Consider the following 111372-nt stretch of genomic DNA (forward strand, 5'->3'; position numbering starts at 1 on the left):
CTAGAGCATAATCTGATCAGTCTGGTTCATATCCAGCGGCGGTGAAGTAGCTGGCACATTCCTGTGGTGAGAACTGCGGAAGCGCATCGCGGATTGCGTTCCAGAGTGCGTCAATGGTGCGGCTGGCGGCCTTCCGCAGGAGCGCCTTGAGCTTGGAGAAGGCGTTCTCGATCGGGTTGAAGTCTGGCGAGTAGGGCGGCAGGAACCGCAGTGTCGCGCCTTTGGCTTGGATGGCTTCCCGGACGGCAGCGCCCTTGTGGGCGGGCAGGTTGTCGAGGATGACGATGTCACCCGGGCGTAGGGTGGGTGCCAGAACCTGCTGTGCATAGGCGGTGAACCACTTGCCCGTCATCGCGCCGTCCAGCACCATCGGCGCGGTCAGGCCAGACAAGCGCAGCGCACCGGCGAAGGTGGTTGTCTTCCAATGCCCGTGCGGCACTGGCGCCCGGCAGCGGGTTCCGCGTTTCGAGCGCCCATAGAGCCGTGCCATCTTGGTGGAGGCGCTGGTCTCATCGATGAAGACCAGCCGCTCCGGATCCAGATCAGGCTGTGCCTCGAACCAGACCTCGCGCTTGGCGGCCACATCTGGCCTCAGTTGCTCGGCAGCGTGGGCGGTCTTTTTTTGACCGTCATGTCGTGGCGGTCGAGCAAGCGCCAGACGGTGCTTGGAGCCACCGCCAAACCGTGATCCCGCCGGAGCATCTCGGCCAACTCGACCAGTGTGATGTCGACCTTGGCGTCTACCGCGGCGAGGACGATGTCCTTGTAGGCTTCGGCCCGTTGCGACCGCCGGTCGCCACCCTGACGTTGCGCCTTATCCCGGCCGCTCTCCCGCCAATCCTGCACCCAGCGGATCGCGCTGGACACTGAGACACCGAACCGGGCTGCTGCGGCGCGGCGGGACGACCCTGCCTCCACGGCGGCAATGACGCGCGACCTGAGGTCGGAAGACAGCGCTCTGCTCATCCCCACCGGCCTCCTCCCGGCTAACAGGGTGAATCAGATTTTGAGCTGTCCGGGAATCCCTCCCCGACTCAATCAGGTCAGATCATGCTCTAGCGTGGCGGTAGGCAGGCGCCGCTGCGGAACAAGGACCATTCCTCGCAGAGCCGGCCATCCGGGAAATGGCAGAGGCCAATCACGCTGCCATCCGTCTGCTTCCGGAGCTGCGTCGTGCCGCCCTGGTCGCGGCAGAAGACGGAGGCAGGGTTCGGCATCCCGACCGCCGCTCCCGCCGCCGTGCCCGCCACAGGCCGGGGCGCGCTCCGGCCATTCGCCTCCCTGGCCGCGCCGCCACCATCCTGCGCAGCTCCGCAGCCGGCGAGAAGGGCGAATGCCAGCCCGGCAAGGGGAAGCCCTGTCCGACACTTCATGACGTTCGTCTCCGCTTCATGCCGGTGCAACGTCGGCCCGGCCACGTGGCTGTGGCCGGGGCTCAGAGCCCGGCCTTCTCCAGCCCCAGAATCGCCCGCGCCAGGGCCTGGGCGCGCGGGACCATGCTGCCGATCTCCAGATACTCCTCCGGGCTATGCGCCAGCCCGCCGACCGGCCCCACGGAGCACAGCGTCGGCGCGCCCACGCCGGCGGTGAAGCCGCTATCGGCGCAGCCGCCGGCGAATTCGCCCTCCACCTGGAAGCCGGTTTCCGCTGCCGCGCCACGATAGGCGTCGAAGAGCCGCTTCGCCGCCGCGTCCTGCACCAGGGGCAGGAACTCGCCCTTGATGGTCAGGGTGGCCTTCGTGCCAGGCACGTAGGAGGTCGCGATGATCTCGTGGAGCTTGCCCATGATCTCCTCGCGGTCCGCCGGATCGACATAGCGCAGGTCGATCTGCCCCTGCGCATGCGGCGCCACGGTGTTCACGCTCTGGCCGCCGCTCACCAGCCCGACATTCAGCGTGATGCCGCGCTCCAGGTCGGTCAACGCATGGATCGCCACGATCTTCCGCGCCAGCTCGCCGATGGCGCTGATGCCGAGCTCGAAGTTGCCGCCGGAATGCGCGGCGCGGCCCTCGATGTCCATCACCATGAAGACGCCGCCCTTGCGCCCCGTGACCACGTTGCCGGTGGGCCGCCCCGGCTCGCTGTTGAAGACGACGCGGGCGTTGCGCGCCTCCGCCTCGATCACCGGCCGCCCTTCCGGCGAGCCGATCTCCTCGTCGCCCGTGAACAGGCCGACCAGCGGACCCGGCGCGCCGCCCACCGCCTTGAAGGCCGCCAGCACGAACATGTTCATCACCAGCCCGGCCTTCATGTCGGCCACGCCCGGCCCATAGGCGCGGCCGCCCTCGATGCGGAAGGGCCGGCGTTGCGGCTCGCCCTTCGGGAAGACCGTGTCGCGGTGCCCCATCAGCAGGATGTTGCGCTGCCGGTTGCCGCTCGCCGCGACGGCGCCCTCGCCAGCCTCGACCATGGCACGCAGGCAGTCGCCGAAGCGCTCGCCCGGCACCGTTTCCACGGGGATGCCGTGTTCCGCCAGGAAGCGGCGGACGATGGCGCCCACCGCGTCCACGCCCGGCTTGTCGTAGGAGCCGCCATCCGTGTTCACCATGGCCTCCAGCAGCGCGGCCATCGCGGCCTCATGCTGCTGCAGCCAATCCAGGACCCGGGCCTCGGTGCCATCGGCGGACATGCTCGCTCTCCTCGACTGCGCGGCCTGCGGTCCTAGCAGAAGGACGGCCCGGCAGCGAGGCGCCGCGCCATCGCCGGCCCCGGGGACAGGCAGTTTCCCCGGGGCCCGCGATTCACGCTTCCGGCGCGCGCGGGCTAGCCTTCCCGCCGTCGGCGGACCGAATCCGCCCGCCCGTTCGGGGAGGAAGCAAGAGCATGACGCAACGCAGGACCGGGCTCCGCCTGGCCATCGCCGCATCGCTGCTGGGTGGCGCGCCGCTGGCCGCCCAGCCGGCGCCGCAGCAGCCATCGGACGCGGCGCGCGGCATCTCGGAAAGCGCGGGCACCGGCACCTTCTCCCGCGCCGCGCAGTCCGGCGTGCCCTATACGCTGGCGCTGCAACAGCCGCAGCAGGGCTGCGACAGCTTGCGCGCCGGACTTTCCGGCGGCGAGGTCACCATCACCTCGGCCACCAGCCTCCCGGCCTCGAGCGACATTCCCGCCTATTGCCGCCTGCGCGGCGTCATCGCGCCCGAGATCCAGTTCGAGGTGAACCTGCCGGAACACTGGAACCGCCGCTTCTACATGTTCGGCAATGGCGGCTATGCTGGCGAGGACCTCGACGCCCCCGCGCGGCGCGAGACGCGCGAGGCCGCGCTGCGCCGGGGCTTCGTGGTCGCCAGCAACAACACCGGCCATGACGCGGAGCGCGAGCCGCTGGGCAGCTTCGCCGGCAGTACCGCGAAGATGGTGGACTATGCCTTCCGCGCCGTGCACCGCACCGTCGAGGAGGCCAGGCGCGCCACCGCCGCCTATTACGGCCGCCCGCCCGCCTATTCCTACTGGGATGCCTGCTCCACCGGCGGGCGCCAGGGGCTGATCTCGGCGCAGCGCTTCCCGGACGACTTCGACGGCATCCTGGCCGGCGCGCCGGTCTCGAACTTCGTCGATACCATGGTGAACTACGTCTGGAACGACCGCGCCCTGCGCGGCAGCGGCCTGACCCCCGCCAAGATGGGCACCGTGTCCCAGGCGGTGATGGCGCGCTGCGACGCCGCCGACGGGCTGAAGGACGGGCTCCTCGCCGATCCGCGCCGCTGCGACTTCGACCCGGCGCGCGACGTGAAGCAGTGCGCGGCGGGCCAGGATGGCGACGACTGCCTGACCGCGCCGCAGGCCCGCGCCATCTCCGCCATCAACACCGGCATCCGCCTGCCCGATGGCACGCCCTATTTCCACGGCTTCCCCGTGGGTTCCGAGGCCAGCGGCCCCAGCCTGCCCGGCGGCACCGATTCCGCGGGCGGCTGGACGCGCTGGATCATCCCCCTACCCGGCCAGCCCTCGCGGCAGTTCGAATATGCCATGACCTTCATGCAGAACATGGCCTTCGGGAAGCCGCGCCCGGATTTCGAGCCTGCGAGCTTCGACTTCGCCCGCGACCCGGCGCGCATGTCGGCCGTGCGCGGCCTGGTCAACGCCACCGATCCGGATCTCTCCGGCTTCCGCCGGCGCGGCGGCAAGCTGATCATGTACCATGGCTGGGCCGACACGGCGCTGACGCCGCTGATGAGCGTGGAGTACTACGAGAAGGCCATGGCGAGGAACGGCGCCTCCACGCCGGATTTCTTCCGCCTCTTCATGGTGCCCGGCATGTTCCATTGCCGCGGCGGCTTCGGCACGGACAGTTTCGACGCCATGACCTCGCTGGTCGAATGGGTCGAGGCCGGCAAGGCGCCGGACAGCATCCCCGCCGCCCAGCGTGCCGGCGACCGCATCGCGCGCGCACGGCCGCTCTGCCCTTATCCGCAGGTGGCCACCTATGACGGCAAGGGCAATCCCGACGAGGCGGCGAGCTTCGCCTGCGGGATGCCGAAATGAGGTGTGGCCGGGGGGGGGCACCCCCGGCCTGTCCTCAGACGCGCGGTGCCTTCGCCGCCAGGTCGGGATCGGCCAGCGGGAAGCCCGCCGCCCGTTCGATCGCCCGCGCCGCGCGGAAGCACAGATCGTCCCGCCCCTGGGCTGCCGCCACCTGCACGGCGCGCGGCATGCCCTCGGCATCCAGACCCACCGGCACGCTGATCGCGGGCTGCCGCGTCAGGTTGAACACGGCAGTCCAGGGTGCCCAGTCGCGCCACAGCGCCTGGGTGGGGTGCAGCGTCGGCTGATCCGCCGCGAAGGCCGCGGTCGGCGTGCAGGGCGCCAGGATCAGGTCGTAGCGCAGGTGGAACTGCCCCGCCGCATGCGCCGCCTGGGTGCGTGCAACCTCGGCCCCGAGGAAATCGATGGCGCTCGTCCCGCCCTCGCGGCGCGCCACCTCCTCCAGCCCGGAATCCAGCATCCCGCGCTTGGCCTCGGGCGTCAGCGACACCATCCGCGCCAACGCCACGCCCCAGACGCGGCCGAAGCCCTCACGCGTGTCGGGGAAGTCCGGATCGGCCTCCTCCACCAGCGCGCCTTCCTGCCGCAGCCAGTCGGCGGCCTGCTGCAGCATGGCCTCGCCATCCGCATCCAGCGGCGCGTCGAAGCCCGGGCGGCGCATCACCGCCACCCGCATCCCGCGCACGCCGCCCTCGATGCCCTGGCGCCAGTCACGCGGCTCGTCGGGCAGGCAGAAGGGGTCGCGCACATCGGCCCGCGCCATGGCGCTCAGCATCAGCGCCGCGTCGCGCACGCTGCGCGTCATCGGCCCGGCGCAGGAGACGCTGCCGAAGGCGCTGTGCGGCCATTGCGGCACCCGGCCATGGCTCGGCTTCACCCCCACCAGCCCGCAATAGGCCGCCGGGATGCGGATCGAGCCGCCGGCATCCGTGCCGACATGCAGCGGCCCGAAGCAGGCCGCCCCGGCCGCCCCGGCGCCGGAGGAGGAGCCGCCCGGCGTCCGCCGCGGGTCCCAGGGATTGCGCGTGATGCCGTGCAGCGGGCAGTCGCCCGGCGTCTTCCAGCCGAATTCCGTGGTGGTGGTCTTGCCCAGGATGACGGCCCCCGCCGCCTTCAGCCCCATCACGGCGGGCGCGTCCTCCGGCGCCGGGGTGGCGTCAGTGATCTTGCTGCCGCGCCGGGTCGGGAAGCCCGCCACGTTCAGCAGGTCCTTCACCGTCACCGGCACGCCGTCCAGCGGCCCCAGCGGCCGCCCGGCGGCCCAGCGCGCCTCGCTTTCCCCCGCCTGCATCAGGGCGCGCGGGTTCAGCGCTGCGAAGGCGTTCACCCAGGGATTGTACCGCGCCACCCGTTCGGTCACCGCCTTCAGGGTCTCGACGGGGCTGAGCGCCCGGCGCGCATAGAGCGCGAGAAGCTCCTCGGCGCTCAGCAGCGCGGGATCGGTCTTGGTCGTCATCGCTGTCACCATCGCGGCCGCATCCTGCTCCCACGCCCGCCGCAGGGATAGGCCACGTCCGGTATGGCAGTGGCGCGTATGCCAGTGGCCGCCTGGATGCCGTGCCGGGGAAGGCTGCGGCGGCCCGGCCCGCCTGCTAGGCTGCCCGCATGTCCTTTCGCCCGCCCCCCGTGGTTCCCGAACTCGATGTCGCCGATCTCGGCCGCTCCCTGGCCGCCTATTGCGACATCCTCGGCTTCCGCTGCCATGTGGCCCGGCCCGAGGAACGCTTCGCCTATCTCATCCGTGGCCCGGTGCACCTGATGCTGGAGGAAGCCGCCGGTCCCGGCCGCCGCTTCCGCACCGCGCCGCTGGAGCATCCCTATGGCCGCGGCATGAACCTGCAGATCGAGATCCCCGACGTGGACACGCTGCATGCCCGCGTCCTGGCCTCGGATCTCGGCATCGTCATCCCGCTGGAGGAGCGCTGGTACCGCCAGGACGACACCGAGGCCGGCAACCGGCAATTCGTCCTGGCCGATCCGGACGGCTACCTGCTGCGTTTCTTCACCGGCCTGGGAAGGCGGCCCTGGCGGGCGGAACGGGCCGGGCCCTGACCGCCACCGGCGGGCCCCGGGGCCGGACAGGCCGGCCCCCGGGGGAGCGTGCCTCAGACGCTTTCCAGCACCTTCGCCCGGCTCCGCATCAGCGGCTGGATCTTCTGGCCGAACTTGTCCATACCCTCGATGAAGTCGTCGAAGGTGAGCATCAGCCCCTTCACCCCCGGCATCCCCGCCGCATCGTCGAGCATCCTCGCCACCTGTTCATGGCTGCCCACCAGCGTGCCCATGTTCCAGTTGACGCCACTGGCCGAGCGCAGCACCGAGGCGGCCATGGAGGTCCCGGAAGCATCCTTGTCGTCCGCCGCGCGGCCGAACATGTAGGCCAGCGCCTCCTTGTCGGCGCCCTTGAGGTACAGCTCCCACTTCGCCCAGGCCTCCTCCTCGGTCTCCTCGGCGATCAGCATGTAGAGGACGTAGGAGCCCACGTCGCGCCCGGCCTTCTCGCCCACCGCCTGCATCCGCGCGGGCAGCGGCGCGCATTTGCGCGGCTCGTTCACGCCCTCGCCCAGGATGAAGTTATAGTCGCAGTACTGCGCCGCGAACTCCATGCCGCGGTCGCTCTGCCCGGCCGAGACCAGCCTGATCGGCACCTGCGGCGAGGGCTTGAGCATGCAGTGGTCCATCTGGAAGAACTGGCCCTTGAAGTCGGACTCCCCGGTCTCCCACAGCTCCTTCATGATCGTCACATATTCGGTGCTGTAGTCGTAGCGGCGGCCGAAATGCACGTCGCCCGGCCAGAGGCCCATCTGGCTGTACTCGGTCTTGTGCCAGCCGGAGACGATGTTCACGCCGAAGCGGCCGCCCGAGATGCTGTCGATCGTCACCGCCATGCGCGCCACCATGGCCGGTGGCAGGGTCAGCACCGCGGTCGAGGCGAAGAGGCGGATCCTGCTCGTCACCGAGGCCAGGCCTGCCATCAGCGTGAAGCTTTCCAGCCCGTAGTCCCAGTACTCCGTCTTGCCGCCGAAGCCGTGCAGCTTGATCATCGAGAGCGCGAAATCCAGGCCATAGCCCTCGGCCTTCTGCACCACGCGCCTGTTGAGATCGAAGCTCGGCATGTATTGCGGCGAGGTCTCCGAGATGATCCAGCCATTGTTGTTAATCGGGATGAAGACACCGATATCCATGGGACGGCTCCCTCGACGGCGCTGCGCGCGGTTGCAATGCCGTACCCCTTGAGCAATCGGCGTGCCAGCCGCGCCTTCGCCGCGCGGCGGGGTGTTGACGCGGGCGCCCGCCGGTTCTCTCGTGCCGGCCTGCCCCCGAGCCAAGAGGTGACACGATGAGCGACCAGCCCCTGAAGCCCTGGGAATGGCCCGAGCCGACCTGGCGCAGGATGGTGGACCGCGCCCGCGCCGGCCGCTCCCTGGCGCCCGCCTCCTGGCCCGGCGGGGCCCGTTGCTGCGTCGCCCTCTCCTTCGACGCGGACCACGACACCACGCCGCTGCGCGACTCCGACGAGAGCCCGATGCGCATCAGCCAGGGGCAGTACGGAAGCCGCCGGGGCATTCCCCGCATCCGCGCCCTGCTGGAACGCTATGAGGTGAAGGCGTCCTTCTTCTACCCGGCGGTCTCGGCGCTGATCTATCCGGAGGAGGTGCGCGCGCTGGCCGGGGAAGGCCACGAGATCGGCATCCATTCCTGGATCCACGAGGCGAACACCACCCTGCCCCCCGGCGTGGAGCGCGACCTGACCATGCGCGCGGCGGATGTGCTGGAGAAGACCGCCGGCCGCCGCCCGGTCGGCATCCGCACCGCCTCCTGGGACTTCTCGGTCGATACGATGGGCATCATCCGGGAGATGGGCCTGCTCTACGACAGCAGCCTGATGGCCGATGACGACCCCTACGAGATCGTCGCCGACGGCATCCCCACCGGCATCGTCGAGCTGCCGCCGGAATGGATCAAGGACGACGCGCCCTACCTGAACTTCCAGCGCTTCAGCGGCCTGCGCCCCTATACCCCGCCTTCCGCCGTGGAGGAGATCTTCAAGGCGGAGTTCGACGGCGCCTATGCCGAGGGCGGGCTGTTCCTGCTCACCATGCACCCGCACATCATCGGCCACCGCTCGCGCATCGCGCTGCTCGACCGGCTGGTGGAATACATCAAGGGCTTCGAGGGTGTCTGCTTCCTGACGCATGAGCAGGTGGCGCGCCACTGCCTGGAGAACGCCGCCACCCCGGCCTGACGCAAGGAGCCTCTCCGGGGGAGGCCACCCCTCCCCCGGACGCCGCTCAGCCCGCCGCCACGGCGCCGGAGCTCGGCGACATTACGTCGCTCACCCCCACCGCCTCGCCATCCTCCCAGCGGATGATGTTCGGGCAGGCATAGTTCACCGGCAGGGTGGCGTGCTCCACCAGCTCCAGCCCGCCCTGGGCCGCCAGCGCCTCCAGCACGGCGGCAGGCAGGCGCGGATCGGCGTTGGTGGCGTCGGGGCTGGAGACGTCGATGCGCGGCATCGCCGCCGCCTCTTCCGGGCCCATGCCGAAATCCAGCGAACAGGCCAGCATCTGGTACACGCTGGCCAGGATGCGCCGCCCGCCCGAGGCCCCGACGGCGATCACCGGCCCGGCCTTGCCTGCCTCGGACACCGTCAGCGGCAGCATGTTGCACAACGGCCGCGCCCCGGGGCGGATCGCATTGGCCGAGCCCGGCGTCGGGTCGAACCACATCATGCCGTTGTTCATCAGCACGCCGGTCTTCGGCAGCACCATGCGGCTGCCCATCGAGGAGAGCAGCGTCGTGGTCAGCGACACCATGTTCCCCTCCGCATCCGTCGCGGTCAGGTGCGTGGTGCAGGTCTCCGCCGGCTCCGGCGGCGGGTTCGCGGCGCCCAGGCTGGTCAGCCGCTCCGCATAGGCATCGCGCATCGCCTGCGACAGGGCGGCGTACCAGGCCGCGTCCGGCGCGCTGCCTGGCCGGACCTCGGCCATCTGCCGCATCACCGCCGCCAGGGTCGGCGCCGCGGTCAGCCCGCCCGCCGACTGCACGCGGAAGCGCCCGCGCCAGTCCAGCACCGAAGCGGGCCGCAGCGTGGCGCGGCATTCCGCCAGGTCGGCGGCGGACACGAAGCTGCCGGCCTCCCGCAGGTCCGCCGCCAGGTCAGCCGCCACGCCGCCCTCGTAGAAGTCGCGCAGCCCGTGCCGCCGCAGCCGTTCCAGCGTTTCGGCGAGATTGCCCTGGCGGAAGAAGCCCGGATTGCCCTGGTAGGGCGGCGTCGGCGGCAGCCCGTCCGGCAGGTAGATCCGTGCGCTTTCCGGATAGAGCCGGATGATCCTCGCCGAGGCCGCCACCTTGATCAGCGTGAACCAGTCCTGCGGCAACCCGCGCCGGGCCAGCGCCACCGCCGGGCCGAGCAGCTCCGGCAGCGGCATCCCCGTGCCGAAGCGTTCGCGCAGCAGGTCGTACCCCGCCACCGAGGAGGGGATCAGCGCCGAGAGCGGCCCATGGATGTTGTGGTCGCCCTCCACCTCCGGCCAGGTGAAGAAGTCCTTCTTCAGCCGGCCGGTGAGCCTGTAGGCGGCGGGGTCCACCCCCTTCGGCGCCACCGGGCCGAAATCCACCACCTCGGCATTCTCCGCCCCGGCGCGGTGCACGAGGCCGAAGCCGATGCCGCCCAGGCCGCTGTTCCAGGGCTCCACCACGGCCAGGGCAAAGGCCGCCGCCACCGCCGCATCGGCCGCGTTGCCGCCGGCCTCCAGCACCGCCACGCCCGCCTCGGCCGCCGCCTTGCTCTGCGACACCACCATGCCGCGCTTGCCGCGCGCGGAGGGCTTGGTCACCTCCCAGTTCTGGGTGCGGTGCGGCCTGGGCTGGTAGTCGGCAAGGCCCGGGGAGGGGTTCTGGGACATCGGCATGGCGCTCCTTCGGCGCGGCAGCCTCCGCCCGCCCGCAGGGTGCCGCAACCCCTCCCGGCCCGCGAAATGTCGCAGATTTGGCCCGCCCCGGGCGGCGCGCCGCCCGGCAAGGCATCCCTGCCCCTTTGCCCGCCATCCCGAAGGCGGCTATCTCCGAAGCCAGGATCACATATCTCCGGAGGAACAGGTCATGGCGGCGAGCAGCGCCCTGCGGGTGGCCCCCGAACTGGAAGCCTTCCTGGTCAAGGAAGCCCTGCCTGGCACCGGCGTCGCGCCGGATGCCTTCTTTGCCGGGATGGAATCCCTGCTGCGCGACCTCGCCCCCCGCAACGCCGCGCTGCTGGCGAAGCGCGACGAGATCCAGGCCAAGGTCGATGCCTGGCACCGCGCGCATCCGGCGAAGCCGATCGACGCGGCGGCCTATGAGGGTTTCCTGCGCGGGATCGGCTACCTCCTCGACCCGCCGGGCGAGGTACAGGTCTCCACGGCGAATGTGGACCCGGAGATCGCCACCATCGCCGGGCCGCAGCTCGTGGTGCCGGTGAACAACGCCCGCTACGCGCTCAACGCCGCCAATGCGCGCTGGGGCAGCCTCTACGATGCGCTCTACGGCACCGATGCCATTCCGCAGGAAGGGCCGAAGCAGAAGGGCTACGACCCCGCCCGCGGCGCCCAGGTGATCGCCCGCGCCCGCGCCGCGCTGGACGAGGCCGCGCCGCTGGCCCAGGGCAGCCATGCCGAGGCCAGGGGTTATGCGGTGAAGGATGGCGGGCTGGCCGTCACGCTGAAGGACGGCACGGCCACGGCACTGCGCGATCCCGCGCAGTTCGTGGGCTATTCCGGCGATGCCGCCTCGCCCGGCGCCGTGCTGCTGCGCCGGAACGGGCTGCATCTGGAGATCGTCTTCGACCGCACCAGCCCGATCGGCAGGGACGATGCCGCCGGCATCTCCGACCTGATCCTGGAATCCGCGGTCAGCACCATCCAGGACTGCGAGGATTCCGTGGCCGCCGTCGATGCCGCCGACAAGGTGGTGGTGTACCGGAACTGGCTCGGCCTGATGAAGGGCGACCTCGCCGAGAGCTTCGAGAAGGGCGGCAAGACCGTCACCCGCAGGCTGAACCCGGACCGGAGCTGGACCGCGCCGGATGGCGGCACGCTGACCCTGCCGGGGCGCTCGCTGATGCTGGTGCGCAATGTCGGCCATCACATGCTGACGGACGCCGTGACGCTGGACGGCCAGCCGGTGCCCGAGACCATGCTCGATGCGTTGATCACCGGTGCCATCGCCCTGCATGACATCGGCCCGGACGGGCGCCGCATGAACAGCCGCGCCGGCTCGGTCTATATCGTGAAGCCCAAGCTGCACGGGCCGGAGGAGGTCGCCTTCGCCGTCGAGATGTTCGGCCGGGTCGAGGACATCCTCGGCATGGCGCGCAACACCCTCAAGATCGGGATCATGGACGAGGAGCGGCGAACCACCGCCAACCTGAAGGCCTGCATCGCCGCGGCGAAGGAGCGGGTGGTCTTCATCAACACCGGCTTCCTCGACCGTACGGGCGACGAGATCCACACCTCCATGGAGGCCGGCGCCGTCGTCCGCAAGGCGGATATGAAGGCCCAGCCCTGGATCAAGGCCTATGAGGACTGGAACGTGGACACCGGCCTCGCCTGCGGCCTCGCGGGCCGGGCGCAGATCGGCAAGGGCATGTGGGCCGCACCCGATGCCATGGCGGAGATGCTGACGCAGAAGATCGGCCACCCGAAGGCCGGCGCCAACACCGCCTGGGTACCCTCCCCCACCGCCGCCACGCTGCATGCCCTGCACTACCATCAGGTGAACGTGATGGAGCGGCAGAAGGAGATCGCCGCCGGCGGGCCGCGCGCGAAGCTGTCGGACATCCTGACCGTGCCGCTGGCCAGGGACACCAACTGGGCGCCCGCCGACGTGCAGGCGGAGCTGGACAACAACGCCCAGGGCATCCTCGGCTATGTCGTGCGCTGGGTGGACCAGGGCGTCGGCTGCTCCAAGGTGCCGGACATCCACGATGTCGCGCTGATGGAGGACCGCGCCACGCTGCGCATCTCCGCCCAGCACATCGCCAACTGGCTGCGTCACGGCGTCACCACGAAGGAACAGGTGACGGAGACGCTGCGCCGCATGGCGGGCGTGGTGGACCAGCAGAATGCCGGCGACGCGGCCTATACGCCGATGGCCCCCGGCTTCGACGGTCCCGCCTTCAAGGCCGCGTGCGACCTCGTCTTCGAGGGCACGACCCAGCCCAACGGCTATACGGAGTTCATCCTGACCCGCCGCCGCCGCGAGGCGAAGGCGGGCTGATGTCCGCGCCGCGCACCGCCGGGCCCCGCCGCCTGGCGGCGCCGGAATCCGGCCGGCGCCCACCCCCCCGGGTTGGCGTGGACCGGACCGGCTTCCAGCGAAGGGAACGCCGCGCCATGGGCCTGATCGTCCGGCTGATCCTCTATCTCGGCGGCAGCCTGGCCTCCGTCTTCGTGGCGGCCGGGGCGGAGAACTATTCCGTCGTGCAGGCGATGTTCGGCATCCTGGCCTTCGCCTGCATCGTCCTGGCGATCGCCCTGTTCGTCCGGCGCTGATCCGTCGGCGCCGGCGCCTCAGCCCTGTTGCAGCAGCCGGGTCACGTCCGCGCCCGCGCCGGTCCTGATCCGCTGCTCGATGCGCTTCGCCTCCAGGTCCACCGTCACCACCTCGTCCGAGGCGAGGGAGACGAAGGCCACCGCCTTGCCTGGATGCAGCGAGGCCGCGCTCGGCTTCGCGCCCAGCGGCAGGCGCCAGATCTCGCGCAGGTCGGGCCGCAGCAGGCTGATGCTCTCACGCTCCAGATCCGCGAGCAGCAGCCGTCCGTCCGGCAGCGCATAGAGGCGCAGCGGATCGCCGCCGACATCCCGCTGGTCCCTGAGCTTCATGCTCTCGGCATCCAGCACGCTCACCGTCCCGCTCCGCCGGTTGCCGACATAGAAGGCCTTGCCGTCCGGGCTCAGGCAGTTGCCTTCCGGCATCCGGCCCGTCTTCACGACCACCGGCTTCGCGACCCGGTCATAGGGCCGCACCAGGCTGGCCGTGCCGGATTCCAGGCCTGTGACATAGGCGCGTTCGCCATTCCGGCTGAAGGCGAAGAGATGCGTCTTCCGCCCGCCCGTGGCGGCCTGCCGGTCGGGCCGCACCGCCCTGGCGGGGTCCTCCAGGATCAGCAGCGTGTCACGCCCCTCGCTGAGCACGCCGAGCCGCCCCTGCCCGTCCATTCCAATGCCGTGCAGCCGGTTGAAGGGCGCACAGTCGATGGTGCGGACCACGCGGCGGTCGCCGAGATCGACCATGACCACGGAATGACCACCCTCGCCCGGCTTGTCGGAGCTGGGCAGGCCGTAATGGCCGACATAGGCGAAGCGCCCCGGCGCATCGACGACGAATTCATGCGGATAGGGCGGCAAGGCGACCTCGCCGACCCGCGTGCCGTCCGCCGCGTCGAAGAAGGCAAGCTTGCCGGCGTTCTTCTCCATCACCAGCAGCAGCGAGGCGGGGCCGTTGCCGCCGCCATTGCCGCCCTGCGCCCGCGCTGCCGCCCGGGGCAGGCCCGCCGCCACCGAGGCCATGCCGGCGAGCATTCCGCGTCTTTCGATCATCCGATGTGTCTCCCGGCCCCTGCACGCATGGATGGCATCCGCTGCGACCATGACGCTCGCCGGGAGAAGGGGTTGCCCCGGTAACACTCCGATTCTTGGCTCAACCCCCGGTCTCATGCTGCGTTGCAGCGATGGTGGCGGGGGCCGGGAACCTTTTGCCCCGGCCATCGGACAACGGAGAAGAACAGAACCGCATGATCGTTCCGAAGGACGTTCAGCTGCACCGCATGATGGCCCGGCTGGGGTGGCCCCTGGTGATCTTCCTGATCTGGGACGTCCTGATCGTGGTCTCCTATGTGACACTCCACCACGATTTCAGCGTCTATCTGCCGGTGCTGCCCCTGCCCCTGCTCGGCTCCGCGCTGGTGCTCTTCCTGGGCTTCCGCAACAACAGCGCCTATGCCCGCTGGTGGGAGGCGCGGACCCTCTGGGGCGCCATGGTCAATGCCTCCCGCTCCTATGGGCGCGAGGTCCTGTCCTTCCTGCCCGACACGCCGGAGGCGGTGCCGCTGAAGCGCCGGCTGGTGCAGCGGCAGGTCGCCTATGTGCACGCCCTGCGCTGCCAGCTCCGCAAGCAGGAATGCTGGGACGAGCTCGCCCGGCACATGGAGCCGGAGGAGGTCGCCCATCTCCACCGCTTCAACAACGTGCCCAACGCCATCCTCACGGGTTCCGCGCGGCTGCTCGGCGATGCGCTGGAACGCGGCTGGCTGGACAATATCCGCCAGTCCCGCATCGAGGCGACGATGGTGGACATGGCCAATGCCCAGGGCGGCATGGAGCGCATCAAGAACACGCCCCTGCCCCGGCAGTACACCTTCTACCCCCGCTTCTTCGTCCACCTGTTCTGCGTTCTGCTGCCGCTTGGCCTGGTGGAGAGCCTGGGCCTCTACACCCCACTCGCCTCCACGGTGGTGGGCCTGATGCTGCTGGTGATGGAGCAGATCGGCGACGACATCCAGGACCCCTTCGAGAACACGCCGAACGACGTGCCGCTGAACGCCATCTGCCGGACCATCGAGATCGACCTGCTGCAAGCGATCGGCGAGCTGGACGTGCCGAAACCTTTGCAGCCCGTGGGCGATGTTCTGTGGTGAGAAGACCCCGGCCGCCGCAACCCGGAAATGCATATCGGGCACACCGGGATGCGAGTTTGCCCTTGCATGGACGGACCGGACTGTTCATATTCTTGCTGTGCAGCATCACTGAGATGTGAGGCTGCATTTCTTGGACGTTTCCTCCCTAAACTTGGCGGCTCCTCGGAGCCGCCTTTCTTTTTTTCGGCTCTTTCCAACCGATCCCGCGCCTGCGCAACGACCCCGACGTGAGGCAGGAAAGGCGCTTCCGTCCCGCGACATTCCATTCCGGCAGCGAAGGGCAGGTCCGGCCGGGACCCGCCCCTTTCACCCCTGCAGCCAGGGCGGCGCCGGCAGGCCCTTGGAGGCCAGGAACTCCGGGTTGAACAGCTTGGACTGGTATCGCGCCCCGCCATCGCAGAGGATCGTTGCCACCGTGTGCCCCGGGCCCAGGTCGCGCGCCACCTGGATCGCCGCCGCCACGTTCAGCCCGGCGCTGCCGCCGACGCTCAGCCCTTCCTCCGCCAGCAGCGCATAGACCTCCGCCAGCATGGCCTCGTCTTGCACCTGCACGGCATCGTCGATCGGCGCGCCCTCCAGGTTGCCCGGCACCCGCGCCGCCTGTCCGATCCCTTCTGTAACGGAACTGCCCTCGGCCTGCAGGCGGCCGGTCTTCACCCAGGAATAGAGCGCGCTGCCCATCGGATCGGCCAGCACGATGCGGATCTCGGGGTTACGCGACTTCAGCGCCCTGGCCACGCCCGCCAGCGTGCCGCCCGTGCCGCAGGAGCAGGTGAAGGCATGGATGCGCCCGTCCAGCTCGTCCCAGATCTCCGCCCCGGTGGTGCGCTCATGCACATGCATGTTGGCGAGGTTGTCGAACTGATTCGCCCAGATGGTCGGCCCCTGGGCCGAAAGCTCCTCCGCCAGCCGGCGCGAGACATGCACGTAGTTGCCCGGATCGGCATAGGGCACCGCCTTCACCAGCCGCACATCCGCGCCGATCATGCGCAGGAAGTCGATCTTCTCGCGGCTCTGCGTTTCCGGCACCACGATCACCGAGCGCCAGCCGCGTGCATTCGCCGCCAGCGCCAGGCCGATGCCGGTGTTGCCGGCCGTCCCCTCCACCACCGTGCCCGGCCGGTAGGGGGTGAGCAGCCCCCGGTCCACCGCATCGCCCAGGATGCCCAACGCCGCCCGGTCCTTCACGCTGCCGCCGGGGTTCATGAACTCCGCCTTGGCGAAGATGTCGCAGCCCGTCAGCTCCGAGGCACGCTTCAGCCGGATCATCGGAGTGCGGCCCACCGCACCCCAGAAGCCATCGGCGGGACCGGGCAGACTCAAGATATCACTCCTTCGGCAGTTCGACCCAGCGGAGATAGGGTTTCTCCGTGGTGAAACCCTGGGGAAACTGCTGCTTCGCCTGTTCGTCGCTCAGCGAGGCGAGCACGATGGCGCGATCGCCCGGCTGCCAGTTCACCGGCGTCGCCACCTTGTGCCGGTCCGTGGTCTGCAGGCTGTCGATCACCCGCAGCACCTCGTCGAAGTTCCGCCCGGCGCTGGGCGGATAGACCAGCATCAGACGGATCTTCCTGTTGGGGTCGATCACGAAGACCGTCCGCACCGTCACCGAGGGATCGGCCTCCGGATGGATCATGCCGTAGAGGTTGGCGACGGTCCGGTCCGGGTCGGAGATCATCGGGAAGTTCACCGCCACGCCCTGCGTCTCGGCGATGTCCGCATCCCAGCCGGCATGACGGTCGAGCGTGTCCACGCTCAGCCCGATCACCTTCACGCCGCGCTTCTCGAATTCCGGCTTCAGCCGCGCCGTCATGCCCAGTTCCGTGGTGCAGACGGGCGTGAAGTCCTTCGGGTGGCTGAACAGCACGCCCCAGGAACCGCCGAGCCAGTCATGGAAGCGGATACGCCCCTGCGTCGTCTCCGCCTCGAAATCGGGCGCGACCTGGCCGAGTTGCAGCATGCGGGTCTCTCCTGCTGGAAGGGGGAGGCACTCTGTCCACGCGCCCCGACTTTCCGCAACCGCGAAAAGATCGTTTCCCGGAGGCGGGGCGGGGGAGAAAATCCATATGGACAGCGGAGCCGGTCAGGAACGAGCCTTCTCCGCATCATGGCCGAATCGCGCGAGATCCCCTCCCCCGCCCTGCCTGCCCGGGAGCCTGCCCCGGAGGAGCGCGCCGCCAGGCTCGCTGCCGAGCTTGACGCCGCCTTCAAGGCCCGTGGCCGCCTCTACTGGGACCTGCTCGCCACGCTGCGGGAGGCCCATGGGGAGGCGGAGGCCGAGCGTCTGCTGTCGCTCGCCATCGAGCGGCGGGGCGCGGCGGCGGGCGCGGCCCTTTTCGCCGGGCTCGGCGATCCCACGCCCCAGGCCGTGGCGGAAACCTTCCTGACCCGCGCCAGCCCGGACTGGGGCCGGCTCTTTCCCCACCGGCTTCGCGAGGCCGCGGACGGCACGCTGATCGTGCAGGTGGAGCGCTGCCCGCTGAAGGAGGCCTGGGAGGAGGACGGGCGGACGCCGGAGGAGATCGCCCTGCTCTGCCGCATCGCCGGCCGGGCCGATCACGGCGTCTTCGGCGCCAGCGGCATCGGCTTCGCGGCGCGGACATGGAAGCCGGGCGACCGGGGCTGCTGCGAGCTGCGCCTTTCGCCCCGCCCGGACGGGGCATGATCAGCGCTTGCGCACGAACTCCGTGCGCAGCACCAGGCCCTTGATCGTGTCGTGGCGGCAGTCGATCTCCGCCGGATCGTTAGTCAGGCGTATCGAGCGGATGACCGTGCCCTGCTTCAGGGTCTGGTTCGCCCCCTTCACCTTCAGGTCCTTGATCAGCGTGACGGAATCCCCGTCGGCGAGAAGTTTTCCCGAAGCGTCGCGCACCTCCTGCCGAGCCTGCGCCGCCTTCATCTCGCTGGCCGGGCGCCACTCCCCGGTGGCCTCGTCATACACGTAGTCCTCGTCCTCGCCGGACATTGCCACCCTCATCACGGAAACGGGAGGTTTCTTCCCGCCCCGGCCGCAGCACCGCAAGCGCGAAACCGGCATGCCGGGGTGGCGCGCCGGTTCCTCCTCCTCTCGGGAAGCCCCGGCTGTTCAGAGGTTGAAGGCCAGCCGCACCGCCCAGGCCTGGAACAGGCGGTCGGGCCCGTCCAGGGCGACCCGGCCGTTCTGGTACTGGGTCTGCACCTTCAGGTTTTCCGAGAGGTACCAGTTCAGCCCCACCGTCCAGATGCTCTGCGTGCCGCCCCGCACGGTGCCGTCGTTCAGGTTCACGGTGCTGTAGCGGGCCGCCAGTTCCAGCGCCCCCGGATTTCCGTTGAAGCCGGCCCAGCCCTCGGTGGGCGGGCGCCGCCAGGTGCCCGTTTCCGCGCTGCGCTTCCGCTTCCCGTTCCAGGGATAAAGCGGCAGGGCGGCCTGCGCGTACCAGCCGTCGAAGCGGCTCGTCCCGCCATGGCCGCGGTCCACCACGATCTGCTGGTAGAGCGCCTCGACATAGAGGGGGCCGATCGTGCCGCTCAGCTCCGGCCCATAGGCATAGACGTCCTGCGCGCCCATTGACCGGGTGTCGAGGAAGCGCAGCGACCCGTCGCCGCGCAGCTCCGGATAGTCGCGCAGCCGCAGCGTGTCGTTGCCCGGCACGGTGCCCGGATCGAACTGCGCCGCCACGTCGAACCCCGCCTGCAGATGGAGCAGCCCGCCCTCGCCCGACACCGCGACGGTCCGGCCGGCCAGACCGCGCTGCCGGTGGTCGTGCAGCGCCGAGCTGGTGCCGCCCGTGCCGTAGAGGCTCAGGTTCCAGTCCCGGCCACGCGCCTCCAGGCCCACCGCCTCCCGCGAATCCCCGGTTGCCAGGCCGGCCACGATGTTGCTGATCGCCGACCGCTCCAGGAACAGCAGGTCGAAGGAGCTGGCGGCATATTCCGGCAGGTGCTGCGGCGTGTAGGACCCGGCCCGGACCATGCCCCATTGCTGAACTTTGTAGGTGAGCTGCGCCTCGTAGAGGAAGTTGGTCCGGCTCGGATAGCCGCCGAATTCCCAGATCACCCGGTAGCCGAAGCCGGCGGGCAGGTTGCCGGCCGCGCCCAGCCGCGCCCGCCGCACCTGCGTGCCGGAATCAAAGCCTCCCGGCCGGTCCTGGCCGAAGAAGGACACGCCGTCGAGGTCGAAGCGCAGCAGCGGCCGGATGGTGAATTCGTTCCCACCGGGGCACAGGGTCAGCCGCTTCTGCAGCGCCTCGCCCGCCGGCAGGCTGCCGCCCTGATCGGCCCCATCCCGCGCCTTGCAGCCCGTCCCGGCGGCCTCCTGCGCCTCCGCGGACGGGGCGGCGGCCATGGCGGCAAGGCCGGCCAGCATCGCGGCGGCGGCAAGGCGTATCGGCATGACGGAGGATTCCCGGCTCATCCTTCTTCGGCGTCCCTCAAGCATGAAACCGCCGCGCCCTGGCCATGACGATGCGGTGAGGCCCCGACGGCGCGGGCCGCCGGGGCCGCGCCGTCAGAAGACCTGGCGCAGCAGCACGTAGAGCCCGCCGGCGATGGCCATGGCGGCCGGCAGGGTCAGCACCCAGGCCATCGCCAGGTTCCGCACCGTCGCCCATTGCAGCCCCGAACCACTGGCCACCATGGTGCCGGCGACGCCGCTGGACAGGACATGGGTGGTGGAGACCGGCAGGCCGTAGGCATCGGCCAGTCCGATCGTGCCCATGGCCACGATCTCGGCCGAGGCCCCCTGCGCATAGGTCAGGTGCGTCTTGCCGATCCGCTCGCCCACCGTCACCACGATGCGCTTCCAGCCCACCATGGTGCCGAGGCCCAGCGCCAGCGCGACCGTGACCTTCACCCAGGTCGGGATGAACCTGGTGCCTTCGTCGAGCAGACCACGCATCGACTTCAGCGCCGCGACCTCCTCATCACCGAAGCCCGCCGGATGCGCGCCCATCACCCGCACCGCGTCGGAGGCGAGGTACATGTCGTTGCGAACGTTCGGCGTCGCCGCCGCGGGCACCAGCCGCACAGCGCCATAGCCCTGCACCTGCCGCCCGATATCCTGGGTCAGCACCGCCAGGGCGGCATAGACCTCGGGCCGGTTGACCTCGCGCACCTTCAGCGCGTCGCTGACGACGGAGCGTGCGGCGGCGGCGCTTTCCGGCCTCGGGGCGCCGCCGGCATGGCTGGCGAAGATGCCGCTGGCCCGCTGCGCCGTCTCGACAAAGGCCGGCGTGGCGCTGTCCGGCGTGGCGCGGTTCAGCGCATAGGCCGTCGGTGCGGCGCCGATCAGGATCAGCATGATCAGGCCCATACCCTTCTGCCCGTCATTGCTGCCGTGGAAGAAGGAGACGCCGGTGCAGGTGGCGATCAGCAGCGCGCGGATCGCCACCGGCGGCGGCTTGTTGCCCTCCGGAGCGCGGTAGAGCGCCTCGTTGCGCACCACGAAGCGCATCGCCAGCAGCAGCACTGCCGCCAGCACGAAGCCGATGAGCGGGCTGAACAGCAGGGACTCGAAGACATTGACCGCCTGGTTCCAGTCCACGCCGGAGGTGGCGGAGCCGGCCGGCGCCAGGAGCTGGTTGGCGAGGCCCACGCCGATGATCGAGCCGATCAGCGCATGCGAGGAGCTGTTGGGCAGGCCCATCGCCCAGGTGCCGAGGTTCCAGATCGCCGCGGCGAGCAGCAGGGCGAAGATCATCGCATAGCCCGCTGTGCTGCCGACCTGCAGGATCAGCTCGACCGGCAGCAGGGTGACGACGGTGAAGGCGACCGCGCCGCTGGAGGTCAGCACGCCCAGGAAGTTCCAGAAGCCCGACCAGACCACCGCCGTCAGGGGCGCCAGGCTGTGCGTGTAGATCACGGTCGCCACGGCATTCGCGGTGTCGTGGAAGCCGTTCACGAACTCGAAGCCCAGCGCGATCACCAGGGCCAGGCCGAGCATGACGAGGGCGCCGGTCGCCAGGCCGTGCTCGCCCACGCTCCGCATGTCCTGCGCGATGCTGAAGGCCGCATAGCCGAGCCCGCCGGCGAGCACGAGGATGAAGGCAATGGCCCCGAAGGCATGCGGCTTGCGGTCGAGATCCGGACGCGGGGAGGTGAGTGCCCCCCCGGCGCCCCGGAGGATGGTGTCGGACATCGGTCCCCCAGGTGTGACAGTCGAGGACCGCTGTAGCGAGGATGCGCCGGGATGGCCTGTTGCAATCGGGTGAACATTTCCGCCGGGCAGGCACCCGCCGCAGCCCGGGCGCGCGCGACGGCATGCATGATCCACCCGGGGTTACGGAACCGGGTCCTGTCTTCCGCCCGGGGTTCCAAGCGGCAGCCTCACAGCATCCCCTTCAGCCGCAGGAGCCCGAAGGCCGCCACGGTGGACTGGTCCTCGATCACGCCGTCCCGGATCATCGCCTCCAGCTCCGCCAGGGGCATGGCCCGCGTCACCAGATCCTGCTCCTCCACCTCCAGCGCCGCTTCGCCCGGCGTGAGCCCGGTGGCGAGGAAGACATGGTTCGCCTGGGTGCAGAAGCCGTAGGCCAGGAAGAGCCGCCCGGCATAGCGCATCTCCGCCGCGCGCAGCCCCGTCTCTTCCCGCAGCTCGGCCCGCGCCAGTTCCAGCGGGTCGGTGCCGGGCGCGTATTCCCACATGCCCTGCACGAACTCCCAGCACCGGCGGCCTACCGGATAGCGGAACTGCTCGACCATATGGACCATGCCGTCCTCGACCGCGGCCACGGTCACGAAGTCGGTCTTCTCGACCACGCCGAAGAGACCGGGCGAGCCGTCGCGCCGCCGCACCGTATCCTCGCGCAGCCGCATCCAGCGGTTCTCGTAGACCAGCCGGCTGCCGGTCCGGACGATGTCGGGCTCCTTCCCGCTCACCCCTCCGCCCTTTCCCCGGCATAGGGGTTGCTGCGCCGCTCCTCGCCCAGCATCCCGCCCGGCCCGTGCCCACAATGGAAGCTCACGTCGTCACCCAGCGGGAAGAGCTTCTCCCGGATCGCCCGGACCAGCCCCGGACCGTCGCCATAGGGGAAATCCGTCCGTCCCACGGAGCCACGGAAGATCACGTCCCCCACCACGGCGAAGCGCGCGGCCGGGTCGAAGAACACCACATGGCCCGGCGTGTGGCCGGGGCAGTGCAGGACCTCGAAGCGGCGCCCGGCGACCTCCACCGTGTCGCCTTCGGCCAGCCAGCGGTCCGGCACCACCGGCCGTCCCGGGAAGCCGTACTGCGCCGCCGACTGCGCCAGCCCGTCCAGCAGGAAACGGTCGGCCTCGTGCGGTCCCTCGACCGGGATGCCGAGCGTCTCGCCGACCTCTGCGGCACCCGCCGCATGGTCCAGGTGGCCATGGGTCAGCAGGACCTTCTCCGCCGTCACGCCGAGTTCCTTCAGGGCGGCGAGCACCGGCCCGGCCTCGCCGGGATCGACCACCGCCCCGCGCTTCGTCGCTTCGTCCCAAAGGATCAGGCAGTTCTGGCCGAAGGGCGTAACCGGCAGGATCGCGCCGCGCAGCGCTTCGGAAGATGTCATGGCATCGGCCCCTGTCTTGCAGGCCGCCAGAACTGGCATGTGCCGCCGTGGCACGCCAGCGCGCGCCGCCGGTTGCCGTTTTCACGCGAGGGTGATGCCCAGCAGGGGGCCATCGGGCCGCCCCGCAATTGCCGTCGCATCCCCAGGGCCCTAGCTTGCCGCCCTCACGGACAATGATGTCCAGAACGTTGCCCGCGTTTCTCGCCTCTGGATCATGGCCCTGCCCTCGTCTGATCGAATAAGGCCCCCCCAGCCGCCGGAGACCCAGCCCCGCCAGACAGGGAGCAGTTCCGGGACTCGTCGCAACCCGTCCGACGAAAGCCAGCCAGCCCAGGAGGAGCCCTTCCCGGCCCAGTGCCTTGCGGCGGAAGCGGATGGGGAGGCCTCCTTCCGCCGCATCGCCGACTGCACCCCTTCCATGATCTGGCTTTCCGACCAGCATGGGAACTGCATCTTCACCAACCGCCACCACGAGCGGACGCTGGGCTATCCGGCGAGCGAGTTGCAGGGGCAAGGCTGGCACCGGCTGATCCATCCCGAGGACCTGTCCGCCTAATGATGTGGCGATCGGCCGCGCCTTCGCCGTGCGTGAGCCCTTCCAGACCGTCATCCGGATGCAGGCCAAGGGCGGGCGGGTGTACTGGATGCGGGTGGATGCCGCCCCGCGCCTGTCCGCCGATGGCGAGTTCCTCGGCTTTGCCGGCATCAACACCGACATGACCGCCAGCCATCAGGCCGAGGAGGCGCTGGAACGCCTGGTCAGGCAGCGCACCAGCGATCTTTCCGAGGCCAACCGGCGCCTGCAGGCTCAGATCGAGGAGCATGACCGGCTGGAAGCCTCGCTCCGGCAGATGCAGCGCGCCGAGGCGCTGGGCCAACTCACCGCCGGCGTGTCGCACGACTTCAACAACCTGCTGACCGTCATCCTCGGCAACCTGCGGCTGCTGCAGCGCCAGTCCCCTGTCCAGGGCCTGTCGTCCGCCCATCTCGCGCGGCGGCTGGAAGCGGTCCGGCTGGCTGCCGAGCGCGGCGCCCTGCTGACCTCGCAGCTCCTCGCCTTCTCCCGCCGACAGCGGCTCGACCCCCGCCCCCTGGACATGAACGCGCTGATCCAGGAGATGGCCGGGCTGCTGGGCACCACCGTCGGCGGCAGCGTCCGCCTCGACACCGGCCAGGACGCCCCCGTGGGGCGGGAAGCCTGGCTCGCCATGGCCGACCCGACCCAGATCGAGCTCGCCCTGGTGAACCTCGTGCTCAATGCCCGCGACGCCATGCAGGGCACCGGCACGATCCGTATCGTCACCGGCAACGTCACCCTCGGCCCGCCGGAGCATCCCGAGGAACCGCCGGCGGGGGACTATGTCGCGATCACGGTCCGGGACACCGGGACCGGCATGACGCCAGAGGTCCGGGCCCGGGCCTTCGAGCCCTTCTTCACCACCAAGGATGTCGGACAGGGGTCCGGCCTGGGACTGAGCCAGGTGCTGGGCTTCGTCCAGCAGTCCGGCGGGGGGCTACGGGTCGAGACGGCGCACGGCCGGGGCACGGCCATCCATCTCTACCTGCCCCGCGCCCAGGCGCGCCCGGCTGCACCCGCCCCGGCCCAGGGGCCGGAAAAGGACGACCGGACCATCCTGCTGGTGGATGACGAGGAACCCGTGCGCGAGATCACCGCCCTCACCCTGCGGGACCTGGGCTATGACGTGGTCGAGGCCCATGACGGCCTCGCGGCGCTGAACCTGCTTGACGGCGACACCCGCTTCGACCTCCTGCTGCTGGACTTCGCCATGCCCGGCATGAACGGCGTGGAGGTCGCCCAGGCCGCGCGCAGCCGCCGCCCCCAGCTGCCGATCATGTTCCTCACCGGCTATGCCGAGGCCCCCGCCATGGCGGGCGAGAGCAAGGACAGGATCCTCCAGAAGCCCTTCCGCACCGAGGAACTCGCCCGGCGCCTGACCGCCGTGCTGGCCCCGGCCTGCGGCGCGGTGGCCTGCGGCGCCTCTCTCTGACGGCCCGGGCCCGGGGCTGGAACGGCCCGGCACGGGAAGCGCTTGCGATTGTCCAGCCATACTGATATATCAGATGGCATGAACGCGCTCCAGCCGCTCTCCCAAAGCGAAACGGCCTCGCTCTCGGAACGTGTCTATCGCCGGCTGCGTGACGCCATCGCCATGGGCAGCCTCGCGCCGCGCACCCGTGTCTCCGAGCGCGGCCTTGCCGCCCGGCTCGGCGTCTCCCCCGCCCCCGTCCGCGAATCCCTGCGGCGGCTGGAGATGGAGGGCCTCGTCGTCACCCTGCCGCGGCGCGGCACGCTTGTCGCCGATTTCGGCCCCGGCCAGCTGGAGGAGATGGGGCGCATCCGCGTCGCCCTGGAAGCCGTCGTCGCCGGGCTCGCCGCCCGCAATGCCACGCCCGAGGACATCGCCCGCCTCGCCGGGCAGCTCGACGCCATGCGCGCCGCCACCGGGGCGGGCGATGCCGGCCGCCTCGCCGAGGCCAATACCCGCTTCCACGAGATGATCCGTGCCATGGCCGGCAATGCCATGCTGGAGACGACGCTGCGCTCCCTGCGCGGCTACGATCAGGTCGGCCGCCAGCGCAGCCTCGCCGCCCCGGGCGAGTTCACCCGCGCCCTGGTGGAGCACACCGAATTGCTGGACGCCCTGCGCCTGGGCGACCAGGACCGCGCCGAGCTGCTGATGCGCGCGCATGGGCTGCGCTCGCTGCGGCAGGCTTCCCAGCATCCGGCCCCGCCACAGGCCGTCCCCACCCTGAACGAGGACGGCATGGCCGATGGCCTCGCTCCCGCCGGCCCGGACGGCTCCAGCCAGAACGGTCCCGACCACAACAGGAGGACAACATGACACTCACCCGGGACGATTGCCTCACCGCCCTGCGCGGCATCTCCGGCATCCTGGTGACGCCCTATGACCGCGAAGGCGCCATCGCGCCGGCGGCGCTGGAGCCCATCATCGCCCGCGCCGCGAAGGCCGGCGTCCACGGCCTGACCGTGAACGGCAATACCGGCGAGTTCTACTCGCTTTCCTTCGCCGAGGCCGAGCGCATGCAGGCCGAGGTCCCCGGCATGGTCGCAGGGCGTGCCGCCGTGATCGCCGGCGTGGGCCGCTCGGTCGTCGAGGCCGAGAAGCTCGCCCGCGTGGCGAAGCAGGCCGGCGCCGACATGCTGATGGTGCACCAGCCGCCCGACCCCTTCTGCGCCCCGCGCGGCATCAAGGCCTATCTCCAGCGCGTGGCGGAGGCCGGCGAGCTTCCCATCGTCCTCTACCTGCGCAACGACAGCATGGGCATCGACCGCATCGTCGAGCTCGCCAGCCTGCCCGGCATCGTCGGCGTGAAATGGGCCACCCCTAATGTCATGCTGCTGGCCCAGGCCGTGCGGCGGACGGCGCATCTCGGCGTGAACTGGACCTGCGGCCTGGCCGAGCCCTGGGCCCCGCCGATGTATGGCGTGGGCGCGCGCGGCTTCACCTCCGGCCTGATCAATGTCGTGCCCGAGCGCTCCGTCGCCATCCATGCGGCGCTGGAGCGCGGCGACCTTGAGGCGGCGCGCGGGAACATCGAGGCGATCGACCCCTTCGAGGTGCTGCGCGCGCAGGAGCTCGGCGGCGCCAATGTTTCCGTGGTGAAGGCCGCGCTGCAACTGATGGGCGAGGATGCCGGCCCGGCCCGGCCGCCCGCCGCCTGGCCGCTCACGCCGGAGGCGCAGGAGACGCTGGTGCAGCTCCTGCAGGATTGGGGCCTCACCGCACGCAAGGCGGCCTGACGCCACCGGAGCGGACAGGGGCGCGGCATGGCCCGTGCCCCTTACCGGCATTATGGTCGCGGACCGAGCGCCGCGGCAGATCCGCGCGCGGCGCCAGGGGAAAACCGGAATGAACACCACACGACGCAGCCTGCTGACGGCCGCCGGCGGCATTGCTGCGACCGCCGCCCTGGCACGCCCTGCGCTGGCGCAGTCCTTCGCCTTCGCGCCGAACCAGCGCTATCCCGATCCGGCGGTGCAGATCCTCGATCCCAGCTTCGCGAAGTACCGGATCTACAGCAGCACGCTGGAACAGGTCGCCACCGGCATGCGCTGGGCCGAGGGCCCGGCCTATTTTCCGGAAGGCGGCTACCTGCTCTGCAGCGACATCCCCAACAACCGCATCATGAAGTACAGCGAGAAGGATGGCAGCTTCACCGTCTTCCGCGCGCCGTCCAACTTCTCGAACGGCAATGTGCGGGACCGGCAGGGCCGTCTCGTCACCTGCGAGCATTCCGTCACCCGCCGCGTCACCCGCACGGAAAAGGACGGTTCCATCACCGTCCTGACCGATAGCTATCAGGGCAAGCGGCTCAACGCGCCGAACGACATCGTGGTGAAGTCGGACGACACGATCTGGTTCACCGACCCGACCTTCGGCATCAACGGCGAGTGGGAGGGCTTCCGCGCCACGCCGGAACAGCCGACCACCAATGTCTACCGTATCGGCACGGATGGGAAGCTGACGGCGGTCCTCACCGACCTGGTCAATCCCAACGGCCTCGCCTTCTCCCCGGACGAGAAGAAGCTCTACGTCGTCGAGTGGAAGGGCACGCCCAACCGCAGCATCTGGAGCTATGACGTGCAGCCGGACGGCACGCTTTCCGGCAAGACCAAGCTGATCGACGCCGCCGACCAGGGCGCGCTGGACGGCTTCAAGGTGGACCGGGACGGCAATCTCTGGTGCGGCTGGGGCAGCAACGGGGCGCTGGAGGCCGAGCCGCGCGATGTTGGAGGCCGCAAGGTCCACGAGCTGCGCGGCAGGTCCGAGGAGCTGGACGGGGTGATGGTCTTCAACCCCCAGGGCAAGGCGATCGGCTTCATCCGCCTGCCGGAACGCTGCGCGAATCTCGTCTTCGGCGGGCCGAAGAACAACCGGCTCTACATGGCCAGCTCGCACTCGGTCTACGCCATGACCTTCGAGGCGCACGGGGCGGTCTGAGCGGCCCGACTTCCGGGAGCCGGCCGGTGCCGGCTCCCCTCACCCGCTCCGGCCCCATTCCCGCAGGTCCGCCACCAGCAGATCCGGCGCCTCCAGCGCCGCGAAATGCCCACCCCGTGGCACGGGGGTTATAGCGGGAGACGTTGAATCCCTTTTCCGCGAAGCCCCGCGGCGGCCAGGGATGCAGCGGGTCCGGAAAGCAGGCGAAGCCCGCCGGCACCTCCACCCGCGCGCCCGGCGGCAGGCTGCGGACACCGCCCTCCATCGCCACTCGCGACAGAGCGCCGTGCCGCACGGGCGGGTTGCGGTACGCGGTCGCCGCAGGGCTGGTCCGCGGCCCCCTCCCCGCCTTCGCGCTTGCCGCGATGCGGGATGATGGCAAGACAGCCGGCATGTCGGATCTGCTGCAAGCCCCCTACTATGTCGGCATCGTCGTGATGGGCATCCTGCCGATCATGAACCCGTTCAGCACGGTCCCGCTGGTCATCGCGCTGACCCGGACCATGCCGGCGGACGAGCGCAAGCGGCAGATCCGCCTCGCCTCGATCTACGCCGCCTCGATCCTGCTCGCCTTCCTGCTGGCCGGGCAGTTGATCATCGCGGGCTTCGGCATCTCGCTCCCCGGCATCCGCGTCGCGGGCGGGCTGATCATCCTGGCACTCGGCTTCCGCATGCTCTTCACCGGCCAGGACGAAACCGGCCCGACGCAGGAGACGGTGGAGACCGCCAACCGCCCCGGCCAGCCGGACATCGCCTTCACCCCGCTCGCCATGCCGAGTCTCAGCGGCCCCGGCTCCATCGCCGCCGTGCTGGGCTACAGCTCGCAGATCCCGCACGACCGGATGATCCTGGGCCATGTCGTGATCGCCGCCGGTATCGTGATCACCCTGGTCATCGCCTGGACGATCCTTTCCGCCTCCTTCCGCATCGCCCGGCTTCTGGGCAGGCACGGCGTGACGGCCATGACGAAGATCATGGGATTCCTGCTGACCTGCATCGCCGTGCAGTTCATCGCCTCCGGCATCCACGACTTCATCCAGAGCTGGCGCCTGCAGCCGTGAGGCCATGCCCCCGCCCGGCATGGATGCCGGGCGGGGGGCCATGGACAGGACCGCACCTCAGTCCAACTGGAAGCCGATGCGCGGCCGCTGCACCAGCGGCCCCTGCTGCTTCAGGCTGCGGCGGAGCTGCTCGTATTCCTGCTCCATCTCCGGCGTCACCGAGGGGCGGGATTCCCGCAGCGCCTGCTCGAACTGCGAACGGCCCACCGCCGGGCTGGCGATATCCCCGCGCAGGGCCAGCAGCCCCGCCCGCCGCACCACGTCGCCCAGATCGGCGCCGGTGAAGCCCTGGCTGCGCTTCGCCAGATCCTCCAGGTCCACGTCACTGGCCAGCGGCATCTCCTTGGTCTGGATGCGCAGGATATGCAGCCGCCCGGCCTCGTCCGGCACGGGGACATAGACCAGCTCGTCGAAGCGCCCGGGGCGCAGCAGCGCCGGGTCCAGCAGGTTCGGACGGTTGGTGGCGCCGATGACCACCACGCTCTGGAGTTCCTCCAGCCCGTCCATCTCGGCCAGGATGGTGTTCACCACCCGCTCCGTCACCGCGGGCTCGCCCAGGCTGCCGCCGCGTGCCGGCACCAGGCTGTCGATCTCGTCGATGAAGATCACAGTCGGCGCCACCTGCCGTGCCCGCGCGAAGAGGCGGCTCACCTGCTGCTCCGACTCGCCGTACCATTTCGAGAGCAGGTCGGAGGATTTGGTGGCGATGAAGTTGGCGCTCGCCTCCCGCGCCACGGCCTTGGCCATCAGCGTCTTGCCGGTGCCCGGCGGGCCGAAGAGCAGGAAGCCCTTGGCCGGGCGGATGCCCAGCCGCCGGAAGGCGTCGGGATGCTTCAGCGGCAACTCGATACCGTCGCGGAGCTGGGTCCGCGTTTCCTCCAGCCCGCCGACATCCTCCCAGGTGACGTTGGGCACCTGGATCATGATCTCGCGCAGCGCCGAGGGCTGGATGCGCTTCATCGCATTCTCGAAATCCTGCCGGCAGACGCGCAGGTCGGCCAGGATCTCGGGCGGGATGCCTTCCCGCAGGTTGATCTGCGGCAGGATGCGCCGCACCGCGTCCATCGCCGCCTCGCGCGCCAGGGCCGACATGTCCGCGCCCACATAGCCATAGGTGGAACGCGCCAGCGCATCGAGGTCCACGTCGTCGGCCAGCGGCATGCCGCGCGTGTGAATGCCCAGGACCTGGCGGCGCCCCGGTTCGTCCGGCACGCCGATCACGATCTCCCGGTCGAAGCGGCCCGGGCGGCGCAACGCCTCGTCGATCGCATCGACGCGGTTGGTGGCGGCGATGACCACCACGTTCTGCCGCGGCTCCAGCCCGTCCATCAGGGTCAGGAGCTGCGCGACGATGCGGCGCTCGACCTCGCCGCGAGTCTCGTCGCGCTTGGGCGCGATGCTGTCGATCTCGTCGATGAAGATGATGGAGGGCGACTGCTTGCCCGCCTGTTCGAAGATCTCGCGCAGCCGCTTCTCGGATTCGCCGTACTGGCTGCCCATGATCTCGGGCCCGGCGATGGAGAAGAAATTCGCCTCGGACTCGTTCGCCACGGCCTTGGCCAGCAGCGTCTTGCCGGTGCCGGGCGGGCCGTGGAGGATCACGCCCTTCGGCGGGTCGATGCCCAGGCGCTGGAACAGCTCGGGATGGCGCAGCGGCAGCTCCACCATCTCCCGCACCTGATCCACCGCATTCCCCAGCCCGCCGATGTCGTCGTAGGTGACGTCGGCGCGGCGGACCTCCCTGGGCTCCGCGTACTGGGGCAGGATCTCGAACTCGGTGTGCTGGTCGACGCGGACGATGCCCTTGGGCGTGGTTTCCACCACGACGAGGCGGATTTCCTGCAGGGCATAGGTCTGCTGCTCGAAGAAGCGGCGATAGACCTCGTCCGGGATGCCGTCGGCGCCGCGCTCGGGCCGGTGATAGACCGAGGTGGAGATCACGTCCCCGGCAACGACCGGACGCCCCATGAAGGTGCGCCGCAACGCCTCGCCAGAGCCTGAGAGCCGCAGGTTCTTCTGCGCCGGGCCGAGCACGACGCGGGTCGCGGGCTTCACCTGGGCGCGGCGGACCTCGATCCGCTCCCCGGCCGAGACGCCGGCATTGCCGCGCTGCAGCCCATCCAGGCGGATGATCTCCAGGTCCTCGTCCTCCGGGAAGGGTGGGATGGGGATGACGGCGGTGTGCCGCTGGCCGATGACCTCCAGAACGTCGCCCGGTTGCAGGCCCAGTTCCTGCATGATGCGCCGGCTGACCCGCGCGGCCCCCTTGCCGACATCCTCCGGGCGGGCATTCGCCACCTGCACCTGCGTGCTCTTGCTGTCATCGGCCATGGTCTGCGGTGTCCATTTCCTGTGCCGGGCGGACTCCGCGCCAGGGCGCCTGGCCCGGGCCGTCCGGCTCGCCAACAAGCCTAACGGTCCGGGGTTGCGAGAGGCTTGCCGGGGGGCTTTCACAGGACCGGGATGGACCGCCCCGCGCCGCCTGTCTTCACCTCAGCGTCATCGCACTGCCTCCGGAACCGTCGGCGGCCCGTGCGAAGGGTGAGTGGCACCTGAATTGCGTGGGGATTCCATCCGGGCCATGCCGCCCGGAACCGGCGGAGGGCTTGGGATCGCAGGAAAGCGGGACGATCAGGATCAACGGGCGGACGGACCGGAGGGGGAATCGCAACCCGCCCCTTCGCCGGAACCGCCGGAGTTTTCCGAAGGCCGGTTGCGCAAGGGCCTCGCCTGGGCCGCCGTGATCGGCGTCGTCTGGTGGCTGGTCGTGATCGTCCTGGTGATCGAACTGGGCGGCGGCTGGTGCTGATGGCTCCCCCCCGGAGCGGGCCTTTGGCGAGATGCGCCGTCCCTTCCAGTCCCGACCGGAAGGAAGCGGCCATGATTACAACTCAGAAGGGAATAATAAGGAGCGGTACAAACAATTGATTTGCCTAAGGCCCTCCAGTTCCCGTTCACAGTTCTGCAACGCCAGCCAAGCCGAAAGCTACCGGACAGATACGGAGGGGGCCAGCGATGCGACCGAATTGGGATGGATATCCGCCAGCCGGATGGCGCCAGACGGAATCCTGGCACTGGCTTCAACTTTCGGCCTGCCATACCGGGCGGCCCTGTACGCCCCGGCCGATGCTGTGGAAGCCGGCCGAGGGTATCTGGACCAACGAGGACCTGTGGGGGGACGGGCCGATCCGGCTTTTGCCCGCCGAGATCGACGCGGACTACATCTCGCGGTTCTGTCGCGAACCGGAAGGCGCGGCGAACCACGATGCGGCGGCCGTGTTCCCCATCGCTCCTCCCGTCGCGCCACGGCTGCATCCGGCCGGAACGCGGGCGGAGCCGTGGGAAAAGCCCTCCACGCGGGGACGCGTCCCCCTGCGCTGAAGCGCTCTGCCCGAAGCCGCCAACCCCCTGGATGGTTGCCGGTGACCTGCCCACGCATCGTGGCGTTCATGTTTGCTTCAGACTTTCCCGGCAGATTGGCACGGCAAGGAGAAGCGCATGTTCCAAGACATCGTCGATGTCCGGCAGATCCGCTTTCCGCTCCCCGTCCTTTCCCTGGCACTGGCAAAGGCCCCGGCCGTTCTGGGGCTGGTGCGGGAACCCTTGGAGATCCTCCGCTGCGAACCGGTCTCGCTGGACCCGCCCAGCCTGCGGGCCGTGTTCCGTCCGGGGCAGGGCGCGGAGCCGGTGTCGCTGCTTCTTTCCGCGCCCGCCCTGGCGGCAGCTCTGATCGCCTATTGCAAGCTGATCAGCCTGCCGATTTCCCGGAACGCCGACAAGCGCCTCGTACTCGCCAGGGAGTGGGTCACGCTGGAAACGGAGTTGCGCTGCCCGGTTCCATCGCCGACAGCCTCGGTCAGCCCTTCGGGCGTCCCGGTGCTGGCCTCTTCGGGCGTCCCGGTGCTGGCCTCTTCGCAGATGTAAAATCGGAGAGGTGGGAAGATGGTGCCGACTCGGGGAATTGAACCCCGGACCTACTGATTACGAATCAGTTGCTCTACCCCTGAGCTAAGTCGGCCTGCCGAAGCGGCGTGGCGCGCTATCTACCCTCGCCCGCCGACTTCGGCAACTCCGCTTTACACCTTTTCCGCACGCGGGACAGGCAGCCGCTGATAGGGCGCCGTCCAGCCGATGCGGCCGGTGGTGCCGCAATGGTCGCAGACCGGCGCCCAGGCCTCGTGCTCCTGGCCGCACTGGCCGCAGACCCAGCGGGGCTCCGGCGCGGCGGTGGCGGCGGCGCGCAGCCACTTGGCCTCGCCGGCCCGGCCGGCCGGCGTGTCGCCCTGCTCCACCCGCTCCAGGTCCACCAGGGCCAGATAGGCGCGGCGATCGGCCTCGCCGCTGGCCGCCAGGGCTTCCAGCTCCGTGCGCGCCCGGCCGACCAGCGAGGCCTCCAGCGCCAGCCGCCCGAGCAGCAGGCGGCTTTCCGGATGGGTGCGGTTCGGCTCCACCAGGGTCTCGGCCGCGCGCACCCGGGCCAGGACATCGCCCTCGCCGGTCAGATAGGCGCGGGCGACGTCCGGATGCGGCGCGGCCTTCCAGCTTTCCTCCAGCACCGCCCGCGAACGGCGGGGCGAGCCCAGGTCGCGCAACTGTGCCGCATAGGCCAGGGCAGCGGGGGCGAAGCCGGGATCGGCCTGGAAGGCGCGCTTCTCCAGCTCGGCCTTGCGGGTCGGGGCCTGCTCCTCCTCTGCCGCGGCCAGGGCCAGGGCGGATTCGGAAAGGCCCGGCGCCCGCAGCGCCAGCGCCTCACCCCAGTGATGCGTGCGCATGGCGAGCAGCGCCCGCTCCTCGCGCACCCAGGAGGCGCCGGGCTGCGCCGCCTCGGCCTCGCGGGCCAGGCGCTGCGCCTCGGGCCAATCCTCGCGCTGCATGGCGGAGCGCAGCAGCCCCCGCAACCCCAGGAAGCGGGCGTCGTCGCGTTCGGCCAGGGCCTGGAAGGCGGCATTGGCCGCCTCCTCGCGCCCGCTCATGCGCTCCGCCTCGGCGGTCAGCAGCAGGGTGTGCGGCGTGTCCCCCAGCAGCTTGCGGGCGCGGCGGATCTCCATCCGCGCCTGGTCGGAGGCTCCGGAGGCCAGCGCCACCAGGGCGCGGGTCACGGCGGCATCGCCCTCCACCCGGTAGCGGGCGGCGCGGCGGTCGCGGATGCGCTGCGGCCAGGACCGCAGCAGCGCCCAGCCGCGCAGCAGGCCGTACAGCACCACGAAGCCGACCACGAGGACCAGCAGCAGGACCCAGAGCGGCAGGCCGACGAAGACATCGCCCACCCGCATCTCGACCGAACCGCCGAGGGTGCGCAGATACCAGGCGAAGGCGACGCCGACCGCGAGGACGATCAGCAGCCAGATGGCGCGAAGCATCAGCCGGCGCCCCCGTTACGGTCGGCGGAAAGGTTGCGCAGCGCGGTCTGCGCCGCGAGCAGCCCCTGCGCCTGGTCCAGCCAGCCACGCATGGCGGCCTTGGATTCCGGCGGCAGGGCGTCGAGCCGTTGCAGCGCCCCGGCCAAGTCCCCGGCATCCAGCGCCCAGCGCGCGGCCTCCAGATGGCCGGCGGCGGTGTCGCCCACCACCACCTGATCGCCCCGGCGCACGGTCACCAGCCCCTGGATGCGTGCCAGGGCGGAGTCCATGACCCCCTGTCCCTGCGGCTCCGCGGCGGCGCGGGCGGCGCGGGCGGCCTCCTCGAAGCTCAGGCGCAGCGTGGCCTCAGTGGGCGGCGCCGTCTCGGCATAACGCTGCAAGGCGGGCGGCGGCGTGCCGGGCAGGCCGGAGAGAGGCTGCTTCAGCGGCTGCCCGGCCTCAAGCGCGGACTGGATGGCCCCCCGTGCGGCCAGGAAGCCCACCCGGCGCTCGGCGCTCTCGGCCTGCTTCACCCGGGCATCGAAGGCCGCGAGACGCTGGTCGAGCGCGCTGTTCTGCGCGTTGACGCGGCGGTCCAGTTCCTGCGTCGCGGCCTGCACCCGCTGCGCGATGCTCTGGTCCAGCGCCGCCAGCCGTGGCGCGATGGCGGCCTCGGCATCGGCGACGCGCTGGGCGATCTGCTTCTCCGCCTCGGCGATGCGCTGCGACAGGTTGCGCTCGGCCTCCGCGGCCCGGGCGGCAGCGCGGTTCTCCACCTCGCCGACCCGGCTGTCGATGGCCTGGATGCGCTGGGCGTTCTGCTGGCTGGCCTCGCCGGCGTTCTTCTCGATGGCGGTCAGCCGCGCCTCGTTGGCCTGGCGGCGCTGCTGCAGGTCGCTCTCCAGGGCGGCAAGGCTGTCGGTCAGCCGCTTGGTGCTTTCGCCGTCCCGGGTCTCGATGCCCTGCAGCCGGGCCGCGAGGTCCTGGAGGGCGGCCGGGTCGCCGGCCGGGCGCGCGGCGAGCTGCTGCGCCTGCTGCTCCAGCGCCGCCATGCGGTGCTCGTCGGCCTGGAGGCGCTCGGTGGCGGAGGCGAGCTTCTCCTCCAGTGCCGCGATGCGGACTCGGTTGGTCTCGCCGGAATTGACCGTGCCGGAGGGCGTCAGGAACAGGAAGGCGAGGGCGCCACCCAGTACCAGCACGCCGATCAGGATGGGCAGCACCGCCGGATCGAGCTTGCGGGGCGGCGGCGAGGGCGGAAGGGTGGAGCGTGCCGGCGCGCCGGACCCGGCCGGGCCGGCCGCCTGCGGCTCCTGACGAGGCCCCTGCTGTGCCCCTGGTTGCTCCCTTGGGGCCATGTCCTTGTCGGGGGAATCGCTCATGAGGGCGGCGGCTCTCCTGTTTGGCCTGCCGGACCCAACAGGGCCAACAAGGCATTCTGGTTCAGATCGGACGCGACACGGATGGCGCGCCAAGGGAGGCCCCGGAGCGTCATCGCGACACGCGCGCTCAACGCGAGGGCCTCGACGGACGTTGCCGCCGCGGCCAGGCCCGCGTCCCGCATCAGCGACAGCGTAACCTCCGCGGAGCGTGGCGAGAAGAACAGGGCCGAGCCGATCTTCCCGTTCCGCAGCGCCAGCAGCGCCTCCTCCGGCAGGTGCCTTGCGGGGTGGGCGTCATAGACCACCCGGCGCCGGACGCGGAATCCCCTCCCCCGCAATATCTCGGCCAGATCAAGCGCGTAGCCACGGCCCACCGCCAGCAGGATTGGCCCGCCCGCCGGGTCCAGCACGGAGGTGGCAAGGGTTGCCAGGGCCTGGGCATCGCCGGTTGCCACATATAGCGTCGTGGAGCCGGCCCGCCGCGCCTCCGCCGCCGTGGCCTCGCCCACGGCCAGGACCGGCAGGTTGGGGATGCGGCCGGCCAGGGCGCGCGCGGCGGCGCGGCTGGTCAGCAGCAGCGCCTGGGCCGGCGGCAGCGGCACGGGGCGCGGTTCGAGCAACAGGGCGGGGGCCAGGACGGGCCGCCAGCCGAGCGCGGCGACGCGGGCGGAGGTCTCCGCCGCCCCGGGCTCCGGCCGCGTCACGAGGCAGCCGGGGACCTCCCCGGCTGGCGGGCGCGGGCGCCCGGCCCCGCCGCGATCCGGGTCGCCGTTCAGGTGAAGAGGTCGGCCGGGCTGTCCAGCCGAAGCTCCTGGCCCAGCGCGTCGCCCAGCCGCTCGGCATCCCGGGCATCGCCATGCACGCTGCGCTTGAGCAGGAAGGAACCGTCCGGCCGCGCCACCAGCCCGGTCAGGCGGAGCCGCCCGTCCGGCAGCAGCTTGGCATGGCCGCCGATCGGGGTGCGGCAGGAGCCGTCGAGCGCCGAGAGCAGCGCCCGTTCGGCGCGGGACACGGCGCGGGCCTCCGGATTCTCGATGGCGGCGAGGAGCTGGCGCAGCTCGGTATCGCCCTCGCGCACCGTCACGCCGACGATCCCCTGCCCGGCGGCGGGGACCATGGCCTCCGGGTCCAGGATCACCATGCCCTCGGGCACGATCTCCAGCCGCTTCAGCCCGGCCAGGGCCAGCATCGTGGCATCCACCTCCCCGGCGGCGAGCTTGCCGAGGCGGGACTGGACGTTGCCCCGGATCATCGTCACCCGCAGGTCCGGCCGCGCATGCAGCACCTGGCTCTGCCGCCGCAGGCTGGCCGTGCCGAGCAGGGTGCCCGCCGGCAGCGAGCCCAGCGGGTCCGCCGGGTCGAGCGCGCCGCAGCCGGGGCCGGGGAGCAGCACGTCCCGCGCATCCTCGCGCTTCAGGGTGCAGGCCAGGACGATGCCGGGCGGCATCTCGGTCTCCAGGTCCTTGAGGCTGTGCACGGCGAAGTCGATCCGCCCGTCCAGCAGCGCCTCGTGGATCTCCTTGGCGAAGAGCCCCTTGCCGCCGATATCGGCGAGGCGCCGGTCCTGGATCCTGTCGCCCGAGGTGGCGATCACATGCTCGTCGAAGGCCTCCGCCATGCGCAGCACAGGGCAGAAATGCAGGATCTTCTGCAGGAAATGCCGGGTCTGCCACAACGCCAGCGGCGAGCCGCGCGTGCCGACGCGCAGCGGCAGGTTCCGGCCCGCATGCGGCAGCACGCGCGGCCTGGGCTCGGGAGAAAGAGGGCCGGTCTTGTTGCCGGCCGCTGCGGGGTGGGCAGGAAGCATCGGCGCGTCATAGAACCGGCCCGCGGATCGTGGAAGCGGCTTGTTCCGGGACGAAATGTCCCAGGTACGGCCCAGGGATCGCGGGATCACAGGCCGGGGCCGGAACCGGCCCCGAGAGGAATGGATATGGAACCGAAGGGCCCCGTGCTCGGCCTGGAGAGCAGTTGCGACGAGACGGCGGCGGCCCTGCTGGCCCCGGACGGGCGCGTGCTGGCCGAGGCGCTGCTGAGCCAGGTGGCGGAGCACGCACGCTTCGGCGGCGTGGTGCCGGAGGTCGCGGCGCGGGCGCATCTGCACCACATGCCGCACCTCGCCGCCCGGGTCTTCGAGCAGGCCGGGATCGCGCCGGCGGCGCTGGGCGGCATCGCCGCCACCTCGGGGCCCGGGCTGATCGGCGGGCTGATCGTCGGTGCCAGCTTCGGCAAGGGCCTGGCCCTGGCGCATGGCCTGCCCTTCGTGGCGGTGAACCATCTGGAGGCGCATGCGCTGACGCCGCGCCTTCCCGGATTGCTGCCCGAGGCGCCGGCTTTTCCCTATCTGCTGCTGCTGCTGTCCGGCGGGCATTGCCAGTGCGTGGCGGTGGAGGGGCTGGGCCGCTACCGCCGTCTCGGCTCGACGCTGGACGACGCGGTGGGCGAGGCCTTCGACAAGTCGGCCAAGCTGCTCGGCCTGCCCTGGCCCGGCGGGCCGCATCTGGAACGGCTGGCGGCGTCGGGCGACCCGAAGCGCATCCCCCTGCCACGCCCGATGCTGGGGCGGCCGGGCTGCGACTTCTCCTTCTCCGGCCTCAAGACCGCCGTGGCCCAGGCGGTGGGCAAACTCACCGACGAAGCCGGAAAGGCGGACATCGCCGCCGCCTTCCAGGCCAGCGTTTCCGCCGTGATGGCCGACCGGGCGCGCAACGCCCTCGGCATGATGCCCGGCGCCACGGCGCTGGTGGTGTCCGGCGGCGTCGCCGCCAATGGCGGGGTGCGCGAGGCGCTGCGCGGCGTGGCGGAACGGGCCGGGCTGCCGCTGATCGCCCCGCCCATCCGGCTCTGCACGGACAATGCGGTGATGGTGGCCTGGGCCGGGATCGAGCGGCTGCGCGCCGGCCTCACCGATCCGGTGGACCACGCGCCACGGCCGCGCTGGCCGCTGGCGGAGCTTTCTCCCGCCGGGGAGCGGATATCCTGATGTGGCCCTTCCGGCCTTCCCGCGGCACGGCGGCCGCGCCTGACCCGAGCGGGCCGCGAACCGGTCTTCCCGCCGCCCAAAGGGACAAGATCGGCCGGAACGGGATCGGCCGTGGCGCCGCCGGCCTCGTGCTTGAACCCATCCTGCCGCCGCTGCTGCTGCCCGCCGCGCCGGAGCCCCTGGACCCGAGGCGGCTGGAAACGCAGGTTCTGCCCTCGGTCAGCAATGCCCATCGCATCGCCATGGGCATGCGATGCCGCGATGCGGAGCCCATGCCCCGCGTGCCGGATGCCGGGCGCGTCGGCAGGATGACGGATGGCCGCCGCGTCCAGGTCATGCACAACGGCGTGCAGGTCCTGGCGGATGGCTATTGCGGCGCCTGGATGACCGAGCTGATCGAGCGTTGCCATGGCCATCACGAGCCGCAGGAGGAGCGGCTGTTCCACGAGCTTCTCCGCTGCCTGCCGCCGGGCGGCACGATGCTGGAGCTTGGCGGATACTGGGCCTTCTACTCCATCTGGTTCCTGCTCGCGGCGCCGGGCCGGCGCGCGGTGCTGCTGGAGCCCGATCCGCGGCACATCGAGGTCGGGCGCGCCAATCTCGCGCTGAACGGCGTCGCGGCGGAGATCGTGCAGGGCTTCCTCGGCGACCGGCCGGGGGAGACCCTGCCTTTCCCCACGGAGGAATCGGGAACCCTGGACCTCGCCTGCCATGACGTGGCCGGGCTGATGGCCGCGCGGGGTCTCGACCGGCTCACCATCCTGCATTGCGACGCGCAGGGCGCCGAGTTCACCATGCTGGAGCAGGCGGCGCCGCTGCTGCGCGACGGGCGCGTGGACTGGCTGTTCCTGTCCACCCATCACCACCTCATCAGCGGCGACCCGCTGACGCACCAGCGCTGCGTCGAGGCGGTTCGGGCGCTGGGCGGCGTCATCGAGGTGGAGCACGATGTGGGCGAGGGCTTCTCCGGCGACGGGTTGATCCTGGCGCGCTTCGGTGCCGCGCCGCCGGGCTGGCGGTGCCCCGCGATCAGCTACAACCGCGCCTCGGAATCGCTGTTCCGCCATCCGCTTTATGATCTCGCCGCCTCGCGCGGCCAGGGAATGCCGTGAACTATCGCCACGCCTACCATGCCGGGAACTTCGCCGACTGCGTGAAGCATGCCCTGCAGCACCACATCCTCGCCGCCCTGCGGCGCAAGCCGGCGGCCTTCCGCGTGCTCGACACCCATGCCGGGATCGGCGCCTATGACCTGCGGGAGGAAAGGGCCGAGCGCACCGGGGAATGGCGGGCCGGGATCGGGCGGCTGGAGGGGATCGCAGAGGGTCCGCTCGCCCCCTGGCTCTCGGCCGTGCGGGAGTTCGGCTGGCCGCCGCTCTATCCCGGCAGCCCGGCGCTGAGCCAGGCGATGCTGCGGGAGGGCGACCGGCTGGTGCTCTGCGAGCTGCATCCCGAGGACCAGGAGGAGCTGCGGGCCCGGATCGGCCGCGACCGGCGCGTGGCGGTGCATGCGCGCGACGGCTGGGAGGCCGCGACCGCCCTCACCCCCTTTCCGGAGAAGCGCGGGCTGCTGCTGATGGACCCGCCCTTCGAGCAGGAGGGCGAGTTCGACCGCCTCGCCGACACGATCATCGCCGTCTCGGGGCGCTTCCGGGGCTGCATCCAGGCGGCCTGGTATCCGGTGAAGCACCGCGCCCCGGTGCGCGACTTCCATGACCGGCTCCGCGCCTCCGGGGTACGCGACCTGCTGGCCTGCGAGCTCTGGCTGCGCGAGCCCACCGATCCGACGCGGCTCAACGGCTGCGGGCTGGTGGTCAGCAACGGCCCCTGGGTGCCGGAGGGGAGCTTCGAGGCCGTGGCCGGGGGCATCCTGCGCGCGCTGCTGGAACGCCTGGGCCAGGGCGAACCGGGCCAGGGCTGCACTGTGACGAGGCTGACCGATGAGTGAGGCGAACAGGCTCGCCGTCCTTGGCGCCGGGGCCTGGGGCACGGCGCTGGCGATCCAGGCGGCCCGGGCGGGCAACCGGGTGACGCTCTGGGCGCGCGACCCGGAGAAGGCGGCGGCGATGCGCGGGACGCGGCGGAACCCGCGCCTGCCGGATGCGGTGCTGGAGGGGCTGCGCGTGACCGCGGATGCCGCCGAGGCTCTGGAGGGGGCAAGCCTCGCCGTGCTGGCCGTGCCGATGCAGCCGCTGCGCGCCGCCGTCGCCGCCATGCCGGAACTGCCGCCGGTGGTGGCGGTGGCCAAGGGAGTGGAGAGCAGCTCGCTTCTCCTGCCGCTGGAGGTCCTGGCCGAGCTGCGGCCGGGCCTGCCCGCCGCCGTGCTCTCCGGGCCGAATTTCGCGCATGAGGTGGCGGCCGGCCTGCCCGCCGCCGCCGTGCTGGCCAGCACCGATCCGGTGCTGCGCGCCGCCGCCTGCGCCCGCCTCGCCACCCCGGCCTTCCGGCTCTACGAGGGCGAGGACGTGCTCGGCGTGCAGGTCTGCGGCGCCGCCAAGAACGTCGCCGCCATCGCCGCCGGGGCCGCCATGGGCGCCGGGCTGGGCGAGAATGCCCGCGCCGCGCTGGTCACGCGGACCCTGGCCGAGATCGCCCGCCTCGTGGTGGCGCTGGGCGGGCGGGCCGAAACCGCCGCCGGGCTGTCGGGGCTGGGGGACCTGCTGCTGACCTGCACCGGGCCGAGCAGCCGGAACTTCGCCCTGGGCCATGCACTGGGGCGCGGCCTGAGCCCGGCCGAGGCGCTGGCGGACAGCCGGGGCGTCGCGGAGGGCGCCGCCACCGCCCCCGCCCTGCTGGCCCGCGCCGCGGCGGTGGGGGTGGAGATGCCGGTCAGCGCCACCGTCGCCGCCGTGCTGGCGGGGCGGCTCGACGTGGCCCAGGCGGTCGGGCGGCTGATGGAGCGGCCGCGCCGGAGCGAGTAGCGCCGGGAGAATGGTGGCGGGCGCCTTGTGCCGTGGGCCGGGCGCCCCTTATTGCGAATGGTTCTCGTCTTCCAGGAGGCCCCGTCCTTGGCCCTCGTTTCCTCCCGCCTGCGCCTCGTCCTGCCATTGCTGCCGCTGCTGCCCTGGCTCGCCCCGCCGGCACAGGCCCAGGCCGGGGCGCAGGACGGTGGCTGGCCGCGCCGGGTGACGGATCTGGCGGGGCGCGAGGTGACGCTGCCGCGCCAGCCGCGGGCGCTCCTGCTGGCCGAGAACTTCCAGCTCCTGACCCTGTCGGTGCTGCTGCCCGACCCCGTCTCCCTGCTGGTCGGCATGGGCGGCGACCTGAAGCAGCACGACCAGGGCAGCGACCTCGCCTTCCGCCGGCGCTTCCCCGCCATGAACCGGGTCCCGGAACTCACCAGCGCGGTGGGACAGGGCTTCTCAGTGGAGCGCGCCCTGACGCTGCGGCCGGATCTGGTAGTCCTGAGCACCTGGCAGCTCGGCTCGGCCGAGACGCGGCAGAATGTCGAGCATCTCGCCGCCGCAGGCATCCCGGTGGTCTTCATCGACAACTTCCAGCGGCCGCTCAGCAACGGCATCCCGAGCATCCGGCTGCTGGGCCGCGCCCTGGGCTGCGAGGAACGGGCCGAGGCGGTGATCGGCTTCCAGGAGGAGCGGCTGGCGCGCATCCGCGAGCGTGTCGCCGCCCATGCCGGCCCGAAACCGGGGGTGATCATGAACGCCTTCGCCGGGCGGCGGCCCTGCTGCTGGGTGGCCGGGAATGACGGCACGGGGCAGATGCTCTCGCTGGTGGGCGCGCGGAACCTGTCCGAGGGCATGCTGCCCGGCCCGCGCGGCGGCGAGATCAACCTGGAGCAGCTCCTCGCCGTGGCGCCGGAGATCGTCGTGAACACCGGCAACCGCCATGACGAGGACCAGCAGGGCCTGCGCGTCGGCACGGGCGTCACGCTGGCCGAGGCCAGGGCCTCGCTGGAGGCGCTGATGGCCTCGCCGGAACTCGTGGCCCTGCCCGCCACGCGGGACAGGCGCGTCTATGGGTTGTGGAACCCGGTCTTCGGCAGCCCGGTCGGCATCGCCGCGCTGGAGGCGATGGCGCGCTGGCTGCGGCCTGACCTCTTCGCGGATCTCGACCCGGCGGCGACGCTGGCGGAGATCAACCGCCGCTTCGCCGCCGTGCCCTTCGAGGGGACCTACTGGGTCGGCCCCGGCTGAACGGGAACGGCACGCGCCGGCTCCCCGCTGTCCTCACCAGCGATAGGCGAGATTGCCGATCACGGTGCGCCCATTGCCCCAGTAGCAGTAGTAGGTGCCGGTGCAGGAGGAGACATACTCCTTGTCGAAGAGATTGCTCGCGTTCACCGACAGCCGGTACTGGCCGAGGTCGTAGCTCACCGAGGCGTCGAACAGCGTCACCGAGGGCGAGAGGTACTGGTTGGCATCCTCGCCATAGAGGTTGCCGATATAGCGCACGCCGCCGCCCAGCCCGAGGCCGGCCAGCTTCGAATCCCGGTCGAAGCGGTACTTCATCCAGAGATTGGCCGTATGCGCCGGCACCAGCCCCGGGCGGTTGCCCTTGGTGGTGCGCGTCGTGCCGGTGATCAGCGTGTTGCTCCTGGTGATCTCGGCATCGAGGTAGGTGTAGGAGGCGGTGAGGTCGAGCCCTTCCGCCAGGCTCGCCACGGCCTCCAGCTCCACGCCGCGCGAGCGCACCTCGCCCGTCTGGATCTGGGAGGAGGTATAGACTGGGTCGCGGGTGGTGACGTTGGTCTGCGTCAGCTCGAACACCGCCGCGGTGACGAAGCTGTTGCGGCCCGGAGGCTGGTACTTCACGCCGAGCTCGTACTGCTCGCCCTCGGTCGGCTTGAACGGCGTGGCGCCGCGCTGGGCCGCGGTAGCGCCGATCACGGGGTCGAAGGAGGTGGTGTAGCTCGCATAGGGCGAGAGGCCGAAGTCGAAGAGGTACATCACCGCGATGCGCCCGGTCAGCGCATCGTCGTTGGAGCGCGTGCGCACCCCGTTGCGGCGCGAGGTCTGGCTGGTGGTGGACCAGTCCTGCCGCAGCCCGCCGGTGATCAGCAGCCGGTCGAGCCGGACCTGGTCCTGCAGGTAGATGCCGTGCTGGCCATAGTCGTCGTTGCGGTCGGTCTTCGCGCCCGTGCCGAGGCGCGGGTCGGGAACCGCCGCGCCGTAGTTGCGGGTGAAGATGTCGAGCGACGGGACGGTGCCGGTCTGGCCGAAACTGGCCTGGTAGTGGCCCCAGTACTGCCGGAAGTCATAGCCCGCGAGGACCGTGTGCCGCAGCGCCCCGGTGTCGAAGCGCGCCTCGACGCTGTTGTCGAGGTTGACCGTGTCGGAGCTTTCCCGCTGCAGCAGGCTGCCGCGCGTCAGGCGCCGCTGGTCCGCCGAGAGGCCGCTGACATACATGGTCTCGTAGGCCACGCGGTTGTGCATGTAGCGGGCGTTCTGCCGCACGCTCCAGACATCGTCGAAGCGGTGCTCGAGGTTCCAGCCGATGCTGGTGGTGGTGATGTCGGAGTTGTTGAAGCCCGGCTCACCCGCGAACCAGTTGCGCTTGATCGTCCCGTTGCGGTTCGGCAGCAGCGTGCCCACGGCCGGCAGGCCGATGGGCGAGCCGCCCTGGTCGTACTGGAAGCGCCCGAGCAGGGTCAGCGTCGTGTCCGCGCCGGGCCGCCAGGTGATGGCCGGGGCGATGAAGTAGCGGTCGTCATCGACATGATCGACCTGGGTGCCGCTCTGCCGCACCAGCCCGGTCAGCCGGTAGAGGAACTGCCCGTCCTGGGTCAGTGGCCCGCCCAGGTCGAAGCTGCCCTGGTAGCGGTCATAGGAGCCGGCCTGCAGGTTCACCTCGCCGAAGGGGCGCTCGGTGGGGCGCTTGCTGATCATGTTGATCATGCCGCCCGGCGGCGTCTGGCCGTAGAGCACCGAGTTGGGGCCCCGGATCACCTCGATCCGCTCCAGCCCGTCCTGCTCGATCGAGGTCGGGCCGAACTGCCGCAGCAGGCGCAGCCCGTCGAGGAACTGGCTCGGCCGCGCGTCGAAGCCGCGCAGGCGGAAGCTGTCGAAGCGCGTGTCGTTGCCGGAGAAGCCGGTGGCGAGGCCGGGCACATAGGCCAGCGCCTCCTCCACGTTGCGCACCGCGCGGTCGTCCATCTGGTCGCGGGTGACGACGGTGACGGATTGCGGCGTCTCGATCAGCGGCGTGTCGGTCTTGGTGGCCGAGGCGCTCTGGGTGGCGACATAGCCCTGCACCGGGCCAGTGGAGGTCTGCCGCTGCCCCTGCACCTGGATCTCGGGCAGTTGCACCGTCGTATCCTGGGACAGGGCGGCATGGGGCGTTAGCGCCAGGGAAGCCGCCGTCAACGCGGCAGCGCCCGTACGGCTCAGCGCCCATGGGTGCTTCGGTGCGGTACTCAATTCCTGTCTCCGACGGGTATTCCTGGTCGGGGCTCTTATTAAGAAAGATTATCAATCTCAATATGCAGGATGCGAAATGTTTCCGTGAATGTCCTGCCCGCAACACCGGTATGCCGCACGAACCATGGAGAAGCCGCGGCCTCCCTCAGCCTGGGCTGGGGGTCCTGGCAGGCCCTTCCAGGGCCGGGCTTCCACCATCGGGAATTGCTATCCCCTGGCCTGTTATCCACTGGCCTGTCACCATCCCCCCGAGCCAGCGCATGCGGTAGGGGCGGAACGGCGCGAGCGCGGCCTCCAGCGCCGCATCGGGCCGTGCCTGGGCGCGGATCTCCAGCCCCGCCGCCTCGGAAAGCGGCGGCCGGCCCTTCAGCCAGGGGTCGGATTGCGGCACGCCCGCCAGCGCCCCGATCCGTGACGGGTCCTTCGCCGCGGCGAGGACGAAGCCGGTCAGGCGCTCCAGCGCCGCCTCATCCTCCGGCGGCAGGGTCACGCCGTTGGCGGCGGCAAGGCGTTCCAGTGCCGCGACCGGCTCCAGCGCGAAGAGATGATAGTGCAGCGCCAGGGCACCGCGCGCGAGCTCCTGCGGCAGCGCCCCCTCCCCTGTCACCTGGGCGAGCTGCGCGTGCAGCCGCGCCATGCCCCAGTCGAAATGCGCCCGGCTGTCGCTGGCGATGCCGGCCACCGCCACGGCAAGCCCGGCCCAGGCGGCGTGATTGTTGCGCACATCACTGATCAGCGCCCGCGAGGCACGGTCGTAGCGGGGCTGGATGGCATCCGCGACCTCGCGCATCCAGCGGCCGACACGGCCGACCGAGACCGGCTCCAGCCCCGCCGCGTCGCGGATCCGCAGGAAGGCGAGCCCGGCCCCGGCCAGGGCCCAGACGCGGTGATAGGCGCCCTGCTGGTTCACGGCCCCCAGCATGGCGCCGGACTTGGCCCAGTCGTCGAGCAGGGACAGGGCGCAGGCGGCCGCCCCCGCCTCCCCGGCCCGGGCGCGGGCCACGGCGGCCTGCACCGCGTCCTGCCAGACATCCAGCCGCTTCTGCACGGCGGCGTCGGCGGCCAGGCGCCCGGGATCGGGGCGGGAGAAGGCGGGGTCGGTGTAGAAGGAGACGCCCTCGATGTTGCGCAGGGCCTCCGGGGGTGCCGGGCAGCCCGTCTCCGGGGCCGTCGCGGGCGGCAGGGGAGCGAAGGGCGTCCGCAACGGCTCCGCCGCTCCGGCTCCCCCCGGCAGAAGCGGAGGCAGGAGCAGGAGCAGGACCAGTCCGACCCGGCGGAACCCCTGCCCTCGAATCGGGGCCGTCTCTCCGGGGTCGCCACTGCTCCACCCCGGCGGCATCGCGGAGCCCCCTTTCACGCCTCGCTGCTGAAGAGGGGCAGCGCGGCCTGGCTCTCCTTCAGCCGCTTCGGCCGGTCCCGCTCCGCCCGCAGGCGCAGCAGCTCGCCCAACAGCCGGTCCATGGTGACCCAGACGGGCTCGTCGCCCTTGCGCTCCTTCATCACCAGCCGATGCGCGTCCAGCGTGACGTTCAGCGTGCCGCGCGTGGTCTCGGGACGGGGCATCCGCATCTGCACCAGCGCCTTCTCGACCTCCTCCAGCGGAACGTTCAGCGCCTTGGCGATCTGTTCGGGCTCATGACCCTGGCGGCGCAACTGGCGCGCCTTGTCCCGCTGCTTCGGCTCCAATGCGATCGATGGGCGCAGGGCGGCGGTGCGCCGGGAAATCTCGCCGGCGCCGGCGCCGGGCGGCTTGCCCTTGAAGGTCGGCATGACCGTGGTTTCTCCTTGCTCCTCCGAATGAACCGGCTGGCGACGGGATTCAAGGGACTCATCGCGCGGAGCCCGGCGCGGCCGCGCGCCTCAGTCGCCCCGCAGGGCGGCGCCGGCCGCGAGCGGCGCCAAGGGCGCGGCCAGCGCCGCCAGCGCCGCCAGCAGCAGCAGGTAGGGGCGCGGCGACAGGCCGGCGGTGGCGGCCTCGATGGCGGCGGCGGCGAAGATCGCCACCGGCACGGACAGGGGCAGCACCAGGATGGGCAGCAGGGCCGCGCCGCGCCGCGCGCCCAGCGTCAACGCCGCGCCGAGCGTGCCGAGCAGCGACAGCACCACCCCGGCCAGGGCCAGGGCGGCGCAGGCGGCGGGCCAGGCTGCGGGATCAAGGTTCAGCATGGCGCCGGCCAGCGGCACCGCCACCACCAGCGGCAGGCCGGTGGTCAGCCAATGGCCGGCGGCCTTGGCCAGCGCCAGGGCAGCCGGCGAAAGCCCGGACAGCAGCAGCAGGTCGAGCGAGCCATCCTCGGCCTCCGCTCCGAAGAGCCGGTCCAGCGGCAGCAGCGCGGCCAGAAGCCCGGCCGCCACCAGCGCGCCGGGCGCGAGGCGCGCCAGGGCCTCCGGACTTGGGCCGACGCCGAAGGGGAAAAGAGAGCAGACCACGAGGAAGAACAGCATTGCGGCCAGTGCATCGCCCGGGTGGCGGAGCGCGAGGCGCAATTCCCGCGACAGCACGGCAAGCCAGGGCTTCACCGCCTTTTCCCCGCGATCGGACAGGTCCCGGTCACAGCGTGATCTCCCGCATCTCCGGCAAGGGAAGCGGCAGGTGCGTGGCGGCCAGGACCATGCCGCCCGCCGCCCGGTGCCGCGCCAGCAGCGGGCCGAGCCGCGCGACGGAGGCCGTGTCCAGCCCCACCGTCGGCTCGTCCAGCAGCCAGAGCGGAACAGGCGAGAGCGCCAGCCGCGCCAGGGCGAGGCGGCGCTTCTGGCCGGAGGACAGGGCGCGGGCCGGCTGCTCGGCGATGGCGTTCAGCGCCAGGGCGTCCAGCGCCGCCGGCACCGACCCACCCAGGAGCCGCGCCAGGAACTCCAGGTTCTCCCGCACGGAGAGGGAGGGCTTGGCGGCATCGAGATGCCCGACCCAGCGCAGGCGCCGGGCATGGGCGGCGGGATCGGCGGCGATGTCGGCGCCATCCCAGGCCACACGCCCCCCGGCCGGGCGCAGCAGCCCGGCCAGGGCGCGAAGAAGCGAGGACTTGCCCGCCCCATTGCGACCGAGAATTACTATCGCTTCGCCAGGACTCACAGTGAAGTCCAAATCGGCAACCACGTCATGGCCCCCACGGCGCAAATGCAGCTTTTCCGCCGTCAGCACGGCTCCCACCTCATGACTGGTCCCGCGGTCCCCCTGGACCCGCACCGGCCGCCATGCTTCAAGCCGGTTAAACGTCACCAACGTCAAGCAGGGGTTTTACGCGCCATGCGAATGATCGGGCAGGACAGTCTGAAGACCAGCCGCACTCTCTCGGTGGATGGCAAGGAATACACTTACTTCAGCCTGCCCGAGGCCGGGAAGGCGCTGGGCACCGATTTCTCCCGCCTCCCCAACAGCCTGAAGGTGCTGCTGGAGAACGTCCTGCGCTTCGAGGACGGCCGCGCCTACACCGTCGAGGACGCCAAGGCCTTCACCGGCTGGCTGGAGAACGCGCATAGCGAGCGCGAGGTGCCCTTCCGCCCGACGCGCATCCTGATGCAGGACTTCACCGGCGTTCCCGCCGTGGTGGACCTCGCCGCCATGCGCGACGGCATCCTGAAGCTGGGCGGCGAGCCGCGCCGCGTGAACCCGCTGGTGCCGGTCGACCTGGTGATCGACCACTCGGTGATGGTCGATGTCGCCGGCCGCGCCGACGCGCTGCAGAAGAACGTGGACATCGAGTACGAGCGCAACGGCGAGCGCTACGAGTTCCTGCGCTGGGGCCAGGCCGCCTTCGACAACTTCCGCGTCGTGCCGCCGGGCTCGGGCATCTGCCACCAGGTGAACCTGGAGCATCTGGCGCAGGTCGTCTGGACCCGTTCCGAGGCCGGCACCGCCTACGCCTATCCGGACAGCTGCTATGGCACCGACAGCCACACCACCATGGTGAACGGCCTGGGCGTGCTGGGCTGGGGCGTCGGCGGCATCGAGGCCGAGGCCGCCATGCTCGGCCAGCCCATCGCCATGCTGATCCCCGACGTGATCGGCTTCCGCCTGACCGGCAAGCTGCGCGAGGGCGTCACCGCCACCGACCTGGTGCTGACGGTCACGCAGATGCTCCGCAAGAAGGGCGTGGTCGGCAAGTTCGTCGAGTTCTTCGGCCAGGGCCTGGACCAGCTGCCGCTGGCCGACCGCGCCACCATCGGCAACATGGCCCCGGAATACGGCGCGACCTGCGGCTTCTTCCCCGTGGACAGCGTGACGCTGGACTATCTCCGCCTGTCGGGCCGCGAGGAAAGCCGCATCAAGCTGGTCGAGGCCTATGCCAAGGCCCAGGGCATGTGGCGCGAGACCAGCACGCCGGACCCGGTCTTCACCGACACGCTGGAGCTGGACCTTTCCACGGTGCAGCCCTCCATCGCCGGCCCGAAGCGCCCGCAGGACCGCGTGCTGCTGAGCGACGCCGCCCCGGCCTTCCTGCGCGAGCTGCCGGGCCTGTCCGGCAACCCGAACGCCGACGTCACGAAGCGCCACGGCGTGGCCAACGCCAACCATGACATCGCCCATGGCGACGTGGTGATCGCGGCCATCACCTCCTGCACCAACACCTCCAACCCCTATGTGCTGGTCGCCGCCGGCCTCGTCGCCCGCAAGGCGCGGGCGCTGGGCCTGCAGCCGAAGCCCTGGGTGAAGACCTCGCTGGCCCCCGGCTCCCAGGTGGTCACCGACTACCTGAACCGCGCCAAGCTGCAGGAGGACCTGGACGCCATCGGCTTCCAGACCGTGGGCTATGGCTGCACCACCTGCATCGGCAATTCCGGCCCGATCAGCGACGACATCGTCGATGCGATCGAGGCCAACAAGCTGGTGGCGGTCTCGGTGCTGTCCGGCAACCGCAACTTCGAGGGCCGCATCCACCCGAACGTGCGGGCGAACTACCTCGCCTCCCCGCCGCTCGTGGTCGCCTATGCCCTGGCCGGCACGATCACCAGGGACATCACCAAGGAGCCGATCGCGCAGGACAAGAACGGCAAGGACGTCTTCCTGAAGGACATCTGGCCGACCCAGGCGGAGATCAACGAGATCGTCGCCCAGTCCCTGACGCGCGAGATGTTCCAGGAGCGCTATGCCCATGTCTTCGAGGGCACGGCGCAGTGGCAGGCGATCAAGATCGACGCGGACAGCGAGACCTACCGCTGGAACTCCGGCTCGACCTATGTGCAGAACCCGCCCTATTTCGAGGGCATGACGATGGAGCCCGAGGCACGCGGCGGCATCGAGGGTGCGCGCATCCTGGCCAAGCTGGGTGACTCGATCACCACCGACCACATCTCGCCCGCTGGCTCCATCAAGAAGGCCTCGCCCGCCGGCGAGTACCTGCTGGAGCACCAGGTCCGGCAGGCGGACTTCAACAGCTACGGCGCCCGCCGCGGCAACCACGAGGTCATGATGCGGGGCACCTTCGCCAACATCCGCATCAAGAACGAGATGGTGCCGGGCATCGAGGGCGGCATCACCAAGCACCTGCCCTCCGGCGACGTGCTGCCGATCTACGACGCGGCCATGCGCTACAAGAGCGAGGGCGTGCCGCTGGTGATCTTCGGCGGCAAGGAATACGGCACCGGCTCCTCCCGCGACTGGGCGGCGAAAGGCACCTTCCTGCTGGGCGTGAAGGCCGTGATCACCGAGAGCTTCGAGCGCATCCACCGCTCGAACCTCGTGGGCATGGGCGTGCTGCCGCTGATGTTCAAGAACGGCGAGACCCGCGAGAGCCTGGGCCTGACCGGCGAGGAGACCATCGACATCCTGGGGCTGGAGGAGATCAAGCCCCGCATGGACGTGACGCTGGTGATCCACCGCCCCGACGGCACCGAGCACCGCACCACCCTGCTCTGCCGCGTCGATACGGCCGACGAGGTCGAGTACTACCGCCAGGGCGGCATCCTGCACTACGTGCTGCGCTCCATGGCGCAGGCGGCGCAGGCGGCCTGACGCCGCATCCTCCGGGGAGCCGATCCCCCCGGACCGCTGCGGGCGGGATGGGCAACCATCCCGTCCGGGGCCGCGTTGCCGCCCCGGCTGGCCATGCTGGAACAGGCTGGGGGACCGGGATGATGCGTGCCGTACTCGTGATGAACAACCGTGCCGGAACGCTGGACGGCCGGCCCGAACTGCCCGGCCAGATCGAGGACGCCCTGCGCGAATCCGGCTTCGACCTCCGGATCATCGGAGAGGATGCCGCGCCCGACATGGGGGGCCGGATCGATGCCGCCGTTGCGGCCGCGCGGGACCTGCCCGCGCCGCTGGTGATCGTCGGCGGCGGCGACGGCACGGTGTGCGGCGCCGCCGGCAAGCTGGCCGGCACCGGGATCGCCCTGGGCATCCTGCCGCTCGGCACGCTCAACGTCCTGGCCCGCGACCTCGGCATGCCGCTCGACCCTCTGGAGGCCGCCCGCGCCCTGGCTGGCGCGGAAACGAAGCGGATCGATATCGGCGAGGTGAACGGCGAGATCTTCACCTGCCAGGCTGTGCTGGGCCTGCCGAACCGCTTCGCGCGGCTGCGGCAGGCGAACCGCCGCACCCCCGGCATCGCCGCGCGGATGCGGACCATCCTCGGCACGCTGCGGGCCTTCGGCCGCCCGCCCCTGAGCCTGAACCTCGTCTGGACCGACCGGCCGGGCGCCCCGCCGGCCAGCAAGCATGTCCGGGCCCGGGCGCTGTCCGTGGTCAACAACCCCTATGAGGAAGCGCTGGGCAGCTTCTTCCACCGTCCCAGGCTCGACACCGGCCTCCTCGCCGTGCACCGGCCGAAGCGCTTCGGCCTGTTCTGGTCGCTGGTGATGCTGATGGCCATGGGCCTCGGCCTCTGGCGACGGACGGAGGAGGTGGAGCACTTCCTCACCTCCGAGCTGACCATCGAGTCGCGCCGCCCCAACCTGCGCGTCTCCACCGACGGGGAGATCCGGATGCTCTCGACGCCGCTACGGTTCCAGCTGCACCCCCGCGCCCTGTGCGTGCTCGCCCTCGCCCCCGTGGCGGAGGCAGACTGCGTAGCGCGGACGGAAACGCTGACGGCATGAGGCGGATCGACCATATCTCCGACCTGCATTTCGGCCGGGTGGACGATGCGGTGGTGGCCGGGCTGCTGGCCGAGCTGAACGCCGCGCCGGCGGATCTGGTGGCCGTCTCGGGCGACCTCACCATGCGGGCCCGGCGCCGCGAATACGCCGCGGCGGCGGAGTTCCTCCGTGCCCTGAAGGCGCCCTGGATCGCCGTGCCGGGCAACCATGACATCCCCTACTACGATCCCTGGGAACGCTTCACCAACCCCTATGCCCGCTGGCGGCGCTTCATCCAGGACGATATCGAGCCCGCCTGGGTGGACCAGGAGATCGCAGTGCTGGGGCTGAACACCGTCAGCCGGGGCGGCCTGCGGATGAACTGGGCCGACGGCACCGTGCACCTGGGCGGGCTGTCGCGGCTGCTGGAGCGGCTCCGTGCCCTGCCCGATGGCACGGTGCGGATCATCGTGGCGCATCACCCCTTCCTGGCCCCGCCCTGGGCGCCGGACACGGTGCTGGCCGGGCGGGCGCGCAAGGCGCTGTCCGTCCTGTCCCAGGCCGGCGTGCGGCTGGTCCTCAGCGGCCACCTGCACCGTACCTATACCTCGCAATACGAGAACATCGTGGCGGAAGGGGGCGGATTGCAGATCGTCAGCGCCGGCTCCGCCACCTCCGTCAGGCTGCGCAACGAGGTGAACACCTATAACCGCATCACCATCGCCCCCGGGGGGATCGACTGCGAGCCCCGGGCCTGGAACGGCCAGGGCTGGGAAAGGCTGGAATTGAACCGCGCCACCGAGATCACCGCCTGATCCGGAGGGCCCGGGACGGGGCCGGCCTGCCTCAGTCCGGCGCCATCATGCGGCGGATGCGTTCGGCCAGCGCCTCCATCGTGAAGGGCTTGGTCAGGAGCTGCATATCCGGGCCGGACAGGGCCACGCCCTCCAGCGCCGCCTCGGGATAGCCGGTGATGAACAGCACCCGCAGCGTGTCGTGCAACTCGCGGGCCGCCAGGGCCAGATCGCGCCCGTTCATGCCCCCCGGCATACCGATATCGGTGACGAGCAGATCGATCGTCCTCCCCCCGCGCAGGATCTCCAGGGCCGAGGCGGCATCCCCGGCCTCCAGCACGGTGCAGCCCCGCTCGCGCAGCACCTCGGCCGCCAGCAGGCGCAGCGAGGGCTCGTCATCGACCACCAGCACCGTGCCGCCCGGGCCGGTGGCGGCGGCTTCCGGCTTTCCGGCCTCGGGCGCCGCGATGGCGGCGCCCCTGTGGCGCGGGAAGCAAAGGCGCAGCGTGGTGCCCTGTCCCGGCGCGCTCTCGATAGTGATCCGGCCGCCGGACTGCTGCACGAAGCCGTAGATCATCGACAGGCCCAGCCCGGTGCCCTGGCCGATCGGCTTGGTGGTGAAGAAGGGGTCGAAGGCGCGCTGCATCACCTCCGGCGCCATGCCGCTGCCGGTGTCGCGTACCGACAGCGTGACCCGGTCCTCCGCGCCGCCACCCGGGGCGCCGGAACCGGGAAGGTTGGCCAGGGCGATGGCCAGCCGTCCGCCGCCCGGCATGGCGTCGCGCGCATTGATGCAGAGGTTCAGCAGCGCGCTCTCCATCTGGTGCGGATCGCAGAGCACGGGCCAGGATCCCGCCGGCGCGTCCACCTCGATGTCGATCTCCGGGCCGATGGTGGAACGGATCAGCCCCTCCATCCCCGCCACGAGCCTTTGCAGCTCCACCGGCTGCGGCGTCAGGACCTGGCGGCGGGAGAAGGCCAGCAGGCGCTGGGTCAGCCCGGCTGCGCGCTCCGCTCCGGTGCGTGCCAGGCCGAGGAAACGCTCCAGTTCCGAGAACCGGCCCTTCGCCAGCCGCGCCTGCATCAGGTCCAGGCTGCCGAGCACGCCGGTGAGCATGTTGTTGAAGTCGTGCGCGATGCCGCCGGTGAGCTGGCCCACCGCCTCCATCTTCTGCGACTGGGCCAGGGCGGCGGCGATGCGGCGGCGCTCGGCCTCGGCCGCCTCCAGCGCGGCGGTGCGCTCCCGCACGCGGGCCTCCAGCAGCTCCGCCATGCGCTCCGCGGCGGCGGCCTCCTCCTCCATGTGGCCGCGCAGGCGGCGCTGCCAGGAGCGGGCGCGCAGCGAGGTCTTCACCGCGCTGAGCAGGGTGACGGCGTTCAGCGGCCTTTCGATGAAAAGGACGTTGCCGAGCCTTTCGGCCAGCCGGATCTCGTCCATCTGGCGCCGCGCTTGCGTGCCCATCTGGCTGAGCACGATGAAGGGCAGGTCCGACCAGGGCGGCTGGCGCGAGAGATGGGCGGTCAGCGGCCCGAGATCGGCATGGAACAGCAGCTCGTCCGTCACCAGCACCAGCCCGGTGGCCACGCCGACGGACTCGGCCAGGGCCGACACGGATTCGACCCGCTGGCCCTCGATCCTTTCGCTGGCCAGGAGGCGGAACAGGCCCAACCCGTCCCGCTCGGTCGGCGCCAGGATCAGCACCGGGCCGGCATCTCTCAGGCTGCGGTCAGCCAAGGGCGGCTCCGTCAGGACCGGCGGCGACATCCGGGCGGGGCACGGCGACGATCCGGCGACACCCGCCGGGAATGCCGGGCCTCCCCGGCGGGGTCTTGCGACAGGTGGCGCGGCGCAGGGTCATGCTGGCCTGGCTTTGTAACGGATTCGCCCGTGGCTGCCCATGATGGCACGGGGCCCCGCCCCGCCGCATCCGGCAACGCGGCCCTCCCGCCGGAGCGAGGAGCGGGCGCGCGGTCCTAGCCCGCTTCCGCCAGGATGCGCGCCCCGCCGCGCACGGAGGCCTCGCTGACCCGGATGCCCAGGCCCGGCCCCTCCGGCACCACCACGGCGCCGTCGCGGTTGGGCACGCGCTCCTCCAGCACATCCTCGGTCAGGACGTGGTGCGGCATGTAGAACTCGCAGCCCAGCGAGATGCCGGGCGTGGCGGCGATGAGCTGCGTGCCGGCGGCGAGCGCGATGCCGCCCTCCCACAGCGTGCCTCCATAGCCCGGCAGGCCGGCCGTGTCGGCGATGGCCATCATGGCCTGCGCCTTCAGCATGCCGCCGCACTTCATCAGCTTCACCGAGATGGCATCCGCCGCGCGCCGCCGCACCACTTCCAGCAGGTCAACCGCGTCGTAGCAGCTCTCGTCGGCCAGGACCGGCGTGTCCAGCGCGGCGGCGAAGCCGGCCATGGCGTCGAGATGGCGGCGCGGCACCGGCTGCTCGATGAAGGTCGGGCGGAAGCGGTCCACGTCGCGCAACACCGTCATCGCCGCGAAGGGCTCCAGCGCCTGGTTGTAGTCGAGGCGCAGGTCCACGCCGTCGCCAAAGGCATCGCGGATCGCCTCCAGATGCGCCATGTCCTCGCGGTGCGGCTTCACCCCGGTCTTCACCTTGAACAGCCGGTGCCCCGCCGGGACCATCGCCCGCATGCGCTCCATGTCGGCCGCGAAATCCGGATCGGCGATGGAGAAGGAGAGCGGGATGGTGTCGCGCACCCGCCCGCCCAGCAGGTCGGCGACCGAAAGCCCCTTCGCCTTGCCGAGCAGGTCCAGCACGGCCATCTCGACGCCGGCCTTGGCATCCGTGTGGCCGATCAGGGCCCGGTCCATCCGCGCCAGCATCGCGCGCAGCCGCAGCGCCGGATGGCCGACCACATGCGGGCGCAGATAGGTGTCGAGGGCAGAGAAGGCCCCCTCCGGCGTGCCGGTGAAGACCTCCCAGGGCGCGGCCTCGCCCCAGCCGGTCAGGCCATCGTCGGCGGAAAGGGCGATCAGCACGCGCTTCACGCTGCCCTTCACCGAGCCCACGCCCTGTGCGCGGGCCATCCTGATCGGGCTCTCCACCAGGAAGAGCCGCATGCGGCCGATGATCATCCCGGGAAACCCCGGGTGGCCGGGCCAGGGAGGGAACCAGGCAGGGCGCCGTCCGGCAGCCCGCCCTGGCGGTGGAAATGCGACAGGAAGGCCCGCGTGGCGGCCTCGCGGGGGGTGTCGATCACCGCGCGGGCCGGCCCTTCCTCCACCACCACCCCGTCGCGCATGAAGACCACGCGGTCGGCGACCTCGCGGGCGAAGGCGATCTCGTGGGTGACGATCACCATGGTCATCCCGTCGGCGGCGAGGCTCTGCATCACCCCCAGCACCTCGCCCACCAGCTCGGGGTCCAGCGCCGAGGTCGCCTCGTCGAAGAGCATCACCTCCGGCTCCATGGCCAGCGCCCGGGCGATGGCCACGCGCTGCTTCTGCCCGCCGGACAGGCGGGAGGGGTAGTAGTCCGCCCGGTCCGCCAGCCCGACCCGGGCGAGCAGCCGCTGCGCCAGCGCCTCGGCCTGCGGCTTCGCCATGCGGCGCACCGTCAGCGGGCCTTCCATGACGTTCTCCAGCGCCGTCAGGTGCGGGAAGAGGTTGAACTGCTGGAAGACCATGCCGGTATTGGCGCGGAAACGGGCAAGCTCCCGCCGCCCGGGCAGGCGCTGCCCGGCAGCGAAGTCGAAGCCCTGCCCGCCGATCCGCACCCGCCCGCCATCGGGCACGACAAGCAGGTTCAGGCAGCGCAGCAGGGTGGACTTGCCGGAGCCGGAGGGACCGATCAGCGCCACCACCTGCCCGGGCTCGACCCGGAAGTTGATGTCGCGCAGCACCTCGTGGTCGCCGAAGCTCTTGCGCAGCGCGGCCACGTCGATCTTGGGCTGGGATGTGCTCACCGCCTCCTCCTCAGTCGCTGCGCGCCATGCGGCGCTCCAGGTATTGCACCAGCAGGGTCAGCGGGAAGAGCACGGCGAAGTAGATCACCGCCACCAGCGAATAGGTCTCCAGCGGCCGGTAGGTGTCGTGCGCGATGGCCTGGCCCTGGTAGAGCAGGTCCGGCACCGCCAGCACCGAGACCAGCGAGGTGTTCTTGAACTGGATGATCGACTGGTTCATCAGCGGCGGCACCATGCGCTTGATGGCCTGCGGCAGGATGATGCGGCGCATGGACTGGCCGGGCGTCATGCCCAGCGCCTCCGCCGCCTCCCGCTGTCCCGCGTCGATCGAGACGATGCCGCCGCGGATGATCTCGGCATAGAAGGCACCACCGTAGAGCGAGAGCGCCAGCACCGCTGCCGAGGTCGCCGACATGTCGATGCCCGAGAGGATCGGCAGGGCGTAGTAGAACCAGACGAGCTGCACCAGCACGGGGGTGCAGCGGAAGACCTCGATATAGGCCTGGGCGATCCAACGGATGATGGCATAGGGCGCGAGCCGCCCCAGCCCGGCCACCAGCCCCACCACCAGCCCGATCAGCACGATGCCGACGGTGAAGGCGATGGTGACGCCGAGCCCTTGCAGGAAGAGCCAGCGGTAGCCCCAGATGAAGTAGAAGTCCCACTCGTACATACGGTCTCTCTCGTGCCGCCCGCCCGGCCCGGAAGGGGGGGCGGATGGCCGGGCAGCGCGATGCGGCCCGGCCCTTCCCCTCAGCCCAGGGCGGGTGGGGGCAGGATGCCGCCGGGCGTCTGGGCCGGGCGGCGATGCGGGGTCAGAGCGTCAGGCCGGCCGGAAAATCCGATTCCTCGACGCCCACGAGCTGCATGTTCGACACGATCGCCTGACGCACCACGCCCAGGCCGCGGTTGTAGTCGATCCAGACATTGACGAAGTCGCGCCAGGTCTTGTCCGGCTCCCGCCGGAAGCCGGCGTTGGAGGTGGTCAGGAAGACCGGCTTCGGCGTGATGATCTCGCCCAGGTTCGGCACCTTCTTCTTCACCGTCAGCGCCAGGATGATCACCAGGCACTGCGCGTCGGCGCGGCCGGTCTGCACCGCCATGGTGGCCTCGTCCGCCGACTTGAAGCGGGAGATCGTCGCCTTGGGGCAGAGCCGCGTCACCGCGCCGTCCTGCGAGGAGCCGCTGTCCACCGCGATGCGGACCTCCGGCTTGTTCAGGTCGTCCCAGGTCTCGAACCGGAAGCCCTTCTTCGTGATGAAGGAGAAGGCGTTGTTGAAGCAGGGCACCGAGAAGTCCACCGCCAGGGCACGGCGCGGCGTCGGATTCAGGCCGAAGAAGACGTCGAGCTTGTTGCTCTGCAGGTCGAGCACCGCGTTGCCCCAGGTGGTCTCGTGCAGTTCCAGCTCCACCTCCAGCTCCTGCGCCAGGGCGCGGCCGAGATCCATGTAGAACCCCTTCCATTCCCCGGTGGCGAGGTCCTTCACGTAGTAGGGCGTGGCCCCCGCCACGGCGCCGAAGCGCAGCTTCCGGGTGCGCTTGATCCGGTCCAGCGTGGGCTCGCCGCTCTCGGCGGGCGGGTTCTGCGCCGCGGCGGAAGGGATACCCAGCGAGGCACCGAGCCCCGACCCCGCTGCGAGGGCCGCGAAGCCGCCGGTCCCGGCCATCAGGCGTCGTGAGATCATGATCGAGACTTCCCTTTCCAAGGCGGCCCCTCCCCAGGGCGAACGCCGGTCAAACATCGGTTATCCGTCCACGGCCTGGCTGCCGCCAGACCGTCCGCGCGACGAATGCGGTTCGGAAGGGGCGTCCAGGCTCAGGCAACCGGCCGGGAAGGCCGATCCGGGGAGATGAATGCCGCCCTAGCAGCATCCGGGCCAGTCCCGCCCCGGATCGCCGCCAAGAGCCCCTGCGAGCACCCCGATACCGCCGGGAGCGGATTTCAGGGCACGGAATCGCGCCATGGCAGGGCGCGAGCCGCATTCTCCGGCTCGGTGACGGTTGCCAAGCGCCTCGGCCATTGCCACACACTCCGCCCGGAATGAGTCACCACGACACGCAGATGTTCGAGCCCCGGGTCAAGGCTGTCCTGGGGCCGACCAACACCGGCAAGACGCATCTCGCCATCACGCGGATGCTCGCGCACAGTTCCGGCATCATCGGCTTCCCGCTGCGCCTCCTGGCGCGCGAGAACTACGACCGGATGGTGGCCGCCAAGGGCGAGCAGCACGTCGCCCTGATCACCGGCGAGGAGAAGATCATCCCGCCCGAGGCGAGGTGGTTCGCCTGCACGGTGGAGGCCATGCCGCTCGACCGGAAGGTCGAGTTCCTGGCGGTGGACGAGATCCAGCTCTGCGCCGACCCGGACCGGGGCCATGTCTTCACCGACCGGCTGCTGCACGCCCGCGGCATGGTGGAGACCATGTTCCTCGGCGCCGAGACCATCCGGCCGCTGCTCCAGCGCCTCGTGCCCCGGGCGGAGATCGAGACCCGCCCCCGCCTGTCCCAGCTCACCTATGCCGGCCCGGCCAAGCTCACCCGCCTGCCGCCGCGCTCCGCCGTCGTCGCCTTCTCCGCCGGCGAGGTCTATGCCATCGCCGAGGCCATCCGCCGCCGCCGGGGCGGCTGCGCCGTGGTCATGGGCCGCCTGTCCCCCCGCACCCGCAACGCCCAGGTGGCGCTGTACCAGGAGCGGGAGGTGGACTTCCTGGTGGCCACCGATGCCATCGGCATGGGGCTGAACATGGATGTGGACCATGTCGCCTTCGCCTCCCTCACCAAGTTCGACGGCCACCGCTCGCGCGAGCTGAGCGCGCAGGAGGCCGCCCAGATCGCCGGCCGCGCCGGGCGCGGCATGCGCGATGGCACCTTCGGCGTCACCGCCGACTGTCCGCCGCTGTCCGACGAGATCGTCGAGAAGATCGAGAGCCACCAGTTCGAGCCGCTGCAGACCCTGGCCTGGCGGAACTCGGCGCTGGACTTCGCCTCGCCCGAGGCGCTGCTGGAAAGCCTCGCCGCCCCGCCGCCCTTCGCCGGGCTGGCCAAGGGCAACGACGCGGACGACCACATCACCCTCGCAGCCCTGGCGCGGGACGAGGATGTCCGCCGCCTCGCCACCAGCCGCTCCCGCGTCAGTCTGCTCTGGGAAGCCTGCCAGATCCCGGATTTCCGCAAGCTGGCCGACGAGACGCACCAGAACTTCTGCGCCCGGGTGTTCAAGCACCTGGCGGAGGACGGGCACCTGCCGGAGGACTGGATCGCCTCCGGCATCGCCTCCTGCAACAATGTCGAGGGCGACCTCGACACGCTGATGGCCCGCCTCGCCTCGATCCGGGTCTGGAGCTTCGTCGCCGCCCGCAACGACTGGTTCCGCGACGCCGCCCGCTTCCAGGGCGAGGCGCGCGAGGCGGAGGACAAGGTGTCCGACGCCCTGCACGAGCGTCTGACCGCCCGTTTCGTGGACCGACGCGCGGCGCATCTGATGCGCAAGCTGGACGATGGCGAGGAGGAGCTGCTTTCCGCCGTCACCCGCCGGGGCGAGGTGGTGGTCGAGGGTCATCCGGTCGGCAGGATCTCCGGCTTCAACTTCGAGGCCGCGACCGAGGCCGGGGCCGGCGAGGAGGAGCGCAAGGCCCTGCTCCGCGCCGCCCGCCGGGCGCTGAAGGAGGAGATGCCGCGCCGCGTCTCGCTGCTGGAGGCCAGCAACGACGACGCCTTCGGCCTCACCCCGCTGCAGCGCGTCACCTGGACCCTGCCCGGCTCCCCGCCGCCCGGCTCGCCCGGTCACGAGGCCGCCGAGATCGCGCGGCTCAAGGCCGGGCCAAGCCCGGACAAGCCGTTGGTCGAGCCGCTGAACTCCGAGTTCCTGGACAGCGCCCAGCGGGAGCGCGTGCGCGCCCGGCTGGCGACCTGGCTGGAGAGCACGATCAAGAAGGCCATGGCGCCGCTGGAGGCTGCCGAGACCAAGGCGGCCGAGGATTCCAGCCTGCGCGGCCATCTGTTCCGGCTGCGGGAATATCTGGGCCTGGTGCCCGGCGGCACGGAGCGGGAGATCACCCCGGAGCTCCGCGCCAAGCTGAAGGCCATCGGCGTGCGGGCGGGGCGCTTCGCGCTCTACCTGCCGGAGATGCTGAAGCCCAAGCCCATGGGCCTGCGCGCGCAGCTCTGGGCGCTGGCCGCCGAGAGCGCGGTGCCGCCGCTGCCGGTGGGCGGGCTGGTCTCGATCACCCCGCCCTCCAACTGGCCCGCCGGCTTCGCCGCGCAGATGGGCTGGGTGCTGGCGGGCGAGGTGATGATCCGCCTGGACGTCGCCGAGCGCGTGGCGGGGGAGCTGGGCCACCTGACCCGGCGCGCCCCGGCCCTGCTGCCCGGTGACATCGCCAGCCGCCTGGGCGTGAAGGCCGAGGCCCTGGCCCCGGCGCTGACAGCGCTGGGCTTCCGCCTGCTGAATGCCGAGCCGCTGCCGGAGGAGATGTTCGGCCCGCCGGCGCCGCTGATGGTGGCGGCCCGGCGCGACGAGCACCGCCACCATCCGCGCCACGACCAGCGCGGCCGGAACCAGCCCGGCAGGGGGCCGCGCCAGGGGGGCGAACGCGGCGAGCGTTCCGGCGGGGGAGCTTCCCGCACGGTGCCCGCCACCACGCCCGAAGGGGAAGCCCCCGCCGCGGCCGAGGGCGAGGCCGGGCAGGCCGGCACGCCGGCCGAGACGCCGCGCCCCCGCGAGGAGAGGCCGCGCGACGGCAACCGGCAGGGCCGCCAGGGTCATCGCGACGAGCGCCACGGCAAGGGCGGGCCAAGCGCGGGTGGCCAGGGCAACAAGGAGCGCGGCGACAGGCCAAGGGGCGACCGGCCGCGCGGCGACCGCCCCTTCTCCGACCGCGACCGGAAGGGTGGCGACCGCGAGCCCCGCGTCTTCCAGATCGGTGGCAAGCGCGACTCCGGCCCCGACCCGGACAGCCCCTTCGCGGCCCTGGCCAAGCTGAAGCTCGGCAAGTGACGGCTTGAGCGGCCCGGGCGTAGGCCCGAGAGGGGGCCAGAAGGGAGGGCAGGAGGGCCAGGACTGGCAGCGGCTGGATGCCTGGCTCTGGTGCGCGCGGGTGGCCAAGACCCGCGCCGCCTGTTCCCGTCTGGTCGAGGCCGGTGCCGTCCGCCTGAACCGCCAGCCGGCGGAAAAGGCCCACGCCCGGCTGCGGCCCGGGGATGTGCTGACCCTGGCGCTCGGCGGCCCGGAGCACGGCCGCATCCAGGTCTGGCGCGTCCTGTCCCTCGCCATGCGCCGTGGCCCGGCACCCGAGGCCCGGCTGCTCTACGAGGAACTCGCGGACTGAGCGGGGGCGGCGCGCCCTCCCCGGGAGATCGTGGGGACAGGGCTTCGTCCCGCGCCCTGCCATGTTCCGTCCTGGTGGCCTAGGCTTGCCCGCAGGCCGCGCGGCCCCTGCCGCCGGCGTCATCCTGCCGGATCGGGCCCATGTCCAACGCCACTCCCGCCACCCGCTTCCTCGACAAGGCCGGTATCGCCTATGAGCGCCGGCACTACGACTACGCCCCGGGGGCGGAACGCATCGGGCTCCAGGCGGCGGAGGCCATCGGCGAGCCGCCGTCGCGCGTGCTGAAGACCCTGCTGGCCCGCGTGGATGGCAGGCCGGTCTGCGTGCTGCTGCCTTCGGACCGTGAGGCGAGCATGAAGCGCCTCGCCGCCGGCTTCGGCGGGAAATCGGCCGGGATGATGCCGCCCGGGGAGGCGGAGCGCCTCACCGGCTACCATGTCGGCGGCATCAGCCCCTTCGGCCAGCGGCGCCGCCTGCCCACGGCGATCGAGGAGGCCGCCATGGCCGAGCCCTATGTCTTCGTGAATGGCGGCCAGCGCGGCCTGCAGCTACGCCTGGCCCCGGCGGAGGCCCGCGACGCGCTGGAGGCCATCGCCCTGCCCCTGGTGGCCTGATGCCGCCGCCGGGCAGGGGAACCGTCCCCACGGGGCAGACCGGCGGCATGAACGGCTTGCCGGAACGCCCCGTTCGCGCCATGTGACGCCGGAACTTTCGCCAGCGTGCCGGAAGAGATACCGGACAGGAGACTGCCGCAGTGACCTACGTCGTCACCGAGAACTGCATCCGCTGCAAGTACATGGACTGCGTCGAGGTGTGTCCCGTGGACTGCTTCTACGTCGGCGAGAACTTCCTTGTCATCCATCCGGATGAGTGCATCGACTGCGGCGTCTGCGAACCGGAATGCCCGGCGGAGGCGATCCTGCCGGACAGCGACGATCGCGCGACCGCCTGGGCCGAGGTCAACCGCACCTATGCCCAGCAATGGCCCAACATCACCCGCAAGGGCGAGGCGCCGGCGGATGCGGAGGAATGGAACGGCAAGCCGGACAAGGCCGGCCTGCTGAGCCCCAACCCCGGCAAGCCCTGAGGCCTCTCCGGCGGCAGGCCCTTCTGCCCGCCGCCCTTCCGGTGGTCCTCCGCCGGGAAGACCCCTGCCGCCGTCCGTCGGGCCAGCCCCGGCGGCGGATGCCCCGCATGTGACGAGCAGCGGATTTTCTGGTATGGGGCCGCTCGTTTTCGGTCAAGGCATCCCCAATCTCCCGTGGCCGGCCCGTTCCGCCGCCCGGTCGGTTCCGTTCGAGCAGGGCGGGACCAGGGGAAGGACATGGCCCGATCCGGAGAAGGCAGCCCTCGCCGCGGGGCCGCGTTCATCCGCACTGGAGGTAGAGAATGAAGGCTCCCGCGCAAGCGCCAGCCCCCATCGTCATCCCCGGGGCCGCCCCCGGCGTCGCATCCGGATGGGACCAGCAGGGGAGTGTCCGTGCATGAGCGCCGATCCGAAGCCGGAAGAGACCATGGCCGACGCCGCCCCCGCCCCGGCTCCCGAGGCCCGGGCCGAGGAAAGCCAGGCCAACTCCGTTCCCAGCGGCCCGATCCGCCCCGCCCCGCCGCCCAAGCCGCTCGGCAACCAGGGCAAGGACTTCAAGGCGGGCGACCATGTCGTCTATCCAACCCATGGCGTGGGCCAGGTGCAGGGCATCGAGGAAGTGCCTGTCGCCGGCACGACCCTGAAGGTGATCGTGATCACTTTCGAGGAGAACCGGATGACGCTGAAGGTGCCGATGGCCAAGGCTCCTTCCTCCGGCCTGCGCAAGCTCGCCTCGCCGAAGGTGATGGACGAGGCCATGGCGACGCTGCGCGGCAAGGCCCGCATCAAGCGCACCATGTGGTCGCGCCGCGCCCAGGAATACGAGCAGAAGATCAACAGCGGCGATCCGATCGCCATTGCCGAAGTGGTGCGCGACCTGCACCGCAACGCCGGCCAGCCGGACCAGTCCTTCTCCGAGCGGCAGATCTACGAGCTGGCGCTGGACCGCTTGGCCATGGAGGTCGCGGCGCGGGACAGCACCGACAAGATCAAGGCCACGGTGAAGCTGATGGAGCACCTGAACAAGGCTGACAAGAGCGCCGACAAGGGGGAGTGATCCCCCTTCCCTTCCGGCCACGGGATGCGGACGGCGGATATGGAAAAGGCCCCGGGGATCGCTCCCCGGGGCCTCTTGTCGTTCCGGCCCCCGTCCGGGCGGGGGCCGGGGCGGATCAGTTGGACTGGTTCCGCACGCCCATGAACTGCAGCATGAACTGGAACAGGTTCACGAAGTTCAGGTAGAGGCCCAGCGCGTCGAAGACGGAACGCTTGGCGGCCTCGTCGCTGCCCTCAGCATAGGCGAACTCGATGTAGTCCGCCTTGATGCGCTGCGTGTCGTAGGCGGTCAGTCCGGTGAAGATCAGCACGCCCAGGACGCTGATGGCGAACTGCAGCGCCGTGGAGCCGACGAACATGTTGACCAGCCCGGCGATGATGATGCCGATCAGGCCCATCATCAGGAAGCTGCCCATGCGGGTCAGGTCGCGGTTGGTGGTGTAGCCGTAGAGGCTGACCGCCGCGAACATGCCGGCCGTCACGAAGAAGGTCGTGGCGATCGAGGTGCCCGCGTAGATGACGAAGAGGTTCGCCATGCTGGCGCCCATCGCCGCGGCGAAGGCCCAGAACAGCGCCTGCACCGTCGTCTTCTGCATGCGGTTCACGCCGAAGGACAGCACCAGCACGAAGGCCAGCGGCGCCAGGATCGCGGCCCAGCCCAGCAGCGTGGGCTGCGTGACAAGGTAGCCGGACTGGGTGCGGCCCACGGTGTAGAAGGCCTGGGACAGCGCGGTGTTCGCGATGACATAGGCGACGACGCCGGTCAGCGCGAGGCCGGAGGCCATCCAGTTATAGACCCGCAGCATATAGGCGCGGAGCCCGGCATCCAGGACGGCGGCATCCGTGCTCGCCCGCCCCAGAGGCTGGGTCCACGCCGAGCCGCCGGTCGTGAAGCGGTTGTCGGGACGCAGTGCCATGGTGTGTTTAGGACTCCTCCTAGCGGGAATGAGGTTTGGGCCATCCCCGCAGTCACGGGACTATATGGACATTCTGTAATGCGGATCAATGGGCGAGAACGGCCCGGCCCCTCGGGCCGCCTCGCGCCAGGAGCCGCGATCGGATTCCGCCCCTTCCTTCTCCCGGCAGGGACCGGTGATATGGGGCGGCACACGACACATCCCAGCAGGATAACACGATCCCGCCGTTTCCGGCCGGATATCGCGCGGGCCGGGAATCGCCCCGAAGGAAAGAGCCTGCACCAAGCGCCCGGGCCTGAAAGACCATATCGGGAACGCACCGCGCCAGGACGCCACTCTCTTCGCCGGAACCCGCCGGTCCGAACCGGGACATGCCGATGCACCTCCTCTTCCCCAAGGGAATCTCCAGGGGCGTACCTGGGGAAGATGATGCGCTGATGGAGGAAGGACCATGGGCTTTCCGTGTCCTGCGGATTGCAAATGGTGACGGACTGGCACCTGGGGCGCCAGGACGCCCAGAATTCAGCCGATCCGCGCCGGTTTCGCCCCCTCGCCGGATGCCGGGAGCCTTGCCGCCGGCTGTGACAGTGGAACGCGGCCCCGCGCTCTCGCACGCATGGACCATGTCGTCGCGGGCGGTGGTTCCGGTGGCCTCGCGGCTTCGCCTGGCAGCGGCGCGACCGCGGCTGTCGCTCCCCAGGTCGTATCGGCCCAGCCGCTTCCCCAGACCTCGTCGGCCGGCTCCGTTCCCTGCCAGGGGTAACAGGCCGAAGCGCGATGCGTGAGCCTGAACATGGATGTGCCATCCAAAATATCTTTTGTTGTCTCTTTAATGATATTCTGGTGTCACGTCATGTCCTGTTTTCATAAAGCGCGCCCCTCGGCCGCTTTCTCGGGCAAAGTGGCCGGATGGAAGCGGGGCCGGAGGAAGCCTCCTCTCCGGCCCTCAGCCTGCCTCAGCCGAAGCCCATGAAGCCCGGGCTCTCGCGCAGCGGCACGGCGGCCTTGAGCTTCGCCAGGTCCGGCACCGGCCGGGCGGTGCGCGGGTCCCCGGCCAGCAGCCGCTCCAGCGCCGCCGCGACGGCCAGCACCTTCGCATCGCCGCCGCGCGGCCCGACGATCTGCAGGCCGAACGGCATGCCCCTGTGGTCCAGCCCCACCGGCAGCGAGATGGCCGGATGCCCGACCAGGGTCGCCGCATAGGCGAGCGCCAGCCAGTGGAAATAGGTCCGGGTCGGCACCCCGTCGATCTCGGCCGGGTAGAGCTCGGTCCAGGGGCGCGGGCTGAGCGTGACGGCCGGGGCCAGGATCACGTCATGGCTCTCGAAGAAGCCCTGCCAGCTCTTGTACATCGCCATCTGCAGCTTCATCGCCCGCACCACGTCGAGGGCGCTGTAGCCCAGCCCTTCCTCTACATTCGCGCGGACATTGGGGCCGACCTGGTCCGGCGTGTCGCGCACCTTCTCATGGAAGCCCGCGAGGAAGGACAGCGCGCGCAGCACCTCGAAGGACTCGTCGGCCCCGGCGCAGTCCGGCGTGGTGTCCTCCGCCCGGGCGAAGACATGGCGGAACAGGCCGGTCTTCTCGGCGAAGACCGCGCGGATGTGCTTCTCGGTCGGGGCGAAGCCGAAATCCGGCGTCAGCGCCACGCGCAGCGAGGCGAGGTCCACCGCCCCCGGCACGGCGAAATCCTCCGGGCGGCGGACCTGTCGGCCCTCGATGGTGGTGGCCAGCGGGTCGCCGGCATCGTCGCCGACCATGGTGGAGAGCAGCAGGCAGAGATCCGGCACGGTGCGCGCCATCGGCCCGAGCACGCCGAGCGCGGCCCAGCCCAGCGGCTTCTTCTCGTTCGGCACCAGGCCCGGCGTCGGGCGGAAGCCGACGATGCCATTATAGGCGGCCGGGTTGCGCAGCGAGCCGCCGGTGTCGGAGCCGGTGGCGACGGGCACCATGCCGCAGGCCAGCGCCACGCCCGAGCCGCCGGAGGAGCCCGCCGCCGAAAGCGACGGGTCGAAGGGATTACCCGTCGCGCCATAGACCCCGTTGCGCGTATTGGCGCCGGCGCCCCATTCCGGCGTGTTGGTCTTGCCGAGCACGATCGCCCCCGCCTTGCGGGTATGGGCGACGATCAGCTGGTCCTTCTCCGGCACATGGTCGCGGAACAACGTGCTGCCATAGGTGGTGCGCAGTCCCGCCACATCCTCCAGGTCCTTCACGCCGATGGGCAGGCCGTGCAGCGCGGGCAGCACATCGCCGCGCGCCACCGCCGCATCGGCCTCCTTCGCCGCCGCGCGGGCGCGGCCGTAGTCGCGCGCCACCATGGCGTTCACCGCGTGATCCACCGCCTCGATGCGGGCGATGCAGCTTTCCAGCAGCTCGGAGGCGGAAAGCTTCTTCCCGCCGATCAGGGCGCGCGCCTCGACGGCGGAGAGATCACAGGGTTCGGTCATCGGTGGTTCCTCGAAGTGGGGCGCCGGTGGCGCCGGACCTGCCGCAAGCAGCCGTCATGGCAGCGGCCGGCGCGGAGCCGAAGCCGGGCGCCTCGGGCCCGCGCAGGTTGGAAGCAGCGGGGCCACCGCACAAGAGCCCGGGGAGAAAGGGGACGGCATGACGCGGTGGTGCCGGCCGCCCGCGGCCTGGCCGTTTCCGCCGGGCCCTGGCGCTCCTGATGCCCCGGGGCTGCGGGCGCCCGTTCCCGGAGCCGGTCGCATCCGGGACGGGACTGCGCCGAACCCGGCGGAACGTGGCAGGGGCCCTACGGGCGCGCCTCGATGACCATGCTAAACGGCGTCTCCACCGCCCTGCGCACGGTGCCGAAGCCGCCTTGCCTGATGGCACCGGAAATGCGGGCGAACCCCGCCTGCGCGCCGAGGGCCGCGCCCACCGGCTGGTCGAGCGAGGTCGGCACGCAGATCATGGTCGAAGCCGCGTAGTAGAGGCGGCCCACCGGGTTCAGGTTCTCCTCCAGCCGGTCGCCCGCCCGCGGCTCGACCACCATCCAGCAGCCTTCCGGCTGCAGCGACCGGAGCACGTGCCGGGCCGCCCCGGCCGGGTCGCCCATGTCGTGCAGGCAGTCGAAGAAGGTCACGAGGTCGAGGTCCCGGCCCGGGAAGTCACTGGCCAGCGCGACCTCGAACCGCGTGTTGGCCGTCACGCCATGTTCCTCCGCATGGCGCCGGGCCTGTTCCACCGAGCCCGGATGGAAGTCGTATCCGGTAAAGCGGGAATTCGGGAATGCCCTGGCCATCAGGATCGTGGAGAAGCCATGGCCGCAGCCGACATCGGCGACCGCCGCCCCGCGCTCCAGCTTCGCCACGACATCCCCGAGCGCGGGCAGCCAGGACGCCACGAGGTCGCGCTGATAGGCGGGGCGGAAGAAGCGCCCGACGGCGCAGAACAGGCAGGGCGCCTGCCCTCCCCAGCCGACGCCCTTGCCGCTGCGGAACGCGCTCTCCACCAGCGGCTCGTTGTCCATCAGCGCGGCCGCCATGTCGAAGCCGCCCTGCATGAAGAGCGGCCCCTCGGAGTCGGCGAGGAGCATCGCCTGCTCCGGCGGCAGGGTGAAGCGTCCGCTGCCGGGATCGTAGGACAGATAGCCGGAGGCCGCCTGATGCGAGAGCCATTCCCGGGCATAGCGTTCGGCCACGCCCGCCTCCGCCGCCAGCTCGGCCGGGGTCATGGGTCCCCGGGCCTGGAGCGCCTTGTAGAGGCCCAGCCGGTCGCCGAGACGGACGAGTGCCACGCTGCAGGCACCGCCGAGATCGCCGAGCATCTGGCCTATCACCTGGTGAAGCTTCGTCTCGTCCATGCTGCCTGTTCCTCCCATGCATCCATGTCCCGTTCGCGGCACCGGGCCAGCGCGTCGCGGGATCGGAAGCCGGGCCGGGCATGGCATGTCGCGACGATGGCCATCCGCCGTCCCGTCCGCGAACCGGGGAAGAGTTCCCGGCGGACCGTGCATCCGTCCGGCCCGCCGCGGCAAGTTAATTTCGAAATCGAACCTATATTGTGCCGCCATCCGTCGCCAGCCTTCCTTCGTCGCGGCCTTGACCCCGGATGCCTCTCACCTAGGCTCGCGGCGCATTTTCGTTGGGACGCGACATGACGCTGGCGATGGGCTGGGACGAATGGGCGAAGCATGACGCGGTGGCGCTGGCCAATCGCGTCCGGGCCGGCGAGGTGAGCGCGGCCGAACTCGCCGCCCAGGTCGCCGCCGGCATCGCCAAGGTGAACCCCGCGCTCGGCGCCGTGGTCGAGGTCTTCGAGGATCTCGTCGCCGAGCCCTTCCGGGACGGCACCTCCCCGGATGGCCCCTTCGCCGGCGTGCCCTATCTGATGAAGGATCTCGGCCCCACCCTGAAGGGCCGGTTGCAGGAGATGGGCTCGCATCTCATGCAGGGGAACCGGGCGCAGGCGGACAGCTTCCTCGCCGGGCAGATCCGCCGCGCCGGGCTGAACATCCTGGGGCGCACCACCACGCCCGAATTCGGCTGCTGCTCCGCCGCCGAGAACCCGGCGATGTATGTGACGCGCAATCCCTGGAACACGGGCTACACCACCAACGGCTCCTCCGCCGGCACGGCGGCGGCGGTGGCGGCGGGGGTGCTGCCGATCTCGCATGCCACGGATGGCGGCGGCTCGATCCGCATCCCGGCGGGCGCCACCGGCAATATCGGGCTGAAGCCCTCGCGCGGCGTCTTCTCCATCGCGCCCTATGCCTCGGACCTGACCGGCCTCGTCTCCATCCAGGGCTGCCACAGCCGCACGGTGCGCGACACGGCGCTCTTCGTCGATGCCTGCCGCGGCGGCGCGCCGGGCGAGTTCATGCCCTACTGGAAGGCGGACGAGGCCTATTCGGCGCTGATCCGGCGCGACCCGAAGCCGCTGCGCATCGCGCTGTCGCATGAATGGGGCGACTACCGCGCGGTGCCGCATTTCGTGGCGGAGCTGGAGCGCGCGGGCCGCCTGCTGGAAAGCCTGGGCCACCATGTCGAATGGGCGCTGCCGCGGGTGGATTTCCGCGCCGCCTTCGCCGCGCAGACCACCTGCTACGTCAGCAACTTCGCGCAGACCGTGAACAACCTGATCGCGCCGCTCGGGCTGGACCGCCCGCCGGCGGACAAGGTGGAGCCGATCAACATCCGCATCTGGGAGGCGGGCATCGGCACCAGCTTCACCGAGCGGGCGCGGATGCAGGCGGTGTTCAACAGCACCTCCCGCGCCTTCGGAGAGTTCTTCGAGGAATGGGACATCATCCTCACCCCGATCACCGCCCTGCCGACACCAGTGATCGGCACCACCGAATACCTGACGATCAGCGACAATCCGGATGTCTATGACTGGTTCGGCAATCTCTGGCGCAACTTCGCCTATACGCCGCTCTCCAACCTCTGCGGCATCCCGGCGATCTCCCTGCCCCTCGCCTGGCAGGAAAGCGGGTTGCCGCTCGGCATCCAGGCGCAGACGCGGCAGGCGGGCGACGGGCTGCTGCTGCAACTGGCGGCGCAGGTCGAGCGCGCCATCGGCGGGCGCTGGAACGACGGGAAGCGCCCCGGCGTGCATGTGACGGCGGGCTGAGGCGGCCGGGGCCCTGGGACGGGCACCGCCTCGCCCCGGGGCCATTCGGCCTACTCGTTCCGCAGCAGCGGCGCCGGGCGCACCCGCAGCGCCAGCGCGGTGCCGACCCAGCCCATGCCGAGGGTGAGCACGGCGCAGCCCAGCACGGTCAGCAGCAGCGTGCCGGGCAGGAAGACCCAGTCCATGCGCATCACGAAGCGCACCACGCCCCAGGAGGCGAGCGTCCCGGCCGCCGCCGCGATCAGCCCCGCCGTCACGCCCAGCAGGCCGAATTCCACCAGCCAGGCATTGCGGATCTGCGCCCGGGTGGCGCCCAGCGTCTTGAGCACCACCGCGTCGCGGATGCGCCGCGCCTGCCCCGCCGCCACCGCGCCCGCCAGCACCAGTGCCCCGGCGACCAGCGTCAGCGCCGCCGTGGATGTCATGGCCATGGCGAGCTGCCCGAGCGTCTCGCGCAGCGCGTCCAGCGCCTCCCGCACGCTGATGCCGGTGACGTTGGGGAAGGTGTCGGTCACGGCGCGCAGGATGCCGCCCTCGGCGGCCTGGTCGGCGCGGATCGTGGCGATATGCGTGTGCGGCGCGGATTCCAGCAGGCCGGGCGAGGCGACCAGGGCGAAGTTCAGCCCGAGGCCGCGCCACTCGATGTCGCGCAGCGAGGCGATGCGGAATTCCAGGTCGCGGCCCAGGATGTTCAGCGTCACCGTATCGCCCAGCCCGACGCCCCAGCCGCGCGCGAGGTTGGCGTCGAGCGAGACCAGCGGCGGCCCCTTGTAGTCCGGCGCCCACCATTGCCCGGCGGTGAGGCGCGTGCCTTCCGGCGGCGTCGCGGCATAGGTCAGGCCGCGGTCGCCGCGCAGGGCCCAGGCGGAATCCTCGCTGACCTGGAGCTGTTCCACCGGGATGCCCTTCACCGCCACGATGCGGGCGCGCAGCGAGGGCACGCGCTGTTCCTCGTGCACGCCCGGCAGGCCCTGCACCAGCGCGTCGAAGCGCTGCGCCTGGTCGTTCTGGATGTCGATGAAGAAGAAGCTCGGCGCGCCGTTCGGGATCTGCTCGGTGATCTGGCGGCGCAGGTTGCCCTCGATCAGCGCCACCGCCGCCAGGGTGGTGAGGCCGATGCCCAGCGAGACCAGCATCAGCGCGGTCGGCGCACCGGGGCGGTGCAGGTTGGCGAGGCCCAGCCGGATCTCGGGGCGCCGTACCGTGCGGAAGCGGCGCGCGGCCGCCTGGAGCGCCCAGGCGCCGATCCGGAACAGCCCCAGCGTCGCCGCGGCGCCCAGGCAGAACCAGAGGGCGAAGAGCTTCTGCTCGGAGCTGAACACGACCAGCGCCACCAGCAGGACGACCACGGCCGCGTTCACCAGCAGCAGCCACAGGCGCGGGCGCCCGGCCGCCGGCTGCACGGCGTCGCGGAACAGGGCCGCGCCGGGGATCTCCCGCGCCCGTCCCAGCGGCCAGAGCGAGAAGGCCAGCGCCGCCAGCAGCCCATAGACCGCCGCCAGCAGCAGCGGCAGCGGATAGAAGCCGAAGCGTGGCGGCACCGGCAGCACACCGGCCAGGGCCTGCGCCGCCAGCCAGGTCAGCCCCATGCCGCCCAGCAGGCCGATCGCGATCCCCAGCGCCGACAGCACCAGGAGCTGCAGCAGGTAGGTGGCGAAGATCACCCGCGCCGGGGCGCCCAGGCAGCGCAGCGTGGCGATGGTCCGCGCGCGCCGGTCCAGCCAGGCGCGCACGCCGGTCGCCACCCCGATGCCGCCGACCAGCAGGGCCGTCAGCCCGGCCAGGGTGAGGAAGGAGGCGGCATTGTCCACGAAGCGCCCCACGCCCGGGGCGCCGTCCGAGGCGTCGCGGATGCGCCAGCCGCTGTCGGCGAAGCCCTGGGCACGCAGGGCTGCGGTGAAGCGCGCCTCCTCCGTCCCGGACGGCAGGCGCAGGCGGTAGGCATAGGTCACCAGCGATCCCGGCTGGATCAGCTCCGTCGCCGGCAGGGCGGCGAGCGGAACGATGGCGCGCGGCCCGAACTGGAAGGCGCTGGCCACCTTGTCGGGCTCGGAGGCCACGGTGCCGCGCAGCACGAAGCGGGCCTCACCGATCCGCACCGTGTCGCCCACCCTCATTCCCAGCCGGTCGAGCACCAGACGGTCCAGCGCCAGGGGCCAGCGGCCCTCCGCGTCGGGCCGGTCGCCCAGGGGGCCGGGCGGGTCCAGCTCCAGCGTGCCATAGAGCGGATAGGTCCCGTCCACCGCCTTCAGCTCCACCAGCGAGCGATCGGTGCCGGAGCGCGGCTCCGTGTCCGGTCCCGTGGGTGCCACGCCGCCACCTTCACCGCGCGGGGCCACCGCCATGGCGCGCATGGAGACCACCTCGCTGACCCGCGCGCCTTGCGCCTCCAGCCAGCGTCGCCCTTCCTCCGGCATCGGGCGCTGCGAGGCCCGGACCTCCAGGTCGCCACCCAGGAGGCGCGCGCCATCGGCCGCCAGCCCGGTTTCCACGGCGGCGCGCAGCGTGCCGACGGCGGCGATGGCGGCCACGCCCAGCGCGAGGCAGGCGAGCACGATCCGCAGCCCCTTCACCCCGCCGCGCAGCTCCCGCCGCGCCAGGCGCCAGGCCAGGGCCAAGGTGCCGGCGGAGGGAGCGCTCCCGGCCAGGGCGGCGCGCTCCGGGAAGGCCGAGGCGCTCATGCCGAGGGCGATCCCGCCACGCCGAGGTCAAGCCCCGCCCCGGCGCGTGCGCCAGCCCCGGAGATCGTGGAATGCCGCCCATCCCCGGCGCCGGTGTCGGACACGATCCGCCCATCCTCGATGCGCACCTGCCGCTCGCAGCGATCCGCCAGGGCGGGATCGTGGGTGATCAGCACCAGCGTCGTGCCGAGGCGCCGGCGCAGGCCGAAAAGCAGCTCCATCACCGCCTCCCCGGTCGCGCGGTCGAGGTTGCCGGTCGGCTCGTCGGCCAGGAGCAGCGCGGGTTCCCCCACGAAGGCCCGCGCCAGGGCCACGCGCTGCTGCTCGCCGCCCGAGAGCTGGCCGGGATAGTGGTCGAGACGGTGGCCGAGCCCGACCTCGCGCAGCGCAGCCTCCGCGCGCTCAAAGGCATCGCGCCGCCCGGCGAATTCCAGCGGCACGGCCACGTTCTCCCGCGCCGTCATGGTGGGCACGAGGTGGAAGGCCTGGAAGACGATGCCGATCCGGTCCCGCCGCAGCCGCGCCAGCGCATCCTCGTCCAGCGCGCCAAGGTCCTGGCCCGCGACGCACAGCGTGCCGGAGCTCGCGCGCTCCAGCCCCGCCAGCAGCATCAGCAGCGAGGTCTTGCCGGAGCCGGAGGGACCGACGATGCCCACCGCCTCCCCCGCCCGGATGGCGAGATCCAGCCCCTTGAGGATGTTGACCGGTCCGCCGCTGGCAACCACGTTGAAGGTCACGCGCTGCGCCTCGATGAGAGGTCCGGCGGGGGGCGAGGAGGAGGTCATCATGTCCGGCATCGCCCAGAGATTGTCCCGGCGCGCTGCGCTGCACAGGGGGCTCACCCGTTTCGCATTGTGTCTGGCCGCGCCCATGGCGCTGCCGCTCCTGGCCGCCCAGCCGGCCCGGGCGGCGGCGAAGCCCATCAAGCTGTTGATGTTGGGCGATTCCATCACCGCCGCCTATGGCCTGTCGCGGGAGGATGGGCTGCCCGCGCAGCTCCAGGCGGCGTTGTCGCGGCCGGACCGTCCGGTCCAGGTGATCGACGCCGGCGTGTCCGGCGACACCACGGCCGGGGGGCGCTCCCGGCTCGACTGGGCGCTGGCCGATTCGCCGGATGCGGTGATCGTGGCGCTGGGCGGCAATGACGGGCTGCGCGGGATCGAGCCCCGGGACACCGAGGCCAATCTCGCCGCCATCCTCGACGCGCTGAAGGTACGCAAGGTCCCCGCCCTGCTGGCGGGCATGCTGGCGCCGCCCAATCTCGGCGCCGATTACGGGCGGGAGTTCTCCAGCGTCTTCGCCCGGCTGGCCAAGGCGCATCCGGAGGCGGTGTTCTACCCCTTCCTGCTGGATGGCGTGGCCGGGGACCCGGCCCTGAACCAGGTCGACCGCATCCACCCGAACCCTCAGGGGGTGAAGGTGCTGGTGGCGAGGATGCGGCCCGCGGTGGAGGCGCTGATCGCGCGGATTCCCACCGGCCCTTCCGGCGAAGGCTGAGGGAGAGGGAGGGAGACCGGGCAGCCAGCCGCCGAGACCGACGCACCAGATGCCGCCGCGGGGCCGCCGAGGCTCGCGCACGACCACCATCCCGACGCCATGGGGGCTTTCCGATCCGATGTTGCGACTGTTTGTGGCTCTCGCCCTGCCCGAATTGCTGCGCGACCAGCTTGCCGGCCTCGCCGGCGGTATCCCCGGGGCGAAATGGGTGCCGCCCGGCAACTACCACCTGACCCTGCGCTTCATCGGCGCCATCGAGCGCTGGCGGGCCGAGGAGGTGGACGAGGCGCTCGCCGCCATCCGCGCCCGCCCCTTCGACCTGTCGCTCTGCGGCGTCGGCACCTTCGAGAAGGCCGGGCGAATCCAGAGCCTCTGGGTCGGGGTGGAGCGCACCGAGGCGCTGTCGCACCTCCAGGCCAAGGTGGAGACCGCCCTGCAGCGCGTGGGGCTGGAGCCGGAGCGCCGCCGCTTCGCACCGCACATCACCCTGGCGCGGGTGGACCGGGCGGAGGTGCCGAAGCTCGTCTCCTATGTCCAGGCGCACAACCTGTTCCGCGCCCCGCCGGTGCGGATGGAGCAGTTCACGCTCTTCTCCTCACTGCTCGGCAAGGAGCACTCGGTCTATACGCCGGAAGTGGAGTACGCCCTGGCCTGAGCGGCGCGCCCACCGCAGCGTGACCTCGGGCCCGCTTGACGGGCGGCGAGGCGCCGTGCCCCAAACGGGCATGGCCTCCCCGCCGAAGATCGTCGTCCTCACCGGTGCCGGCATCAGCCGGGAATCCGGCCTGTCCACCTATCGCGACCGGGATGGAATCTGGGCCAGGGTCCCGCTGGAGGAAGTGGCCCAGCCGGCGGCCTTCGCCCGCGATCCGGCCTGGGTGCATGAATTCTACAACGCCCGCCGTGCCCAGCTGCGCGAGGTCGAGCCCAATGCCGCGCACCGTGCCCTGGCGGCTCTCGACGCGCGCTGGCCGGGGGAGTTCCTGCTGGTCACGCAGAACGTGGACGGGCTCCACGGCCGGGCCGGTTCCCGCCGCCTGGTGCAGATGCACGGGGCGCTGCGCGAGGCACGCTGCACCCGCTGCGGCACGGTCACTCCCTGGGACGAGGACCTGTCCACCGCGACCGCCTGTCCTGCTTGCGGCCAAGCGGGCGGCCAAGCGGGCGGCCAAGCGGGCGGGATGCGGCCGAACGTGGTCTGGTTCGGCGAGATGCCGCTGCACATGGGGCGGATCGAGGCGGCGCTGGAGGAATGCGAGCTCTTCGTCTCCATCGGCACCTCGGGCAGCGTCTATCCGGCGGCAGGCTTCGTGGCCGGGGTGCGGAACCGTGCCGACACGCTGGAGCTGAACCTGGAGCCCTCCGCCGGGTCGGATCTCTTCGACGAGGCCCGGCACGGCCCGGCCACGCGGCTGGTGCCGGAATGGGTGGCGGAGGTCCTGGCCCGTTGGACCTGAAACGGGCGGAGACCGAGGCCCGCGCCTGCACCCTCTGCGCGCCGTGCCTGCCGCTGGGGCCGCGGCCGATCCTGCAGGTGGGCACGCGGGCGCGTCTGCTGATCACCTCCCAGGCCCCGGGTACCAAGGCGCATCTTTCCGGCATCCCCTTCCGGGACGCCTCTGGCATCCGGCTGCGCGACTGGCTGGAGCTGGACGAAGAGGTCTTCTACGACCCGGAGCGCGTGGCCATCCTGCCCACCGGCTTCTGCTATCCCGGCCGCCTGCCGCGCGGCGGGGATGCCCCGCCCCGGCCGGAATGCGCGCCGCTCCGGCATCCGCGCCTGCTGCCGCTGATGCCGGAGATCCGCTGCCGCCTGCTGGTGGGCAGCTATGCCCAGCGCCTCGTGCTCGGGCCGGGCAGCCTGGCCGAGCGGGTGCGGCGGCACGAGGACTTCCTGCCCCACTACTTCCCCCTGCCCCACCCTTCCTGGCGCACCCTCGCCTGGGCGGCGAAGAACCCTTGGTTCGAGGCCGAGGTCATCCCCCGGCTGCGCCAGGTGGTGCGGGAGATCCTGGCGGGATGAGCGCCGCCCCGGTCCCGTCCCGTCCCCGCCGGCCCTGGGCGGAACCGGCCCGCCCGAGGCTGCGGAACCTCCTGCTGGCCGTGCCCCTGTTCCTTTCCACCGGGGCGGCGAGCGCGGAAGGGCTGAGCGGGGCCGAGGCCACGGCCTTCCTGGCGCAATCCGTCTGCCTGGACGGCGCCGGGGCGCCGATCCCCGGCCGCCTGCCCTTCGAGCCCGGCTGCGACCGCCGCCGCCCCGCCCGGATCGAGGAGGTGCTGCCATGGCGCAAGACCGACTTTCCCGACAGCGGCGCCGCGCTGGCCCGGCCGCAGGGCTACATGGCCTCCGACGCCGTGGTCGGGCGGCTGCTGGGCCGTCCCGCCATCATCCAGACCTTCGACATCGGCGGCGGCTTCCAGGGCCATGAGTTCGGCCGCTTCGAGCCGGATGAGGGCGGGCAGGCCGCTCTGCTCAGCCCGGGCCCCAACGGGGTGGAGGCGGGTTTCGTGGTCACGCAGGACGGCGGACGGCCCGGCGTGCTGCAATGGTTCCTCTCCCCGGCCTGCCGCCCCGGCGCACCCCCGGCCCCGGCCTGGCTGGCCTTCGCCGGAGAGGTTCCCGACGGCCGCTGGGCGGAGCGGATCGCGCCCATCAACATCGCCGCCGCGCCCAATGCCTGCCCGCGCGATTTCGGCCGCGCCCTGACCCGCTGGCGGCGGGCGCGGATCGCCCTGCCGATGCGCTGGCATGACGACCCCACGCCCAGGAGCCTGCCGGTGGAGACGATCGTCTCCGAGCACTATGCCCGGCCGGAGATCGTCGCCTCCGACCACCTGGAACGCTTCTGGTTCGCCCGCGACCTCGGCATGGTGCGGTGGGAGCGCTGGAACAACGGCGCCTTCCTGGCCGACACGCCGGAACGGGGCCGCTGGTTCGCACGCACCGGCCGCTGCGGGCCGGTCCCCTTCTCGGAAAGCCCGGGCCCCGGCTGGGCGCTGGTGGATTGCCGGACATGGACCAACTTCTCCCGCCAGGGCGGACGCGTGGCGCCATGGCCGCTTCCCTGACGGCGGGGGTCATGAGCCCGGAGGCGCGGCGGAAGGGAGCCAAGTGCCCCCTGCCGCGTTACCGGAACATGTCTCCAGGGAGAACAGGCATGAACAACCCGAAGAAGCCGATCGACCACAGCGCGGACTGGGAGCACGCGCAGCGCCAGAACGAGCGCAGCTGGGGCGACGACCCGAACCTGCCGAACGAGGGGCAGGAGCAGTCCGACCGGCAGAAGCAGGAACGGACCGACGAGGATTACGGCATCGGCAAGGAAGGGACCGACCCCCGCCGTGACGAGGCCGGGCGCTCGCCAAAGAACCCGGTCTGAGGAACAGGGGGCGGGTGCTTGGCTCCGGCGCCGGGCTCCCGGCCCGTTCCGGGGCGGGGCGGCGTCAGCCCGGCGCGGCCTCGTCCCCCTCGCCTTCCAGCCGGGCGATTTCCTCGTCCGAGAAACCGAAATGGTGGCCGACCTCATGGATGATGACGTTCCGCACCAGACGGAAGAGATCCTCGCCGGTTTCCACCCATTCGACCAGGATCGGCTCCCGGTACAGCGTGATCATATCGGGCTCCCGCGGCAGGTCGCCGGTGGAGCGTTCCGTCAGCGGCACGCCGCGGTACAGGCCGGTCAGCTCCCAGGGATGCTCCAGTCCCATCTCCTCCAGCGTCTCGTCGTCAGGAACCTCCTCCACGGCGATGGCGAGGTTGCGCACGGAGACGCGCAGCTCCTCCGGCAGGGCACAGAGGGCGGTTTCGGCCAGGCTGGCGATATCCTCGGCCGAGGGCGGCGTGGTGTGGTGCGGAACCATGCGCGGAGGGGGGACATACTTCCCCCCATCCCGTCAAGCGGCAGGCGTCGCCCCTCCTGCCGGGGAGCCTTCCGCCAGGGCCAGGATCTCCCGGGGTGACAAGCCTTCCCGCAGGAGTTGCCGCACCGGCTTCGCGCCGTCCCGCTTCGCCAGCCGCTTCCCATCTGGCCCGAGAAGCAGCGGGTGGTGGGCGTAACGGGGTTCCGGCCAGCCCATCAGTGCCTGCAGCAGCCGGTGGATGTCGGTGGCGGCCCGCAGGTCCTCGCCCCGCGTCACCAGCGTCACGCCCTGAAGCGCGTCGTCATGCGTGACACAGAGGTGGTAGGAGGCCGGGGCGTCCTTGCGGGCCAGCACCGCGTCGCCGAAACGGGCCGGGTCGCAGCGGACCCGACCATGTCCCTGTTCCGCGTAGGAAAGCGGGCCATCCAGGGTGGCAAGGGCCGCCGGCATGTCCAGCCGCAGCGCGTGCGGCTCCCCGGCCGACAGGCGGCGGGCGCGTTCCGCCGGATCCAGCCGGCGGCAGGTGCCGGGATAGGCGGGCCCCTCCGGCCCGGCCTCCCCCGGATGCGGGGCCGCGCCGCTGTGGGCGATCTCGCGCGCGATCTCCGCGCGGGTGCAGAAGCAGGGATAGAGCAGGCCGCGCCGCGCCAGGCTGTTCAGGACCAGGCGGTATTCCGGCAGGTGTTCGGACTGCACCCGCACCGGACCATTCCAGTCCAGGCCAAGCGCCCGCAGGTCCTCCCCGATTGCCGCGCGGTATTCGGGGCGGCAGCGGGTCGGGTCGATGTCCTCGATGCGGAGCAGGAAGCGCCCGCCCGCCCGCCGCGCCGCGCGCCAGCCTTGCAGGGCCGAGCGCACATGGCCGAGATGCAGGTAGCCCGTCGGACTCGGGGCGAAGCGTGTGACCACCTCCGCTGTCATGACGCCGCTCCGCCGCGATGCGTGCCGGCTGCGGATATGGCGATGCCTTGGTCCAACGGAGCGGGATGGGGTTCGCGGGGCATCGGAGGGTCCTGAACGCCGGGCAGGCGGGGCAGGCTCTATAGCCGCTCCCTGCCCAGGAGAAGACGAGCCGGGGAAAGCGAGGAAGGAGAAGATGGAATGGCGCAGGAGAGTTCCAACATCCTGCCGGAAGGTCCGGAGCCAGGGCGTGGCCCGGCGCGGAGCTGGGGCCCGCCCTCTGGCCGGACGCCCCGCCAGCTCGTGCTGCTGCTGCACGGCGTTGGAGCCCGGGGCGACGACCTGCTGCCCTTCGCCCCCGCCCTGGGCGGGGTCCTGCCGGATGCGCTCTTCCTGGCGCCGGATGCGCCGGAGCCCTATGACGGCGCGCCCTTCGGCCGGCAATGGTTCTCGCTGGAAGACCGCCGCCCTGCCGTGCTGGTGCCCGCCATCCGGGCCGCCGCGCCGCTGCTGGCGCGGCGCATCGCCTTCTGGCTGGACAGGCTGGGGCTGGATTCCGGGGCGCTGGTGCTGCTCGGCTTCTCCCAGGGCGCGATGATGGCGCTGCATGCCGGGCTCCGCCTGCCGCATCCGCCCGCCGCCATCCTGGCCTATGCCGGGGCGCTGCTGGACCCGGAGGGGCTGGAGCGGGAACTGGTGCGCCCGCCTCCGCCGGTGCTGCTGGTGCATGGTGAGGTTGACCCCGTGGTCCCGGCCGAGGCCTCCCGCCGCGCCGCACTCCGGCTGCGGCAGTTCGGCGTGCCGGTGGAGGCATTGTTCGAGCCGGGGGTGGACCACACCATCTCGCCGGAAGGCATGATGGCGGGCGCGGCCTTCCTGCGGCGTTGCATGAAGCCTTCGTGACCTTTGCGGCACAAGCTGTTGCGGCGTGGCCCACCGCATGGCAAACCAGCCACACACATCGGACGGCGCCACTTCATCTGGGGCCTGATCGTCCGGACAGGCCCCAGCGCTGGTGGTCCCGTCCCTCCGGGATGGGGAGCCACACTTGCCTGACGGTGGTCAAACTTTCCCAGCACTGGTGCTGAACGCGGATTTTCGGCCGCTTTCCTATTATCCGTTGTCGCTCTGGTCCTGGCAGGACGCGGTGAAGGCCGTGTTCCTGGACCGTGTCTCGGTGCTCAGCGAATACGAGCATGAGGTGCGGTCTCCGACTCTCACCATGAAGCTGCCTAGCGTCATCGCCCTGCGGGAATACATTCCCTCGGCGCGCAAGCCGGCCTTCACGCGCTTCAACGTCTTCCTGCGCGATCACTTCTCCTGCCAGTACTGCGGTGATGGCTTTCCCACGCCGGAACTGACCTTCGACCATGTGATCCCCCGCTCCCGCGGCGGCCGGACGACCTGGGAGAATGTCGTGACCGCCTGCGGCCCCTGCAACCTGCGCAAGGGATCCCGCCTGCCGCGGGACTGCCAGATGATCCCGCGCGTGACGCCGCGCCAGCCCACCTCCTGGGAGTTGCAGGATAACGGTCGGGCCTTCCCGCCAAACTACCTCCACCAGAGCTGGCGCGACTACCTGTACTGGGACAGCGAACTGGAAAGCTGACGGGACACCCTGTCGCGCGGGAGGCGCCCGGCCATGGGACAGGCGCCTCCCGGGTTCTGCCTGCTGAGCCTCAGCTGAACAGGAAGTCGCTGGCGTGGAAGCCGGCGACGGTCATGTTCTTGAAGACGACGCTCTCCCCGCCGTCGAGGGTCATGACGACGCTGGTGCCGGACTGCTTCATCGCGGCATGGGCCTCGGCCCAGCTGTCCACGCCGAAGCCCAGCAACTGGATGACGTCGCCCTCCGCATGGCTGAAGTCCACGACCGTGTCGCGGCCGGCGCCATCGCTCTTCTGGAAGAGGAAGGTATCGGCCCCGGCACCGCCGAAGAGCACGTCATTGCCGGCGCCGCCGGCCAGCGTGTCCTTGCCGGCATAGCCATAGAGCGTGTCGTTGCCCGCCATGCCCTTCAGCACGTCCTTGCCGTCGCTGCCGTAGAGGAGGTTGTCCTGGGCATTGCCGGTGCCGGTCAGGCCCTCCGCCGTCAGCTTCAGGCGTTCGACATTGTCCGTCAGCGTATAGCTGATCGAGGCATAGACCCGGTCGTCGCCAGCATTGGCGGCCTCGACCACCACGTCGCCGGCATTGTCCACGATATAGGCGTCATTGCCGGCGCCGCCGGCCATGTGGTCCGCGCCGGTGCCGCCATTCAGCGTGTCGTTGCCGTCGCCACCCTCCAACGTGTCGTTGCCGGCATTGCCGTAGAGGACGTCGTTGCCGGCCATGCCCTTGAGCGTGTCGGCGCCGTCGCTGCCGTAGAGGACGTTGTCCTGGGCATTGCCGGTGCCGGTCAGGCCCTCGGCCGTCAGGTTCAGGCGTTCGACATTGTCGGTCAGCGTATAGCTGATCGAGGCATAGACCCGGTCGTCGCCGGCATTGGCGGCCTCTGTCACCACGTCGCCGGCATTGTCCACCTTGTAGGTGTCGTTGCCCGCGCCGCCCGCCATGTGATCCGCGCCGGTGCCGCCGTCGAGGTAGTCGTTGCCCGCGCCGCCGTTCAGCGTATCGGCCCCGTCCTTGCCGTAGAGGTTGTTGCCCACGTCGTTGGCGGTGATCACGTTGTCCAGCGCGTTGCCGACGCCCTTGAGCGCCGCCGAGCCCGTCAGCACCAGGTTGTCCGCGGTGGATGCCAGGGTGGTGCTCACCGCGCTGCTCACCGTGACCGGCGTCTTGCCCGCCACGATCTGGTCGGTCAGGGAGACGGCATAGTCGATCGTGCGGTTGTAGGTGAGCCAGGAGGCACTGGTCAGCAGCTCGTTGCCGTCCACGAGGATCTGGTCGACATAGGCGTTCCGGTCGGTGCCGGCGGCGCCGCCATAGGCGTCGTTCAGGAACTGCACCGAGATGGTGTGGGCGCCGGCATCCCAGTGGCCGCTCAGGGTCAGGTCCTGGGTCTGGCCGCTGCCGTGCTGGGCGGCGACGGTGACCGTGTCGCTCATCGCCACGCCGTCGATGAAGACCTTCACCTGGGCATCGCCTTGCCAGCTGTCCCCCGACAGCTTCAGCGTGATCGTGTGCGCGTCGGTCGTGGTGCTGCTGTCCGGCGGGATGGCGACGCTCTTGGCATCCGCCATCTCGATGACCAGCGGGTGGTCGGTCAGGCTGATCTGGAGCTGGCTGACATTCGAGTAGGTGCTCTGGGCGTCGGTGCCGAGGAGCGGGTCATAGACCTTCACGGTGCCGAAGACGTGGTCCAGCGTCACGGTGACCGTGGTGCTCTTGGCCGCGATCTCGGTGAGGGTGGTGCTGTCCCAGAGCTTCTGCTCGTTCCATACGGCCAGCTCGTAGGTGCCGGAGGACTTCTCCAGCAGCAGCGTGTTGCCCGTGGCCGGCAGGCCCGAAACCGAGTAGCCCAGCGTGCCGGTGGTGAAGCTGTCCGAGGTGCTGCCGGTGTCGGATAGGATCGTGGTCAGGTTGTGGATGGCCATCGCCGCGGGCTTGGCCGACCAGTCATAGTTGAAGAGGCCGTAATGCGCCTCCTGGTTGGTGTCGGTAGAGTCCTGGAAGGAATCCACCAGCTCGTAGAGGTATGTGGCCTTGTAGCCGAGCTTGTAGGTGTCCAGCAGCAGGTTCAGCGTGTACTTGGCCTGGACCGCCTCGCTCACGCCCTGGTTGCCGGCGCCGGAGGTCTGCGTCGGGTAGCCGGATTCCGTGATGACCATCTGCTGGCCAGGATTCATCTGGTTGGCCATCGGCACGTAGGTGCTGAGCACGGAGTAGGAGGTCGCGCCGCCGCCGTAGTAGATATGCGCGTTGCCGTAATCGGCATTGGCCGAGTTGTCGCCATAGGCCGCGAAGCTGCCGGAATCCGAGGCCGCGACGCTGAAGTTGATGATCGGCACGTCCTTCAGCGCGGCGCTGGAGCTCACATAGTCGGCGATCAGCTTCTGCACCGCCCGGGCGCCGGCGATGCCGCCCACGCCGTCCAGCGTGGCCTCCCAGTAGTTGACCTCGTTCGGCCCCTCCAGGCTGCGCAGATAGGGCGCGAGCTTCTCTACCAGGGCGAACTGGTTGGCGTAGGTGTCGCCCTGAACGCCCACCATCATGTCGAGCTTGATGCCGTTCTCGCCCAGGTAGGCCAGGCGGTCGAGCTGCAGCGAGGCATAGCCCGCGGCGTCGCGCACGTTGCCGATGCCCAGGTACTGGAGCGAGGCCAGCACCTGATCGATGTCGTAGTAGGGCGTGTCATAGAACTGGGAGTGGATGTTGACACCGAGGGAGTCGATGAAATCCCCGACGCGGGAAGCCGTCGTGCTGGCCATCTTTGCAACCTATGGTTGTGCTGAAGGACAAAATTCTTCCGTGCGGGGCAGAAATGGACACTCTTCCTAGGTGTCATCTCTCATCCGCTTGCAACCATAGGTAGCACTTACGAACACGATTACGAGAGAAATTAATCATCAATTCGTGAATTTCACGTTTTCGCGGGTTAAAGGTACCAAAACGTTCCTACTATGTTCCAAAACGCCGCATGATTATGGGTCATAAAGCCTCTTCCGAAGCTTATTGTCGTTCCGAAGAAAAAAATGGACGTTATCGGACGGGCCGCCCGGCGGCCAATGACTGCCCAGGATTGCCGGATGGATATGTCTGGGCAGGCACCCGGCGGCCCGTGTCGGCGGCACCCCGCTCCCGGACCGGAACCGGTCAGGCGTGGCGGCGCAGCGCCCCCTGGAGTCCGAAACCGCCCAGCAGGAGCGCGTAGAGCAGGTTCAACTGAGCCATGGTAACGGGCAGCCCTGGGATCAGGTAGGTCGGCGCGTCACAGGGCTTGTCGGGCTTGGCCGCCATGGCCTTCAGCATGTCATCCACGCTCAGGCCCAGGGAGGCCGTGGGAGCCTGGCAGGACGGCAGGGGCGACGGCCACCATTGCTGCTCCACACCGATATGCAGCACCGCGAGACCGCCCGACACCAGCACGGCGAGGGCCGCCAGGACCAGCAGGCCGCGCGAGCGCAGGAGAGCCGCCAACAGCGCCAGCAGCACCGCCACCCAGTAGGGCCAGCGTTGCCACAGGCAGAGGGCGCAGGGTGCGAGGCCCATGAAGGTCTCGGACGCCAGGGCGGCCAAGGGCGCTGCGGCGGCCAGCACGGCCAGCGACAGGGAGGAGCGGCGAATCATGGCCGCAACGCTGCGTCCGCTCCGTCAGGTGGGCAAGTGACGACGCCGCCTGCGCCGGGCGAGGCTGCCCGGCAGCGAGATCACGGCTTGCGCCAGGAACAGGCCGAGCACCAGGCCGCAAAGCCCGTAGGTGGCGGCGGCACTGCCGAGGATGAGCTGCGGCACGTGGGTGTCCATCGCCGTCCGCAGCACGGCGCGCTTGTCGGCATCGGGCTCGCTGATCAGGTCCCAGGCCGCGTCCAGCGGCTGCAACAGCGGCGGCGCGCTCCCGATCCGCTCATGCGCCCGGCGCAGCGCCTCCGCCTTGGCGACCGAAACAGCCAGCCCTTCGGCATTCGAGGGCTCGGCCTGCCGCAGGGCACCGATCACGCCCTCGTCCGTGTCCGTCGCCAGTCCGTAGAACTGCCGCGCCTTTTCCTTGCGCTGCTCGATGTCGCGGCGCGCATCCTGGCTCACCTGCTGCAAGGCGGCGTCATAGGCATGTGTCAGCGCCGGGATCTGCATCGCCGCCACGCCGAGGACCAGGGCCAGCCCGATCCGCAGCGAATCGGAAAGCCAGCGCCCGATGAAACCCACCATCCGCCTCTCGCCTCCACGCCGGGACAGCCTGGAAAGCACCCGCCCCCTGCCGTGGTTGCGGAGGGCCGGATGTCCTTGGGGGACAAGCCGTTTCTCCGGCCCGGCCGCGGTTGACTGCGCCCCCGCTTCCCGTAAATCTCCCGCCGCCGACGGGGGTTCTCCGAGGTGGCCGGCAGCCATCGCGGGCGCCTCCCCGGCGTTTGGGGGCGTGGTGGAACGGTAGACACGAACGACTCAAAATCGTTTGCCTTCACAGGCTTGCCGGTTCGAGTCCGGCCGCCCCTACCAATATTCGTGACCGGGGAACCGCCTTGGGACCGGCGGCCCGGAAGGGCGTCGGAGTTCGAGTTCCTCCGGGGGTACCGGGCCCCGTGCCGCAGGGCGGTGGATCCCACGGCCAGCCGCCTCCGGAACGGCGTCATCGCAAAGGCGTGTGCGCCGGATGCCTTCGTGCCATCTTCCGCCGGCAGGGCCACGGGCTATGTAACCGTCTGTCCCCGGCCATCCCGCCGTGGGCGCGCCATGCCGCCCGGGGCTCCGGGCGAGATGCGAGGAGCCCTGGATGACCCCCGCCCTCTCCCGCCGCGCCGTCCTCCTGGCCGGCCTTGCCCTTTCCCTGCCGGCCCTGCTGCCCCGGTCCGCCCGCGCGCAGGCCGCCTCCGGGCGCCCGGTCGTGGTGGGTTCGAAGCTGGACACGGAAAGCGCCCTGCTCGGCCAGATGATCGCCCTGGCGCTGGAGGCGCAGGGGGTGACGGTGGAGCGAAAGCTGCAACTGGGGCCGACCCGCATCCTGCGCGCCGCGATCCTGAACGGCGAGGTGGATGTCTATCCCGAGTACACGGGCAATGGCGCCTTCTTCTTCCAGATGGAGGATGACCCCGCCTGGCATGACCCGCAGGCCGGGGCGGAAAAGGTGCGGGCGCTGGACCTGGAGCGCAACAAGCTGGTCTGGCTGACGCCCGGCTCGGCCAACAACACCTGGGCCATCGCCGTGCGGCAGGATCTGGCGAAGGACGCGAAGCTGGAAAGCCTGGAGGACCTCGCCCGCTACCTGAAGGGCGGCGACAGCACCTTCAAGCTGGCCGCCTCGGCGGAATTCGTGGAAAGCCCCGCCGCCCTGCCCGCCTTCCAGAAGGCCTATGGCTTCACCCTGCCGCCCGAAAGGCTGCTGGTCCTGGCCGGCGGCGACACGGCGGTGACGATGCGCGCGGCAGCGGAGCGGCTGAACGGCGTGAATGCCGCCATGGTCTATGGCACCGATGGCGCCATCCAGGCGCTGGAGCTGAAGGTCCTGGCCGATCCCAAGGGTGCCCAGATCGTCTACCGTCCCGCCCCGGTGGTGCGCCAGGCGGTGTTCAACGCCCATCCGAAGATGGGCGACTGGCTCAAGCCGGTCTTCGACTCGCTCAGCCTGGAGGTGCTCCAGAAGCTGAACGCCAAGGTCGTGGTGGAGGGCGCCAACCCGCGCGACGTGGCGCAGGCGCAGTTGCGCAACCTCGGCGCGGCGCGCTGAATGGCGCGCAGCGCGGCGCTGCCGGCGCTCCGCGACCGGGCGGCCCCGGTCCCGATCCCGCGCGAGGCCCTGGCCGCGGGGGTACTCCTCGCCCTGGCGGCGCTCGCGCCCTTCCTGCTGGGCTGGCTCTCGGTGGCGCCGAATCGGCTAATCTCGCCGCGCCCGGTGGCGCTGCCGCTGACGCCGCCGGTCTGGGCGGCCGTGGCGGTCTTCCTGCTGTCCGCCCTGGTCGCCGCGGCCCTGGCCCGGCGCGCGGCGCTGCTGCCCTGGGCCGAGGCGCTGGTGGCGCTCGCCGTGCTCGCCATGCTGGCGGCCACGGGCCTCGGGGCTGCGGCGGCCCTGTCGGAGGCCTCGCCCGTCGCCCGTGCCGCTCCGGCGGCCGGGGTCTGGCTGGGCCTGCTGCTGTCCGCCCTGGCGGCGGGGTGCTGCGCCGCCGGGCGGGGCGGCACGCCGGGGCGCTTCCTGCTGGCCCTGGGCCTGGGCCTCGCGCTGCTGGTGGGCAGCGGCCTGCTCGATTCCCTTTCCCTGCTGCGGGAGGCCGCCTCGCGCGGCGCCGAGTTGCGGGGCGCCCTGCTGGAACATGTCTTCATCGCCGCCGCCTCGCTGCTGCTGGCTTCGCTGGTGGCGGTCCCGCTCTCGGTCCTGGCGCTGCGCCGCCCCAGGCTCGAAGCCATGCTGCTGGGCTTCGCCAACGGCTTGCAGGTGGTGCCCTCCATCGCCCTGTTCGGACTGCTGATGGCGCCGCTGGCGGCGCTCGCCACCGCCTTTCCTGTCCTGCGCGCCCTCGGCATTGGCGGGATCGGCCCGGCCCCGGCGGTGCTGGCGATCGGCGGCTACCTGTTGCTGCCGCTGGCGGCGGGGGTGCTGTCCGGGCTGCGCGCCGTGCCCGCCCCGGTGCTGGACGCCGCCACCGGCCAGGGGCTCGGCCCGTCGCAGATCCTGTGGCGGGTGCGGCTGCCGCTCGGCGCCGGGATCGTGCTGGGCGGGCTGCGCACGGCGGTGATCCAGGCGATCGGCCTTGCCACCCTGGCGGCGCTGATCGGCGGCGGCGGGCTGGGACGGCTGGTCTTCCTGGGCGTCGGTCAGCTGGCGACGGACCTGATCCTGCTCGGCGTGCTGCCGGTGGTGGCGCTGTCGCTGGCGGCGGATGCCGGGCTGGCGGCGCTGCAATCCTGGCTGTCGCGGCGCCATGGCGGTGCGGCATGATCCGCTTCGAGGGGGCCACCAAGACCTATGGCGCCCGCCGCGCCGTGGATGCCGTCAGCCTGGAGATCCGGGACGGGCGGTTCTGCGTGCTGCTGGGCGAATCGGGTTCCGGCAAGTCCACGCTGATGCGGATGGTGAACCGGCTGGTGCGGCCGGATGGCGGCCGCGTGACGCTGGACGGCCGTGACGTCGCCCAGGCCGATCCGGAGGCGCTGCGCCGGGGGATCGGCTACGTGATCCAGTCGGTGGGGCTGTTTCCGCATTGGCGGGTGGCGGAGAACGTCGCCACCGTGCCCCGGCTGCTGGGCTGGGACGCGGCGCGGATCGCCCGCCGGGTGGAGGAGCTGCTTTCCCTGGTGGGGCTCGATCCGGAGCGCTTCGCCGCGCGCTGGCCGCACGAGCTCTCGGGCGGGCAGGCGCAGCGGGTCGGGCTGGCGCGGGCGCTGGCGGCGGACCCGCCGGTGCTGCTGATGGACGAGCCCTTCTCCGCCCTTGACCCCAGCATCCGCCGTAGCCTGCAGCGGGAGATGCGCGCCATCCATGCCCGCACCGGCAAGACCATCCTCTTCGTGACGCATGACGTGGAGGAGGCGCTGACCCTGGCCGACCAACTCGCCGTGCTGCGGGACGGGAAGCTGGTGGCCAGCGGCACCCCGGCCGAGGTGCTGGAACGGCAGGCCGATGGCGCGGTGCGCGAACTGCTGGGCGAGGAGGCACTGGCCTTTCACCGCCTCGCCACCCAGCCCGCCCGGCGCCATGCCCGGGCGGTGGCGGAGCCCGGGGAAAGCGACCTGCCCCTGCTGCCGGCGGAGGCCACGCTGAAGCAGGCGCTGCTGTTGATGCTGGACCGGCGGACGGATCGCCTCGTGCTGGAGGCGGAGGAAGCCGGCCCGCCACGCATCCTGCACCTGGGCGACCTGCTGTCCCCGGCTGGGGACCGGGCGCGGGCATGAGGGGCCGCCTGCCGCGCCTTCTGGCCGAGGCGGCGCTGTTCCTGCTGGCGCTGCTGGCCGCGCCGCATCTGGGCGCGCTCTGGGGCGGCCTTTTCCCGGAGGTGTCGCGCCCGGTCTGGACCTCGGAAAGCTGGTTCGTCCTGCTCGGCAGCCACCTCGCCCTGTCGCTGGGCGCAGCCCTGGCGGCGACGGCACTGGGGCTGGCGGCAGGCGTGCTGGCCAGCCGTCCCACCGGGCGCCGGCTGCGGCCGCTGCTGGACGCGCTCTTCTCCCTGGCCCAGTCGGTGCCGCCGGTGGCGGTGATCGCCCTGGCCCTGCCGCTGCTGGGCTTCGGTGCCGCGCCCACCCTGCTGGCCCTGGTGCTCTACGCCGCCCTGCCGGTGATGCGGGCGGCGGCCGGAGGGCTGGATGCCGTGCCCGGCCCGGTGCGCGACGCCGCCCAGGGGCTTGGCCTGGGACCGGCGCGGCAGCTTTTCCAGGTCGAGCTTCCGCTTGCCCTGCCGGTGATCCTGTCCGGCCTGCGCATCGCGGTGGTGCTGTCCATCGCCACCGCGGCGGTGGGGGCGGTGGCCGGGGCGCGCTGCCTGGGTACGCCCATCGTGGTCGGGCTGTCGAACGGCAATCCCGCCTGGGTGCTGCAAGGCGGCATCTTCACCGCTTGGCTGGCCCTGCTGGCGGACCGGGCCCTGCGCCTGCTCGCCCCGGCCCGGCCCGGCCTCTGACCGCCCGGGGAGACGCACCGCCATCGAGACCGGCCCCCATTCCAACCGGACGCCGCCCCCGGAGCTGACGCCCCTGCCCTGGCCACCGCCGGGCGCGCTGGCCGTCACCCATTGCCCGGGGTGCTACGGTGATCTCGCCGTCGACCTGGCCGCCCTGCGGCGCTGGGGGGCGAACTGGCTGCTCAGCCTTTGCAAGCCGGGCGAGTTCCCCGATGCCACGGCGCTGGAGGCGCGGCTCGCCCGCGCGCATATCGGCTGGGTCCGCTTTCCCATCCCGGACTGCGGCATCCCCGCCCCGGGCCAGGGCTGGCGGACGCTGGCGGACCAGACCCTGGAACGGCTCGATGCCAGGGAAAGGGTGGCGATCCACTGCTGGGGCGGCCGGGGCCGTTCCGGCACCCTGGCCGCGGCGCTGCTGCTGGCCCGGGGGCTGTCGGCGCCAGAGGCCATCGCGCAGGTGCGACGGGCAAGGCCGAGGGCGATCGAGGCGGCGGAACAGGAGGCCTGGGTGCTGGCCCAACAGGGCTGGCGGAGGCCAGGGACCGGCCGTGGCTAGATCATGTCGCCGGAACCCATGCCTTCGCCGCGTATGCCCGGCGCCATTTGTTCGGGATTCGAATTCAAGCTTCCGGGGGCGATGGCGGCCCAGGGCGACCGGCCCAGGGCCGGATGCTCCGCGCGCCCGCAAGAGCCATCCGGCTCCCGGGGTGCCCATCGAAAAGGGCGGGGCCGCAAGACCTATGGACACCCGCCCCCATTCCGGTCCATCACCCGCCCCCTGTTCCGACCGACGCCCTCGTCTTCCCACCCGGGATTTTTCCGGGCCGGGAGGTACGGGCGGCGACCCTTGCCCTTTCAGGAGCCGTCCATGGCCTCGGCCTTCGAGCGCATCGCCGACATCATCGCCGCCAATTCCGAAGTCCCGCGCGACAAGATCACCCCCGACAGCCATGTGATCGACGATCTGGGCATCGACAGCCTGGACTTCCTCGACATCGTCTTCGCCATCGACAAGGAGTTCGGCATCAAGGTGCCGGTCGAGAAGTGGACGCAGGACGTGAATGCCGGCACCGCCCCGGCCGAGCAGTACTTCGTCATGAAGAACCTCGCCGCCCGGGTCGAGGAACTGGTGGCGGCCAAGAGCGCCTGACGCCCGCGCTTCCCGGCATCGCCGGAAAGGATGGCCAGAGACGGAGGACGCCCGGTGCGCCTGGAATACTTCATGATGGTGGACCGGGTGCGGTCCTTCGACGGCGACGCCATCGCGGTGGAAAGCACCGTGCCGGAGGCCTCGCCGGTTTTCGAGGGGCATTTCCCCGGCCATCCGCTGGTGCCGGGCGTGCTGCTGGTGGAAACCATGGCCCAGGCCTCGGGCTGGCTGCTGCTGGCGCGCAACGGGCTGTCCGCGATGCCCTTCCTCTCCTCGGTGAAGGAGGCGAAGTTCCGCTCCTTCGTGGGACCGGGCGCGAAGCTCGAGGTCACCGCCCGGATCGTGCATGACGGCTCCGGCTATGCCGTGACGGCGGCGCGCATCGAGAGCGGCGGCAAGCGCCTCTGCGATGCCGAGATCATGCTGCGGATCATGCCCTTCCCCGCCCCGGAACTGGCCCAGGCGATGCGCGAGCGCGCCGCTTCTATCGGCCTGGACGCGGCGTTGGCCGCCACCCGTTCCTCTCTCCAGGAAGCCCCCCGCTGATGCGCCAGCGAGACGTCGTCATCACCGGCATCGGCCTCGTCACCTCCCTGGGCGAAGGAAACGACGCGCACTGGGAAGTGCTGCACGCGTCGGATCGCCGCCCGGTGCTGGACGAAACGGGCTTCGCGCCCTGGACGGTGCATCCCCTGCCCGCCCTGGACCTCGACCGGCAGATCCCCAAGCGCGGCGACCAGCGGCAGATGGAGCCCTGGCAGCGGCTGAACACCTATGCCGCCGGCCTGGCGCTGGACGATGCCGGGGCGCGCGGCCTGGTGGGCGAGACGCATCTGGTGGTGGCCGCCGGCGGCGGCGAGCGCGACGTCGCGCTGGACGAGCAGATCACCGCGGAACTGGCCCAGAGCAGCGACCGGGGTGCCCGGCTGAACGAGATGCTGGCCACCGGCCTGCGGCCGACGCTGTTCCTGGCGCAGCTTTCCAACCTCGTGGCCGGCAACATCTCCATCGTGCACGGCGTCACCGGCTCCTCCCGCACCCTGATGGGGGAAGAGGTGGCCGCGGCCGATGCGCTGCGCATCGCCCGGGCGCGGATCGGCGAGGGGCGCGGCGAGATCGCGCTGGTCGGCGGCGGCTTCGCCGCCTCGCGCTGGGACATGCTGATCCTCTATGCCCGCAGCGGGCTGTGGCAGGGAGGGTTCCGCCCCCTTTCCGAGCGCGAGGGCGGCGGCATGGTGCTGGGCTCCATGGCCGCCTATCTCGTGCTGGAAGCCGCCGAGCATGCCCGCGCGCGCGGCGCCAGGGCGCTCGCCCGGCTCGATGCCGTGGCCACGGATTCCGCCCGCCGTTCCGCTCCTGGCCAGTCCGCCGCAACCGCCACGGCGCTGCTGCCGCTGGTGGGCGGCCCGGCCCGTGCGGTGATCTCCGGCGCCTCCGGCGCCCCCGCCGCCTGGGCCGAGGAAGAGCGCTTCCTGGCCTCGCTCGGCGATGGCGTGGCGGCGGCGGTGCCGCGCCGCACCGGCAGCCTGCTCGGCCATGGGCTGGAAGGCACCTTCATGGTCAACACCGCCCTGGCGGCGCTGGCGCTGTCGCGCGGCGGCTTCTACCCGCCGATCGACCCGGCGGACCCGGAGGCCGGAACGGGCGAGGCCGCCGCACCCGATCGCATCCTCGTCACCGGCTTCGGCCAGTGGCGCGGCGAGGCCCTGGCCAGCCTGTCGAAAGCGGAGGCGTGAGCGCCATGCAGGACCATTGCGGGCGGCCCCTGGTCGCCGTCACCGGCATCGGCGCCGTCACCCCGCTGGGCTTCGGCGTGGCGGAAAGCTGGTCCGCGCTGCTGGCCGGCCGTTCGGGCCTGCGGCGGATCACCCGCTTCCCGACCGAGCACCTGCGGACCAGCATCGCCGGCACGGTAGACCTCCCGGAGGAGGCCGGGCGCGAGCCCTTCTCCACTCCCGTCCGGGTGGAGCGCATTGCCGCGATCGCCGTGCAGGAGGCGCTGGAGATGGCCGCGCTGGGCCAGCCGGGCAGCTTCCCCGGCCCGCTCTTCCTCGGCATGCCGCCAGTGGAGATGGAGTGGCCGGAGCGCTTCACCCTCGCCCGGGAGGCCGGCCCCGGCTATGCCGCGATGACCCGCGCGGCGATCGGCCATCCGGAGATCCACGAGCGCATCCTCTATGGCGGCATCGGCGAGCGCCTGGCCGAACGCTTCGGCACGCGCGGCGCACCGGTGGCCATCACCACCGCCTGCGCCACGGGCGCCTCCTCCATCCAGCTCGGCGTCGAGGCCATCCAGCGCGGCGAGGCCACGGCCTGCATCGCGGTGGGCGCGGATGGCACGGTGCAGCCGGAATCGCTGATCCGCTTCTCGCTGCTCTCGGCCCTGTCCACCCGCAACGAGGAACCGGAGAAGGCCTCCCGCCCCTTCGAGAAGAACCGCGCGGGCTTCGTGATGAGCGAGGGCGCGGCGGCGCTGGTGCTGGAGGATTACGACAGCGCCGTGGCGCGCGGCGCCCGCATCCTCGGCCTTGTTTCCGGCTGCGGCGAACGGGCCGACAGCTTCCACCGCACCCGTTCCAACCCGGACGGCAACGCGGTGATCGGGGCCATGCGCGTGGCCCTGTCCGATGCCGGGCTGAAGCCGGGGGACATCTCCTATGTCAACGCGCACGGCACCGGCACGCCCGAGAACGACAAGATGGAGAATCTGGGCATGCGCGCCGTGTTCGGCGAGGACGCGCCGCCGATTTCCTCCAACAAGTCGATGATCGGCCATACCCTTTCGGCCGCCGGGGCGCTGGAGGCGGTGTTCTCGCTGCTCACCATCCGCGACGGCCGCCTGCCGCCCACCATCAACTACGACGAGCCCGATCCGAGCATCACCCTGGACGTGGTGCCGAACGTGGCACGCGATGCCCAGGTGAAGCACGTGCTGTCCAATTCCTTCGGTTTCGGCGGCCAGAACACCTGCCTCGTCCTCTCGGCGGAACCGCGCTGATGCGCTCCTGTCGTGGAGCATCGAAGATGCGCGGCGTGAATCGGGGTGCCCGCCTACACCCCGATCGTGAAGCATCGAAGATGCGCAACGTGAATCGGAGTGCCCGCTGATGCGCGCCCTGCGCCTGCATGGCGACCGCGACCTGCGGATCGACGACATCGCCCCGCCCCCGCCGCCCGGCCCGGGCGAGGTGCAGATCCGCCCGCTGGCGGTGGCGCTGAACCACATCGATGTCTGGGGCTGGCGCGGCATGGCCTTCGCCAAGCGCAACCTGCCCCTGGTGACGGGCGCCGAGGCGGTGGCCGAGGTGGTCTCGGCCGGCGGGGGCGTGACGGGCTGGAAGGCGGGCGACCGCGTGGCCCCCTATGGCGCGCTCACCTGCGGCCATTGCCGGGCCTGCCGCGAGGGGCGCGACAATCTTTGCGAGAATGTCGGCGGTGTGATGGGCTTCCATCTCGACGGCTTCGCGCAGGAGCTGGTGAACATCCCGGCGCGGCTGCTGATCCGCGTGCCGGAGAATGTCACGACCAACGACGCCGCCTGCGCCACCATCACCTTCTCCACCGTCGAGCACATGCTGTTCGACAACGCGAAGCTGGAGCCGGGCGAGACCATCCTGATCCAGGCCGCGGGCTCGGGCATCGGCACGGTGGCGATCAAGGAGGCCAAGGCCATCGGCTGCACCGTCATCGCCACGGCGGGCGACGACGAGAAGTGCGCCAGGGCAAAGGAACTCGGCGCCGACCATGTGGTGAACTACAACACCCAGAACTTTCCCACCGTCGCCCGGCGCGTGACCGGAAAGCGTGGCGTGGACGTGGTGTTCGAGCATGTCGGCGCCTCGACCTGGGCGGGCTCGCTGCTCTCGCTGCGGATGGGCGGGCGGCTGGTCACCTGCGGCTCGACCTCCGGCGTCTCGGCCGAGACCAACCTGATGATGATCTTCCAGCGCCAGCTCCGGATCTTCGGCTCCTTCGGCGCCTCCATGCGCAACGTGGCCGACGGGCTGGCCAAGATGGCGGGCGGCATGACGCCGGTGCTGGACACGGTGATCCCGCTGGAACGCTTCACCGAGGGGCTGGACCGGTTGGAAAGCCGCCGCGTCTTCGGCAAGATCGTGGTGACGCTGTAGGCCCGGTATCGTGACTCCGGAACTCCGCTACCGCTGGCGCAAGGCCCAGCTCCGTGCCCTCCGGTGGCGCGACGGCGCGCTGGCCCTGCTGGTGCGCGGCGCCTTCGCGGCCATGCGCGCCATGGGGCCGGACCGCGGCCCCCGCTTCGGCGCTACCGTGGCGCGGAAGCTCGGCCCGCTGTTCAAGCAGCATCGCATCGCGCTGGAGAACATCCGCGCCGCCTTTCCGGAAAAGGACGAGGCCTGGCACCGGCGGGTGGCGATGGAGGCCTGGGACAACCTGGGCCGCACCGCCTGCGAATACGTGCATCTGGGCAGGATCTGGGACCTGACCGAGGAGCGCCGCCCGGGTGGCCGCATCGAGATCGACGACGCGACCTACGCGCGCTTCCAGGAGGTGCGCCAGAGCGGCGGACCCGTGGTGGTCTTCGCCTCGCATCTCGCGAACTGGGAGCTGCCGGCCGTGGCGGCGCGCAAGCACGGGCTGGACACCGCCGTGCTCTACCGGACGCCGAACAACCGGGCGATCGCCGAGCTGATCATCGGCATGCGACGTGACCTGATGGGGGAGATGGTGCCGGCCGGCATCACCGCCCCGACCAAGCTGGCCAAGGTGCTGCAGGCCGGCGGCATCGTCGCCATGCTGGTGGACCAGCGCTTCAGCCGCGGGCCGGTGATCGATTTCCTTGGCCGCCCGACCCCGGCCAACCCCCTGCTCGCCAACCTCGCCCGGCGCGTCGACTGCCCGGTGCGGGGCGTGCGCGCCATCCGCCTGCCCGGCGGACGCTTCCGCGTGGAGGTGACGGAGCCGCTGGACCTGCCGCGCGACGCGGAGGGGCAGATCGACGTCGCGGCGGCGACGCAGGCGATGAACGACGTCATCGCCGGCTGGATCCGCGAGCATCCCGGCCAATGGCTCTGGATGCACCGCCGCTGGCGCTGAGCGCCGCCCCGGCACCGTCCTCACGGGCACCATCTTCACGGAATCTTCGTGACCGGGGCCTTATGCCATCGCCGTGATTGAAGCGGGACGACGATGGACGAGCTGCTCGCCGATTTCCTGACGGAAACCAATGAAGGGCTGGTGGCCCTCGACGACGCGCTGCTGCGGCTGGAGCGAACGCCGGAGGACTGCCAGACTCTTTCCGAGATCTTCCGCCTGGTGCACACGATCAAGGGCACCTGCGGCTTCCTCGGCCTGCCGAGGCTGGAGCGCGTCACCCATGCGGCGGAGAACCTCCTCGGCCGCTACCGCGACGGACAGCTCCCCGTCACCTCGGCCGGCGTCACGCTGATCCTTTCGGCGCTGGACCGCGTGAAGCTCATCGTCGCCGATATCGCCGGCACCGGGGCGGAGATGGAGGGGGAAGACGCCGCGCTGCTGCACGCGCTGGACGAGGCCTATGCGGGACGGCTGGCCGAGACCCCTGGAGCCGCCGCGCCGGTGCCAGCCGCGCCCACGCCCCCCGTGCAGCCGCCGCCCGAAGCCGCCGCCCCCGTTCCGCCCGCACCGCCCCCACCCGCCGAGCCCCCGGAGGCCGCCCCTGTGGCGGCGCAGCAGACCATCCGCGTCTCGGTGGAGGTGCTGGAGGAGCTGATGGTGCTGGTGAGCGAGCTGGTGCTCACCCGCAACCAGCTCCTGCAAAGCGTGCGCGGACGCGACGACGCCACCCTGTCGGTGCCCCTGCAGCGCCTCTCCCACATCACCTCCGACCTGCAGGAAGGAGTGATGAAGACGCGCATGCAGCCCATCGGCAATGCCTGGCAGAAGCTGCCGCGCCTGGTGCGCGACCTGTCGCACGAGCTCGGCAAGCGCATCGAGCTGGAGATGCGCGGCGCCGAGACGGAACTCGACCGGCAGGTGCTGGAGATGATCCGCGATCCGCTGACGCACATGGTCCGCAACAGCGCCGACCACGGGCTGGAGGATGCCGGGCAGCGCCGCGCCGCCGGCAAGCCGGAGACCGGGCGCATCCTGCTCAACGCCTATCATGAAGGCGGGCACATCATCATGGAGGTGGGCGACGACGGACGCGGCCTGCCGCTGGATCGCATCCGCGCGAAGGCGCTGTCGCAGGGCCTGGCGACGGAGGCGGAGCTCGCCGCCATGGGCGAGCGCGACGTGCAGCGGCTGATCTTCCATCCCGGTTTCTCCACCGCCGCCGCCGTCACCGCCGTTTCCGGCCGCGGCGTCGGCATGGATGTGGTGAAGACCAATATCGAGCGCATCGGCGGCACGGTCGAGGTGCATTCGCGCGAGGGCAAGGGCAGCACCTTCGTGGTGAAGATCCCGCTGACGCTCGCCATCGTCTCCGCGCTGGTGGTCCAGGCGGGGAGCGAGCGCTTCGCCATCCCGCAGATCGGCGTGCTGGAGCTGGTGCGCGTGGGCGGCAGCGGCGCCCGGATCGAGCGCATCAAGGACGCCGCCGTGCTGCGGCTGCGCGACCGGCTGCTGCCTCTGGTCTCCCTGTCCGGCCTGCTGCGGCTGGATGGCGGGGCGGGCGAGGAAGGCGGCTTCGTCGTGGTGACGCAGGTCGGCAGCGACCTCTTCGGCATCGTCGTGGACCGGATCTTCGATGCCGAGGAGATCGTGGTGAAGCCTGTGGCGCCGATCCTGCGGCACCTCACCGTGTTCAGCGGCAACACCATCCTGGGCGACGGCACCGTCATCATGATCGCCGATCCCGCGGGCATCGCGCGCGCCGCCGGCATCGGCAGCGACCGCGGGCTGGAGGCGGAGCGCAAGCCCGCCGCGGCGCGCGCCGCCAGCGCGGCCTCGGCCCTGCTGCTCTTCACCGCCGGCGACGCCACGCCCAAGACGGTGCCGCTGGCCCTGGTGTCGCGGCTGGAGGACATCCCGGTGGAGCGCATCGAGTTCTCGGGCGGCCGCTGGATGACGCAGTATCGCGGCAGGCTGATGTCCCTCGTGCCGCTCTCGCCGGGATGGGCGCCGGGCCTGGCCGGGACGCGCCAGGCGGTGCTGGTCTTCACCGAGCGCGACCGCGCCATGGGGCTGATGGTGGACAGCATCCTGGATGTCGTCGAGGACGGCCTGCGGATCGAGCAGGCCTCGACCTGCCCCGGCTATCTCGGCACGGCGGTGATCGCCGGCCGTGCCACGGAGGTGCTGGACTGCGCCTGGTGGCTGGAGCAGAGCGGGGAAGGCTGGTTCGAGGCCGGCACCGCCCGGATGCGCCTCCTGCTGGTCGAGGACAGCGCCTTCTTCCGCGGCGTCGTGGCTCCCATGCTGTCCGCCGCCGGCTACCAGGTCACGGCGGTGGCGAACGGGGCGGAGGCGCTGCGGCTGCGCGAGACGGAGGAAGGCTTCGACGCCATCGTCTCCGATATCGAGATGCCGGAGCTGGGCGGCATCGAGCTGGCCCGCACGCTGCGCCAGGGTGGCGCCTGGTCCGGCCTGCCGATGATCGCGCTCAGTTCCCGCACCACGCCCGAGGCGATCCGTCAGGCGCGCGAGGCGGGCTTCACCGACTATATCGGCAAGCTCGACCGGGAAGGGCTACTGGCCTCCCTGCGGCAGTGCCTCGGCACGCCGACGCAGATGCCCGCCATGGCGATGAAGTGAGGAGACGGCCATGAGCACGACCGAGGCGGTCCGTTTGGGCCCTGCCCGGGAAGGGTCCCCCCGGGACATGCCATCCCGGGACATGCCATCCCGGGACATGCCATCCCGGGACATGCCATCCCGGGACATGGAGGTCTTCCTGACGCTGACCGTGGGCGGGCAGCTCTGCTGCGTGCCGGTCCAGCGCGTGCGGGATGTGCTGCTGCCGCAGGCCACGACCCCGATCCCGCTGGCGCCGCCCGAGATCGCCGGCAGCCTGAACCTGCGCGGCCGCATCGTCACGGCGATGGACCTGCGGCGGCGGCTGCGCCTGCCGGCACGCCCCGCCGGGGCGCCCTGTCCCATGGCTGTCGTCGTGGAACAAGGCAGCGAGCTCTACGCGCTGCTGGTGGACGGCGTCGGCGATGTCGTGCCGCTGACCATCGGCGAGGCGGCGCCCAACCCGCCGACGCTGGAGCCGGTCTGGCGGGAAACCTCGCGGGGCGTCTTCCGCGGCATGGCGGGCGAGGAGGGGCAGCTCCTGATCCTGCTGGACGTCGATCGCCTTCTCGCGATCGGATGAGGAGGCGGGACATGCCCGATTGTCTGGTGGTGGATGACAGCCGCGTGGTGCGCCGTGTCGCCCGGGGGATGCTGGAGCGTCTCGGCTTCATGGTGCGTGAGGCGGCGGACGGGGCGGAGGCCCTGCGCGCCTGCCGGGCGGGGCGGCCCGACCTGATCCTGCTCGACCGCAACATGCCGGTGATGGACGGCCTCGAATGCCTGCATGCGCTGCGGCGGGACTTCGGCGAGGCCTGCCCGCCGGTGATGTTCTGCACCACGGAGGCCGCCCTGCCCCGGATCATGGAGGCGCTGGAGGCCGGGGCGCGGGAATACATCATGAAGCCCTTTGACGAGGCGATCCTGGCGGACAAGCTGGCGGTGATGGGCTTCGCCCCTGGCGGCGGAGCGGCATGACCCCTGCGCCCGTGCGGGTCATGCTGTGCGACGACAGCCTGACCGTCCGCGCCGCCTTCGGCCGCATCCTGGAGGCGGACCCTGGCCTGCGCATCGTCGCCCGGGCGGGCGACGGGCGCGCCGCTCTCGCCGCCTTCGCCGCCCTGCCTGTCGCCGAGCGGCCGGAAGTGGTGCTGCTCGACCTGGAGATGCCCGTGATGGACGGGATGACCGCCCTGCCCCATCTCCTGCGCTGCGAGCCGCGGCCAAGCGTCATCGTCGCCTCCTCGCTGACGCAGCGCGGCGCCGCGATGGCCATGGCGGCGCTGCGGGCCGGCGCCGTGGACTACATGCCCAAGCCCGTGGCCGCCGCCGGCGGCGTCGCCGGCCAAGCCTTCGGCACGGAGCTGGTGGAGAAGGTCAAGGGCTGGGCCCGCATGCGCCGGAGCACGCCCCGGCCAGCCGCCGTCCCGCCCCCGCCGCAACGCGGGCGGCAGGAAGCGCAGGTGCTGGCGATCGGCAGTTCCACCGGCGGGCCGCAGGCGCTGGCGGCGCTGCTGCGCGGCCTGGGCGCCGCACCGCCGGTGCCCGTCCTGGCCGTGCAGCACATGCCGGCGGGCTTCCCCTCCATGCTGGCGGACCACCTGTCCCGCCTGGGGGTCCTGCCCGTGCGGGAGGCCAGGGATGGCGAGTTGCTGCATCCGGGACGGCTCTATCTCGCGCCCGGTGACCGCCACATGCTGGCGGTGCGCGACGGCCGGGCGCTGGTTTCCCGGCTGAGCGACGCGCCGCCCGAGAATTTCTGCCGTCCGGCGGTGGACCCGATGCTGCGCAGCCTGGTCGCCGCCTTCGGGGGGGGCGTCCTGGCGGTGATCCTGACCGGCATGGGCTCGGATGGCCTGGCCGGCAGCCGCGCGGTGGCGGCGGCGGGCGGCACCGTGCTGGCGCAGGACGAGGCCTCATCGGTGGTCTGGGGCATGCCCGGCGCCGTGGCCCGGGCCGGCCTCGCGGAAGCGGTGCTGCCGCCGGAAGGACTGGCGGAGCGGCTGCGGCAGCAACGCTGGGCCTTTGCGCGGCGCGGCGCGGCAGGGGTGGAAGCATGACCGCCACGGCATTGTCGGCCATCGCCACGCTGGTGCAGGCGCGTTCCGGCATCGTGCTGGGCGAGGACAAGGGCTACATGCTGGAAACCCGGCTGGCTCCCCTGCTCCGCCGCCACGGTCTGCGCGACCTGCAGCTCCTGGCCAGCCGCCTGCAGGGCCCCGGTGCCCAGGGGCTGGCGCGCGAGGTCACCGAGGCGCTGACCACCAACGAGTCCTCCTTCTTTCGCGACGGCAAGCCTTTCGATCATCTGCGCCGCATCCTGCCCGAACTGGCGGCCGCCCGCCCGCCCGGACAGGCGCTGCGCATCTGGTCCGCCGCCTGCTCCACGGGGCAGGAAGCCTATTCGATCGCCATGATCCTGGACGAGCTGCGGGGCCAGCTGGGCGGCCGGGATTGCGAGATTCTCGGCACCGACCTGAGCCGCGAGGTGGTGGCCCGCGCGCAGGAAGGCAGCTTCAGCCAGTTCGAGGTGCAGCGCGGCCTGCCAATCCAGCTGCTGGTGAAGCATTTCCGACAGGAAGGCACGCGCTGGCGCGCCTCGCCTGAGTTGCGCGCCCGCGTGCGCTTCGCGGAAGGCAACCTGCTGGAGGATCTGCGCAGACTGGGCCGCTTCGACGTGATCTTCTGCCGGAACGTGCTGATCTATTTCGACACGCCGACCAAGCGCCGGGTGCTGGAGGCGCTGGCCGGGCGCATGGCGCCGGATGGCCTGCTCTACCTGGGCGGAGCCGAGACGGTGCTCGGCGTGACCGACGGCCTGGTGCCCCTGCCCGGCGAACGCGGACCGCACCGGCTGCGCGGCGCCGCTACCGTGCCGTCACGGTAGGGCGGCGCCATCACGCGACAACCAAAGCCCCCTGGCCTGATCCGCCTCTCTCAGGCGGCGACGAGGGGGATCTTAGGGCTTTCCTCGGCTTTCAGCGTCTTCGCAGTCCGGGTGTTTCCCACAGGGTCCCGCAGCACATAGCCACGGCCCCAGACCGTGCCGATCAGGTCGGAACAGCCCGCCTGGGCCAGCTTCTTGCGCAGCTTGCAGATGAAGACGTCGATGATCTTCACCTCCGGTTCATCCATGCCGCCATAGAGGTGGTTGAGGAAGGCTTCCTTCGTCAGCACCGCGCCCTTGCGCAGCGTCAGGAGTTCCAGCGTTGCATACTCCTTGCTGGTCAGGTGGACCGGCCTTCCGCTCACCGTCACCTCGCGGGAGGCGAGGTCGAGCGTCATGTCGCCCACCGTCAGGCTGGGCTGCGCGAAACCCTTGGCGCGGCGCACGATGGCCTGGATGCGGGCGATCAGTTCCTGCTGGTCGAAGGGCTTCACGATGAAGTCGTCGGCCCCCATGCCGAAACCCTTCACCTTCGCCTGTGGCCGCGAGAGGCCCGAAAGGATCAGCACCGGGGTCTCGATGCGCGCCGCCCGCAGCCGGCGCACGACCTCGTAGCCCTCCATGTCCGGCAGCATCAGGTCCTGGATGACGATGTCGTAGTCGTAGAGGCGGGCCAACTCCAGCGCCTCCTCGCCCGTATCGGCCGTGTCCACGATCATCGAGGCCGACTTCAGCATCAGGGAGATGCCGCGGGCGGTCGTGAGATCATCTTCAACCAGAAGAACTCGCATCTTTTTTGCTCCACACCTTATGCGTGCATTTGGCCTCATAATTCGGAAACTGAAAAGGGTCATTTTAGAGATTGGGCGAATGAAGACATGAGACGGAAATCTTAAAAGACATGGACCCTCAGCTTCCCCTGGTTTCCCGCCTCCAGGCCCTATCAATAATTATTAGCCAAAAACATATAGTTAAAAGGTACGGCATGATAGAATCGGTACTCGGCCAGGGTGTGACACTATCCGGCTTCCATCCCCCTCTTGTCCTGGGCTCCCAACTACGAATGGCCTCAGATCATGGAAATAATCTCAGATTAGAGGCGATTGGCATAAATTGTGGATGCGTCCAGGCGGCACTGGACTGCAGACCGGATGGCGTGGCTGTCGGAGACACGGTGTGGCTCGATGGGGAGGCCGGAATCGCCCCGTCGGCCGGCTGGCTAGGGCGAGTTGTCGATGCCTATGGGCGCCCCATGGACGGCGGAACGACTCCGCCGCCGGGGCCTCGGCGCAGCCGACTCCATGCCGCACCACCCCCGGCCGGGCTGCGCGCACGCCTGGGGGACAGGATCGACCTGGGCGTGCGGGCGCTCGATCTTTTCGCCACCTGCCGGCGCGGGCAGCGCCTGGGCCTCTTCGCGGCCTCGGGCGTCGGCAAATCGACGCTGATGTCGATGCTGGCCCGTGGCGCTGACTGTGACGTGGCGGTGATCTGCCTGGTGGGGGAGCGAGGGCGCGAACTTCGGGAGTTCCTGGAGGACGATCTCGGGCCGCAAGGGCGGGCGCGCAGCGTGGTGGTCTGCGCCACCTCCGACGCCTCGCCGCTGGAACGCCGTGACGCGGCCCTGGCGGCAATGAGCATCGCCGAGCACTTCCGCGACGAGGGGCAGCGCGTGCTGCTGCTGATGGACAGCGTCACCCGCTTCGCCATGGCGCTGCGGGAGATCGGGCTGGCGGCCGGGGAGCCGCCCACCACGAAGGGCTATCCTCCCTCCGTCTTCGCGGAACTGCCGCGCCTGCTCGAACGCGCCGGCATGGCGGCGGAAGGCGCGGGCGGCGGCAGCATCACGGGGCTCTTCACCGTGCTGGTGGAGGGCGACGACCATGACGAGCCGGTGGCCGATGCCGTGCGCGGCATCCTCGATGGCCATGTCGTGCTGGACCGCGCCATCGGAGAGGCGGGGCGCTATCCGGCGGTGGACGTGCTGCGCTCGCTGTCGCGCACCTCGCCGGGCTGCCTGCGGCCCGAGGAACGCCCCCTGCTGGCGCGGGCGAGGAAGATCCTGTCACTGCACCGGGACATGGCGGATCTGGTGCGGCTGGGAGCCTATCGCGCCGGCAGCGACCCGGCGGTGGACGAGGCCATCCGCCTGGCACCCAGGATCGAGGCCGTGCTCGCCCAGGGGCGGGAGGAACGCGGGACGGTGGAGGACGCCTTCCACCGCCTGGCGGACGCCATGGAGGACGCATGAGCCGGCCGGGCGCGCGCGATCCCCTGGTCGTGCTGCGGCGGCTGCGGGCGACCGAGGTAGAGCAGGCGAAGCGCGCCTTCGGCGACCGCCTGTCGCGGCTCGCGGCGGCGGAGCAATCCGGCCAGGCGGCGGAGGAGGCGCTGCGGCGCGAGGCGGCGCTGGCCGCCGAGCCGCGCGACCATGCGGCCTGGCTTCCCCTCGGTTTGCGGCAGCGGGGCGAGGCCGCGCAAGCCGTGCGGCGGGCGGAGGCCGCGGCGGAGCAGGCGCGCGTGGCCCTGGCCGCGGCCAGGGCCACGGAACGGGCGGTGGAACGGCTGCAGGAACGGCGGGAGGCCGAGGCCGGGCAGTGCGCCGCGAAATCGGAACGGCAGGCGCTCGACGCAGCGGGGCTGCGCGGCAGGAGGGGCTGAGGCGGCCCTACCGGCGATCCCCGCTCCCGTGCTCAGAGCGGCAGCAGGCTCAGCCCATCGATCCCGTCGGTCCCGGACGGCACCATGTCCAGCCGGCAATCCGCCGTTTCCGCCAGCGAGACCAGCAGCGGCGCGAGCACCTCGCGCGGGCCGCTGACCGTCTCTCCCGCCAGGGCCAGGGCCAAGCCGGGCGGCCAATGGGCGTTCCGCCCTTCCGGCACCACCAGCAGGGCGCCGGTACCGCCGGAAAGATGCACCACGCCGCCGCGCGGCAGGGCCTCGCCGCCCAGCATGGCGGCCGCCAGGGCCGCGCGGGCCATGGTGGCGGGGAGCTCGCCATCCTCCATGCCGGACAGGTCGGCGGAAACGCGGCTGCCGCCGAAGCCGCCGGCCAGCAGCGCAGCGAGGCCCTCGCGGTCCAGCGGGCCGGTGCCGGCGCCGGCCAGGGCGCGCCAGAGCTGCAGCCGGCCTTCCAGCACCTCGGCGCTTTCGCGAGCCACCAGCGCGGCCTCGTCCACCGGCCCGATCAGGTCGAGTGCACCGGACACGCTGCCCAGGGGCCCGCCCAGGTCGTGGCAAAGGCGGGCGCAGAGATCCTGGGTCAGGGATAGGTCGAATCGCATTCCGGTATCGGTTCCGTGGGAAAGCATGCTCTCTGGCGGATCAGGGGTTGCCGCAAGATGAACGCATGCCCTTCCTTGCGCCTCCGTGATGGGCCCCGTCATGGACACCCGGCGCTGGCCGGTGCCATTCTGCCGGCATGTCCGCCGGAAACAGCGACCTGATCGAGCCTGGAATGCGCGTGCGCCATCCGTCGCGCCCGGACTGGGGCATCGGACAGGTGCAGTCCGTGACCGGGGAGCGCGTGACGGTCAATTTCGAACATGCCGGCAAACTGCTGATCAACACGGTGCACGTGACGCTGGAGATCGTGCCGGACCGCTGAGGCCGGCGCCGGGCTGTGCCGTGCCGTGCCGACAGGGCCTTGCGGCGGCGCCCGTGTCCCGCCACATCGGAAGGCCACCGCCGTCGTTTCGCCGGGCCCATCCACAGACGCCAAGGCCATCGTGACCGACCTGCCCCTCCCCTTTTCCGCCGGCACCGCCTTCACCGGCCCTTTCCCTGCCACGACACCCGCTCCGATGGAGGACCCCTTCGGGCGCCGCATCAGCTACCTACGCGTGTCGGTCACGGATCGTTGCGACCTGCGTTGCGTCTATTGCATGGCGGAGGACATGACCTTCCTGCCGAAGGCGGAGGTTCTCGGCCTGGAGGAGCTGGACCGGCTCTGCGGCGCCTTCATCGACCTGGGCGTGGAGCGCATCCGGCTGACCGGCGGGGAGCCGCTGGTCCGGCGCAACGTGATCTCCCTGTTCCGCTCGCTGGGCGCGCGACTGGATGGCGGAGGGTTGCGGGAGCTGACGGTCACCACCAATGGCACGCAGCTCACGAAGCTGGCGGGCGACCTCTACGGCGCCGGGGTGCGGCGGGTGAACGTCTCGCTCGACACGCTGGACCCGGGCACCTTCCGCGCGGTCACGCGCTGGGGAAAGCTGGACCAGACGCTGGAAGGCATTTTCGCCGCCAAGGCCGCCGGCCTGGCCGTGAAGATCAATGCCGTGGCGCTGAAGGACGTGAACGAGCCCGAGTTCGACCGCATGATCGAATGGTGCGGTGAACACGGCTTCGACCTCACCCTGATCGAGACCATGCCGCTGGGCGAGATCAGCGGCGACCGCACGGACCAGTACCTGCCGCTCTCGCTGGTGCGGTCGCGGCTGCGTCGAAACTGGACGCTGGAGGAAAGCGACCACCGCACCGGCGGCCCGGCGCGCTATTACCGTGTGGCGGAGACCGGCGGCCGCCTCGGCTTCATCACGCCGATGACCCACAATTTCTGCGAGAGCTGCAACAGGGTCCGCCTCACCTGCACGGGCACGCTCTACATGTGCCTGGGACAGGAGGATGCCGCGGACCTACGCCGCCCGCTGCGCGACCCGGCGCTCGGGGAAGCCGGTCTGCAGGCGGCGATCCGCGACGCCATCGCCCGCAAGCCGAAGGGACATGACTTCGTGATTGACCGGAGGCAGGCTCGTCCTGCACTGCATCGTCACATGTCCGTCACCGGGGGCTGAGCGTGCCGTCCGAACTGATCAATTCCCTTGCGATCCCGGGGCTGCCTGAATGGTCGGGCCTCGTGGTGGCGTTGCTGCTGCTGCTGGCGGCGATCGCCTTCCTGCTGATGCCCTTCAGCGTCTTCGGCGTGAAGGGCCGGCTGGAATCCCTGGAGGCGCAGCTCGACGAGATCCAGGACGACATCCGCGCCCTGGCCATGCGCCTGCCGGAACTCCCCTCCTCGCGCCGCCTGACGCCCGAGGAAGGCTGGGAAAGCCCGCCCTCGATGCGGGCCACCGCGCAGCGCGACATCCGGCCCGTCCGTACCACGCCGCCCGTGCCGCCGCCGCCGGAGGTGCCGGGCAGCCGCGGCTACCGCCAGGAGCCGCGGCTGCGCTGAGAGGGGCGGTCCCCAGCGGACCGGCGATGCGTTAGGTTGCGTCGCATGCCGCCCAAGCGTGCCCCCGAGGCCCCCCATGCCGCGCCGGACCTGTTCGGCCAGCCACACGAGACCAGCGGCGAAGCCCCCGCATCCGGACCGGGCGCCACACGCTCCGGCGGCGCCCCGGTTGCGACCCCTTTGGCCGACCGCCTGCGCCCGCGCCGCCTCGCGGAGGTGGTCGGGCAGGACCACCTGCTCGGCCCGCAGGGCAGCCTGCGCCGGATGCTCGACCGCGGCGCCCTGGCCTCGCTGATCCTTTGGGGGCCACCCGGGGTGGGCAAGACCACCATCGCGCGCCTGCTGGCGGAGGAAGCGGGGCTCCGCTTCGCGCCGCTCTCGGCGGTCTTCTCCGGCGTCGCCGACCTCAAGCGCGCCTTCGACGAGGCGCGCGCCCGGCGCCAGAACGGCCAGGGCACGCTGCTCTTCGTGGACGAGATCCACCGCTTCAACCGGGCGCAGCAGGACGGCTTCCTGCCGGTGGTGGAGAACGGCACGGTGGTGCTGGTCGGCGCCACCACCGAGAACCCCTCCTTCGCGCTGAACGGCGCCCTGCTCTCGCGCTGCCAGGTGCTGGTGCTGCGGCGGCTGGACGACGCGGCGCTGGACCTGCTGCTGGACCGCGCGGCGGCGGAGGCCGGGCGCCCCCTGCCGCTGGACGAGGCGGCGCGGTCCGCGCTGCGCGCCATGGCCGATGGCGACGGGCGCTACCTGCTGAACATGGCGGAACAGCTTCTCGCCCTGCCCGAAGGCACGGCGCCGCTGGATGCGCGGGGGCTATCGGAACTGCTGGCCCGGCGCGCCGCGCTCTACGACAAGGACCGGGAGGAGCATTTCAACCTCATCTCGGCCCTGCACAAGTCGCTGCGGGGGTCCGACCCGGATGCCGCGCTCTACTGGTTCGCCCGCATGGTCCGGGGCGGGGAGGACCCGCGCTACATCGCCCGCCGCCTGCTGCGCTTCGCCTCGGAGGATATCGGCGCCGCCGATCCCGCCTCGCTGCACCTCGCTTTGGCGGCCTGGCAGGCCTATGAGCGGCTCGGCTCGCCGGAGGGGGAGCTGGCCCTGGCGCAGCTCGTGCTGCATCTGGGCGCGGCACCCAAGTCCAACGCCGCCTATGTCGCCTGGAAGGAAGCCCAGTCCGCCGCGGCGGAGACGGGCAGCCTGATGCCGCCCGCGCATATCCTGAACGCGCCGACCAGGCTGATGAAGCAGCTCGGCTACGGTCAGGGCTATGCCTACGACCACGACCAGGAGGATGCCTTCTCCGGCCAGGACTACTTCCCCGAGGGGATGGCGCGGCGCCGCTTCTACCGCCCCACCGACCGGGGCGCCGAGGCCCGGATGGCGGCGCGGCTGGAGCAGTGGGAGGAGTTGCGGGCGCAGCGCCGGAACGAAGGGCAGGCCGAGGGTTGACCGCCGGGAGGCACCCGGCGGCCGCCCTTCAACCGGGCCGGCGCATGTCGAAGCGGTTCTCCGGCCCGATCGCGGCATAGGCGCTCGGCCCGCCGGCGCGCAGGATCACCCCGGCGCCGAAGGTGTCGAAGATGCCCTCCTTCAGCAGGCTGCGGCGGATATGCACCGCCACCACCTCCCCCAGCACCAGCCAGGCCTGGGCGGGGTTGCCGCGATAGCCCTTGAGCTGGACGATCTCCGAGACCTTGCATTCGAACTGCACCGGGCTCGCCGCCACGCGCGGCGGCGCGACGAGGCGCGAGGGCGCCTTCTCCAGCCCGGCCAGGGTGAATTCGTCGGTGCCGTAGGGCACCGGGGCGCAGCTCGCATTCATCGCCTCGGCCAGCTCGCGCGTCGCCAGGTTCCAGACGAACTCCCCCGTTTCCCGCGCATTGCGAAGGCTGTCCTTCGCCCCGGTGGAGGAGAAGCCGATGATCGGCGGCGTGTAGTTGAAGGCGTTGAAGAAGCTGTAGGGCGCGAGGTTGACGCTGCCATCCTGGCCCTGGGTGGAGACCCAGCCGATCGGACGTGGCCCGACGATGGCGTTGAAGGGGTCGTGCGGCAGGCCGTGGCCCTTGGCCGGCTCGTAGAAGTGGGTGTCGTCCTGCTGGCTCATGCTGGGCCCTGCTGCTCCGGTGGCGTGGTTGGGCCGAACCTGCCCCGGTTCGGCCCGCATGTCGCCTCCCCCACTCAACGCGCCCGCATGGCCCGGGCGCCCGGCTGCCGGGGATGGGCGCCGGCCTCCTGCCCGCGCCCGTCGCCACGGAACCACGTCGCGGCGGGCTGTGCCCGGCCCCCGGCGATGCTAAACCCGCCCCGTCATGACCGTTTCCACCCGCTCCGTCGCGGCAGACGAGGCCGATCTGCGCCTCGACCGCTGGTTCCGCCGGCACTATCCCGCCCTGACCCAGGGTGCGCTGCAGAAGATGCTGCGCACCGGGCAGATCCGTGTCGACGGCAAGCGGGCCGAGACCGGCACGCGCCTCGCCCCCGGGCAGGAGATCCGCATCCCGCCCATGCCCAGCGCCCCGGCGCCGAAGCCGGTCCGCGAGGTCTCGGAACGCGACGCGGCGATGCTGGAGCGCATGGTGATCTACCGCGACGACAGCGTGATCGCGCTCGACAAGCCGCACGGGCTGGCGGTCCAGGGCGGGCCGGGCATCACCCGCAACCTCGATGCCATGCTGGACGCGCTGCGCTTCGGCGCGGAGGAGCGGCCGCGCCTCGTCCACCGGCTGGACCGCGACACCTCCGGCGTGCTGCTGCTGGCCCGCACCGCCGCCGCCGCCGCGAAGCTGGCCGCCGCCTTCCGGGGGCGCGACGCGGAGAAGACCTACTGGGCCGTGGTCGCCGGCGTGCCCACGCCGCGCGAGGGGCGGATCAACATGCCGCTCGCCAAGCTGGCCGGCGCCCGTGGCGAGCGCACCGCCCCGGCCGAGGATGGCGAGGGCACCCGCGCCGTCACCGACTACCGCACCGTGGACGCGGCGCGCGGCCATGCCGCCTGGCTGGAGATGAACCCGCTCACTGGCCGTACGCACCAGCTCCGCGTCCATGCCGCCTCGGCGCTGAAATGCCCGATCGTGGGCGACGGCAAGTATGGCGGCTCGACGGCGCATCTGGAGGACCTGTCCGGCCAGTTGCACCTGCATGCCCGGGCCATCGCCGTGCCGCACCCCGAGGGCGGGCGGCTGGAGGTGGCGGCGCCGCTGCCGCCGCACATGAACGAGACCTTCGTCTTTCTCGGCTTCGATCGCCCGAAGACCCCTCGCTCCCGCTGGATACGCGGCTAATGGCCACGCCCGAGGCGCCGATGGATGGCGGGCGCCCGCCGGGACCACCCCTGAAACCGCCCGCGGGGCTTCCGCCAGGCCGCGAGCCCACCCCGCCACGCCGCCGCCGGGGCTGGTGGATCGCGGGCGGGGTGGTGCTGGCCCTGCCGCTGCTGGGCTATGCCACCCTGTCTGTGCTGCTGGATGGCGAGTACCTGCGCCGGCGTGTGGAAAGCGCGGTGACCGCCGCCACGGGCCGCCCGTTCACCCTGTCCGGCCCCGTGGGGCTGAAGCTGGCCCTGGTGCCGACCGTGGTGCTGGAAGGCCCGCGCTTCGCCAATGCCCCGGGCGGCTCGCGGCCCGAGATGTTCACCGCCCGCCGCGTGGAGGCGGAGGTGGCGCTGCTGCCGCTGCTGTCGCAGCGGCTGGAGATCCGGCACCTGACGGTGGTGGCGCCGGAACTGCTGCTGGAGACGGATGCCGCGGGGCAGCCCAACTGGCGCTTCCATCCGGCCGCTGCCCCAGCGCAGGCGCCCGATTCCCGGCCCGCCCCGGCACCGGGTGCCGCTTCCACCGGGGGCCGCCCCGTCCAGGGCTATGCGGTGGAGCTGCGCCAGGTGGAGCTGCGCGACGGCAGGGCGGTCTGGCACGACATGCGTTCCGGCCAGACGGAGCAGCTGGCGCTGCCTGCGCTGGCCCTGCACACCGAGGGCGACGGCACGCTCCGCATGATGGGCGATGTCGGCTTCCGGGGTCTCGCCCTGTCGCTGGACGCGCGTGGCGGCAGCCTGTCCGGCCTGCTTTCCGCCCAATCGGGAACCCAGCCGGGGCGGCCCTCCGCCCAGGACTGGCCCATCGACGCCTCCCTGTCCGGCGAGGGGATACAGGCGCAGCTTTCGGGCACCTTCTCCGGAAACGTCTGGTCCGGCCGGCTCAGGGTCTCCGCCGACAACACCGCACGGCTGGCGATGCTGGTGCCGGGACTGGCGCTGCCGCCGGCCGAGGACCTTGCCCTCGATATGGACCTCGCACCTGGGGGTCCGACGTCGATCCGCCTCGCCGCGGGCAAGGTGGACCTGCCCCGCCGCGACAGCGGGCCGGACATCTCGCTGGGCCCCATCACGGTCACCGCACCGGATCTCGGCGCCCGGGTTTCCGCCACCGGCGAGGCCCAGATCGGCGACCTGCCGCTGAGCTGGAGGGCCGACCTGCCGCCGCCGCGGGCGGTGCGGTCGGGCCGGGGCGGCCCCTGGCCGCTGCAGCTCTCGGTGACCGGCGAGGATCTCGCCCTGTCCCTTGGCGGTACGCTGGCGGGACCGGGCCCCGAAGGCGCGGCGATGGACCTTTCCCTGAAGATCCAGGACCTCCGCACCCTCGGGCAGCGGGCGCACCTGCCCCTGCCCGGCTTGCGGAGCCTGGAGGCCAGCACGCATCTGGTGGGCGAGGCGGAGGGCTGGGTCGGGCTGCGGAACCTTTCCCTGCGTTCGGAACAGGCCGAGGCGACGGGCGATCTGCGGCTGCGGCCCGGCAGCGTGCCGGCGGTGGACGGGCGGATCGACGTCGC

Annotated in this window: 103 protein-coding genes and 2 tRNA genes (1 of these 105 only partly in view); 62 read left to right on the forward strand and 43 right to left on the reverse strand. The window is 71.3% G+C overall.

Going from position 1 to position 111372, the window contains the following annotated elements; genetic code table 11:
• Positions 1–16 precede the first annotated feature (16 nt).
• The 3 genes from BT98_RS26645 to BT98_RS0113870 all read right to left on the reverse strand — a co-directional run bounded on the left by BT98_RS26645 (position 17) and on the right by BT98_RS0113870 (position 2629).
• A protein-coding gene (locus BT98_RS26645; RefSeq protein ID WP_085977441.1) for an IS630 family transposase occupies positions 17–966 on the reverse strand; the annotation gives its coding sequence in 2 pieces (ribosomal slippage) (positions 17–627 and positions 627–966; 951 coding nt in all).
• A gap of 89 nt (positions 967–1055) precedes the next feature.
• Positions 1056–1217 (reverse strand): putative hemolysin, encoded by a 162-nt coding sequence (locus BT98_RS28105; protein WP_019460929.1) that lies wholly within the window; start codon positions 1215–1217, stop codon positions 1056–1058.
• Between the two features lie 218 nt (positions 1218–1435).
• Positions 1436–2629 (reverse strand): M20 family metallopeptidase, encoded by a 1194-nt coding sequence (locus BT98_RS0113870; RefSeq protein ID WP_019460928.1) that lies wholly within the window; start codon positions 2627–2629, stop codon positions 1436–1438.
• A 194-nt stretch (positions 2630–2823) separates the two neighbouring features.
• On the opposite strand from BT98_RS0113870, the gene BT98_RS24400 reads away from it, so the two are divergent.
• On the forward strand, positions 2824–4485 hold the full coding sequence (locus tag BT98_RS24400) for a tannase/feruloyl esterase family alpha/beta hydrolase (RefSeq protein WP_019460927.1): 1662 nt from the start codon (positions 2824–2826) through the stop codon (positions 4483–4485).
• Between the two features lie 34 nt (positions 4486–4519).
• Here the strand turns inward: BT98_RS24400 and BT98_RS0113880 are convergent, their stop codons facing one another.
• Entirely contained in the window at positions 4520–5953 is a 1434-nt protein-coding gene (locus BT98_RS0113880; protein WP_019460926.1) for an amidase family protein, read from the reverse strand.
• A 137-nt stretch (positions 5954–6090) separates the two neighbouring features.
• Here BT98_RS0113880 and BT98_RS0113885 point away from each other — a divergent pair, with 137 nt between their 5' ends.
• Entirely contained in the window at positions 6091–6537 is a 447-nt protein-coding gene (locus tag BT98_RS0113885) for a bleomycin resistance protein (RefSeq protein ID WP_019460925.1), read from the forward strand.
• 53 nt (positions 6538–6590) lie between these two features.
• Here the strand turns inward: BT98_RS0113885 and rutA are convergent, their stop codons facing one another.
• Positions 6591–7670 (reverse strand): pyrimidine utilization protein A, encoded by a 1080-nt coding sequence (gene rutA / locus BT98_RS0113890; protein ID WP_019460924.1) that lies wholly within the window; start codon positions 7668–7670, stop codon positions 6591–6593.
• A gap of 155 nt (positions 7671–7825) precedes the next feature.
• Here rutA and BT98_RS0113895 point away from each other — a divergent pair, with 155 nt between their 5' ends.
• Positions 7826–8731, forward strand: coding sequence for a polysaccharide deacetylase family protein (locus BT98_RS0113895; RefSeq protein WP_019460923.1), 906 nt, complete (start codon positions 7826–7828; stop codon positions 8729–8731).
• A gap of 46 nt (positions 8732–8777) precedes the next feature.
• Here BT98_RS0113895 and BT98_RS0113900 read toward each other — a convergent pair whose 3' ends face one another.
• Positions 8778–10394: a gamma-glutamyltransferase gene (locus tag BT98_RS0113900; protein WP_019460922.1), complete on the reverse strand. Its 1617-nt coding sequence runs from the start codon at positions 10392–10394 to the stop codon at positions 8778–8780.
• 196 nt (positions 10395–10590) lie between these two features.
• On the opposite strand from BT98_RS0113900, the gene BT98_RS0113905 reads away from it, so the two are divergent.
• Together BT98_RS0113905 and BT98_RS27715 are read left to right on the forward strand one after the other, a co-directional pair.
• Positions 10591–12741 (forward strand): malate synthase G, encoded by a 2151-nt coding sequence (locus BT98_RS0113905; protein WP_019460921.1) that lies wholly within the window; start codon positions 10591–10593, stop codon positions 12739–12741.
• Between the two features lie 116 nt (positions 12742–12857).
• Positions 12858–13016 carry a hypothetical protein gene (locus BT98_RS27715; RefSeq protein WP_167522612.1) on the forward strand — a complete coding sequence of 53 codons (159 nt, stop codon included), beginning with the start codon at positions 12858–12860 and terminating at the stop codon, positions 13014–13016.
• An 18-nt stretch (positions 13017–13034) separates the two neighbouring features.
• Here BT98_RS27715 and BT98_RS24410 read toward each other — a convergent pair whose 3' ends face one another.
• Complete coding sequence (locus BT98_RS24410; protein WP_081798597.1) at positions 13035–14063, reverse strand: YncE family protein; 1029 nt, start codon at positions 14061–14063, stop codon at positions 13035–13037.
• A gap of 194 nt (positions 14064–14257) precedes the next feature.
• Between BT98_RS24410 and BT98_RS0113920 the strand changes: the two genes are divergently transcribed.
• Positions 14258–15160, forward strand: coding sequence for a bestrophin family protein (locus tag BT98_RS0113920; protein ID WP_019460918.1), 903 nt, complete (start codon positions 14258–14260; stop codon positions 15158–15160).
• Between the two features lie 306 nt (positions 15161–15466).
• Here BT98_RS0113920 and BT98_RS0113925 read toward each other — a convergent pair whose 3' ends face one another.
• The gene (locus BT98_RS0113925) at positions 15467–16483 is read right to left on the reverse strand and encodes a cysteine synthase A (RefSeq protein ID WP_019460917.1); all 1017 of its coding nucleotides are present in this window, start codon (positions 16481–16483) and stop codon (positions 15467–15469) included.
• Positions 16484–16487: 4 nt separating this feature from the next.
• Positions 16488–17120, reverse strand: a complete 633-nt coding sequence (locus tag BT98_RS0113930) for a peroxiredoxin (protein ID WP_019460916.1) — start codon at positions 17118–17120, stop codon at positions 16488–16490.
• Between the two features lie 147 nt (positions 17121–17267).
• Here BT98_RS0113930 and BT98_RS0113935 point away from each other — a divergent pair, with 147 nt between their 5' ends.
• Entirely contained in the window at positions 17268–17825 is a 558-nt protein-coding gene (locus BT98_RS0113935; protein WP_019460915.1) for an L-2-amino-thiazoline-4-carboxylic acid hydrolase, read from the forward strand.
• Here BT98_RS0113935 and BT98_RS0113940 read toward each other — a convergent pair whose 3' ends face one another.
• From BT98_RS0113940 to BT98_RS0113960, 5 genes are all read right to left on the reverse strand, one after another.
• Entirely contained in the window at positions 17826–18137 is a 312-nt protein-coding gene (locus BT98_RS0113940; protein WP_237719357.1) for an alkylphosphonate utilization protein, read from the reverse strand.
• A 108-nt stretch (positions 18138–18245) separates the two neighbouring features.
• Positions 18246–19532 (reverse strand): OprO/OprP family phosphate-selective porin, encoded by a 1287-nt coding sequence (locus BT98_RS0113945; RefSeq protein WP_162175653.1) that lies wholly within the window; start codon positions 19530–19532, stop codon positions 18246–18248.
• Positions 19533–19646: 114 nt separating this feature from the next.
• Complete coding sequence (locus tag BT98_RS0113950; RefSeq protein WP_019460369.1) at positions 19647–21275, reverse strand: inorganic phosphate transporter; 1629 nt, start codon at positions 21273–21275, stop codon at positions 19647–19649.
• A gap of 188 nt (positions 21276–21463) precedes the next feature.
• On the reverse strand, positions 21464–22015 hold the full coding sequence (locus tag BT98_RS0113955) for an NUDIX domain-containing protein (RefSeq protein WP_019460370.1): 552 nt from the start codon (positions 22013–22015) through the stop codon (positions 21464–21466).
• Complete coding sequence (locus BT98_RS0113960) at positions 22012–22668, reverse strand: MBL fold metallo-hydrolase (RefSeq protein ID WP_019460371.1); 657 nt, start codon at positions 22666–22668, stop codon at positions 22012–22014. The genes BT98_RS0113955 and BT98_RS0113960 overlap by 4 nt, the downstream gene beginning before the upstream one ends.
• Positions 22669–22882: 214 nt before the next feature.
• Here BT98_RS0113960 and BT98_RS28440 point away from each other — a divergent pair, with 214 nt between their 5' ends.
• The 6 genes from BT98_RS28440 (at position 22883) to BT98_RS0113995 (ending at position 28714) form a co-directional block, all read left to right on the forward strand.
• Positions 22883–23224, forward strand: coding sequence for a PAS domain-containing protein (locus tag BT98_RS28440; protein ID WP_081798600.1), 342 nt, complete (start codon positions 22883–22885; stop codon positions 23222–23224).
• Between the two features lie 4 nt (positions 23225–23228).
• The gene (locus BT98_RS24415; RefSeq protein WP_019460373.1) at positions 23229–24677 is read left to right on the forward strand and encodes a response regulator; all 1449 of its coding nucleotides are present in this window, start codon (positions 23229–23231) and stop codon (positions 24675–24677) included.
• 78 nt (positions 24678–24755) lie between these two features.
• Positions 24756–25532, forward strand: a complete 777-nt coding sequence (locus BT98_RS0113975; protein WP_019460374.1) for a GntR family transcriptional regulator — start codon at positions 24756–24758, stop codon at positions 25530–25532.
• Positions 25529–26452 carry a dihydrodipicolinate synthase family protein gene (locus tag BT98_RS0113980; protein WP_019460375.1) on the forward strand — a complete coding sequence of 308 codons (924 nt, stop codon included), beginning with the start codon at positions 25529–25531 and terminating at the stop codon, positions 26450–26452. Before BT98_RS0113975 ends, BT98_RS0113980 begins: the two co-directional genes overlap by 4 nt.
• A 109-nt stretch (positions 26453–26561) precedes the next feature.
• Entirely contained in the window at positions 26562–27653 is a 1092-nt protein-coding gene (locus BT98_RS0113985; RefSeq protein WP_019460376.1) for an SMP-30/gluconolactonase/LRE family protein, read from the forward strand.
• Between the two features lie 392 nt (positions 27654–28045).
• Entirely contained in the window at positions 28046–28714 is a 669-nt protein-coding gene (locus BT98_RS0113995; protein ID WP_026033066.1) for a MarC family NAAT transporter, read from the forward strand.
• Between the two features lie 57 nt (positions 28715–28771).
• On the opposite strand, the gene BT98_RS0114000 is transcribed toward BT98_RS0113995, so the two are convergent.
• Positions 28772–31045, reverse strand: coding sequence for a CDC48 family AAA ATPase (locus tag BT98_RS0114000; RefSeq protein WP_019460378.1), 2274 nt, complete (start codon positions 31043–31045; stop codon positions 28772–28774).
• A gap of 795 nt (positions 31046–31840) precedes the next feature.
• Between BT98_RS0114000 and BT98_RS0114010 the strand changes: the two genes are divergently transcribed.
• Together BT98_RS0114010 and BT98_RS0114015 are read left to right on the forward strand one after the other, a co-directional pair.
• Positions 31841–32095: a hypothetical protein gene (locus BT98_RS0114010; RefSeq protein WP_019460380.1), complete on the forward strand. Its 255-nt coding sequence runs from the start codon at positions 31841–31843 to the stop codon at positions 32093–32095.
• A gap of 117 nt (positions 32096–32212) precedes the next feature.
• On the forward strand, positions 32213–32638 hold the full coding sequence (locus tag BT98_RS0114015) for a hypothetical protein (protein WP_019460381.1): 426 nt from the start codon (positions 32213–32215) through the stop codon (positions 32636–32638).
• A 19-nt stretch (positions 32639–32657) separates the two neighbouring features.
• Here BT98_RS0114015 and BT98_RS0114020 read toward each other — a convergent pair.
• From BT98_RS0114020 to hemC, 5 genes are all read right to left on the reverse strand, one after another.
• A tRNA-Thr gene (locus BT98_RS0114020) sits at positions 32658–32732 on the reverse strand.
• 58 nt (positions 32733–32790) lie between these two features.
• The gene (locus BT98_RS0114025) at positions 32791–34074 is read right to left on the reverse strand and encodes a heme biosynthesis HemY N-terminal domain-containing protein (RefSeq protein WP_019460382.1); all 1284 of its coding nucleotides are present in this window, start codon (positions 34072–34074) and stop codon (positions 32791–32793) included.
• Positions 34074–35432, reverse strand: a complete 1359-nt coding sequence (locus tag BT98_RS0114030) for a COG4223 family protein (RefSeq protein ID WP_019460383.1) — start codon at positions 35430–35432, stop codon at positions 34074–34076. Before BT98_RS0114030 ends, BT98_RS0114025 begins: the two co-directional genes overlap by 1 nt.
• Complete coding sequence (locus BT98_RS0114035) at positions 35429–36136, reverse strand: uroporphyrinogen-III synthase (RefSeq protein ID WP_026033067.1); 708 nt, start codon at positions 36134–36136, stop codon at positions 35429–35431. Before BT98_RS0114035 ends, BT98_RS0114030 begins: the two co-directional genes overlap by 4 nt.
• 68 nt (positions 36137–36204) lie before the next feature.
• The gene (hemC, locus tag BT98_RS0114040; protein ID WP_027297250.1) at positions 36205–37239 is read right to left on the reverse strand and encodes a hydroxymethylbilane synthase; all 1035 of its coding nucleotides are present in this window, start codon (positions 37237–37239) and stop codon (positions 36205–36207) included.
• Between the two features lie 126 nt (positions 37240–37365).
• On the opposite strand from hemC, the gene tsaD reads away from it, so the two are divergent.
• From tsaD to BT98_RS0114065, 5 genes are all read left to right on the forward strand, one after another.
• On the forward strand, positions 37366–38415 hold the full coding sequence (gene tsaD, locus BT98_RS24420; protein WP_020628560.1) for a tRNA (adenosine(37)-N6)-threonylcarbamoyltransferase complex transferase subunit TsaD: 1050 nt from the start codon (positions 37366–37368) through the stop codon (positions 38413–38415).
• 128 nt (positions 38416–38543) lie between these two features.
• On the forward strand, positions 38544–39527 hold the full coding sequence (locus BT98_RS24425) for a class I SAM-dependent methyltransferase (protein ID WP_147292472.1): 984 nt from the start codon (positions 38544–38546) through the stop codon (positions 39525–39527).
• Positions 39524–40363, forward strand: coding sequence for a 23S rRNA (adenine(2030)-N(6))-methyltransferase RlmJ (locus BT98_RS0114055; protein WP_019461249.1), 840 nt, complete (start codon positions 39524–39526; stop codon positions 40361–40363). Before BT98_RS24425 ends, BT98_RS0114055 begins: the two co-directional genes overlap by 4 nt.
• A complete protein-coding gene (locus tag BT98_RS0114060; protein WP_019461248.1) occupies positions 40356–41336 on the forward strand; it encodes an NAD(P)H-dependent glycerol-3-phosphate dehydrogenase in 981 nt (326 codons plus the stop codon). The genes BT98_RS0114055 and BT98_RS0114060 overlap by 8 nt, the downstream gene beginning before the upstream one ends.
• An 87-nt stretch (positions 41337–41423) precedes the next feature.
• The gene (locus BT98_RS0114065) at positions 41424–42569 is read left to right on the forward strand and encodes an ABC transporter substrate-binding protein (RefSeq protein ID WP_019461247.1); all 1146 of its coding nucleotides are present in this window, start codon (positions 41424–41426) and stop codon (positions 42567–42569) included.
• 33 nt (positions 42570–42602) lie between these two features.
• On the opposite strand, the gene BT98_RS0114070 is transcribed toward BT98_RS0114065, so the two are convergent.
• From BT98_RS0114070 to ccmA, 5 genes are all read right to left on the reverse strand, one after another.
• The gene (locus BT98_RS0114070; protein WP_026033213.1) at positions 42603–44792 is read right to left on the reverse strand and encodes a TonB-dependent siderophore receptor; all 2190 of its coding nucleotides are present in this window, start codon (positions 44790–44792) and stop codon (positions 42603–42605) included.
• A gap of 145 nt (positions 44793–44937) precedes the next feature.
• Positions 44938–45996, reverse strand: coding sequence for an alginate lyase family protein (locus BT98_RS0114075; RefSeq protein WP_019461245.1), 1059 nt, complete (start codon positions 45994–45996; stop codon positions 44938–44940).
• 149 nt (positions 45997–46145) lie between these two features.
• Positions 46146–46562 (reverse strand): hypothetical protein, encoded by a 417-nt coding sequence (locus BT98_RS0114080; RefSeq protein WP_019461244.1) that lies wholly within the window; start codon positions 46560–46562, stop codon positions 46146–46148.
• Positions 46563–46652: 90 nt separating this feature from the next.
• Positions 46653–47312, reverse strand: a complete 660-nt coding sequence (ccmB, locus tag BT98_RS0114085) for a heme exporter protein CcmB (protein WP_019461243.1) — start codon at positions 47310–47312, stop codon at positions 46653–46655.
• 31 nt (positions 47313–47343) lie between these two features.
• Positions 47344–47979, reverse strand: coding sequence for a heme ABC exporter ATP-binding protein CcmA (ccmA, locus tag BT98_RS0114090; RefSeq protein ID WP_314216855.1), 636 nt, complete (start codon positions 47977–47979; stop codon positions 47344–47346).
• A 60-nt stretch (positions 47980–48039) separates the two neighbouring features.
• Between ccmA and acnA the strand changes: the two genes are divergently transcribed.
• The 3 genes from acnA to BT98_RS24430 all read left to right on the forward strand — a co-directional run bounded on the left by acnA (position 48040) and on the right by BT98_RS24430 (position 52627).
• Positions 48040–50745: an aconitate hydratase AcnA gene (gene acnA, locus BT98_RS0114095; protein WP_026033211.1), complete on the forward strand. Its 2706-nt coding sequence runs from the start codon at positions 48040–48042 to the stop codon at positions 50743–50745.
• 119 nt (positions 50746–50864) lie between these two features.
• Positions 50865–51833, forward strand: a complete 969-nt coding sequence (locus BT98_RS0114100) for a diacylglycerol/lipid kinase family protein (RefSeq protein ID WP_019461240.1) — start codon at positions 50865–50867, stop codon at positions 51831–51833.
• On the forward strand, positions 51830–52627 hold the full coding sequence (locus tag BT98_RS24430; protein ID WP_019461239.1) for a metallophosphoesterase family protein: 798 nt from the start codon (positions 51830–51832) through the stop codon (positions 52625–52627). Before BT98_RS0114100 ends, BT98_RS24430 begins: the two co-directional genes overlap by 4 nt.
• A gap of 31 nt (positions 52628–52658) precedes the next feature.
• Here BT98_RS24430 and BT98_RS0114110 read toward each other — a convergent pair whose 3' ends face one another.
• From BT98_RS0114110 to BT98_RS0114130, 5 genes are all read right to left on the reverse strand, one after another.
• Entirely contained in the window at positions 52659–54341 is a 1683-nt protein-coding gene (locus BT98_RS0114110) for an ATP-binding protein (RefSeq protein ID WP_162175654.1), read from the reverse strand.
• A 239-nt stretch (positions 54342–54580) separates the two neighbouring features.
• A complete protein-coding gene (locus BT98_RS0114115; protein ID WP_019461237.1) occupies positions 54581–55702 on the reverse strand; it encodes an enolase C-terminal domain-like protein in 1122 nt (373 codons plus the stop codon).
• Positions 55699–56532: an amino acid ABC transporter ATP-binding protein gene (locus tag BT98_RS0114120; protein WP_019461236.1), complete on the reverse strand. Its 834-nt coding sequence runs from the start codon at positions 56530–56532 to the stop codon at positions 55699–55701. Before BT98_RS0114120 ends, BT98_RS0114115 begins: the two co-directional genes overlap by 4 nt.
• 10 nt (positions 56533–56542) lie before the next feature.
• Positions 56543–57205, reverse strand: coding sequence for an amino acid ABC transporter permease (locus tag BT98_RS0114125; RefSeq protein ID WP_019461235.1), 663 nt, complete (start codon positions 57203–57205; stop codon positions 56543–56545).
• A 142-nt stretch (positions 57206–57347) separates the two neighbouring features.
• Positions 57348–58217: a transporter substrate-binding domain-containing protein gene (locus BT98_RS0114130; RefSeq protein WP_019461234.1), complete on the reverse strand. Its 870-nt coding sequence runs from the start codon at positions 58215–58217 to the stop codon at positions 57348–57350.
• A 377-nt stretch (positions 58218–58594) separates the two neighbouring features.
• Here BT98_RS0114130 and BT98_RS24440 point away from each other — a divergent pair, with 377 nt between their 5' ends.
• From BT98_RS24440 to BT98_RS0114160, 5 genes are all read left to right on the forward strand, one after another.
• A complete protein-coding gene (locus BT98_RS24440) occupies positions 58595–61528 on the forward strand; it encodes a helicase-related protein (RefSeq protein WP_019461233.1) in 2934 nt (977 codons plus the stop codon).
• A 4-nt stretch (positions 61529–61532) separates the two neighbouring features.
• A complete protein-coding gene (locus tag BT98_RS0114145) occupies positions 61533–61859 on the forward strand; it encodes an RNA-binding S4 domain-containing protein (protein ID WP_051004840.1) in 327 nt (108 codons plus the stop codon).
• Between the two features lie 140 nt (positions 61860–61999).
• Positions 62000–62473, forward strand: a complete 474-nt coding sequence (gene ybaK / locus BT98_RS0114150; protein WP_019461231.1) for a Cys-tRNA(Pro) deacylase — start codon at positions 62000–62002, stop codon at positions 62471–62473.
• 140 nt (positions 62474–62613) lie between these two features.
• Positions 62614–62946, forward strand: a complete 333-nt coding sequence (gene fdxA, locus BT98_RS0114155; protein WP_019461230.1) for a ferredoxin FdxA — start codon at positions 62614–62616, stop codon at positions 62944–62946.
• 397 nt (positions 62947–63343) lie between these two features.
• Positions 63344–64003, forward strand: coding sequence for a CarD family transcriptional regulator (locus BT98_RS0114160; RefSeq protein WP_019461229.1), 660 nt, complete (start codon positions 63344–63346; stop codon positions 64001–64003).
• 115 nt (positions 64004–64118) lie between these two features.
• On the opposite strand, the gene BT98_RS0114165 is transcribed toward BT98_RS0114160, so the two are convergent.
• From BT98_RS0114165 to BT98_RS0114175, 3 genes are all read right to left on the reverse strand, one after another.
• On the reverse strand, positions 64119–64919 hold the full coding sequence (locus BT98_RS0114165) for a Bax inhibitor-1/YccA family protein (RefSeq protein ID WP_019461228.1): 801 nt from the start codon (positions 64917–64919) through the stop codon (positions 64119–64121).
• Between the two features lie 956 nt (positions 64920–65875).
• Positions 65876–67369, reverse strand: a complete 1494-nt coding sequence (locus tag BT98_RS0114170) for an amidase (RefSeq protein ID WP_019461227.1) — start codon at positions 67367–67369, stop codon at positions 65876–65878.
• Between the two features lie 305 nt (positions 67370–67674).
• Complete coding sequence (locus BT98_RS0114175) at positions 67675–68727, reverse strand: class I SAM-dependent methyltransferase (protein WP_019461226.1); 1053 nt, start codon at positions 68725–68727, stop codon at positions 67675–67677.
• A 293-nt stretch (positions 68728–69020) separates the two neighbouring features.
• On the opposite strand from BT98_RS0114175, the gene BT98_RS0114180 reads away from it, so the two are divergent.
• Complete coding sequence (locus BT98_RS0114180; protein ID WP_026033208.1) at positions 69021–70496, forward strand: amidase; 1476 nt, start codon at positions 69021–69023, stop codon at positions 70494–70496.
• A gap of 50 nt (positions 70497–70546) precedes the next feature.
• Here the strand turns inward: BT98_RS0114180 and BT98_RS0114185 are convergent, their stop codons facing one another.
• On the reverse strand, positions 70547–73177 hold the full coding sequence (locus tag BT98_RS0114185) for an ABC transporter permease (RefSeq protein WP_019461224.1): 2631 nt from the start codon (positions 73175–73177) through the stop codon (positions 70547–70549).
• Positions 73174–73974, reverse strand: coding sequence for an ABC transporter ATP-binding protein (locus tag BT98_RS24445; protein ID WP_237719370.1), 801 nt, complete (start codon positions 73972–73974; stop codon positions 73174–73176). The genes BT98_RS0114185 and BT98_RS24445 overlap by 4 nt, the downstream gene beginning before the upstream one ends.
• Here BT98_RS24445 and BT98_RS0114195 point away from each other — a divergent pair.
• The 6 genes from BT98_RS0114195 to BT98_RS0114220 all read left to right on the forward strand — a co-directional run bounded on the left by BT98_RS0114195 (position 73964) and on the right by BT98_RS0114220 (position 78054).
• Positions 73964–74674: an arylesterase gene (locus tag BT98_RS0114195; RefSeq protein WP_202801198.1), complete on the forward strand. Its 711-nt coding sequence runs from the start codon at positions 73964–73966 to the stop codon at positions 74672–74674. The genes BT98_RS24445 and BT98_RS0114195 overlap by 11 nt on opposite strands.
• 118 nt (positions 74675–74792) lie before the next feature.
• The gene (gene thpR / locus BT98_RS0114200) at positions 74793–75329 is read left to right on the forward strand and encodes an RNA 2',3'-cyclic phosphodiesterase (RefSeq protein ID WP_026033206.1); all 537 of its coding nucleotides are present in this window, start codon (positions 74793–74795) and stop codon (positions 75327–75329) included.
• A gap of 70 nt (positions 75330–75399) precedes the next feature.
• Positions 75400–76131 carry an NAD-dependent deacylase gene (locus BT98_RS0114205; RefSeq protein WP_019461220.1) on the forward strand — a complete coding sequence of 244 codons (732 nt, stop codon included), beginning with the start codon at positions 75400–75402 and terminating at the stop codon, positions 76129–76131.
• On the forward strand, positions 76098–76697 hold the full coding sequence (locus BT98_RS0114210; protein WP_051004839.1) for a uracil-DNA glycosylase family protein: 600 nt from the start codon (positions 76098–76100) through the stop codon (positions 76695–76697). The genes BT98_RS0114205 and BT98_RS0114210 overlap by 34 nt, the downstream gene beginning before the upstream one ends.
• Positions 76694–77743 (forward strand): hypothetical protein, encoded by a 1050-nt coding sequence (locus tag BT98_RS0114215; protein ID WP_019461218.1) that lies wholly within the window; start codon positions 76694–76696, stop codon positions 77741–77743. Before BT98_RS0114210 ends, BT98_RS0114215 begins: the two co-directional genes overlap by 4 nt.
• Before the next feature lie 89 nt (positions 77744–77832).
• Entirely contained in the window at positions 77833–78054 is a 222-nt protein-coding gene (locus tag BT98_RS0114220; protein ID WP_019461217.1) for a hypothetical protein, read from the forward strand.
• A 64-nt stretch (positions 78055–78118) separates the two neighbouring features.
• Here the strand turns inward: BT98_RS0114220 and BT98_RS0114225 are convergent, their stop codons facing one another.
• Positions 78119–78535: a metallopeptidase family protein gene (locus BT98_RS0114225; RefSeq protein ID WP_019461216.1), complete on the reverse strand. Its 417-nt coding sequence runs from the start codon at positions 78533–78535 to the stop codon at positions 78119–78121.
• A gap of 33 nt (positions 78536–78568) precedes the next feature.
• Entirely contained in the window at positions 78569–79456 is an 888-nt protein-coding gene (gene gluQRS, locus BT98_RS0114230; RefSeq protein ID WP_027297252.1) for a tRNA glutamyl-Q(34) synthetase GluQRS, read from the reverse strand.
• A gap of 180 nt (positions 79457–79636) precedes the next feature.
• Here gluQRS and BT98_RS0114235 point away from each other — a divergent pair, with 180 nt between their 5' ends.
• Together BT98_RS0114235 and BT98_RS0114240 are read left to right on the forward strand one after the other, a co-directional pair.
• On the forward strand, positions 79637–80338 hold the full coding sequence (locus BT98_RS0114235; RefSeq protein WP_019461214.1) for an alpha/beta hydrolase: 702 nt from the start codon (positions 79637–79639) through the stop codon (positions 80336–80338).
• A gap of 145 nt (positions 80339–80483) precedes the next feature.
• Complete coding sequence (locus BT98_RS0114240; RefSeq protein WP_026033204.1) at positions 80484–81044, forward strand: HNH endonuclease; 561 nt, start codon at positions 80484–80486, stop codon at positions 81042–81044.
• 70 nt (positions 81045–81114) lie between these two features.
• Here BT98_RS0114240 and BT98_RS26190 read toward each other — a convergent pair whose 3' ends face one another.
• The 3 genes from BT98_RS26190 to BT98_RS0114255 form a co-directional block, all read right to left on the reverse strand.
• Positions 81115–83805 carry a carbohydrate-binding domain-containing protein gene (locus BT98_RS26190; protein WP_019461212.1) on the reverse strand — a complete coding sequence of 897 codons (2691 nt, stop codon included), beginning with the start codon at positions 83803–83805 and terminating at the stop codon, positions 81115–81117.
• A gap of 385 nt (positions 83806–84190) precedes the next feature.
• On the reverse strand, positions 84191–84664 hold the full coding sequence (locus BT98_RS0114250; protein ID WP_019461211.1) for a disulfide bond formation protein B: 474 nt from the start codon (positions 84662–84664) through the stop codon (positions 84191–84193).
• 24 nt (positions 84665–84688) lie between these two features.
• A complete protein-coding gene (locus BT98_RS0114255) occupies positions 84689–85243 on the reverse strand; it encodes a DUF2937 family protein (protein ID WP_019461210.1) in 555 nt (184 codons plus the stop codon).
• A gap of 202 nt (positions 85244–85445) precedes the next feature.
• On the opposite strand from BT98_RS0114255, the gene BT98_RS0114260 reads away from it, so the two are divergent.
• The 17 genes from BT98_RS0114260 (at position 85446) to BT98_RS0114340 (ending at position 101366) form a co-directional block, all read left to right on the forward strand.
• Positions 85446–85531, forward strand: a tRNA-Leu gene (locus BT98_RS0114260).
• A gap of 274 nt (positions 85532–85805) precedes the next feature.
• Positions 85806–86756: a glycine betaine ABC transporter substrate-binding protein OsmF gene (gene osmF, locus BT98_RS0114265; RefSeq protein ID WP_019461209.1), complete on the forward strand. Its 951-nt coding sequence runs from the start codon at positions 85806–85808 to the stop codon at positions 86754–86756.
• A complete protein-coding gene (locus tag BT98_RS0114270) occupies positions 86757–87962 on the forward strand; it encodes an ABC transporter permease (protein WP_019461208.1) in 1206 nt (401 codons plus the stop codon).
• Complete coding sequence (locus tag BT98_RS0114275) at positions 87959–88915, forward strand: ABC transporter ATP-binding protein (protein ID WP_019461207.1); 957 nt, start codon at positions 87959–87961, stop codon at positions 88913–88915. Before BT98_RS0114270 ends, BT98_RS0114275 begins: the two co-directional genes overlap by 4 nt.
• Entirely contained in the window at positions 88912–89637 is a 726-nt protein-coding gene (locus BT98_RS0114280; protein WP_019461206.1) for an ABC transporter permease, read from the forward strand. Before BT98_RS0114275 ends, BT98_RS0114280 begins: the two co-directional genes overlap by 4 nt.
• Positions 89638–89734: 97 nt before the next feature.
• On the forward strand, positions 89735–90193 hold the full coding sequence (locus BT98_RS28110) for a phosphatase domain-containing protein (RefSeq protein WP_390890112.1): 459 nt from the start codon (positions 89735–89737) through the stop codon (positions 90191–90193).
• Positions 90194–90505: 312 nt separating this feature from the next.
• Positions 90506–90787, forward strand: a complete 282-nt coding sequence (locus BT98_RS0114290; protein ID WP_019461204.1) for an acyl carrier protein — start codon at positions 90506–90508, stop codon at positions 90785–90787.
• A 30-nt stretch (positions 90788–90817) separates the two neighbouring features.
• Positions 90818–91333, forward strand: coding sequence for a 3-hydroxyacyl-ACP dehydratase FabZ family protein (locus BT98_RS0114295; protein WP_202801197.1), 516 nt, complete (start codon positions 90818–90820; stop codon positions 91331–91333).
• Positions 91333–92523, forward strand: coding sequence for a beta-ketoacyl-ACP synthase (locus BT98_RS0114300; protein WP_019461202.1), 1191 nt, complete (start codon positions 91333–91335; stop codon positions 92521–92523). Before BT98_RS0114295 ends, BT98_RS0114300 begins: the two co-directional genes overlap by 1 nt.
• A gap of 5 nt (positions 92524–92528) precedes the next feature.
• Positions 92529–93785, forward strand: a complete 1257-nt coding sequence (locus BT98_RS0114305) for a beta-ketoacyl-ACP synthase (protein WP_019461201.1) — start codon at positions 92529–92531, stop codon at positions 93783–93785.
• 109 nt (positions 93786–93894) lie between these two features.
• Positions 93895–94917: a zinc-binding dehydrogenase gene (locus BT98_RS0114310; RefSeq protein ID WP_019461200.1), complete on the forward strand. Its 1023-nt coding sequence runs from the start codon at positions 93895–93897 to the stop codon at positions 94915–94917.
• A 10-nt stretch (positions 94918–94927) separates the two neighbouring features.
• Complete coding sequence (locus BT98_RS0114315) at positions 94928–95860, forward strand: lipid A biosynthesis lauroyl acyltransferase (protein ID WP_019461199.1); 933 nt, start codon at positions 94928–94930, stop codon at positions 95858–95860.
• Positions 95861–95953: 93 nt separating this feature from the next.
• Positions 95954–98500, forward strand: coding sequence for a hybrid sensor histidine kinase/response regulator (locus BT98_RS0114320; RefSeq protein ID WP_027297253.1), 2547 nt, complete (start codon positions 95954–95956; stop codon positions 98498–98500).
• A gap of 112 nt (positions 98501–98612) precedes the next feature.
• Entirely contained in the window at positions 98613–99062 is a 450-nt protein-coding gene (locus BT98_RS0114325) for a chemotaxis protein CheW (RefSeq protein WP_237719369.1), read from the forward strand.
• Between the two features lie 11 nt (positions 99063–99073).
• Positions 99074–99457, forward strand: a complete 384-nt coding sequence (locus BT98_RS0114330; protein WP_019461196.1) for a response regulator — start codon at positions 99074–99076, stop codon at positions 99455–99457.
• Entirely contained in the window at positions 99454–100539 is a 1086-nt protein-coding gene (gene cheB / locus BT98_RS24460) for a chemotaxis-specific protein-glutamate methyltransferase CheB (RefSeq protein WP_237719368.1), read from the forward strand. Before BT98_RS0114330 ends, cheB begins: the two co-directional genes overlap by 4 nt.
• Entirely contained in the window at positions 100536–101366 is an 831-nt protein-coding gene (locus BT98_RS0114340; protein WP_027297255.1) for a CheR family methyltransferase, read from the forward strand. The genes cheB and BT98_RS0114340 overlap by 4 nt, the downstream gene beginning before the upstream one ends.
• 50 nt (positions 101367–101416) lie before the next feature.
• Here BT98_RS0114340 and ctrA read toward each other — a convergent pair whose 3' ends face one another.
• Positions 101417–102157 (reverse strand): response regulator transcription factor CtrA, encoded by a 741-nt coding sequence (gene ctrA / locus BT98_RS24465; protein WP_037250923.1) that lies wholly within the window; start codon positions 102155–102157, stop codon positions 101417–101419.
• A 110-nt stretch (positions 102158–102267) separates the two neighbouring features.
• Between ctrA and BT98_RS24470 the strand changes: the two genes are divergently transcribed.
• Together BT98_RS24470 and BT98_RS26200 are read left to right on the forward strand one after the other, a co-directional pair.
• Positions 102268–103617, forward strand: a complete 1350-nt coding sequence (locus tag BT98_RS24470; protein WP_051004837.1) for a FliI/YscN family ATPase — start codon at positions 102268–102270, stop codon at positions 103615–103617.
• Positions 103614–104027: a hypothetical protein gene (locus BT98_RS26200; RefSeq protein WP_019461191.1), complete on the forward strand. Its 414-nt coding sequence runs from the start codon at positions 103614–103616 to the stop codon at positions 104025–104027. The genes BT98_RS24470 and BT98_RS26200 overlap by 4 nt, the downstream gene beginning before the upstream one ends.
• A gap of 32 nt (positions 104028–104059) precedes the next feature.
• Here BT98_RS26200 and BT98_RS0114360 read toward each other — a convergent pair whose 3' ends face one another.
• Complete coding sequence (locus BT98_RS0114360; protein WP_019461190.1) at positions 104060–104650, reverse strand: histidine phosphotransferase family protein; 591 nt, start codon at positions 104648–104650, stop codon at positions 104060–104062.
• A 137-nt stretch (positions 104651–104787) separates the two neighbouring features.
• Here BT98_RS0114360 and BT98_RS0114365 point away from each other — a divergent pair, with 137 nt between their 5' ends.
• The 4 genes from BT98_RS0114365 to BT98_RS0114380 all read left to right on the forward strand — a co-directional run bounded on the left by BT98_RS0114365 (position 104788) and on the right by BT98_RS0114380 (position 107997).
• On the forward strand, positions 104788–104973 hold the full coding sequence (locus tag BT98_RS0114365) for a DUF3553 domain-containing protein (RefSeq protein ID WP_019461189.1): 186 nt from the start codon (positions 104788–104790) through the stop codon (positions 104971–104973).
• A 196-nt stretch (positions 104974–105169) separates the two neighbouring features.
• Complete coding sequence (gene moaA / locus BT98_RS0114370) at positions 105170–106162, forward strand: GTP 3',8-cyclase MoaA (protein ID WP_026033200.1); 993 nt, start codon at positions 105170–105172, stop codon at positions 106160–106162.
• Between the two features lie 2 nt (positions 106163–106164).
• Positions 106165–106542: a hypothetical protein gene (locus tag BT98_RS24475; RefSeq protein WP_051004836.1), complete on the forward strand. Its 378-nt coding sequence runs from the start codon at positions 106165–106167 to the stop codon at positions 106540–106542.
• 45 nt (positions 106543–106587) lie between these two features.
• Positions 106588–107997, forward strand: coding sequence for a replication-associated recombination protein A (locus BT98_RS0114380; RefSeq protein ID WP_027297256.1), 1410 nt, complete (start codon positions 106588–106590; stop codon positions 107995–107997).
• Positions 107998–108025: 28 nt separating this feature from the next.
• Here BT98_RS0114380 and BT98_RS0114385 read toward each other — a convergent pair whose 3' ends face one another.
• Complete coding sequence (locus BT98_RS0114385) at positions 108026–108652, reverse strand: flavin reductase family protein (RefSeq protein WP_019461185.1); 627 nt, start codon at positions 108650–108652, stop codon at positions 108026–108028.
• 205 nt (positions 108653–108857) lie between these two features.
• On the opposite strand from BT98_RS0114385, the gene BT98_RS0114390 reads away from it, so the two are divergent.
• Both BT98_RS0114390 and BT98_RS0114395 read left to right on the forward strand, forming a co-directional pair.
• Positions 108858–109829, forward strand: a complete 972-nt coding sequence (locus BT98_RS0114390; RefSeq protein ID WP_019461184.1) for an RluA family pseudouridine synthase — start codon at positions 108858–108860, stop codon at positions 109827–109829.
• A protein-coding gene (locus tag BT98_RS0114395; RefSeq protein ID WP_019461183.1) for an AsmA family protein crosses the window boundary here: on the forward strand, positions 109829–111372 show its 5' portion. Its footprint extends 1141 nt past the window's final position; the window shows 1544 of its 2685 coding nt (coding positions 1–1544); its start codon is at positions 109829–109831; its stop codon lies off the right edge, out of view. Before BT98_RS0114390 ends, BT98_RS0114395 begins: the two co-directional genes overlap by 1 nt.

The sequence above is a fragment of the Roseomonas mucosa ATCC BAA-692 genome, assembly GCF_000622225.1.
GTDB classification, from domain to species: domain Bacteria; phylum Pseudomonadota; class Alphaproteobacteria; order Acetobacterales; family Acetobacteraceae; genus Roseomonas; species Roseomonas mucosa.

What these genes read in the sequence shown, in the direction of transcription:
- BT98_RS28105 (WP_019460929.1), bottom strand. Translation starts at nt 1,217, where the DNA reads ATGCCGAACCCTGCCTCCGTCTTCTGCCGCGACCAGGGCGGCACGACG.
- BT98_RS0113870 (WP_019460928.1), bottom strand. Translation starts at nt 2,629, where the DNA reads ATGTCCGCCGATGGCACCGAGGCCCGGGTCCTGGATTGGCTGCAGCAG.
- BT98_RS24400 (WP_019460927.1), top strand. Translation starts at nt 2,824, where the DNA reads ATGACGCAACGCAGGACCGGGCTCCGCCTGGCCATCGCCGCATCGCTG.
- BT98_RS0113880 (WP_019460926.1), bottom strand. Translation starts at nt 5,953, where the DNA reads ATGGTGACAGCGATGACGACCAAGACCGATCCCGCGCTGCTGAGCGCC.
- BT98_RS0113885 (WP_019460925.1), top strand. Translation starts at nt 6,091, where the DNA reads ATGTCCTTTCGCCCGCCCCCCGTGGTTCCCGAACTCGATGTCGCCGAT.
- rutA (WP_019460924.1), bottom strand. Translation starts at nt 7,670, where the DNA reads ATGGATATCGGTGTCTTCATCCCGATTAACAACAATGGCTGGATCATC.
- BT98_RS0113895 (WP_019460923.1), top strand. Translation starts at nt 7,826, where the DNA reads ATGAGCGACCAGCCCCTGAAGCCCTGGGAATGGCCCGAGCCGACCTGG.
- BT98_RS0113900 (WP_019460922.1), bottom strand. Translation starts at nt 10,394, where the DNA reads ATGTCCCAGAACCCCTCCCCGGGCCTTGCCGACTACCAGCCCAGGCCG.
- BT98_RS0113905 (WP_019460921.1), top strand. Translation starts at nt 10,591, where the DNA reads ATGGCGGCGAGCAGCGCCCTGCGGGTGGCCCCCGAACTGGAAGCCTTC.
- BT98_RS27715 (WP_167522612.1), top strand. Translation starts at nt 12,858, where the DNA reads ATGGGCCTGATCGTCCGGCTGATCCTCTATCTCGGCGGCAGCCTGGCC.
- BT98_RS24410 (WP_081798597.1), bottom strand. Translation starts at nt 14,063, where the DNA reads ATGATCGAAAGACGCGGAATGCTCGCCGGCATGGCCTCGGTGGCGGCG.
- BT98_RS0113920 (WP_019460918.1), top strand. Translation starts at nt 14,258, where the DNA reads ATGATCGTTCCGAAGGACGTTCAGCTGCACCGCATGATGGCCCGGCTG.
- BT98_RS0113930 (WP_019460916.1), bottom strand. Translation starts at nt 17,120, where the DNA reads ATGCTGCAACTCGGCCAGGTCGCGCCCGATTTCGAGGCGGAGACGACG.
- BT98_RS0113935 (WP_019460915.1), top strand. Translation starts at nt 17,268, where the DNA reads ATGGCCGAATCGCGCGAGATCCCCTCCCCCGCCCTGCCTGCCCGGGAG.
- BT98_RS0113940 (WP_237719357.1), bottom strand. Translation starts at nt 18,137, where the DNA reads ATGAGGGTGGCAATGTCCGGCGAGGACGAGGACTACGTGTATGACGAG.
- BT98_RS0113945 (WP_162175653.1), bottom strand. Translation starts at nt 19,532, where the DNA reads ATGCCGATACGCCTTGCCGCCGCCGCGATGCTGGCCGGCCTTGCCGCC.
- BT98_RS0113950 (WP_019460369.1), bottom strand. Translation starts at nt 21,275, where the DNA reads ATGTCCGACACCATCCTCCGGGGCGCCGGGGGGGCACTCACCTCCCCG.
- BT98_RS0113960 (WP_019460371.1), bottom strand. Translation starts at nt 22,668, where the DNA reads ATGACATCTTCCGAAGCGCTGCGCGGCGCGATCCTGCCGGTTACGCCC.
- BT98_RS28440 (WP_081798600.1), top strand. Translation starts at nt 22,883, where the DNA reads ATGGCCCTGCCCTCGTCTGATCGAATAAGGCCCCCCCAGCCGCCGGAG.
- BT98_RS0113975 (WP_019460374.1), top strand. Translation starts at nt 24,756, where the DNA reads ATGAACGCGCTCCAGCCGCTCTCCCAAAGCGAAACGGCCTCGCTCTCG.
- BT98_RS0113980 (WP_019460375.1), top strand. Translation starts at nt 25,529, where the DNA reads ATGACACTCACCCGGGACGATTGCCTCACCGCCCTGCGCGGCATCTCC.
- BT98_RS0113985 (WP_019460376.1), top strand. Translation starts at nt 26,562, where the DNA reads ATGAACACCACACGACGCAGCCTGCTGACGGCCGCCGGCGGCATTGCT.
- BT98_RS0113995 (WP_026033066.1), top strand. Translation starts at nt 28,046, where the DNA reads ATGTCGGATCTGCTGCAAGCCCCCTACTATGTCGGCATCGTCGTGATG.
- BT98_RS0114000 (WP_019460378.1), bottom strand. Translation starts at nt 31,045, where the DNA reads ATGGCCGATGACAGCAAGAGCACGCAGGTGCAGGTGGCGAATGCCCGC.
- BT98_RS0114010 (WP_019460380.1), top strand. Translation starts at nt 31,841, where the DNA reads ATGCTGTGGAAGCCGGCCGAGGGTATCTGGACCAACGAGGACCTGTGG.
- BT98_RS0114015 (WP_019460381.1), top strand. Translation starts at nt 32,213, where the DNA reads ATGTTCCAAGACATCGTCGATGTCCGGCAGATCCGCTTTCCGCTCCCC.
- BT98_RS0114025 (WP_019460382.1), bottom strand. Translation starts at nt 34,074, where the DNA reads ATGCTTCGCGCCATCTGGCTGCTGATCGTCCTCGCGGTCGGCGTCGCC.
- BT98_RS0114030 (WP_019460383.1), bottom strand. Translation starts at nt 35,432, where the DNA reads ATGAGCGATTCCCCCGACAAGGACATGGCCCCAAGGGAGCAACCAGGG.
- hemC (WP_027297250.1), bottom strand. Translation starts at nt 37,239, where the DNA reads ATGCTTCCTGCCCACCCCGCAGCGGCCGGCAACAAGACCGGCCCTCTT.
- tsaD (WP_020628560.1), top strand. Translation starts at nt 37,366, where the DNA reads ATGGAACCGAAGGGCCCCGTGCTCGGCCTGGAGAGCAGTTGCGACGAG.
- BT98_RS0114060 (WP_019461248.1), top strand. Translation starts at nt 40,356, where the DNA reads ATGAGTGAGGCGAACAGGCTCGCCGTCCTTGGCGCCGGGGCCTGGGGC.
- BT98_RS0114080 (WP_019461244.1), bottom strand. Translation starts at nt 46,562, where the DNA reads ATGCCGACCTTCAAGGGCAAGCCGCCCGGCGCCGGCGCCGGCGAGATT.
- acnA (WP_026033211.1), top strand. Translation starts at nt 48,040, where the DNA reads ATGCGAATGATCGGGCAGGACAGTCTGAAGACCAGCCGCACTCTCTCG.
- BT98_RS0114100 (WP_019461240.1), top strand. Translation starts at nt 50,865, where the DNA reads ATGATGCGTGCCGTACTCGTGATGAACAACCGTGCCGGAACGCTGGAC.
- BT98_RS24430 (WP_019461239.1), top strand. Translation starts at nt 51,830, where the DNA reads ATGAGGCGGATCGACCATATCTCCGACCTGCATTTCGGCCGGGTGGAC.
- BT98_RS0114115 (WP_019461237.1), bottom strand. Translation starts at nt 55,702, where the DNA reads ATGATCATCGGCCGCATGCGGCTCTTCCTGGTGGAGAGCCCGATCAGG.
- BT98_RS0114125 (WP_019461235.1), bottom strand. Translation starts at nt 57,205, where the DNA reads ATGTACGAGTGGGACTTCTACTTCATCTGGGGCTACCGCTGGCTCTTC.
- BT98_RS0114130 (WP_019461234.1), bottom strand. Translation starts at nt 58,217, where the DNA reads ATGATCTCACGACGCCTGATGGCCGGGACCGGCGGCTTCGCGGCCCTC.
- BT98_RS24440 (WP_019461233.1), top strand. Translation starts at nt 58,595, where the DNA reads ATGTTCGAGCCCCGGGTCAAGGCTGTCCTGGGGCCGACCAACACCGGC.
- ybaK (WP_019461231.1), top strand. Translation starts at nt 62,000, where the DNA reads ATGTCCAACGCCACTCCCGCCACCCGCTTCCTCGACAAGGCCGGTATC.
- BT98_RS0114160 (WP_019461229.1), top strand. Translation starts at nt 63,344, where the DNA reads ATGAGCGCCGATCCGAAGCCGGAAGAGACCATGGCCGACGCCGCCCCC.
- BT98_RS0114165 (WP_019461228.1), bottom strand. Translation starts at nt 64,919, where the DNA reads ATGGCACTGCGTCCCGACAACCGCTTCACGACCGGCGGCTCGGCGTGG.
- BT98_RS0114170 (WP_019461227.1), bottom strand. Translation starts at nt 67,369, where the DNA reads ATGACCGAACCCTGTGATCTCTCCGCCGTCGAGGCGCGCGCCCTGATC.
- BT98_RS0114175 (WP_019461226.1), bottom strand. Translation starts at nt 68,727, where the DNA reads ATGGACGAGACGAAGCTTCACCAGGTGATAGGCCAGATGCTCGGCGAT.
- BT98_RS0114180 (WP_026033208.1), top strand. Translation starts at nt 69,021, where the DNA reads ATGACGCTGGCGATGGGCTGGGACGAATGGGCGAAGCATGACGCGGTG.
- BT98_RS0114185 (WP_019461224.1), bottom strand. Translation starts at nt 73,177, where the DNA reads ATGAGCGCCTCGGCCTTCCCGGAGCGCGCCGCCCTGGCCGGGAGCGCT.
- BT98_RS0114195 (WP_202801198.1), top strand. Translation starts at nt 73,964, where the DNA reads ATGTCCGGCATCGCCCAGAGATTGTCCCGGCGCGCTGCGCTGCACAGG.
- BT98_RS24445 (WP_237719370.1), bottom strand. Translation starts at nt 73,974, where the DNA reads ATGCCGGACATGATGACCTCCTCCTCGCCCCCCGCCGGACCTCTCATC.
- thpR (WP_026033206.1), top strand. Translation starts at nt 74,793, where the DNA reads ATGTTGCGACTGTTTGTGGCTCTCGCCCTGCCCGAATTGCTGCGCGAC.
- BT98_RS0114205 (WP_019461220.1), top strand. Translation starts at nt 75,400, where the DNA reads ATGGCCTCCCCGCCGAAGATCGTCGTCCTCACCGGTGCCGGCATCAGC.
- BT98_RS0114210 (WP_051004839.1), top strand. Translation starts at nt 76,098, where the DNA reads ATGGGTGGCGGAGGTCCTGGCCCGTTGGACCTGAAACGGGCGGAGACC.
- BT98_RS0114215 (WP_019461218.1), top strand. Translation starts at nt 76,694, where the DNA reads ATGAGCGCCGCCCCGGTCCCGTCCCGTCCCCGCCGGCCCTGGGCGGAA.
- BT98_RS0114220 (WP_019461217.1), top strand. Translation starts at nt 77,833, where the DNA reads ATGAACAACCCGAAGAAGCCGATCGACCACAGCGCGGACTGGGAGCAC.
- BT98_RS0114225 (WP_019461216.1), bottom strand. Translation starts at nt 78,535, where the DNA reads ATGGTTCCGCACCACACCACGCCGCCCTCGGCCGAGGATATCGCCAGC.
- gluQRS (WP_027297252.1), bottom strand. Translation starts at nt 79,456, where the DNA reads ATGACAGCGGAGGTGGTCACACGCTTCGCCCCGAGTCCGACGGGCTAC.
- BT98_RS0114235 (WP_019461214.1), top strand. Translation starts at nt 79,637, where the DNA reads ATGGCGCAGGAGAGTTCCAACATCCTGCCGGAAGGTCCGGAGCCAGGG.
- BT98_RS26190 (WP_019461212.1), bottom strand. Translation starts at nt 83,805, where the DNA reads ATGGCCAGCACGACGGCTTCCCGCGTCGGGGATTTCATCGACTCCCTC.
- BT98_RS0114250 (WP_019461211.1), bottom strand. Translation starts at nt 84,664, where the DNA reads ATGATTCGCCGCTCCTCCCTGTCGCTGGCCGTGCTGGCCGCCGCAGCG.
- BT98_RS0114255 (WP_019461210.1), bottom strand. Translation starts at nt 85,243, where the DNA reads ATGGTGGGTTTCATCGGGCGCTGGCTTTCCGATTCGCTGCGGATCGGG.
- osmF (WP_019461209.1), top strand. Translation starts at nt 85,806, where the DNA reads ATGACCCCCGCCCTCTCCCGCCGCGCCGTCCTCCTGGCCGGCCTTGCC.
- BT98_RS0114270 (WP_019461208.1), top strand. Translation starts at nt 86,757, where the DNA reads ATGGCGCGCAGCGCGGCGCTGCCGGCGCTCCGCGACCGGGCGGCCCCG.
- BT98_RS0114275 (WP_019461207.1), top strand. Translation starts at nt 87,959, where the DNA reads ATGATCCGCTTCGAGGGGGCCACCAAGACCTATGGCGCCCGCCGCGCC.
- BT98_RS0114280 (WP_019461206.1), top strand. Translation starts at nt 88,912, where the DNA reads ATGAGGGGCCGCCTGCCGCGCCTTCTGGCCGAGGCGGCGCTGTTCCTG.
- BT98_RS0114290 (WP_019461204.1), top strand. Translation starts at nt 90,506, where the DNA reads ATGGCCTCGGCCTTCGAGCGCATCGCCGACATCATCGCCGCCAATTCC.
- BT98_RS0114295 (WP_202801197.1), top strand. Translation starts at nt 90,818, where the DNA reads ATGGCCAGAGACGGAGGACGCCCGGTGCGCCTGGAATACTTCATGATG.
- BT98_RS0114300 (WP_019461202.1), top strand. Translation starts at nt 91,333, where the DNA reads ATGCGCCAGCGAGACGTCGTCATCACCGGCATCGGCCTCGTCACCTCC.
- BT98_RS0114305 (WP_019461201.1), top strand. Translation starts at nt 92,529, where the DNA reads ATGCAGGACCATTGCGGGCGGCCCCTGGTCGCCGTCACCGGCATCGGC.
- BT98_RS0114310 (WP_019461200.1), top strand. Translation starts at nt 93,895, where the DNA reads ATGCGCGCCCTGCGCCTGCATGGCGACCGCGACCTGCGGATCGACGAC.
- BT98_RS0114320 (WP_027297253.1), top strand. Translation starts at nt 95,954, where the DNA reads ATGGACGAGCTGCTCGCCGATTTCCTGACGGAAACCAATGAAGGGCTG.
- BT98_RS0114325 (WP_237719369.1), top strand. Translation starts at nt 98,613, where the DNA reads ATGCCATCCCGGGACATGGAGGTCTTCCTGACGCTGACCGTGGGCGGG.
- BT98_RS0114330 (WP_019461196.1), top strand. Translation starts at nt 99,074, where the DNA reads ATGCCCGATTGTCTGGTGGTGGATGACAGCCGCGTGGTGCGCCGTGTC.
- cheB (WP_237719368.1), top strand. Translation starts at nt 99,454, where the DNA reads ATGACCCCTGCGCCCGTGCGGGTCATGCTGTGCGACGACAGCCTGACC.
- BT98_RS0114340 (WP_027297255.1), top strand. Translation starts at nt 100,536, where the DNA reads ATGACCGCCACGGCATTGTCGGCCATCGCCACGCTGGTGCAGGCGCGT.
- ctrA (WP_037250923.1), bottom strand. Translation starts at nt 102,157, where the DNA reads ATGCGAGTTCTTCTGGTTGAAGATGATCTCACGACCGCCCGCGGCATC.
- BT98_RS24470 (WP_051004837.1), top strand. Translation starts at nt 102,268, where the DNA reads ATGGACCCTCAGCTTCCCCTGGTTTCCCGCCTCCAGGCCCTATCAATA.
- BT98_RS26200 (WP_019461191.1), top strand. Translation starts at nt 103,614, where the DNA reads ATGAGCCGGCCGGGCGCGCGCGATCCCCTGGTCGTGCTGCGGCGGCTG.
- BT98_RS0114360 (WP_019461190.1), bottom strand. Translation starts at nt 104,650, where the DNA reads ATGCGATTCGACCTATCCCTGACCCAGGATCTCTGCGCCCGCCTTTGC.
- BT98_RS0114365 (WP_019461189.1), top strand. Translation starts at nt 104,788, where the DNA reads ATGTCCGCCGGAAACAGCGACCTGATCGAGCCTGGAATGCGCGTGCGC.
- moaA (WP_026033200.1), top strand. Translation starts at nt 105,170, where the DNA reads ATGGAGGACCCCTTCGGGCGCCGCATCAGCTACCTACGCGTGTCGGTC.
- BT98_RS0114380 (WP_027297256.1), top strand. Translation starts at nt 106,588, where the DNA reads ATGCCGCCCAAGCGTGCCCCCGAGGCCCCCCATGCCGCGCCGGACCTG.
- BT98_RS0114385 (WP_019461185.1), bottom strand. Translation starts at nt 108,652, where the DNA reads ATGAGCCAGCAGGACGACACCCACTTCTACGAGCCGGCCAAGGGCCAC.
- BT98_RS0114390 (WP_019461184.1), top strand. Translation starts at nt 108,858, where the DNA reads ATGACCGTTTCCACCCGCTCCGTCGCGGCAGACGAGGCCGATCTGCGC.